This window comes from Pseudomonas sp. IC_126 (assembly GCF_004331835.1).
Classification (GTDB): Bacteria; Pseudomonadota; Gammaproteobacteria; order Pseudomonadales; family Pseudomonadaceae; genus Stutzerimonas.
Map to the genome: position 1 here is coordinate 115344 of NZ_SJSS01000008.1, position 83820 is coordinate 199163.

At 60.8% G+C, this 83820-nt stretch carries 75 protein-coding genes, 1 tRNA gene and 1 pseudogene (1 of these 77 cut by a window edge); 29 read left to right on the top strand and 48 right to left on the bottom strand.

Features of this window, described 5'->3' with window-relative positions:
• The 8 genes from pilP to hemE all read left to right on the top strand — a co-directional run.
• A protein-coding gene (pilP, locus tag E0D86_RS20015) for a type 4a pilus biogenesis lipoprotein PilP (RefSeq protein WP_131651788.1) crosses the window boundary here: on the top strand, positions 1 to 39 show its final stretch. The gene continues 489 nt to the left of window position 1, outside the view; 39 of the gene's 528 nt are visible here — the last part of the coding sequence; the start codon falls outside the window, past its left edge; its stop codon occupies positions 37 to 39.
• Between the two features lie 51 nt (positions 40 to 90).
• Complete coding sequence (gene pilQ, locus E0D86_RS20020; protein WP_131651789.1) at positions 91 to 2235, top strand: type IV pilus secretin PilQ; 2145 nt, start codon at positions 91 to 93, stop codon at positions 2233 to 2235.
• 7 nt (positions 2236 to 2242) lie between these two features.
• A complete protein-coding gene (gene aroK, locus E0D86_RS20025; protein WP_131651790.1) occupies positions 2243 to 2788 on the top strand; it encodes a shikimate kinase AroK in 546 nt (181 codons plus the stop codon).
• A gap of 23 nt (positions 2789 to 2811) precedes the next feature.
• A complete protein-coding gene (gene aroB / locus E0D86_RS20030; protein ID WP_131651791.1) occupies positions 2812 to 3915 on the top strand; it encodes a 3-dehydroquinate synthase in 1104 nt (367 codons plus the stop codon).
• Positions 3916 to 3924: 9 nt separating this feature from the next.
• Entirely contained in the window at positions 3925 to 5439 is a 1515-nt protein-coding gene (locus tag E0D86_RS20035) for an SPOR domain-containing protein (RefSeq protein WP_131651792.1), read from the top strand.
• A 174-nt stretch (positions 5440 to 5613) separates the two neighbouring features.
• Positions 5614 to 10065: a glutamate synthase large subunit gene (gltB, locus tag E0D86_RS20040; RefSeq protein WP_131651793.1), complete on the top strand. Its 4452-nt coding sequence runs from the start codon at positions 5614 to 5616 to the stop codon at positions 10063 to 10065.
• A gap of 111 nt (positions 10066 to 10176) precedes the next feature.
• Complete coding sequence (locus tag E0D86_RS20045; RefSeq protein WP_131651794.1) at positions 10177 to 11595, top strand: FAD-dependent oxidoreductase; 1419 nt, start codon at positions 10177 to 10179, stop codon at positions 11593 to 11595.
• A gap of 180 nt (positions 11596 to 11775) precedes the next feature.
• Positions 11776 to 12840 carry a uroporphyrinogen decarboxylase gene (hemE, locus tag E0D86_RS20050; RefSeq protein WP_131651795.1) on the top strand — a complete coding sequence of 355 codons (1065 nt, stop codon included), beginning with the start codon at positions 11776 to 11778 and terminating at the stop codon, positions 12838 to 12840.
• A gap of 111 nt (positions 12841 to 12951) precedes the next feature.
• Here the strand turns inward: hemE and E0D86_RS20055 are convergent, their stop codons facing one another.
• The 23 genes and pseudogenes from E0D86_RS20055 to E0D86_RS22070 all read right to left on the bottom strand — a co-directional run.
• Positions 12952 to 13245 carry a hypothetical protein gene (locus E0D86_RS20055; protein WP_131651796.1) on the bottom strand — a complete coding sequence of 98 codons (294 nt, stop codon included), beginning with the start codon at positions 13243 to 13245 and terminating at the stop codon, positions 12952 to 12954.
• A gap of 157 nt (positions 13246 to 13402) precedes the next feature.
• Positions 13403 to 13840: an excinuclease gene (locus E0D86_RS20060; RefSeq protein ID WP_131651797.1), complete on the bottom strand. Its 438-nt coding sequence runs from the start codon at positions 13838 to 13840 to the stop codon at positions 13403 to 13405.
• Positions 13841 to 13884: 44 nt separating this feature from the next.
• The gene (locus E0D86_RS20065; RefSeq protein WP_131651798.1) at positions 13885 to 15111 is read right to left on the bottom strand and encodes a beta-ketoacyl-ACP synthase; all 1227 of its coding nucleotides are present in this window, start codon (positions 15109 to 15111) and stop codon (positions 13885 to 13887) included.
• On the bottom strand, positions 15111 to 15839 hold the full coding sequence (gene fabG / locus E0D86_RS20070) for a 3-oxoacyl-ACP reductase FabG (protein ID WP_131651799.1): 729 nt from the start codon (positions 15837 to 15839) through the stop codon (positions 15111 to 15113). Before fabG ends, E0D86_RS20065 begins: the two co-directional genes overlap by 1 nt.
• Positions 15836 to 16288, bottom strand: a complete 453-nt coding sequence (locus tag E0D86_RS20075; RefSeq protein ID WP_131651800.1) for a hotdog family protein — start codon at positions 16286 to 16288, stop codon at positions 15836 to 15838. Before E0D86_RS20075 ends, fabG begins: the two co-directional genes overlap by 4 nt.
• Complete coding sequence (locus tag E0D86_RS20080; protein WP_131651801.1) at positions 16285 to 17472, bottom strand: beta-ketoacyl-[acyl-carrier-protein] synthase family protein; 1188 nt, start codon at positions 17470 to 17472, stop codon at positions 16285 to 16287. The genes E0D86_RS20075 and E0D86_RS20080 overlap by 4 nt, the downstream gene beginning before the upstream one ends.
• The gene (locus E0D86_RS20085; RefSeq protein WP_131651802.1) at positions 17469 to 18002 is read right to left on the bottom strand and encodes a DUF3261 domain-containing protein; all 534 of its coding nucleotides are present in this window, start codon (positions 18000 to 18002) and stop codon (positions 17469 to 17471) included. Before E0D86_RS20085 ends, E0D86_RS20080 begins: the two co-directional genes overlap by 4 nt.
• Positions 18003 to 18012: 10 nt before the next feature.
• Entirely contained in the window at positions 18013 to 19257 is a 1245-nt protein-coding gene (locus E0D86_RS20090; protein WP_131651803.1) for an NAD(P)/FAD-dependent oxidoreductase, read from the bottom strand.
• Between the two features lie 152 nt (positions 19258 to 19409).
• Entirely contained in the window at positions 19410 to 21749 is a 2340-nt protein-coding gene (locus E0D86_RS20095; RefSeq protein ID WP_131651804.1) for an MMPL family transporter, read from the bottom strand.
• Positions 21733 to 22350, bottom strand: a complete 618-nt coding sequence (locus E0D86_RS20100; protein ID WP_131651805.1) for an outer membrane lipoprotein carrier protein LolA — start codon at positions 22348 to 22350, stop codon at positions 21733 to 21735. The genes E0D86_RS20095 and E0D86_RS20100 overlap by 17 nt, the downstream gene beginning before the upstream one ends.
• Complete coding sequence (locus E0D86_RS20105) at positions 22350 to 22775, bottom strand: thioesterase family protein (protein ID WP_131651806.1); 426 nt, start codon at positions 22773 to 22775, stop codon at positions 22350 to 22352. Before E0D86_RS20105 ends, E0D86_RS20100 begins: the two co-directional genes overlap by 1 nt.
• A complete protein-coding gene (gene hutH / locus E0D86_RS20110) occupies positions 22768 to 24312 on the bottom strand; it encodes a histidine ammonia-lyase (protein WP_131651807.1) in 1545 nt (514 codons plus the stop codon). The genes E0D86_RS20105 and hutH overlap by 8 nt, the downstream gene beginning before the upstream one ends.
• Positions 24293 to 25240, bottom strand: a complete 948-nt coding sequence (locus E0D86_RS20115) for a glycosyl transferase (RefSeq protein WP_131651808.1) — start codon at positions 25238 to 25240, stop codon at positions 24293 to 24295. Before E0D86_RS20115 ends, hutH begins: the two co-directional genes overlap by 20 nt.
• Complete coding sequence (locus E0D86_RS20120) at positions 25237 to 25983, bottom strand: glycosyltransferase family 2 protein (RefSeq protein WP_131651858.1); 747 nt, start codon at positions 25981 to 25983, stop codon at positions 25237 to 25239. The genes E0D86_RS20115 and E0D86_RS20120 overlap by 4 nt, the downstream gene beginning before the upstream one ends.
• A gap of 50 nt (positions 25984 to 26033) precedes the next feature.
• Complete coding sequence (locus E0D86_RS20125) at positions 26034 to 27713, bottom strand: AMP-binding protein (protein ID WP_131651809.1); 1680 nt, start codon at positions 27711 to 27713, stop codon at positions 26034 to 26036.
• Positions 27710 to 28288: a hypothetical protein gene (locus E0D86_RS20130; protein WP_131651810.1), complete on the bottom strand. Its 579-nt coding sequence runs from the start codon at positions 28286 to 28288 to the stop codon at positions 27710 to 27712. The genes E0D86_RS20125 and E0D86_RS20130 overlap by 4 nt, the downstream gene beginning before the upstream one ends.
• Positions 28289 to 28365: 77 nt before the next feature.
• Positions 28366 to 28623 (bottom strand): acyl carrier protein, encoded by a 258-nt coding sequence (locus E0D86_RS20135; RefSeq protein ID WP_131651811.1) that lies wholly within the window; start codon positions 28621 to 28623, stop codon positions 28366 to 28368.
• A 12-nt stretch (positions 28624 to 28635) separates the two neighbouring features.
• Positions 28636 to 28899, bottom strand: coding sequence for a phosphopantetheine-binding protein (locus tag E0D86_RS20140; RefSeq protein WP_131651812.1), 264 nt, complete (start codon positions 28897 to 28899; stop codon positions 28636 to 28638).
• On the bottom strand, positions 28880 to 29689 hold the full coding sequence (locus E0D86_RS20145; protein WP_131651813.1) for a 1-acyl-sn-glycerol-3-phosphate acyltransferase: 810 nt from the start codon (positions 29687 to 29689) through the stop codon (positions 28880 to 28882). The genes E0D86_RS20140 and E0D86_RS20145 overlap by 20 nt, the downstream gene beginning before the upstream one ends.
• Positions 29665 to 30378, bottom strand: a complete 714-nt coding sequence (locus tag E0D86_RS20150) for a beta-ketoacyl synthase chain length factor (protein WP_131651814.1) — start codon at positions 30376 to 30378, stop codon at positions 29665 to 29667. The genes E0D86_RS20145 and E0D86_RS20150 overlap by 25 nt, the downstream gene beginning before the upstream one ends.
• 265 nt (positions 30379 to 30643) lie before the next feature.
• Positions 30644 to 31078, bottom strand: a complete 435-nt coding sequence (trxC, locus tag E0D86_RS20155; protein ID WP_131651815.1) for a thioredoxin TrxC — start codon at positions 31076 to 31078, stop codon at positions 30644 to 30646.
• 353 nt (positions 31079 to 31431) lie between these two features.
• Entirely contained in the window at positions 31432 to 32292 is an 861-nt protein-coding gene (locus E0D86_RS22065) for a methyl-accepting chemotaxis protein (RefSeq protein ID WP_371924098.1), read from the bottom strand.
• Positions 32290 to 33543: pseudogene (locus E0D86_RS22070) on the bottom strand (Cache 3/Cache 2 fusion domain-containing protein); the annotation flags it as partial. The gene E0D86_RS22065 and the pseudogene E0D86_RS22070, both read right to left, overlap by 3 nt.
• Before the next feature lie 458 nt (positions 33544 to 34001).
• On the opposite strand from E0D86_RS22070, the gene E0D86_RS20165 reads away from it, so the two are divergent.
• Complete coding sequence (locus tag E0D86_RS20165; protein WP_131651817.1) at positions 34002 to 34985, top strand: ATP-binding protein; 984 nt, start codon at positions 34002 to 34004, stop codon at positions 34983 to 34985.
• 34 nt (positions 34986 to 35019) lie between these two features.
• Positions 35020 to 35214 carry a hypothetical protein gene (locus E0D86_RS22075; protein ID WP_371924096.1) on the top strand — a complete coding sequence of 65 codons (195 nt, stop codon included), beginning with the start codon at positions 35020 to 35022 and terminating at the stop codon, positions 35212 to 35214.
• 328 nt (positions 35215 to 35542) lie between these two features.
• On the opposite strand, the gene E0D86_RS20175 is transcribed toward E0D86_RS22075, so the two are convergent.
• From E0D86_RS20175 to rpsU, 5 genes are all read right to left on the bottom strand, one after another.
• The gene (locus E0D86_RS20175; protein WP_131651818.1) at positions 35543 to 37774 is read right to left on the bottom strand and encodes an ATP-binding protein; all 2232 of its coding nucleotides are present in this window, start codon (positions 37772 to 37774) and stop codon (positions 35543 to 35545) included.
• 715 nt (positions 37775 to 38489) lie between these two features.
• Positions 38490 to 38566: transfer RNA gene (locus E0D86_RS20180), tRNA-Ile, on the bottom strand.
• Between the two features lie 118 nt (positions 38567 to 38684).
• Positions 38685 to 40538, bottom strand: a complete 1854-nt coding sequence (gene rpoD / locus E0D86_RS20185) for an RNA polymerase sigma factor RpoD (RefSeq protein ID WP_131651819.1) — start codon at positions 40536 to 40538, stop codon at positions 38685 to 38687.
• 220 nt (positions 40539 to 40758) lie between these two features.
• Positions 40759 to 42681 carry a DNA primase gene (gene dnaG / locus E0D86_RS20190; protein WP_131651820.1) on the bottom strand — a complete coding sequence of 641 codons (1923 nt, stop codon included), beginning with the start codon at positions 42679 to 42681 and terminating at the stop codon, positions 40759 to 40761.
• Between the two features lie 137 nt (positions 42682 to 42818).
• Positions 42819 to 43034, bottom strand: a complete 216-nt coding sequence (rpsU, locus tag E0D86_RS20195; RefSeq protein WP_003283508.1) for a 30S ribosomal protein S21 — start codon at positions 43032 to 43034, stop codon at positions 42819 to 42821.
• Between the two features lie 196 nt (positions 43035 to 43230).
• Here rpsU and tsaD point away from each other — a divergent pair, with 196 nt between their 5' ends.
• Positions 43231 to 44256, top strand: coding sequence for a tRNA (adenosine(37)-N6)-threonylcarbamoyltransferase complex transferase subunit TsaD (tsaD, locus tag E0D86_RS20200; protein ID WP_131651821.1), 1026 nt, complete (start codon positions 43231 to 43233; stop codon positions 44254 to 44256).
• Between the two features lie 13 nt (positions 44257 to 44269).
• Here the strand turns inward: tsaD and plsY are convergent, their stop codons facing one another.
• Entirely contained in the window at positions 44270 to 44839 is a 570-nt protein-coding gene (gene plsY, locus E0D86_RS20205) for a glycerol-3-phosphate 1-O-acyltransferase PlsY (RefSeq protein ID WP_131651822.1), read from the bottom strand.
• Between the two features lie 75 nt (positions 44840 to 44914).
• Here plsY and folB point away from each other — a divergent pair, with 75 nt between their 5' ends.
• Together folB and folK are read left to right on the top strand one after the other, a co-directional pair.
• Positions 44915 to 45268, top strand: a complete 354-nt coding sequence (gene folB, locus E0D86_RS20210) for a dihydroneopterin aldolase (RefSeq protein ID WP_131651823.1) — start codon at positions 44915 to 44917, stop codon at positions 45266 to 45268.
• On the top strand, positions 45259 to 45795 hold the full coding sequence (gene folK, locus E0D86_RS20215; protein ID WP_131651824.1) for a 2-amino-4-hydroxy-6-hydroxymethyldihydropteridine diphosphokinase: 537 nt from the start codon (positions 45259 to 45261) through the stop codon (positions 45793 to 45795). Before folB ends, folK begins: the two co-directional genes overlap by 10 nt.
• Before the next feature lie 48 nt (positions 45796 to 45843).
• On the opposite strand, the gene E0D86_RS20220 is transcribed toward folK, so the two are convergent.
• From E0D86_RS20220 to E0D86_RS20270, 11 genes are all read right to left on the bottom strand, one after another.
• Positions 45844 to 47061 (bottom strand): multifunctional CCA addition/repair protein, encoded by a 1218-nt coding sequence (locus tag E0D86_RS20220; RefSeq protein WP_131651825.1) that lies wholly within the window; start codon positions 47059 to 47061, stop codon positions 45844 to 45846.
• Positions 47062 to 47161: 100 nt separating this feature from the next.
• Positions 47162 to 48697 (bottom strand): SpoVR family protein, encoded by a 1536-nt coding sequence (locus E0D86_RS20225; protein ID WP_131651826.1) that lies wholly within the window; start codon positions 48695 to 48697, stop codon positions 47162 to 47164.
• A 10-nt stretch (positions 48698 to 48707) separates the two neighbouring features.
• On the bottom strand, positions 48708 to 49979 hold the full coding sequence (locus E0D86_RS20230; RefSeq protein WP_131651827.1) for a YeaH/YhbH family protein: 1272 nt from the start codon (positions 49977 to 49979) through the stop codon (positions 48708 to 48710).
• An 85-nt stretch (positions 49980 to 50064) separates the two neighbouring features.
• Positions 50065 to 51987, bottom strand: a complete 1923-nt coding sequence (locus tag E0D86_RS20235; RefSeq protein ID WP_131651828.1) for a PrkA family serine protein kinase — start codon at positions 51985 to 51987, stop codon at positions 50065 to 50067.
• Between the two features lie 270 nt (positions 51988 to 52257).
• Positions 52258 to 52587, bottom strand: a complete 330-nt coding sequence (gene glpE, locus E0D86_RS20240) for a thiosulfate sulfurtransferase GlpE (protein ID WP_131651829.1) — start codon at positions 52585 to 52587, stop codon at positions 52258 to 52260.
• Positions 52584 to 53405, bottom strand: a complete 822-nt coding sequence (locus E0D86_RS20245) for a symmetrical bis(5'-nucleosyl)-tetraphosphatase (protein ID WP_131651830.1) — start codon at positions 53403 to 53405, stop codon at positions 52584 to 52586. Before E0D86_RS20245 ends, glpE begins: the two co-directional genes overlap by 4 nt.
• Entirely contained in the window at positions 53402 to 53785 is a 384-nt protein-coding gene (gene apaG, locus E0D86_RS20250; protein WP_131651831.1) for a Co2+/Mg2+ efflux protein ApaG, read from the bottom strand. The genes E0D86_RS20245 and apaG overlap by 4 nt, the downstream gene beginning before the upstream one ends.
• Before the next feature lie 27 nt (positions 53786 to 53812).
• Complete coding sequence (gene rsmA, locus E0D86_RS20255) at positions 53813 to 54619, bottom strand: 16S rRNA (adenine(1518)-N(6)/adenine(1519)-N(6))-dimethyltransferase RsmA (protein ID WP_131651832.1); 807 nt, start codon at positions 54617 to 54619, stop codon at positions 53813 to 53815.
• Between the two features lie 347 nt (positions 54620 to 54966).
• The gene (gene pdxA, locus E0D86_RS20260; RefSeq protein ID WP_131651833.1) at positions 54967 to 55950 is read right to left on the bottom strand and encodes a 4-hydroxythreonine-4-phosphate dehydrogenase PdxA; all 984 of its coding nucleotides are present in this window, start codon (positions 55948 to 55950) and stop codon (positions 54967 to 54969) included.
• A 287-nt stretch (positions 55951 to 56237) separates the two neighbouring features.
• A complete protein-coding gene (locus E0D86_RS20265) occupies positions 56238 to 57545 on the bottom strand; it encodes a peptidylprolyl isomerase (protein WP_131651834.1) in 1308 nt (435 codons plus the stop codon).
• Positions 57526 to 60303, bottom strand: a complete 2778-nt coding sequence (locus tag E0D86_RS20270) for an LPS-assembly protein LptD (RefSeq protein ID WP_131651835.1) — start codon at positions 60301 to 60303, stop codon at positions 57526 to 57528. The genes E0D86_RS20265 and E0D86_RS20270 overlap by 20 nt, the downstream gene beginning before the upstream one ends.
• 130 nt (positions 60304 to 60433) lie before the next feature.
• On the opposite strand from E0D86_RS20270, the gene E0D86_RS20275 reads away from it, so the two are divergent.
• Genes E0D86_RS20275 through E0D86_RS20285 form a run of 3 tightly spaced genes read left to right on the top strand, consistent with a single transcriptional unit; the run spans position 60434 to position 62895 of the window.
• On the top strand, positions 60434 to 61456 hold the full coding sequence (locus tag E0D86_RS20275; RefSeq protein ID WP_131651836.1) for an aminoglycoside phosphotransferase family protein: 1023 nt from the start codon (positions 60434 to 60436) through the stop codon (positions 61454 to 61456).
• On the top strand, positions 61453 to 62124 hold the full coding sequence (gene murU, locus E0D86_RS20280) for an N-acetylmuramate alpha-1-phosphate uridylyltransferase MurU (RefSeq protein ID WP_131651837.1): 672 nt from the start codon (positions 61453 to 61455) through the stop codon (positions 62122 to 62124). Before E0D86_RS20275 ends, murU begins: the two co-directional genes overlap by 4 nt.
• A complete protein-coding gene (locus E0D86_RS20285) occupies positions 62125 to 62895 on the top strand; it encodes a DnaJ domain-containing protein (RefSeq protein WP_131651838.1) in 771 nt (256 codons plus the stop codon).
• Between the two features lie 9 nt (positions 62896 to 62904).
• On the opposite strand, the gene E0D86_RS20290 is transcribed toward E0D86_RS20285, so the two are convergent.
• Entirely contained in the window at positions 62905 to 63915 is a 1011-nt protein-coding gene (locus E0D86_RS20290) for an alpha/beta hydrolase family protein (protein ID WP_131651839.1), read from the bottom strand.
• A gap of 238 nt (positions 63916 to 64153) precedes the next feature.
• Between E0D86_RS20290 and gabT the strand changes: the two genes are divergently transcribed.
• The 7 genes from gabT to trpC all read left to right on the top strand — a co-directional run bounded on the left by gabT (position 64154) and on the right by trpC (position 71059).
• Complete coding sequence (gabT, locus tag E0D86_RS20295; RefSeq protein WP_131651840.1) at positions 64154 to 65434, top strand: 4-aminobutyrate--2-oxoglutarate transaminase; 1281 nt, start codon at positions 64154 to 64156, stop codon at positions 65432 to 65434.
• Between the two features lie 104 nt (positions 65435 to 65538).
• Complete coding sequence (gene rpe, locus E0D86_RS20300; RefSeq protein WP_131651841.1) at positions 65539 to 66213, top strand: ribulose-phosphate 3-epimerase; 675 nt, start codon at positions 65539 to 65541, stop codon at positions 66211 to 66213.
• Positions 66210 to 66911, top strand: a complete 702-nt coding sequence (locus E0D86_RS20305) for a phosphoglycolate phosphatase (protein WP_131651842.1) — start codon at positions 66210 to 66212, stop codon at positions 66909 to 66911. The genes rpe and E0D86_RS20305 overlap by 4 nt, the downstream gene beginning before the upstream one ends.
• A 188-nt stretch (positions 66912 to 67099) precedes the next feature.
• Positions 67100 to 68584, top strand: coding sequence for an anthranilate synthase component I (gene trpE / locus E0D86_RS20310; RefSeq protein WP_131651843.1), 1485 nt, complete (start codon positions 67100 to 67102; stop codon positions 68582 to 68584).
• A gap of 2 nt (positions 68585 to 68586) precedes the next feature.
• Positions 68587 to 69180 (top strand): aminodeoxychorismate/anthranilate synthase component II, encoded by a 594-nt coding sequence (locus E0D86_RS20315; protein WP_131651844.1) that lies wholly within the window; start codon positions 68587 to 68589, stop codon positions 69178 to 69180.
• The gene (gene trpD / locus E0D86_RS20320; RefSeq protein ID WP_131651845.1) at positions 69180 to 70226 is read left to right on the top strand and encodes an anthranilate phosphoribosyltransferase; all 1047 of its coding nucleotides are present in this window, start codon (positions 69180 to 69182) and stop codon (positions 70224 to 70226) included. The genes E0D86_RS20315 and trpD overlap by 1 nt, the downstream gene beginning before the upstream one ends.
• On the top strand, positions 70223 to 71059 hold the full coding sequence (gene trpC, locus E0D86_RS20325; RefSeq protein ID WP_131651846.1) for an indole-3-glycerol phosphate synthase TrpC: 837 nt from the start codon (positions 70223 to 70225) through the stop codon (positions 71057 to 71059). Before trpD ends, trpC begins: the two co-directional genes overlap by 4 nt.
• Before the next feature lie 56 nt (positions 71060 to 71115).
• On the opposite strand, the gene crp is transcribed toward trpC, so the two are convergent.
• The gene (gene crp / locus E0D86_RS20330) at positions 71116 to 71760 is read right to left on the bottom strand and encodes a cAMP-activated global transcriptional regulator CRP (RefSeq protein WP_045430655.1); all 645 of its coding nucleotides are present in this window, start codon (positions 71758 to 71760) and stop codon (positions 71116 to 71118) included.
• 216 nt (positions 71761 to 71976) lie between these two features.
• Between crp and E0D86_RS20335 the strand changes: the two genes are divergently transcribed.
• Both E0D86_RS20335 and speD read left to right on the top strand, forming a co-directional pair.
• Positions 71977 to 72399: an OsmC family protein gene (locus E0D86_RS20335; protein WP_019341349.1), complete on the top strand. Its 423-nt coding sequence runs from the start codon at positions 71977 to 71979 to the stop codon at positions 72397 to 72399.
• 230 nt (positions 72400 to 72629) lie between these two features.
• On the top strand, positions 72630 to 73433 hold the full coding sequence (speD, locus tag E0D86_RS20340; protein WP_131651860.1) for an adenosylmethionine decarboxylase: 804 nt from the start codon (positions 72630 to 72632) through the stop codon (positions 73431 to 73433).
• Between the two features lie 113 nt (positions 73434 to 73546).
• On the opposite strand, the gene coq7 is transcribed toward speD, so the two are convergent.
• Together coq7 and E0D86_RS20350 are read right to left on the bottom strand one after the other, a co-directional pair.
• Positions 73547 to 74194, bottom strand: coding sequence for a 2-polyprenyl-3-methyl-6-methoxy-1,4-benzoquinone monooxygenase (gene coq7 / locus E0D86_RS20345; protein ID WP_131651847.1), 648 nt, complete (start codon positions 74192 to 74194; stop codon positions 73547 to 73549).
• A 63-nt stretch (positions 74195 to 74257) separates the two neighbouring features.
• On the bottom strand, positions 74258 to 74599 hold the full coding sequence (locus tag E0D86_RS20350; RefSeq protein ID WP_131651848.1) for a histidine triad nucleotide-binding protein: 342 nt from the start codon (positions 74597 to 74599) through the stop codon (positions 74258 to 74260).
• 80 nt (positions 74600 to 74679) lie between these two features.
• On the opposite strand from E0D86_RS20350, the gene E0D86_RS20355 reads away from it, so the two are divergent.
• Positions 74680 to 76155 (top strand): AAA family ATPase, encoded by a 1476-nt coding sequence (locus tag E0D86_RS20355; protein ID WP_131651849.1) that lies wholly within the window; start codon positions 74680 to 74682, stop codon positions 76153 to 76155.
• A 180-nt stretch (positions 76156 to 76335) separates the two neighbouring features.
• Here the strand turns inward: E0D86_RS20355 and E0D86_RS20360 are convergent, their stop codons facing one another.
• Positions 76336 to 77304 (bottom strand): nitronate monooxygenase family protein, encoded by a 969-nt coding sequence (locus tag E0D86_RS20360; RefSeq protein ID WP_131651850.1) that lies wholly within the window; start codon positions 77302 to 77304, stop codon positions 76336 to 76338.
• Between the two features lie 18 nt (positions 77305 to 77322).
• Positions 77323 to 77751 (bottom strand): protoporphyrinogen oxidase HemJ, encoded by a 429-nt coding sequence (hemJ, locus tag E0D86_RS20365; protein ID WP_131651851.1) that lies wholly within the window; start codon positions 77749 to 77751, stop codon positions 77323 to 77325.
• 133 nt (positions 77752 to 77884) lie between these two features.
• Between hemJ and argC the strand changes: the two genes are divergently transcribed.
• Both argC and erpA read left to right on the top strand, forming a co-directional pair.
• Positions 77885 to 78919, top strand: coding sequence for an N-acetyl-gamma-glutamyl-phosphate reductase (gene argC, locus E0D86_RS20370; RefSeq protein WP_131651852.1), 1035 nt, complete (start codon positions 77885 to 77887; stop codon positions 78917 to 78919).
• A gap of 137 nt (positions 78920 to 79056) precedes the next feature.
• Positions 79057 to 79407 (top strand): iron-sulfur cluster insertion protein ErpA, encoded by a 351-nt coding sequence (gene erpA / locus E0D86_RS20375; RefSeq protein WP_122166900.1) that lies wholly within the window; start codon positions 79057 to 79059, stop codon positions 79405 to 79407.
• Positions 79408 to 79485: 78 nt separating this feature from the next.
• On the opposite strand, the gene E0D86_RS20380 is transcribed toward erpA, so the two are convergent.
• Positions 79486 to 80577: an anhydro-N-acetylmuramic acid kinase gene (locus E0D86_RS20380; protein WP_131651853.1), complete on the bottom strand. Its 1092-nt coding sequence runs from the start codon at positions 80575 to 80577 to the stop codon at positions 79486 to 79488.
• A complete protein-coding gene (locus tag E0D86_RS20385; RefSeq protein ID WP_131651854.1) occupies positions 80577 to 81974 on the bottom strand; it encodes a peptidoglycan DD-metalloendopeptidase family protein in 1398 nt (465 codons plus the stop codon). The genes E0D86_RS20380 and E0D86_RS20385 overlap by 1 nt, the downstream gene beginning before the upstream one ends.
• 181 nt (positions 81975 to 82155) lie before the next feature.
• On the opposite strand from E0D86_RS20385, the gene tyrS reads away from it, so the two are divergent.
• On the top strand, positions 82156 to 83355 hold the full coding sequence (gene tyrS / locus E0D86_RS20390) for a tyrosine--tRNA ligase (protein ID WP_131651855.1): 1200 nt from the start codon (positions 82156 to 82158) through the stop codon (positions 83353 to 83355).
• Positions 83356 to 83820: the final 465 nt, after the last annotated feature.

Here is an 83820-nt window from a genome sequence, read left to right on the forward strand (position 1 = left end):
GAGCGCCCGCGCAGCCTGACTTTGAAAGAGCGTTCTTGAGTCATGGCAAAAATGGAAAACCTTTACCGGTCTGCACAACGGAATCCTTCTATGAATACCACTCTCTCTCGTCTCGGCTTGTCCCTGCTGGCGGCGATGATTTCGCCCGCGCTGCTGGCGGCGAACCTCAATGCACTCGATGTCGCTTCGCTGCCCGGTGACCGCGTTGAACTTAAACTGGCCTTCGATGAGCCTGTGCCCACCCCGCGGGGTTATACGCTCGACCAGCCGGCGCGGATCGCGCTCGACCTGCCAGGTGTTTCCAGCAAGCTGAAATCCAAAAACCACGAGCTTGGTGTCGGTAATGCCCGCAGTGTGACCGTAGTCGAGGCCCAAGGTCGCACGCGGCTCATCGTAAACCTCACTTCCTTGGTGCCTTATTCGACTCGGGTAGACGGAAATAATTTGTTCGTCGTGCTCGGTGAAAGCGGTGCAGCAACCGCGGCTGTAGCGGCCGCTCCGGTGGCCCCGCTAAACAAGGCAAAACCGACCGTCTCCGTGGCTGCGGGCAAGGCGATCAGTAACATCGATTTCCGTCGTGGGGAAGATGGGGCCGGTAACGTCATCATCACACTGTCGGACCCGTCGATCAGTCCGAGCATCGAAGAGCAGGGCGGCAAAATCCGGGTTTCATTCGCCAAGACGCAGCTGCCGGAGTCGCTTCGTGTCAGGCTAGACGTGCAGGATTTCGCTACGCCGGTCAAGTTCGTCGATTCCAGCAGCAAGGCCGAGGGCGCAAACATCGCCATCGAGCCCAGCGGCCTTTACGACTACTTGGCGTACCAGACCGACGACAAGCTGACCATCAGCGTCAAACCGCTTAGCGAATCCGACGCCGAGAAGCGCAAGGCCGAGCACTTCACCTATTCCGGAGAGAAGCTGTCGCTGAATTTCCAGGATATCGACGTTCGCTCGGTTCTCCAGTTGATTGCGGATTTCACCGATCTCAACTTGGTCGCCAGCGATACCGTGCAAGGCAACATCACGCTGCGTCTGCAGAACGTGCCGTGGGATCAGGCGCTGGATCTGGTGCTGAAAACCAAAGGGCTCGACAAGCGTCAGGTTGGCAACGTGCTGCTGGTAGCGCCAGCGGACGAGATCGCTGCACGTGAGCGTCAGGAGTTAGAGTCGCAGCGCCAGATCGCTGAACTGGCGCCTCTACGCCGTGAGGTCGTGCAGGTCAATTATGCCAAAGCTTCTGATATTGCGCGGTTGTTCCAGTCGGTTACCGACACGGACGGAGCCAGTGGGGATCGCGGTTCGATCTCTGTTGACGATCGCACTAACAACATCATCGCCTACCAGACGCAGGAGCGGCTCGACGAGCTGCGGCGCATCGTGGCGCAACTGGATATTCCCGTACGTCAGGTCATGATCGAGGCTCGCATAGTCGAGGCTAACGTTGATTATGACAAGAGCCTGGGTGTGCGTTGGGGGGGGAATCTCTGGGCCGGTGACAAATGGAATGCTTGGGGCAAAAACGGGCAGCTCGGCGTAGCTGATGATCCTAATGCAAGCGGTAAACCGGGTGACGAGGGGTATATTCCTTCCCAGCAGGTCGGACGTTTCCCCGGGATTCGTGAAGTACCTCTAAATACTCCTTTTGTTGACTTGGGCGCAGTCGGTGCAACCTCCGGGATTGGCTTGGGCTTCGTCACCAATAATGCCATCCTTGATCTTCAACTCTCTGCCATGGAAAAAACAGGTAACGGAGAGGTTGTATCGCAACCGAAGGTCGTTACCGCAGACAAGGAGACCGCAAAAATCTTAAAAGGCTCGGAAGTGCCCTATCAGGAGGCGAGTTCCAGTGGTGCGACCAGCACTTCTTTCAAGGAGGCGGCGTTATCTTTGGAGGTCACTCCGCAAATCACTCCTGATAACCGCATCATCATGGAAGTGAAGGTCACCAAGGATGAGCCTGATTTCTCGCAAGCTGCCAGCACCGGTGGTATCCCTGCTATCCGTAAAAACGAGGTCAACGCAAAAGTCTTGGTCACTGATGGTGAGACGATCGTAATTGGCGGTGTGTTCTCTAATACTCAGAGCAAATCCGTTGACAAGGTTCCGTTCTTAGGCGATCTGCCGTTCGTAGGCCGGATATTCCGTCGTGATTTGATTCAAGACCGGAAATCTGAGCTGCTGGTATTCATTACTCCTCGGATCATGAATAATCAGGCGATCCAAGCCAGCCGTTAGACAACCAATGCCCAATATCATCCTCGTCGGCCCGATGGGGGCTGGCAAAAGCACCATCGGGCGCTTGCTCGCCAAGGAGCTTCGCCTCCCTTTTCGGGATTCCGACAAGGAGATCGAACAACGCACCGGTGCAAGCATCCCGCTGATATTCGATGTCGAGGGAGAGCAGGGCTTCCGTGAAAGGGAGCACGTCGCTATCAATGAATTGTGCCAGATAGACGGCGTCGTGCTGGCAACTGGCGGTGGTGCGGTGCTCCGAGCGGACAATCGTCAGGTGTTATGTGCTGGCGGGCGGGTGATTTACCTCTGTACTTCGGTTGAGCAGCAGCTCGACCGCACCTCTCGGGACCGCAATCGTCCGCTGTTGCAAGCGCCCAATCCCCGCGAGATTCTCACCAATCTGATGGCTGTGCGGGATCCGCTGTACCGTGAAATGGCGGACATTGTGGTCCAGACGGATGAGCGTCCCCCACGCCTGGTCGTGGTGGAAATCATCGGGCAGCTTCAAGCTCTAGCACCTCGTGAAAGCCTGGGTCGATCTGCGTTATCCTAGCTCCCTTTAATCGTGGGGCCCCTATGCAGACTCTACATGTCGACCTCGGCGAGCGAAGCTATCCGATATTCATTGGCGAGCAGCTCATCGATCGTGGTGATCTGTTGTCCCGTCACATTCGTGGCAAGCAAGTTGCGATCGTTACCAACGATACCGTTGCGCCGCTTTATCTTGATCGGCTTTCGCGCAGTCTCGCTGATTACCCGGTCACTTCCGTGGTCCTCCCAGACGGAGAAGCGCACAAGAACTGGCAAACTCTGCAGTCGATCTTCGATGCTTTGCTGACGGCCAGGCATGACCGCAACACCACGGTCATCGCTTTGGGTGGCGGGGTCATAGGCGACATGGCCGGTTTTGCAGCCGCCTGCTACCAGCGTGGCGTTGATTTCATTCAAGTCCCGACGACACTGCTGTCCCAGGTCGATTCGTCCGTGGGCGGCAAGACGGGCATTAATCACCCGCTCGGCAAGAACATGGTCGGTGCCTTCTACCAGCCGCAGGCAGTGCTGATCGACACCGCAACCTTGTCGACCTTGCCGCCGCGCGAGTTATCGGCTGGTCTGGCTGAAGTGATCAAGTATGGCCTGATCTGCGACGAGCCGTTCCTGAGCTGGCTCGAAAACAACATCGACTCGCTTCGTAGCCTTGATCAGGCGGCGCTTACCGAAGCCATCCGGCGCTCCTGTGCGGCGAAGGCCAGGGTGGTGGGAGCGGACGAGCGGGAATCGGGCATTCGAGCCACGCTCAATCTCGGTCATACCTTCGGACATGCCATCGAGACTCATCAGGGCTACGGCGTGTGGCTGCATGGTGAAGCCGTTTCGGCGGGTACAGTCATGGCTCTCGAAATGTCGCGGCAGCTCGGGTGGATCTCCGCCAATGAGCGTGACCGAGCCGTGCGGTTGCTGGCGCGCGCCGGCCTGCCTGTGGTGCCACCAACCAATATGAGCGCCGCGGATTTTCTTCAGCACATGGCGGTCGACAAGAAAGTTCTGAACGGGCAGTTGAGGTTGGTGCTGCTCAAACGGTTGGGCGAAGCCGTCGTAACGGGTGACTTTCCTCGTCAGATGCTGGAAGCCACATTGAACGTCAATTACGACGCGCTTGCCCAAGAGTCGAATATTTAAGAGATGTCCATGACCAGTTTGTCTGCTGACGATTCCTACCTGAACCATTACGGCTTCAGTCACGATCCTTTCGCCGCTCGTGTGCCAGGCTTCAAGTTCTTTCCGGCTCAGCGCAAGCCCGTGTTGGGGCAATTGCATCATCTGGCCCGCTACAGTCAGTTGCTGTTGGTGGTGACCGGCCCGGAAGGGAGCGGCAAGACGCTGGTGCGCCAGGCGCTCGTTGCGAGCAGCAACAAGCAGGCGGTTCAGAGTGTGGTCATTTCGCCTCAGGACACCCTCGATGCCAATCTCGTCCTGCAACAGATCGCGCAGGCGCTTGGCAGCCAGCGGGCCGACTTCGACTCGATCATGGCGCAGATCATTCAATTAGCGCTCACCGGGCAGGAGGTCTATCTGCTGGTCGACGACGCTGAGCGGCTGACGGGCGCTGCGGTCGAGACACTGTTGCGATTGGCCCAGGGTAGCCCCGAAGGCAGGCCGCATGTCTTTCTGTTTGGTGAACAAGCCTTGGTGGCGCGCCTGGAGGCTCTGGTCGAGGGTGAGGAACGCTTTCATGTGATCGCGCTTCAGCCGTACGAAGAAGACGAGACCCGTGAATATTTGGCGTTGCGCCTGGAAGGTGCCGGGGGCACGCTGGAGTGCTTCAGCGAAGACCAGATTTTGCGAATCCATGAGCATTCCGGTGGCTGGCCTGGTGCGATAAATCAGGTGGCACGCGACGAGCTCGTCGATGCCATGCAGCAGTCCAAAGCGAATCGGAAGTCGACTGGCTGGAGCCTGCCGCTGCCCATGAAGCACCTGCTGGCTTTGGCGGCGGTCGTTCTTGTCGTCGTCATTGCGTTGTTCATGCGTGACTCCGGTGATCAATCAGTGGCTCCGGCCACGACCAGCTTGCCGCTCGATGCTGGGGGCGCTGCGGAAACACGTTCTCCGGAAACGTCGACCGAGGATCCGGGCGGTGACGAAAGCGCCGCAGCCGAGGTCGTTCAGTCCGAGCCTGATCAGCCGATTGTCCGCGAACCTCTTGCCGCTGCCGGCGGCCTGGAGTCGGATAATTCACCGGCCGTGATTGAAGAAGAACCCGCAAACGTCAGCGAGCCGTTACGCAATACCGCACCAGCTCCTACGGCTGCAGATAGCGCCACGATCCAGCGCCCTGCGGTTGAACCTGCTCCGCCAGTCGAGACGCCTCGCGAGCCGGTGCAGCCGGCGGCCGCGAAGCCTGGTGCGCCTGCCTCTACAGCGAGCTGGTACGCCAGTCAGCCCAAAACCAACTACCTGATACAGGTGCTGGGGACGCGTAACCAAGGTAACGCCGAGGCGTTGGTGAAGCAGCACGGTGAAACCTACCGGTACTTCGTCAAGCAGCATGAGGGCAAGCCGCTATACGTGGTTACTTATGGTTCATTTGCCAGCCGCAATGCAGCGCTTGAAGCTATCAAGACTCTGCCGGCCTCGTTGAGGTCGGGTAAGCCATGGGCGCGGAGTTTCGCTAGCGTGCAGCAAGAGATTCAAGCTCGCTAAAAACACGCCCCAAAAAGGTGCGCAATGCACCTTTTTGGGGCTTGCAAAAAAAAATTGTGTCGTTCTAGCCGGCTTTGTAAACTGCTCCCCCTTTTGCCCACGTGTATGACGGGGTGGTTCCGTGCGCCGTCAATAAGGGGTTGATTTACAACGTATTTAGCTGGTGGAGTGCCTATGAGAGCAGGTCTTTTTCGTCCTGAAGAGTTCAAGGATAACTGCGGCTTCGGTTTGATCGCCCACATGCAGGGCGAGGCAAGCCATCACCTGCTTCAGACAGCCATTCAATCCCTTACTTGCATGACTCACCGCGGTGGCATCAACGCCGACGGTAAAACCGGCGATGGCTGCGGCCTGCTGATGCAGAAGCCCGATGGGTTCCTGCGAGCCATGGCCAAACAGCATTTTGATGTAGACCTGCCGGCACTCTATGCCGTCGGCATGATCTTTCTCAGCCAGGACGCGGCCAAGGCCGATGCGGCCCGCGCCTGCTTCAACGAACAGATCGCAGCGCAAGGGCTGACCCTGATTGGCTGGCGTGAAGTTCCGGTCGATACCAGCGTGCTGGGCCGCCTGGCGCTGGAGCGTCTGCCGCGTATAGAACAGGTGTTCGTCTCGGCTGAAGGCCTGTCCGAGCGCGACTTCGGTATCAAGCTGTTCTTCGCGCGCCGCCGTGCCGAAGTTGCGCTGGCTGCCGACAGGGAATTCTATGTTTGCAGCTTTTCCGACAAGGACATCATCTACAAAGGCCTGATGATGCCGGCCGATTTGGCGCAGTTCTATCCCGATCTCGGCGACGAGCGTCTGGCGACCGCCATTTGCGTGTTCCATCAGCGTTTCTCCACCAACACGATGCCGCAGTGGCCGCTCGCTCAGCCGTTTCGCTTCCTGGCCCACAACGGCGAAATCAACACCATCACCGGTAACCGCAACTGGGCTCAGGCGCGTCGCCTGAAATTCGCCAACGAATTGCTGCCGGACCTGGAAAATCTCGATCCGCTGGTCGTCAACCGCACCGGCTCCGACTCGTCGAGCATGGACAACATGCTGGAGCTGCTGGTCACCGGCGGTATGGATCTGTTCCGCAGCCTACGCATGATCATTCCGCCGGCCTGGCAGAACGTCGAAACCATGGATCCGGACCTGCGCGCATTCTACGAATACAATTCCATGCACATGGAGGCCTGGGATGGTCCGGCCGGCGTGGTACTTACCGATGGCCGCCATGCGATCTGCCTGCTCGACCGCAACGGTCTGCGTCCGGCGCGCTGGGTCACCACCACCAATGGCTACATCACGCTGGCTTCGGAAGTTGGCGTGTGGGACTACAAGCCCGAGGACGTCATCGCCAAGGGCCGCGTGGGACCAGGTCAGATTCTGGCCGTCGACACCCAAACCGGGCAGGTATTGCACACGGACGACATCGACAATCGTCTGAAGTCCCAACATCCCTACAAGAAGTGGTTGCGTCAGAACGCGCTGCGCATCCAGTCGACCCTGGACGATAACGACCACGGTTCGGCGTTCTACGATGCAGATCAGCTCAAGCAGTACATGAAGATGTTCCAGGTCACCTTCGAGGAGCGTGACCAGGTGCTGCGCCCACTGGCCGAGCAGGGCCAGGAAGCGGTCGGCTCCATGGGCGATGATACGCCGATGGCGGTGCTGTCGCGGCGGGTGCGTTCGCCGTTCGATTACTTCCGCCAGCAATTCGCGCAGGTTACCAACCCGCCGATCGATCCACTGCGCGAAGCCATCGTGATGTCGCTGGAGACCTGCCTGGGTGCCGAACGCAACGTCTTCGAAGAAACCGCCGATCACGCCAACCGCGCGATCCTGACCACGCCTGTGATCTCGCCGGCCAAGTGGCGGACCATCATGGAACTCGACCGGCCGGGCTTCGAGCGCCAGCTGATCGATCTCAACTACGACGAATCGTTCGGGCTCGAGGCGGCGGTGCGCAACATTGCCGATCAGGCCGAAGAGGCGGTGCGCGGCGGCAAGGTGCTGCTAGTGTTGAGCGATCGCCATATCGCGCCGGGCAAGTTGCCGGTGCATGCCTCGCTGGCCGTGGGGGCTGTGCACCATCGGCTGATCGAGACCGGACTGCGCTGCGATTGCAACATTCTGGTCGAGACCGCGGGTGCTCGCGATCCGCATCAATTCGCCGTGCTGATCGGCTTCGGTGCGACGGCGGTTTATCCCTTCCTCGCTTACGAGGTGCTGGGCGATCTGATCCGCACCGGCGAAGTGCTGGGCGACCTTTATGAGGTGTTCAAGCACTACCGCAAGGGCATTTCCAAGGGGCTGCTGAAAATCATCTCGAAGATGGGCATCTCGACCATTACCTCGTACCGCGGTGCCCAGCTGTTCGAAGCCGTGGGTCTGGCGGACGAAGTGGTCGATCTCAGCTTCCGTGGCGTTGCCAGCCGTATCAAGGGCGCGCGCTTCGTCGATCTGGAAGCCGAACAGAAAGCGCTTGCGGCGCAAGCCTGGAGCAGTCGCAAGCCGATCCAGCAGGGCGGGCTGTTGAAGTTCGTCTACGGCGGTGAGTATCACGCCTACAACCCTGATGTGGTTGCGGCGCTGCAGGTTGCGGTGCAGCAGGGTGACTACGGCCGTTTCAAGGAATACACCGCGCTGGTCGATCAGCGCCCCGCTGCCATGTTGCGTGACCTGCTCCAGCTCAAGGTATCGGAGCAGCCGCTGGCGCTCGAAGAGGTCGAACCGCTGGAGCAGATCCTCAAGCGCTTCGACTCGGCCGGCATCTCGCTCGGCGCGCTGTCTCCCGAGGCGCATGAGGCGATCGCCGCGGCGATGAACCGCATTGGCGCGCGCTCCAACTCTGGCGAGGGCGGTGAAGATCCGGCGCGCTATGGCACCGAACGCAGCTCGAAGATCAAGCAAGTGGCGACAGGTCGCTTCGGTGTCACCCCGGAGTATCTGGTCAACGCTGAAGTGCTGCAGATCAAGGTCGCTCAAGGCGCCAAACCCGGCGAAGGCGGACAGCTGCCCGGCGGCAAGGTCAACGGTCTGATCGCCAAGCTGCGTTATGCGGTGCCGGGCGTCACGCTGATTTCGCCGCCGCCGCACCACGACATCTACTCGATCGAAGATTTGGCTCAGCTGATCTTCGATCTCAAACAGGTCAATCCGACCGCGCTGGTCTCGGTCAAACTGGTCGCCGAACCGGGTGTCGGCACAATCGCCGCCGGCGTTGCCAAGGCCTACGCTGATTTGATCACCATTTCCGGATATGACGGTGGCACCGGTGCTTCGCCACTGACCTCCATCCGCTATGCCGGCTCGCCATGGGAGCTCGGTCTGGCCGAGACCCATCAGACCCTGCGCGGCAACGACCTGCGCGGCAAGGTCCGGGTACAGACCGATGGTGGTCTGAAGACTGGCCTCGACGTGGTCAAAGCCGCCATTCTCGGCGCCGAAAGCTTCGGCTTCGGAACGGCGCCGATGATCGCGCTGGGCTGCAAGTATCTGCGCATCTGCCACCTGAACAACTGCGCCACCGGCGTCGCCACGCAGAATGACCAGCTGCGCAAGGATCATTTCATCGGCACCGTCGACATGGTGGTCAATTTCTTCACCTTCGTTGCCGAGGAAACCCGCGAGTGGCTGGCGAGGCTCGGTGTGCGCAGCCTGCAGGAGCTGATTGGCCGTACCGATCTGCTCGAAGTGCTGCCAGGCGAGACCACCAAGCAGAACCATCTGGACCTGACGCCGCTACTCGGCAGCGATCACATTCCTGCCGATAAGCCGCAGTTCTGCCAAGTAGAGAAGAATCCACCGTTCGATCAAGGTCTGTTGGCCGAAGAAATGGTCAAACTCGCTCGCTCAGCCATCGATGCCAAGAGCGGCGGCGAATTCGAACTGGAAATCTGCAACTGCGACCGCTCCATCGGTGCGCGTGTGTCCGGTGAAATTGCTCGAGTACATGGCAACCAGGGCATGAAGGACGCGCCGATCACCTTCCGCTTCAAGGGCACGGCGGGCCAGAGCTTTGGTGTCTGGAACGCAGGCGGTTTGAGCCTGTATCTGGAAGGCGACGCCAACGACTATGTCGGCAAGGGCATGACCGGCGGCAAGCTGGTAGTCACCCCGCCGAAGAGCAGTGTGTTCGAGTCGCAGCAGTCGGCCATCGTCGGCAATACCTGCCTGTATGGCGCAACCGGCGGCAAGTTGTTTGCCAGCGGTACGGCCGGTGAGCGTTTCGCCGTGCGTAACTCCGGTGCGCATGCGGTGGTCGAAGGCACAGGCGATCACTGCTGTGAATACATGACCGGTGGTTTCGTCTGCGTGCTCGGCAAGACCGGTTACAACTTCGGTTCCGGTATGACCGGTGGTTTCGCTTACGTGCTCGATATGGACAACAGCTTCGTCGATCGGGTGAACAACGAACTGGTGAACCTGCAGCGCATCACGGGTGAAGCGATGGAGGCCCATCGCAGCCACCTGCAAGAGGTACTGCGAGAGTACGTCGCCGAAACCGGCAGCGCGTGGGGCGAGAAGTTACTAGAGGATCTCGATGACTACCTGCGGCGCTTCTGGCTGGTCAAGCCGAAGGCGGCCAACCTGGCATCGTTGCTCTCGACCACCCGAGCGAATCCACAATAAAAGCAGCTCCAAGCCGCAGGCCTCAAGCCACGAGTGGTGCGAGGCGCGGCTCCGTGATCGTCTTTGCGGCTTGTAGCTTGAGGCTCGCCGCTGCTGTTAAGAGGTTTTGAAATGACTGAACGTCTGAATAACGACTTCCAGTTCATCGAGGTCGGGCGCAAGGATCCGAAGAAAAAGCTGCTGCGTCAGCGCAAGAAGGAGTTCGTCGAGATCTACGAACCCTTCAAGCCGCAGCAAGCATGTGAGCAGGCGCACCGTTGTCTGGGCTGCGGCAACCCTTATTGCGAGTGGAAGTGCCCGGTCCACAACTACATTCCCAACTGGCTCAAGCTGGTCTCCGAGGGCAACATCCTCGCTGCCGCCGAGCTGGCGCATCAGACCAACACGCTGCCGGAAGTCTGCGGTCGCGTTTGTCCTCAGGATCGTCTGTGCGAAGGCGCCTGCACCCTGAACGACGGTTTCGGTGCGGTCACCATCGGCTCGGTGGAGAAGTACATCGCCGACACCGCATTCGCCATGGGCTGGCGTCCCGACATGTCCAAGGTCAAGCCGACCGGCAAGAAGGTCGCGATCATCGGTGCCGGCCCGGCCGGTCTGGGTTGTGCCGATGTGCTGGTGCGCAGCGGTGTGACGCCGGTGGTCTTCGACAAGAACCCCGAGATCGGCGGCCTTCTGACCTTCGGTATCCCCGAATTCAAGCTGGAGAAAAGCGTCCTCAGCCGTCGCCGCGAGATCTTCGGCGGGATGGGTATCGAGTTCCGGCTGAACACTGAAGTGGGCAAGGACATCAGCATCGAACAGCTGCTGGCTGATTACGATGCGGTGTTCATGGGTATGGGCACCTACACCTACATGAAGGGCGGCTTCCCCGGCGAAGACCTGCCGGGCGTGCACGATGCGCTGGATTTCCTGATCGCCAATGTCAACCGCAACCTCGGTTTCGAAAAGTCCCCAGAAGACTTCGTCGACATGAAAGGCAAGAAGGTCGTGGTGCTCGGCGGTGGTGACACCGCGATGGACTGCAACCGCACCTCCATCCGCCAGGGCGCGAAAAGCGTGACCTGTGCCTATCGGCGTGACGCGGCGAACATGCCGGGCTCGCGCAAGGAAGTGAAGAACGCCAAGGAAGAGGGCGTGAAATTCCTCTTCAACCGCCAGCCCATCGCCATTGTCGGCGAAGGCAAGGTCGAAGGCGTCAAGGTGGTCGAAACCCGTCTCGGCGCGCCGGACGCGCGCGGTCGCCGCAGCCCCGAGCCGATCCCCGGTTCCGAGGAAGTGCTGCCGGCCGATGCTGTGGTCATCGCCTTCGGTTTCCGTCCGAGCCCGGCCGACTGGTTCGAAGGTCAGGGCATCCAGACCGACAACCAAGGGCGCGTCGTGGCGCCGGAGATCGGCCAGTTCAAGCACCAGACCAGCAACCCGAAGATCTTTGCGGGTGGCGACATGGTGCGCGGCTCCGATCTGGTGGTAACGGCGATCTTCGAAGGCCGTCAGGCGGCTGAAGGGATTCTCGACTATCTGGAAGTTTGAAACGCAGCTGGAAGCCTGAAGCGGGAAGCAAGACCGCTTCGGGCCTCGGCCCACGCTTCCAGCTAGCGCTCCAAGCACGCCTGACCTGAATCAAGCCCATAGACAAAAGGCACGGCGCTCGCCGTGCCTTTTGTTTTGTGCTTTGCGACAATGCCGCCACTCTTTTGCTGGAACCCAGACATGACTGCCTTGAAGAACGATCGCTTCCTCCGCGCCCTGCTCAAGCAACCTGTCGACGTCACCCCGGTGTGGATGATGCGTCAGGCCGGACGCTACCTTCCGGAATACCGGGCCAGTCGCAGCAAGGCGGGGGACTTCATGAGCCTGTGCATGAATCCCGAGCTGGCCTGCGAAGTCACTCTGCAGCCTCTGGACCGCTATCCGCTGGACGCCGCCATTCTGTTTTCAGACATCCTCACCGTGCCGGACGCCATGGGTCTGGGTCTGTACTTCGAAACCGGAGAGGGTCCACGCTTCAAGAAAGTCGTCAGCAGCCTGGCCGACATCGAGGCGCTGCCGATTCCGGACCCGGAAAAAGATTTGGGCTATGTCATGGACGCGGTGCGCACCATTCGCCGCGAGCTGAACGGCCGCGTTCCGCTGATCGGCTTTTCCGGTAGCCCCTGGACGCTGGCGACCTACATGGTCGAAGGCGGCTCCTCCAAGGACTTCCGCAAGTCCAAGGCCATGCTTTACGAGAATCCGCAGGCCATGCATGCACTACTCGGCAAGCTGGCGCAGTCGGTGACCAGCTACCTCAACGGCCAGATCCTGGCCGGCGCGCAAGCGGTGCAGATCTTCGACTCCTGGGGCGGCAGCCTTTCCGCCGCCGCTTATCAAGAGTTTTCCCTGGCCTATATGCAGAAAATCGTCGATGGCTTGATTCGCGAGCACGACGGTCGCCGCGTCCCGGTGATCCTCTTCACCAAGGGCGGCGGGCTGTGGCTGGAATCCATGGCTGCCTCCGGCGTCGAAGCGCTGGGTCTGGACTGGACCTGCGACATCGGCAACGCGCGTGCTCGCGTGGGTGACAAGGTTGCTCTGCAGGGCAACATGGACCCCAGCGTGCTATACGCCAAACCGGAGGCGATCCGCGCCGAAGTGGGGCGTATCCTGGCCAGCTTCGGCCAGGGCGAAGGCCACGTATTCAACTTGGGCCACGGCATCACGCCGGAAGTCGATCCGGCCCATGCCGGTGCCTTCATCGAGTCGGTGCACGAACTCTCGGCGCAATACCACGGCTAAGAGCAGCTATAAGCTGCAAGCCATGAGCTCAATTTAAAGCAGAAAAAGCTTGGCAGCATTGCGGTGCCAGCCAAGCTGAACCACTTGCAGCTTGCAGCTTTAAAATCCCTTTCAAGGCTGCTGATAATGCCCTGGCGTGGTGCCCGACTCATGCTCATGAACCAGCCGGGTTACGCGGATATCGGTGATCCCCACGACCTCGGCCTGTCGTAGCAGCTCGGTTTCTTCAGCATCCGCATCGGGCATGACCAGGCTATTTTCCGCATCGGCATTATGGTGCTCGATCAGACGCCGGGCGGCCTCGCCCTGGGAGAGACTCTCATCTTCCGATTCGATGATTTGGGCGCGTGGGTCGTTCTGGAAGATGTAATTGACTTCGAATTTATGCGACGAGTTACCGAACATGAAGCGGCTCCTGAAATGATGGACAGGTTCAGCTTCTGTTGACTTACCGGTCAGCTATTCGTTCGCACGGAAGGATGGTTGCGGCGACAGCCGGAAAACTGCCGCGCCGCCTGGCAAAGCTGTAGCGCCCATCACCGTTAGCACGGGCGCAGCCGCATTATTTGACCTCGGCCAGATTACCCTTGAGGGCGACGCCCGCGATAACCGCCCCGGCGTGGCATTCGTATTTTTCGCTGTCCTTGTACTCGACGTGCTTGTAGTTGCTGGTGAGGTCCACCACCGCGTTGGCGCCGGCGGCCTTTGCGGCGTTCTGCAGGTTGATCAGCGCGGACTGCAGCACCCAACGGCAGGCTTCTTCGTCGCTCTTGTTGAAGGCGTTGGTCTTCTTGCTGGTGGTGACGCCGCTGCGGACGATTTTCGTCCCGGCTGGGCGCTTGGCGAGGTAGAACTTCACGCTGCCGTCCAGCCGGCCCGCGGCGGTGGCTTCAGCGACCACTTCATCGAAGGGCAGATAGTGGACGGTGTCGCGGCCCTGGCTGATGCCGGGCAGAGCGCAGAGTACGAGCGCTGCGCCGATCCAGGTGTTTTTTTTCATGTGCATTCTCCTTGCATTGTTTTTTGGTGTGAGGGGAACGGCGATCAGGCCCAGCGGCGGAAGATCAATGAGGTATTGATGCCGCCGAAGGCGAAATTGTTGTTCATGACGTACTCGTGCTGCATGGTCCGCGGCGAGCCGACGATATAGTCCAGCTCGCCACAGCGCGGATCGATCTCGTCGAGATTGAGCGTGTGTATATAGCGGTCGCGGTTCATCATTTCGATGCTGAACCAGGATTCCAGAGCCCCGCAAGCGCCCAGCGTGTGCCCGAAAAAACTCTTCTGCGAACTGATGGGCATACGCGAACCGAACAGCGCCTGAGTCGCGTGGGTTTCGGCAATGTCGCCCTGCTCGGTAGCGGTGCCGTGGCCGTTGACGTAGCCGATCGCCTCGGCTTGCAAACCCGCATCTTCTAGCGCCAGCTCCATGGCCCGGCGCATGGTCACCTGCTCGGGTTTCGTCGCGTGCTGGCCATCGGCATTGCTGCCGAAACCGACCAGCTCGGCATAAATGGTAGCGCCGCGGGCGAGGGCATGTTCCAGTTCCTCGAGCACCAGCATGCCGGCGCCTTCGCCGATCACCAGACCGTCGCGGCCGCTGTCGTAGGGGCGGGGCGTGGTCTGCGGCGCATCGTTCTTCAGGCTGGTCGCGTAAAGCGCGTCGAACACCATGGCCTCGGTGGCGCAGAGCTCCTCGGCACCGCCGGCCAGCATCAGCGGCAGGCGCCCGTACTTGATCGCTTCATAGGCGTAACCGATGCCTTGGCTGCCGCTGGTGCAGGCGCTGGACGTGGGGATCACCCTGCCGGTCAGGCCGAAAAAGATGCTGATGTTGGCCGCTGTGGTGTGCGGCATCATGCGGATGTAGGAGTTGGCGTTGAGGCCATCGGCGACCGAATTGAGCAGCATGTTGCCGAAGGCCTTGATTTCTTCGGTGCTGCCGGTGGACGAGCCACAGGCGACGCCCATGCGCCCGTCACGAATGCTCTGATCGTCGAGCAGCCCCGCTTGCTGCAGGGCCTGCTCGGCGGCTTTTACCGACAACCTTGAGACGCGGCCCATGCTGCGCAGCTGCTTGCGCGTCCAGTGCGAGGGCACCACGAAATCATCCACCGGGCCGGCCAAGCGGGTATTCAACTCGCTGAAGCGATCCCACTCGTCCATACGCCGGATGCCGCTGCGGTTAGCATGGAAGTTGGCTTCGATGGAAGACCAGTCGTTGCCCAGCGAAGTGATGCCGGCCATGCCGGTGACGACGACGCGTTTCATCAGCACAGCCCGCCGTTCACGGCCAATACCTGGCGAGTGATGTAGCCGGCCTCATCCGACATCAGGAAGTTCACCGCTCCGGCGACCTCCTCGGGCGTTCCCATGCGCTGGGCGGGGATCATCTTGAGCATCTCCTCGATGGGCAGGTGTTCGTCGAGCATGTCGGTGTCGATCAGTCCTGGCGCGACGCAGTTGACGGTGATCCGGCGTTTGCCCAGTTCCACCGCCAGCGCCTTGGCCGCGCCGATCACCCCAGCCTTGGAGGCACTGTAATTGACCTGGCCTCGATTGCCGATCAGGCCAGAGACGGACGTGATGCACACGATCCGGCCGGGCTGGCGGCGGCGAATCATTGGCATCGTCAGCGGCTGCAGCACGTTGAAAAAGCCGTCCAGATTGGTACGTAACACCTGATCCCAATCGTCTTCGCTCAGCGCCGGGAAGGCGCCGTCGCGGGTCAGACCGGCGTTGCAGACCACCCCGTAGTAGGCGTCATGCGCTTCGATATCGGCCTCCAGCTGCGCACGGCATTGCGCGCGGTCGGCAACGTCGAATTGCAGAATCCGCGCCTGGCGGCCCATGGCCTGAATACGCGCTTGCACGGCTTCGGCCTCGTCACGCCTGGCGCGGCAGTGCAGGACGATGTCGTGGCCGCTTTCGGCCAGGCGCAGGGCGATGGCCCGGCCGATGCCACGGCTGGAGCCAGTGACGAGAATGGTTTTGCTCATGGAGTGGGCTCTTGAAGATAGCTCGCCACCTCGGGCGGGCGGAACACGTTGAGACGCGCCTCGGCATGGATGTCGGGCCCGTCGAGATGGCATTCGAACACGCCCATACCGTTGTCATCCTGCAGCGAGCGCAGCGCGCGGATACGCAGTGTTGCGCCAGCCGGGAAGTGCTCGACATTGCATTGATAGTTGCGGGTGCCGAGCAGGAAACCCAGCTCGACCGGCAGCCCGGCCAGGCGTGACTGACAGCCGGCGAACGCGGCGACGGCCTGCGCCATAATTTCCACGCCGACCCAGGCCGGCAGATTGCCGTCGGGCAGGTTGAGCAGCCCGGTGGGTTTCACCTGCAGCCTGGCTTCCAGGCTTTCGGCGTCGAAGGCCTCGACCGCGTCGAGCAGGATCATGTTGCCGGCGTGGGGTAGCAATTCGGCGATTGGCCAGTCGATCATGACGCGTCTCCCAGGATCAGGCTGATGTTGTTGCCGCCGAAGGCGAAGGAGTTGCTCATCATCGCTCGTCGGCCCGCTGCAGCCATGGTCGTACCGTCGGTGACCAGATTCAGACGCGGCAAGTCGGCATCCTCCTCGTTATCCCAGCGATGCGGTGGCAGCAGGCGTGCGCGATTGCAGTCGGACAGCGCCAGCCAGCAGAGCGCGGCTTCCAACGCCCCGGCGGCACCCAGGGTGTGGCCGGTGAGCGGCTTGCTCGAGGAGCACGCCACGCCGCCCGGAAATACCGTGGCGACGGCCAGGCTTTCCATGGCGTCGTTGTGACGGGTGGCGGTGCCGTGCAGGTTGAGATAGCTGATCTGTTCTGCCGCGACCGATGCGCTGGCAAGTGCCTGACGCATGGCCTCGATGGCGCCTAGCCCTTGCGGATCGGGCGCGGAGATGTGATGCGCGTCGGAGCTGGCGCCGCCGCCGAGCAGGGCGATAGGAGCTGGCTCGCGCGTCATCAGAAATACCGCCGCCGCCTCGCCGATATTGATCCCGTCGCGGTTGGCGGAAAACGGATTGCAGACACGCTTGCTGACCGCCTCCAGTGCGCTGAAGCCCTGCAGTGTGAGGTCGCAAAGGGTATCCACGCCACCGCAGATCACCGCATCGCAGATTCCTGCGTCCAGCAGGCGCTTGGCGCTGAGCAGCGCGCGTGCGCTGGAGGTGCAGGCGGTGGAGATGGCGTAACTCGGGCCGCTGAGCTGCAGCCGCTCGCTGAGAAAGCTCGCCGGGGCGCAAAGCTCCTGATGGGCGTAGTGGTAGCTGGCCGGAAGGTGGCCGTCGCGGGCCAGCCCGGCGATGCCCAGGCTGGCTTCCTGGATACCGGTGGTGCTGGTGCCCATGACCACGCCGATACGCGCAGGACCGAAGCGGGCTATGGCTTCATGCAGCTCGGCTTCGATCTGCTCGACAGCGGCCAGCAGCATCTGGTTGTTACGCGTTGCGTGGCGCTGCGGGAAATCAGCGAGCGAAGGCAGCGTGCAGGTGACGGCACCGACCGGAACCTGCCGACCGGCGACCGGCTGCGGATACGGCTGCATGGCCGAGCCGTCACCCGCCAGCAACCGTCGGGTCACTTCGGCTTTGCCGTGGCCCAGCGCGCAGATCACGCCGAGGGCGTTCAGGTAGGCGGTCATTTCTGGCGAGCTCCGGTGGCTGTCGCGATGGGGGCGACACCATAGGTCAGCGCCGACCCTACGTCGAGATCGAAGCGATCGTTCTCCCGATACCGGACGTGCCACGCCGACGGCGTATCGCTTGCCAGTGATCGCCCGTCCTGCTGCTGGCTCCAAGACGTATCGGAGTACAGGTCGTCCAGTTGATCGGCAGGCGTCAAGGCGAACAGCAGGGCGGCGAACAGCTCGCGCGCCTCGGCATTGGGCGGGAGCAGGCCATCCGCCCGCCATTGGCCATTGATCAACAGCTGGCGCGCCAGCGGAACGCCCAGTGGATCGAGCAGCGACCAGCGCAAGGCAGCGCCTTCCTGCTGGATCACCAGCAGCCAGGTACGCACGTCGTCCTGGCTCCGGCGCTCGATTTGCAGCTGCAGCGGCAAATCGAGCCGTGGTATCTGAGTCGGCAGCGGTGCGCGTTGGGCGCAGGCGCCGAGCAGCAGTGCCAACGACAGCCAGAACAGGCAGCGTGCGTGACGGTTCAGTGCAGTCATGCAAGAAGACTCAAGCACTCGTCACAGGTGCGGCGCACAGCTCGGCCAGCACTCGCAGACGGCGTTTGGGCTCGGCGACGTAGGGGTTCTTTTCGTCCCAGGCATAGCCGGCGAGGATCGAGCTGATCATCCGGCGAATCTCCGGCTGGGCGTGCTCGTAATAGATCACGTCCTGGAAGCTGCCGTCGTACCAACCCTCGACATAGGTGCGGAAGGTGTTCACGCCGCGCTTGAGCGGCACCGCGAACTGCGCTTCCCAGTCCACCGTTTCGCCTGACAACTGACGATGCAGCACCGCTGCCGCCATGCTCGCCGAGCGCATGGCGATGGTGACGCCGGAGGAGAACACCGGATCGAGGAATTCCGCCGCATTGCCCAGCAGGGCGAAACCCGGACCGTGCAGCGTCTTGACGTTGGCCGAGTAGCCGCCGATCAGGCGCGCCGGGGTATCCCATTCGGCATGCTTGAGGATGCGCTTGAGGTTGGGCGCCTCCAGCACGAATTCCTTGAGGCAGGCGTCCAGATCCAGCGGGCGGCCTTCGTAGCGCTCGGCACTGGCAACCACGCCTAGCGAGCAGCGCCCGTTGCTGAAAGGAATGGTCCAGTACCAGACGTCGCGCAGCTCGGGATGGGTGGTGATGAGGATTTTGTCGCGGTCGAATTGCGGGTCGTCGATGTTGTCCTGGATATGCGTGAACACGGCACGACGCAGCGGAAAGTTCGACGGCGCCTCCAGATCGAGCAGACGCGGCAGGACGCGACCGTAGCCGCTTGCGTCGAGCACGAACGCCGCTTCGACGGCGTATTCGCTGCCATCCAGGCGGCGCACCTGCAGACGCGGGTGCGGGTTGGCGAAGTCCGCCGCGATGATTTCCTCTTCATAGCGGATCTCGACGCCCTGCAACTCGGCCTGGTCGGCCAGCAGCTTGTCGAAGTCGGCGCGCAGAACCTGATATGTGCTGCCGTGACCCTCGGTGAATTTGTCGCGGAAATCGAACTCGCTGTAGCGCTCGCCCCAACCGAACGCCGCACCATGTTTGGTTTGGAAGCCGGCGGCCTGGACCGCTTCGAGCATCCCTGCTTCCTCGACGAAATCCAGGCAGTGCGACAGCAGGCTCTCGCCGATGGAGAAACGCGGAAAGCGCTGCCGCTCGATGATCAGCACATCATGGCCCTTGCGTTTGAGCAGCGCGGCAGCGATGGCACCGGACGGTCCCGCACCAATGACGACGACGCTACGTTGTTCTGCATTCATGAAGATCCGGTCCTTGATCGACTCGGTTAGAAGGATGGCCGCCGTAAGGCAACCGCGGAAAATGCTCAGCGCTGGATCGAGGCGATGCGCAGCTCACGATGGATGTCGCCGCAGTTCGAGGAGGCAACGCCAATGCGCGCAATGACGACCGCTCAGCATGCAACTTCTCTGTCAGATTCGGCGGCCCAGGGCGCCAACGCGAAGGCGAATACCAGCCCGAGCCCCACCGCCAGCCCGAAATTGCTGACCGCCGGCGTGCTCGATAAGGCTAGCAGCCCGAACGATAGCCAGGTGGTGACGGCCGTCAGCAGGGTGCCAACCAGGCTCACCGCGGCTCCACCGATGCGTTCGCGCATCAGGATGGCGTAGTCGACGCCGATCGCTGTGACCAACAACAGCCCGAACAGGCCGAACAGGGTCAGCGGTTGGCCGAGCCAGCCCAGGCAAGCCAGGCTGCCCATCGCTGCCAGCAGCGGTACGGCCAGGCAGCGCGATGCGCCGCGCCAACCGAACGGCAGGCACAGCAGGGCGAAAATCAGCCCCGCCGCCAGCAGCTTGAGCAGCGCCGCCTGAGCTTGGGTCTCGGCAAACAGGCGGTTCAGTTCGGCGGGCCGGTCGATGAGTTTCACCCCGCCGATGCCGTCGCCCAAGCCGTGAAGCGCCGCGCTGTCACGAAGCCCTTGCAGGCTGACCAAGCCCGCCACCGAACCGTCACCTCGGGCGCCCAGCCATAACGGTCGCCAGGGTTCGGCGAGCGGCCCCGCCAGCACCTGATCGAGACTGGCAACCGGCAGCGCCAGCAGGGCGGCGAGTTCCTGTTCGAGCATGTCCTGGGTCACGCCGAGTTCCAGCAGGGGCTGGCTGACTTCCAGCAGGCGTGGCAGCGCTGAATGCAGGCTTTCCTGTGCGGTGGTGGGCGCGACCAGCTGGCTCAGCGCCAGATAGCCATGCAGCTTGTCTTCGGCGACCAGAGCATCGAGACGGGTGGCGAGTTCATCCTGACGCGCCAGTAGCTCGTCGGGGTTGGCCGCGTGGACCAGGAAGTATTGGCTGGTCGGCTCGAATCCGGTGATCTCGCCGATGCGTTCGGTCTGCTGCTGCAGCGCGGGTGCACGGCTGATCCACTGGCGCAGGTCATCCTTGAAGGACACCTGGCTGATCCCGATGATGCAGAACAGGATGAACACGGCCAGCAACCAGGGCGTTGGAACGCGGCGGAGCAGGGCGCCGCGCAACTTCATCCAGCGCTCGGCCCAGCCCAGCGGGGCGGCCCAGGGCTGTAGCGGCGCATTCAGCAACGAGGGTAACAGGCAGGTGGCACAGAAGAAGGCGCCGAGCAGTCCCGCTGCGGAAAACACCGCCACCTGGCTCAACGCTGGAAACGGCGTAAACGACATTGCCAGATAGCCGATAACGTTGGTTGCCAGGGCCAGCGCCAAGCCTGGAAGCGTCAGGCGCAGCGCTCGATGGGCGTGCCAGGGCTGCAGGGTCCAGCTCTTGGACAGGTAATGCAGCGGAAAGTCGATACTGACCCCAACCAGGCTGGCGCCGAGCACCAGTGTCAACACATGGATCTGGCCGAATAGCGCCACGCAGGCGGCGGCACCGCTGAGGGCTCCGACCGCCACCGGCAGCGCAACCAGCAAGACACGAGGCGTGCGGAAAAGCAGATGCAGCAAGGCAAGTGTGGCGACCAACGAGATGCTGCCGATCAGCGTCGCTTCTTCACGGGCCTGTCGCTGTCCGTGGGCGGCGTACAGCAGCCCACCGGCGGCCAGCAGCTCGCCGTGGCTGGCTTCCACCCGGCTACGGGCCGCGCGAACCTGATCGTCCACCAGAACCGGCAGTTGATCGTCGAAGGCATCGCCCTGGGCTTGCGCATGGATCACCGCCCAGTGCTGCCCGCCCTGCTCCGCGACCAGCAAACCGTCCAGGCGGGGATGGACATTGCCCGGATGCGGCAGCTGTCGCTGAGCCAGATCGGCGAAACCGAACCAGTCCTGTTCGACGGGCACCAGGCTGGTGCTTTCGAACGGACTGTAGAGACGCTGCAGGCGTTGCTGAATGAAGTCTTCCGGCGAGGCGATCAGCGCCTCGCGACTCGCTGGGCCGAGTAGCGCCAGACGATGATCGAGCAGTTGTTGACGCACCGCGGGCAGGTCGGCTTGCACCGAGCGACGAATCTGGGTGAACAGGCCGCTGGCGCGAAGGGTGTCGGTGATTTCGTTGCCCAGCGCGTGGGTTGTGTCTTCGTCTGCATGATGAACCAGCAACATCAGATCGCGGTTCAACGGCTCCTGCATCCGTCGCTCGGCGAGTTGCTCAAGCTCGCCGGGCGCACCGCTGGGCAACAACTGCAGCAGATCGGCACTGATCGGAGAGCCGTTGCGCCATTGCCATGTCGTCAGCCCTACCAGCCCGAGCAGCGCAACGAAAAACAGCGAGGAGAGCCAGGTCGGAAGCCTAAGCGCTTTGTCAGTTGGCGAAGTCATGGAGTTCGATGGGGCTCAACTGATCGTCGATCTGGTTGTCGGTCAATAACAACACGGTGCTGTCGCCCTGGGTTTCGAGGAGTTCGATGCGCTCAGCCGTGGCGCCGCCGCTGATGAGGATGGCGGTGAATATCTGCCCGAGCAGCTTCGATCGCGGTGTCAGCGTCAGCGTCCAGGCCTGCGCGGTGCCGCTAAGCTGCAGCTCGAAATCGCCCTGCAGGGCGTCGGTGTCGCCTTGCAGCACAGCCAGGAACAGGTCGTTCTGCTGTGCGGCTGGGCCTTGCTGGTCAGTCGATTGCCAGCCGCTTGGATCGCGCCGGGCGATGCCTTTTTCACTGATGCGGTAGTCCTGCTGCACCGGCTGCTGCAGGAACCAGAGCAGACCGTGATCGCGAGCCAGTACGAAGCTACCCAGGCTGACGATCGGCTGAGGCAGCGCGCGCAGGTACTTTTCCTGAGTGAAGGTGCCGCGAATGACCTCAGGCCCGCTCAATTGCTGGCCCAGTTGCGTGAGATCGAAGGCTTGGGCATGCGCTGCGTTCGCGAACAGCAGGCTCAGCGTTAGCAGGGCCCGCCGTGCGATCAGATTGATCGTTCGCATCACGATAGGGCCCGCTCTACGGCTTCGACGAAGACTTTCGGCGAGGCCAGCAGCATTTCGCGGCTGGCCATTTCCACCGCCACCTGCACGCTGCTGCCGCGGGTCATGCGCTCGCCAGTCTCGGCGTCGGTGATCAGGTAGTTGATCTTCAGACGGTTCTCCCATTCGATCAGGTCGGCACGCACGAGGATGCGCTGGTTGAACCGCGCACCGCGCATGTAGCGCAGCTGCACGTCGATCACAGGCCAGGCGTAGCCGGCATCGCGCATCTGGGTGTAGTTGTGGCCGATGCGTTCGAGCAGCGCGCAGCGGGCCACCTCGAAGTATTTGATGTAGTGACCGTGCCAGACCACGTCCATCGAGTCGACGTCGAAGAAGGGCACCAGGATTTCGGCTTCGGCCTGCAGCACGCCGGTCTTACGCATACAGCCTCCAATGTCGTTGACGGATACGTTGCAGACACAGGCGCAGCTCGCCTTCCAGCGCGCGGTCTTCGATCAGCGGCGGGAAATCCTCGCCCAACTCGGCATGCATGTCGCGCAGCGGTGCGGGCAACGGCCGCGCCTGTTCATCGCGCTGACGCAACCAGACGCCCTGGTTGGCCGCGATCAGTGTGGCCGCTGCCACTTGCTCGGCCAGCTCCAGGCTGCGCAGCGCGTCGCGGGCGGCGATGGTGCCCATGCTGACCTTGTCTTGGTTGTGGCATTCGGTGGAACGCGAGAACACGCTGGCCGGCATGGTGTTTTTCAAGGCCTCGGCGGTCCAGGCGCTGGCGCCGATCTGCACCGCCTTGAAACCGTGGTTGATCATCGCGGTGGCCATCGGCGCGCCGGATAGATTGCTCGGCAGGCCGTGGTTGTAGCGGGTATCGACCAGCAGCGCGAGCTGGCGGTCGAGCAGGTCGGCGACGTTGCCTACCAGGTTCTTCAGGCTGTCCATGGCGAAGGCGATATGGCCGCCATAGAAGTGCCCGCCGTGCAGCACGCGTTCGTTTTCCGCATCGATGATGGGGTTGTCGTTGGCGCTGTTCAGTTCGGTCTCGATGAACTGGCGCAGCAGACCCAGGCTGTCGGCCAGCACGCCGAGGACATGGGGTGCGCAGCGGATGGAGTAGCGGTCCTGCAAACGATGGAGCGGCGCGGTTGGCGCGTCGATCGCCAGGTCCTGGCGAATCCAGGCGGCGACTTGGGTCTGGCCGGGATGCGGCTTGGCGGCGAACAGGCGCTCGTCGAAATGCTCCGGGTTGCCTTCCAGCGCCACCACGTTGAGCGCGGTGATGCGCGTGGCCAGCTTGAGCAGATAATCGGCGCGGGCATAGGCCAGGCAGGCCAGGCCGGTCATCACGGCGGTGCCGTTCATCAACGCCAGGGCTTCCTTGGGGCGAAGGGTCAGCGGCGTCCAGCCCAGCTGGCGATGCACTTCGGCGGCGCTACGGCGCTGGCCCTGGTACATCACCTCGCGTTCGCCGGCCAGGGTGGCGGCCACGTAGGACAGCGGCGTCAGATCGCCGCTGGCGCCGACCGAACCTTCCTCGGGAATCAGCGGCAGGATGTCGTGTTCGAGAAAGGCCTGCATGCGCTCGAGCAGTTCGATGCGCACGCCGGACATGCCGTGGGTCAGCGAACGCAGGCGCGCGACTAGAACGGCGCGGGTCGCTTCGGCGTCGAGCAGCTTGCCCAGGCCGCAGCCGTGGAAGGTGAACAGGTGCTGCGGCAGCGCCTCGACCTGATGCAGCGGCACCGCTACCACGCAGGAATCGCCATAGCCTGTGGTCACGCCGTAGATCACGCCTTCGCGGTCGAGCAAGGTGTCGAGAAATTGCGCGCCACGCGCAATGTGCTGGCGGAAGTTAGCGTCGCCCTGCAACTGCGAGGGCGCGCGGCGCTCGGCCACGGCCAGCACATCCTCGATGCTCAGGTGGTTTTCGCCGAAGATCACCGGCTCAGCTGCAGCGTTGTTCATGGTTGTTCCAGAAAGGATAGAAATTGAACCATTGCAGGGGGGCATCCAGGCAGTGCGCCGCCAGTCGGTCGGCGTAGCGTTGCACCCATTGCTGCACCACCGCATCGCGCTCGCCGCGGCGCCATTGGATGCGTTCGGCGAAGGGCTCCAGATGGACATGGAATTGCTCGCCGTGTTTCAGGCAGAACAGCAGATTCACCGGGCACTGCAGCAACCCGGCCAGTAGCCACGGACCCTGCGGAAAATTCGCCGGCTGGCCGAGAAAGTCTGCGCTTGCGATGCGTGCGCCATGCAGCGGCACGCGGTCGCCGGCAATCGCCAGCCATTCACCGTCGTCCAGCCGTCGCGACAGCTCCATCATGATGGCCGGGTCCAGCTCGCTGACCTGGATCAGGCGCAGGTTGACCGCGCCGGATTGGTCCAGCAATCGGTTGAAGCGCTCAGCGTGGCGAGTGTGCACCAGCACGTTCATCTTCACCTTGCGGCCCATTTCAGCCAGCGCGCGGCAGATTTCCAGATTGCCCAGGTGCGAGCCGACCAGCAGTTGGCCGCGTGGCGCCTCGAGCTTGGCTTCCAGATCCGTCCGGTCGTGCAGCACGAGACTGCCGAGATCGAGGCGCCCCCCCCAGGCGTCGAGCTTGTCCAACAGGGCATCGGCGAACGCTATGAACTGGCGATAGACGGAGCGCCGGCTGGGGGCCAGATCGTGGCGGCCGCTCCAGTTGGCGAGGTTGCGCTGATAGGTCCAGGCGCTTTGCCGCGCGCGGCCACCGAATAGGTAGAAGTACAGCACGATCAGGTACAACAGCGGCGCCATGGCGCGTCGGCCGAGCAGGCGCACGGCTTGAGCGGTGAGCTTCATCAAGACGAAGCTGCCGCGCTCGCGATGCGCGGCCCAGTGCGAGTCGGCGACGGCCTTGTCGGTCATCCGCGCCACCGACGCCATAGCAATGCGGGCGCACGCAACAGCATGCCGCCGAACAGTCGGGCGTGCATCGAGGAAATCAGCAGGTTGTCGCGCCACAGGCGGAAGTGCGACACCCCATCGGCCGGGTAGTGGACATGGGTTGGTAGCCAGACCATCGGCTGCTCACGCCAATGCAGGCGCACCAGGATCTCGGTATCGAAATCCATGCGCTTGCCCAGTGGTGTGGCGTCGAGCAGCGCCAGGGTCGGCTCCAGCGGGTAGACGCGAAAGCCGCACATGGAGTCGCGGATCGACAGCGACAGCGTGTTGATCCACACCCAGACATGGGTCAGATAACGCGCATAGAACCGGCCTTTCGGCACGCTGGAGTCGTACTCCGGATAGCCGCAGATCAGCGCATCCGGCGCCTGGCTGGCGCGGTCGAGAAACAGCGCCACACGGCCGAGGTCATGCTGGCCGTCGGCGTCGACCTGCAGCGCATGGCTGAAGCCCAGGCGGGAGGCCTCGCGAAGCCCGGAGGACACCGCTGCGCCCTTGCCCTGGTTGTGGCTGTGCCGCAGCAGGTGCACCGACGGATGTTGCGCCAGCTCATCGATGATCTTTGCAGCAGCAGGGCTGGAGGCGTCGTCGACGATCACGCACGGCAGCTCTTCGGCGAGCAGCGCCCGGACCACCGCGGGCAGGCCGCGCTCGTGGTTGTACACCGGCACCACCGCGCAGGGTTTGAACCAGTCTTCATCGATCGCCAGCTGCAGTTGCCGATCGGCGCCGGATGCGATTGGGGTGAGCGTGGTCACGAGTATTCTCCCAGCAGAATGCGACCGGACGAGCAGGGCGCGTCGCCGTTGCGGTAAGCGAAATGCAGCTTGCTGCGCTCGCGGTCGAAGCGAAGGGTCAGATGCAGCTGATCGCCAGGCCGGGCGAGCTGCTGGAACTTGAGCACTTCCATGCCTTGAAAACGTGGTGGCAGGTCTTCGATCAATTCGCGGGCGAGGCTGATGGCCCAGTCGATCTGGACCACGCCGGGCAGCACGGGCGTCTGTGGAAAATGGCCGGTGAAATGCGCGAGATCCAGCGGCACGCCGAGCTTCAGCTGCCATTGGTCATCGTCCTGGTTCGCGCTGATTCGCTCGGGCAGCATCGGGCGCGGTGCCTGCAACACGGCATCGAGTTGCGCCTGCGGCAGTTTGCCTTGGGCGTTACAGGGCAGTTGCCGAACCAGCCGCCAGCGGCGTGGCAGGGCCAGCGTCTCGCAGTGGCTCGCCAGGTGTTTGCGCAAGGTCTCGGTCAGGGCGCGCCGACCGCCGTTGCGCAGCGCATGCAGGCCGGCATCGCTGAGGGCAACCAGCGCTCCGAGGTAGGCCCGGTTGTCGGTGATGACGCCGAGGCGTGCTTCGCTGACGAAAGGGTGTGTGGCCAGTGCCGCTTCCAGCATGGGCAGGGAGATGCGTTTTTCTTCGAGCTTGACGATGCGATCCAGCCGGCCGAGCAGTTCGAAGCGGCCATCGGCCTCGATACGCGCCGCATCGGCGGTTTGTTCGACATGGCCGGGCGGCAGGAAAGGTGAGGCGATCTGCAGCGCGCCGTCGTCGTTTTGAGTCAGCCGCACGGCGGCGAACGGCTGCCACAGCGTGCCGCCCTGGCGCCAGGCGATGCCACCGGTTTCCGAGCTGCCGTAGATTTCCGTTGGCGTCTGGCCCAGGCGCTGTTGCAGCCGCTGCCCGGCATCGGCATCGAGCGGGCCACCCGAGGAAAATATCCGCCGCACGCCGCGCAGGGCTGCCCAATCGAGGTTGTCGCCCATTCGCTTGAGCAGCGCCGGGCTGGCGACCCAGCAGAAGCTGGCGTGCTGACGGCTGGCCAGTTGGATGTCTTCGGCAAATGGCAGGGCACGGCGCAGAAAGAGGCGACCGGCACACAGTGGCCAGAGCACGCGGAACAGCAATCCATAGATGTGGTGCGCGGCGACGCTGGCGATCACGCAGGCATCGCCCAGCTCGCTACCCCAATGTGCTTCGAGCGCTTGCACTTCGTTCGCCAGCTGGCGCAGGCGCTTGTCGATCAGTTTCGGCTCGCCACTGGAGCCGGACGTGCAGAGCAACAGGCGGCACTGGTCCAAGTCCAGCTTCGCCCCTTCGAGCGGCTCGGCCAGAAGGTCGGAAATCCGGGCGTCGCCGTCCTGATCCGTCAGCCAGAGATCGGCCTGATGCGCCAGGCGCGAGCGGCTCGCGGGCTGCAGATCCGCCGGCAGCAATACCGTCACGCCGGCTCGCCAGGCGCCGAGCAAGGCGATAGCTAGCTCGCCGGCATCTTCCAGATGAACCGCGAGCCGAGCGACGCCGCGGTTGCGCAGGCCGGCAGCCAGGCGTAGTGCCTGCTGGCGCAGTTCGGCGTGGTCGAGGGTCGGCTCCAGGGTAACCTGACGCGACTTGGGCGCCTGCTCGAGCAGATGCTCCAATGAAATCCAGTTCATATACGTTTCCTGACTCGCTGGCGTACCAGCCACTCACCGGCAAACAGCAAGCCCATCAGCAGATAGGCGATCAGCCCGGTGTACAACGTCCACCAGCTCAACGGCGCCCAGAGCGCGAGGCCGCTGGCGATGCCGGCGTTGACGATAAAAAAGCCCACCCAGACCCAGGTCACCTTCCGCGTATAGCGCACCGCAGCCGGAGGCAGTTCGGGCTCGCTCAGTCGCGCCAGGCGCTCGATGATCGGCATGCCGGAACACAGACTGCCGGCAAACAGGCCGAGCAGCGCGAGGCTGATTAGCACCGGATACCAAGGCAGCAGCGCAGAGGCGTCCGCGGCGCCGAGCAGCAGGCAGAACAGCAAGGCCACGGCCGCCACGGTGCGGCTCAGTGAAGTCTGTTTGCCGCCGAGCAGCCGTGCTAGCCACAACGCGCCAAGCAGCAAGGCGAACAGCCGTGGCGACAGGTGCTCCAGGCCCAGATACACCGCAAACGGATAGGCGAGGCCGGCCAGCAGTAGGCCGAGACCAATCAGCCGGCTGGCGTTCGCCTTGCCTGTTCGAGCGGGTACTTGCATCGCATGCTGTCCGTTTGCGCGTGAGGACGCATTGTCCGGCCGTATGCCGGCCGGCGCCTGGCTTCCCTGGGTGTGGCTCAAGCCGTTTGCGTGTTCACCAGGCGATACACCGCCTCGACGACGTCGCCCACGGTACGCACCGATTTGAACTCATCGGCGGCGATCTTCTTGCCGGTCTGGCGCTTGATGTGATCGATCAGGTCGACGGCGTCGATGCTGTCGATCTCCAGGTCCTGATAGAGGTTGGCTTCGAGAGTGATGCGCTCGGGCTCCAGCTCGAACAGTTCGACCAGCGCATCGCGCAGGGTCTGGAAGATTTCGTCACGAGTATTCACGTTGGGCTCTCCTCAGGCGACGGCGCGGTTGGCGCTGACGTAGGCGGCCAGGCTGTCGACGCTGGCGAAATGCTTGCGGGTGTCTTTTGCATCGGCGTCGATCTTGATGCCGAAGCGCTTCTGAATAGCCAGACCCAGCTCCAGCGCGTCGACCGAGTCCAGTCCGAGCCCTTCGCCGAAGAGCGGCTGATCGGTCGGAATGTCATCCGGTCCGAGGTCTTCCAGACCCAGGGCGTCGATGATCAGTTGCTTGATTTCAAGCTGTAATTGGCTCATCGAGTGCGAGCTCCTTTATGAAGTGTCGATGCAGATGGTCGTTGAGTCGCCGCGAGGCGATGGGCGCCGCCCCCTGTGCGGCGAACGCCCGCGGGTCGATGTCTTCGCCGACGCGCAGGTGAAAATGAAAACGTCTTGCCGGAATGCGATACCAGGGCTCGGCCTTGGTCAGAGTGGTAGGCGTCACGCTGATCACCACAGGCGTCACCAGGCGTGCGCCGCGCACGGCAATCGCCGCCGCGCCGCGATGGAATTGCGGTGCCTGGCCGGGCGTGGTGCGCGTCCCTTCGGGGAATATGATCAGCGTCTGGCCTTGTCGCAGCGCGTCGGCGGCTTCGTCGAGCATGTCCGCGCTGCCGTTGTTACTGATGTACTGCGCCCCACGGATCGGACCACGGGTGAAGGGGTTGTCCCACAGGCTTTGCTTGACCACGCAATTGGCATCGCGGATCAGCGCGATCAGCACCACCACGTCGATCAGCGAAGGGTGATTGGCGATCACCAGCTGCCCGGGCCGGCCGAGGCGCTCGGCCCCCTCGACTTCATAGGTCAGCACGCCGCTGCGATACATAAACTGGACGAACAGCCAGAACAGCCGGCTCACGGTCTGGCGCGCACGGCGGCGGTGTATGGCCGCATCGCCGGGCAGCAGGTTGAGCAGAGGGAAAACGAGCAGCCGCAAACAAAGACCGCCAACGCCGAACAGCGCAAAGGACAGTCCTGTCGCGATCAAACGCCACAGCCATGGCGCGTCGCGATGCTTGTTCAGCGAGTTCGCTGCCAGATCCATTGACGTCTGTTCCATTGGTGCGTGCAGGTGTGGCGACCGTCGAGCAACGCGCAAATCAGCTCGATGGCGTGTGGTCGAGGTGTCCGGGCGCTGTTTTCATCGGCGTTTTCGAGGCTCAGCCGCCAACCGTGGCCGGGCTTGAGCAATAGCGCCACGGCATAGGGAAAGCTGACATCGCTGATCCAGGGAGCATAGACAGGTGGTGTCTGATCTTCGCCAACGACCACCAGAACGGCTGGCGCACCCTCTTCGAGCAGCATCGCCGCTTCGAGCACGGCATGCTCCAGACCATCGCCTTCAGCTGCGAGCGCTGTCATTTCGCTGGTGTCGCGCTGCTGAATCGACCAGAGACCGATTATCGCGTTATGCACCGACAGGCTGAATTGGGTCGGCGAGAGAGCTTCGTTGCGCGCAAGATCATTGAGGATGGAAAAGGTGCGCGCGGTTTCTCCGTGGCGGGAGGCGTAGACCAGAGGCATCTGCTCGGTAGCCAACGGCGAGGCCACGGCAAATACCATACGCGCCAAACGGCTCAGGCGCCGACGCTGCATGGCTGGCAGGAAGCTGACATCCGGCTGTGCCTCGCTGCTTTCGAGGTCGCGCGGATTCCGGGCCCAAATCGCCCAGTCATCAGCGCTTGCCAAGCCTGGAGCCCAGGCTTGCCATTGATCGATATCGAATTGAATCACGCGAGAACTCACCGGCTCGTCCGCGAGCCTTGTTGTTGGCGTGTCGACGTCCCTGTACAGCGACTATCGGTAAATGTCCGCCGTGAAAGTGGCGGCATTATCCAATCGAGGTCGGACAGAGGCAAACATTGCGTGCGATATCCAGATAAGAGGTACGCCTTCCGCTGGGAACCAAGCTAAGGAGTTTGTTGTCTGTTGCAGGTTTTCAAGTGCGCAGCTGGTTCATGGCAACGGGCCGTGCTGGCTGCGCGGAGCCTTTCTCACCTCACTGCACACCCTGCTGCTTGAGCCACGCCAGCAACTGGGGCAGCGGCAAAGCGCCGCTCTGGCGGGCAATTTCGCGCCCGTCCTTGAACAGGATCAGGCTTGGAATCGAGCGAATACCGAGCTGGGTCGACAATTGCGGATTGGCCTCACTGTCCAGCTTGGCCAGCCGGCAGCGCCCCTGCAACTGCGCAGCCGCCTGCTCGAACACCGGCGCAAAACTGCGGCACGGCCCGCACCAGCTGGCCCACACATCCACCAGTAGCGGCAGATCACCCTTCGTCTGATTGGCGAAGCTCGCCTGGCTCAACTCAAAAGGTGTGGAAACCAGAACCGCAGACTTGCACCGGCCGCAGCGCGGCCCTTCACTCAGTCGCTCGGCGGGAACGCGATTAAGTCCAGCGCAATGCGCGCAGGGTACGACGAGGGTGGTCATAAGGATTCTCCACGATGAGGGCTGCTGTTTAGAGTGGAGGCGGGCAGTTGGATATCAAGGCCATGACATCGCAGGTGGCAGGCTGTGGACTGGAGTGTAGCCGGGTTGCGGTTGCAGATGTCTCATCGCGCCGGCTGGCAGCAGCCAGCATGACGCAGTCCTAGTGGACGAAAAAGCCGCGCAATGCGCGGCTTTGAAGGTGGTGGGCCCACACGGACTCGAACCGTGGACTAAAGGAACAACGGCGCCGCAGCACGGTGCCGTTCTTTTTGCATTATTCGCTCTAAACGAACCAATGCCTTTAGCAGAGTAGGGCAGGCGAGCCTCGTAACAGCGCTCCGCATGTTGCTGTATTAGCTGAAGCGTTTGACCCCGCTGTCCAGCGCTTCGGCAAGCCTCTTCAGCTCACGAGCGGTACCGGCAAGCTCGGTACCAGCCTTGCGGCTAGCCGTGTTGTCTTGCGCAATCGATTGGAGGTTCTGGCTTAGCAGCGAAGCAGTGGAGCTCTGCTCATGGGTGGCTCTAGCGATATCGGCGATTTGATCCAAGGTACTGACCGCCTGGTTCTCGATCTGGGACAGGGCATCATCAACCGTCTGGTTGAGCGTCAGTCCTTCTTGCATAAGACGATTGCCCCCCGCAATAGACGTCATGGCACGCGACGTTTCCGCCTGTACTGCGCCGATCATTTCCGAGATCTCACGCGTGGCCTGGCTGGTTCGCGCAGCGAGGCTGCGCACCTCGTCCGCAACGACGGCGAAGCCGCGGCCCTGCTCGCCGGCGCGGGCGGCTTCGATGGCCGCATTGAGTGCCAGCAAGTTGGTCTGCTCCGCGATGCCGCTGATGACTCCGATGATTCCGCCAATCTGTTGGGACCGCTCTCCAAGGCCATTGACCACATCGCCGGTAGTGCCGAGCGAGCGTGCAATCTGTGACAGCGCCTCTGAAGCCGCTCGCATCGACTCGGTTCCCCGGCGCGTTTGAGCAACGTTTTCGGTGGTCAGCTGCTCGGTTCTTTGCATGCTATCGGCGATGCTTTGCGCCGTGGCGCTGAATTCTTCAATTGCACTGACCATTGTGTCGATCTGCGACGATTGCTCGGCGGTCCGCTGCTCAGTGTTGGCGGCAAGCGTGTTCAACTGGTCGGCGCGGCGGGTCACGTTCGAGGATGAGTCGCGAACCTGCGAAACGGTCCCTCCCAATGACTCGGCCATGCGGTTGAAGCTGGACGATAGTAGGCCTATCTCGTCGTCCCGATCGACCGCCATGCGAACGCTGAGACGCCCTTCGCCGAACGCCTGGGCTTGATCGACCAAGCGAGCCAGCGGGCGAAGCTTGTGCCGCAGCAGGGCGATAGACGCCGCGACCGCCAGCAATAGCGCGAGCAGGCTGCCAAGCGCAAGGCGGCCGCCCACGCTCCAGGCCAGTTCATCGATCTGGCGTTGAGGAAGCGTGGCTACGACCTGCCAGTCATCGCCTGGAACGGGCGCGACCATGCTTACAAATGTCTCGTTGCCTTGTGCCCACTCGAAGCCTTCCCCTGCGTTGGTGTGTTCCGCTGCTCGGGTCACAGCGTCCAGATCGGTAGCGCCAGCGGGTTTGACCAGCCATTGGCCGGCGTCGTCGAGGACGGCGAGCGAGCCGCCATTGCCGATGCGGAACGCCGAGAGGCCGTCGAACTGCTCCCGCTGGGTGTCGGTGTAGTCGAAACCGACATACAGCACGGCAATGACCTTCCCTGCAGTATCGCGAACCGGAGTGTACTGGTTCATGTATTCGCGACCGAAAAGGGTTGCGCGACCTACATAGGATTGCCCTTCGATGAGCCTGCTATAGCCGGGGTGCTTGCGTTCGAGCAGCGTACCAATGGCGCGCGCTCCGTCTTGTTTCTTGACCGACGTGGTAACTCTGACAAAGTCATCACCGGCGCGCGCGAAGATGGTGGCCGCGCCGCCGGTGAGGTTCGTGAATTCGTCGACCAAGACAAAGTTGCCGTTCAGCCGCTCCCCGTCCAGGTAAAGCGAAGGCTCGTTCCCGCCGGTCGCTGGGTCTAGCGTCAGACCCGATTCAAAACGGCGTTCGAACAGCGTGGCTAGGCGCTGCGTACTGGTCTTCAATGTTCCGTGAAAAGTGGCGAGTTGGTCAGCTAGCAGTTGTGCTTCGCTGGCGAGATGTTGGCGGTGCGCCTGTTCGGTTGATTGGACCAGCGAGCGAAGGGCAAACAAGCTGCTGCCGGTTATCACGACGGCGAGGATGGCTGAAAGCGCCACTCCAAGCTGCCCAGCTATACCAAGACGGATTCCAAACATCATTGACTCCAAAACAAAACAAATATCTTCACCCGCTATCCGGGCGTAGACGGAGGGTCTCGGAAAAGCACCGAAGCAGTTATCGCCCGGAGTCGGTTGTACTTGAACGCCACTGACGAACGAGGTGGGTGGCAAGGCCAATGTTCCATCAGCCATTACACCCCTCTATCAGCTGTCGGGATGTCGTGCATCAACCGCAGCCTGATCATGCCTCGTTATTCCAACGCCCCGGCTCGAGCTGTTCCTTTGAAGGCTAACGGCCGTTCTGCGGGCGACGATAGACCGGTAGCTGCTTCTCGCGGCTGCTCGGGAACGCATCTTCAGTTCTTGTGCTCGAAAAACGAGAGCCTTCGCCATCGAGACCATCATGAGAACTGCCGGTAGTGCACAGGTACTGCTTCGCCAGCGCAAGGTTCTGGCCCAATTCGGTGAATTGGCACTGTTTTCCCAGAGCATGGATGAAGTTTTAAACGAAGCCTGCCGCCTGGTCAGCGAGGCTCTGGAAACCCCACTCGCCAAGTTTGTGGAGTTCACCAAGGATCGCCAGGCCGTGCTACTGCGAAGCGGCGTTGGCTGGAAACCGGGGTTGGTGGGTCAGCTCCAGCTCGGTGTGGATGAAGGAACGCACGCGCCAGTACAGGCAATCGCAGGACGAACGAGACGCGGCGGAGGCGAAGCTCAGACAGAGCCAGAGGATGGAGGCGGTCGGCCAACTGACTGGCGGCATCGCTCACGATTTCAACAATATGCTGGCCAGCATCGCCACCAGTCTCGAACTGATGCAGCGACGTCTCGATGCGGGCAACCTCGAAAAGCTGAGCCATTACAATGCGCTGGCGATGACCTCCGTACGCCGGGCCGCCGCACTAACGCATCGACTGTTGGCGTTTTCCCGCCAGCAGCCGCTAGCGCCGAAGTATGTCCAGCCCAGCCAGATCATCGCCGGCCTCGAAGAGCTTATTCGTCGTACTGTCGGCCCGGATATCGTGGTGACCACGAGCCTTTCCGCCAATGACACCATCCGGTGCGATCCCCATCAGCTCGAAAACGCGTTGCTCAACCTTGCCATCAATGCGCGCGATGCCATGCCGGAGGGGGGAAATCTCAACCTCGAGACACGTCGCCATGACATTCGGGGTGATTTCGCGGCTGCACGCGACCTGCAAGCGGGCCAGTACATCGGAATTTCGGTCACCGATACCGGGACAGGCATGACCCCGGAGGTGCTTGCGCGGGCATTCGATCCGTTCTTCAGGACCAAGAAAACCGGGCAAGGCACCGGTTTGGGTCTATCCATGATCTATGGTTTTGCCCAGCAGTCAGGCGGTCAGGTTCGCATACACAGCAAGCCCGGAATCGGCACGACCGTCACGATGTTCTTCCCCTGGCAGGAGGCGGGAGAGGTCGAGGCCGTTCCGCCGCCCGAGCCGGCGTCCCTGCCCGCGGCGAGTCATGAAGAAACGATACTGTTTGTCGACGATGAGACAACGGTACGCCAAGTTGCGAGCGAAGTCCTCCGTGAGCTGGGTTACCGTGTAATGGAGGCTGTCGACAGCAAATCGGCGTTCAGGCAGGTGGAGAAAAGCCGGCAAGATTGACCTGCTGATTGCCGATATTGGGCTTCCGGGCGCCATGAACGGGGTATCGCTGGCGGATGCCATTCGGCTTGACCACCCGAGGCTAAAGGTCCTGTTCATCACAGGTTTTGCCTCCAACCCGGTACTGGAGAAAGCGACGGAGCGCCGCAGTAATAGGGTGTTGCCCAAACCTTTCACACTTGAGCAACTAAGCGTCCTGGTGCGCGTTCTGCTGGACAGCCAGGCGTAGAGCGCATGCCATGGGCCAACTGGGCTAGCGACACTTCAGCAGTGACGTGAAGGGGCATCTGATGATCCATACAAAGCGTAAAGCCTTAACAGCCTTCGGATAGTGGCTCGGTCCGGTCCGCCGGTGCAGGCCTGATCGAAGAGAGCACCCATGCGAGATCCAGAGCTGGCTATTATCCGAGATGCAGCTCGCATCGTTCTTCTGGCGGTCACTTGCACGCTGGAACGAACTACTGCAGAAACTGAGAGCGACGAGGGGCGCGCTTGTCTCTCTCCTCGCATAGCCGTTATTGAAACGCCAGCGGAAGGTCGTCGGTTAGGTAACGGTGTTACGGAGTCAATCCAGCTGAACGCAGCCCCAAGGCGTCATGTACGGCCGCGGATAACGTCTCGATCGAGAACGGTTTGGTGAGTATGCGCATGCCATGCTCTGTTGGGATTCGTTCGGTATAGCCGGTCGCCAATACGATCCGCAGGTCCGGATAACGAGACCGAGCCAGCTCGGCCAATCCCACCCCGTCCAGGTCGCCTGGCATCACAACGTCGGAAAAGAGGAGGTCGACAGTTGGCTGATCGGAAGCGGCGAGCCTGGCGAGGGCCATCTCGGCGTTGCCAGCCACATCGACCGCATAACCCAGCTCCTCGAGCATGGGAGCGACGACGTCGCGCACCTCCTCATCATCATCGACCAGCAGCACCCTGGCAGTCCCCGTTAACGGCATGGCCGCCTGCGATTTCACTGTCACAGGTTCGGCCGTCTTATTTGCGCACGGCAACACGAGGGCGATGCGTGTGCCATTGTCGACTTCGCTGTCGATCGATACGGCTCCGCTTGAGTGGTGGGCGAATCCATACACCTGTGCCAGTCCCAACCCGGTCCCTTCACCCACGGCCTTGGTCGTGAAGAAGGGCTCGAACGCTCGCGCCTGGATTTCCTTGCTCATCCCGTAACCGGTGTCGGCCACTATTAGATGAAGATAGGCGCCACTGGCAAGTCCCCGTTCATCTTGCGGGCCAAGATCCACCCGGCTGAGGCGGATGTCCAACGTACCCCCATCGGGCATGGCGTCACGTGCATTGATGGCCATGTTCAAGATGGCTAGTTCGCATTGCAACGGATCGACCACGATGGGCCAGTTGCCTTCGGGCAGGTCCAGGTTCAACTCCACGCGGCTGGGCAGGGCGCCATGGAGCAACTCGCGCATGCCCAGGATCAGACTGCGAAGATCGACGCGCTTGGCTTCACTGGTCCGCCCGCGACTGAAGGTCATTAGCTTGCGAGTCAGCTGCGTCCCCCGCTGAGCCGAGCGCTGGCAAGCCTCGATGGCCCGCTTCGCCCGTGGATGGGTGCTGAGCATATCGGCCAACTGCAGCCCTACCGTCATGCTTTGCAGCAGGTTGTTGAAGTCGTGGGCAATTCCACCGGTCAGCCTCCCAAGCGCCTCGAGCTTTTGCCCCTGTAAAAGCGCCTGATGAGAGCGCTCGGCCTGGGCAACCGCTTCAGCGACTCGCTCGGTCATGTCCTGGTTGGCTCGGTTGATAGTCAAGCTGGCCTGGGCGAATACCCGAGCTGATCGGTCGGTTTCGGGCATGCCCGTTGCGGCCGCCCCGATCACCTCTCCACGTGCCAGTGCCTCGGCCGCTCGGTCGAGCAGCGCCAGCGGCCGCGTGATGGTTCGGCCGACGGCGATGGCAAGCGCCACCGCCAGCGCCAGCACGAGCGCGATGCCGAGCACTGCCGTGCCGATGGGCGCGAAGACGCTCGCCAGCAGTTCCTGTTTCGGTATTGCGATGAGCACCGTCCAGTGTGACGACTCAGCGCGGCTGTAAAAGGTAACCACGTCTTCTCCATCACGAGTTACCGACTCGAGCGAACCGCTGCGCGATGCCTGGGCTTGAAGCTGCCGCTGAAACTCCGGGCTGGCACGCTCTCCAACATGTGCCTGGTCATCGCGCGTACGCGCCACGATGTTTAAGTCGCGGTCCAGCAACACGCCGAGCCATTTCTCGGGAAGCTCTTGGGCCGAGAGCATGGCCCTGAGCCCCGCTGTCGGGAACTCCATCGACAGGTAGTACGCAATCTTGCCATCGCGTAGGACGGGCTGATGGAGCGCGATGGAATGGGTGCGATCAAGAGGGTCGCGATACAGCGGGCTTACTTCCAGCGTGCGTGCTCCCTGGCTGGCTACGCTCGGAATGCTTGGCGGCATCGGTAGAGGACGGTCGTAGGGATATTCCGTGTTGATTAAGGGAATGCCGTCCGGGTCGAAAACCGTCACGCCTGTACCCAGTGGGAGCGCGGTCCGCTGGAGTCGCGCATGAAATGTACGGAGGTCGCCCTGTGCCAAGCTCGGGTTGGCCGCAACGGTCGATACGATCGCACCGTACCGGGCCAGCTCGCGGTCGACCGCCTGCGCGACCGCGCGAGTCGTTCCCTCCATGCTCTGTGCGACCCGGAACGACTGGGATTGGTATACCGAATAGGTCGCATACAGCGCGAAGGCGAGCGAAGGCGCAATGACCGCAACAACTAGCCAGACGAGGCGGGCGCGTATCGACACGGGACGGGAGTTCCTCGGGCCAAGGCGCAGAATGCGCTGTGGTTCGTAATGCCGGGATCGTGATCCCGTCCACGTTGCAACGTGGTAAGTCTAAAGTGTGACAAGAAGACAAGCTGTTTGTCACCGCCCCCAACCGCAGGTGAGGGGCGGCTGAGCCGCTCCGATAGCGGATTGTAGAGCGGGCGCCCGATGTGGACGCCATTACCGAGTGCCCACTGAGACCGCAGCTATCGGTCGGTCGTGGCTGCTCAATGTTGCTAATGCCAGCCTTGGTTTCGAACGCGGGGCCACGCAGCAGACACAAGCCTGCTCGACCCTGTGTGAGAAACTACGTCGTCGGATGTCATAACTCAACATCACGCAGAAACTTCTCGAGCACCTTGCGGGTTTGCATCATCTTGTTGGCCTTCTGGTCGATGAGATCCAATTGGTCACGTAGCGTTGTGCGCAGCTCATCGCACGGTTCGAAGACGAGACCCTCTCCCGTTCTGGAACACATACGGAGCATGGTGCAGGCCACTCATCTGCCAATCAGTGCGGGCTTCGAAAGCGGGTTCGGCGACTGAGGTCTCGATTGCCAAGCTTTGAGCTTGCTTCCTTGGTCTTTAAAGCCTGCATGGTTAGGCACTGTAGTGCCATTTTTGAGCATTAAAGGTAAAAACAAAAAAGCCTTGAGCGTATTGCGCGCACAAGGCTTTGATTTTTTAGCTTTATTTGGTGGGCCCACACGGACTCGAACCGTGGACCAAAGGATTATGAGTCCTCTGCTCTAACCAACTGAGCTATAGGCCCTCAGAGGCCGGCGGATTATACCGGTGGTGTTGCGGGTGCGCCAAGCGAAGCTGGTTGTGCGTCGTTGTTTTGTCAGGTCTTGAATGCAAAACCCCCGGCGCGGGGCCGGGGGTTCTGGTTACTCGTCGAGGAAGGAGCGCAGATGCTCGCTTCTCGTCGGGTGGCGCAGCTTTCGCAGTGCCTTGGCTTCGATCTGACGGATCCGCTCGCGGGTGACGTCGAACTGTTTGCCGACTTCCTCAAGGGTGTGGTCGGTGTTCATGTCGATGCCGAAGCGCATGCGCAGGACCTTGGCTTCCCTTGCGGTGAGGCCGGAGAGGACTTCGCGGGTGGCTTCCTTGAGGCTTTCCACGGTCGCCACGTCGATCGGCGATTGCATGGCGGAGTCCTCGATGAAGTCGCCCAGGTGCGAGTCTTCGTCGTCGCCGATCGGTGTTTCCATGGAGATCGGCTCTTTGGCGATCTTCAAGACCTTGCGGATCTTGTCCTCGGGCATTTCCATGCGCTCGCCAAGCTCTTCAGGGGTGGGCTCGCGGCCCATTTCCTGCAGCATCTGACGGGAGATGCGGTTGAGCTTGTTGATCGTCTCGATCATGTGCACCGGGATGCGGATGGTCCGCGCCTGGTCAGCAATGGAGCGAGTGATCGCCTGGCGAATCCACCAAGTGGCGTACGTCGAGAACTTGTAGCCGCGACGGTATTCGAACTTGTCCACCGCCTTCATCAGGCCGATGTTGCCTTCCTGGATCAGGTCGAGGAATTGCAGGCCGCGGTTGGTGTACTTTTTGGCGATGGAGATGACCAGGCGCAGGTTGGCCTCGACCATTTCTTTCTTCGCCCGGCGGGCCTTGGCCTCGCCGATGGACATGCGCCGGTTGATGTCCTTGATGTCAGCGATCACCAGTGCGCATTCTTCTTCCAGGGTGAGCAGCTTTTCCTGGCAGCGCTGGATGTCTTCCTTGCGTGCGGCAATAGCTTCAGCGTACTTGCTCTTGCTGCTGGCCAGCTGATCGGCCCAGCCCAGGTCGGTCTCGTTGCTTGGAAACTGACGAAGGAAGTCGGCGCGAGGCATGCGCGCGTCGCGCACGCAGATCTGCATGATGGCGCGTTCCTGTGCGCGGACCTGGCCTAAGGCGCCGCGTACGCGCTCGACCAGCGCATCGTACTGCTTGGGGATGAGCTTGATCGGCATGAACAGTGTGGCCAGCTCCTGCAGCGCGTCGGTCGCTTGCTGGCTGCCCCGGCCGTGCTTCTTCAGGGCCTTCTTGGCGACTTCCAACTGCTCGGCGACAGCGCCGAATCGAACGCGAGCAACTTCCGGATCCGGACCGCCATCGCCTTCTTCTTCCTCGCTGTCGGAGTCGTCTTCTTCGTCGTCGTCCTTGTCATCCGCAGCCGGCTTTGCCGTCGCCTGAGGTGCAACAGGCTCGACTTCCTGCGGTGCGGCAGCGCCGTCGTCGTCAGGATCGATATAGCCGCTGAGAATGTCGGACAGGCGGCCGCCTTCGTTGGTGACGCGTTCGTAGTCGGCGAGAATGCTGTCCACGGTGCCCGGGAAATGGGCAACGGCGCTCATCACTTCGCGAATGCCTTCCTCGATGCGTTTGGCGATTTCGATTTCGCCTTCGCGGGTCAGCAGTTCGACGGTGCCCATTTCGCGCATGTACATGCGCACAGGGTCGGTGGTACGGCCGATATCCGTTTCCACAGCCGCGAGAGCCGCGGCGGCCTCTTCGGCGGCGGCTTCATCGGTATCGGCTTCGGCCAGCAACAGGGCATCGGCATCCGGGGCAACCTCGAATACATTGATACCCATGTCGTTGATCATGCGAATGATGTCTTCCACCTGTTCCGGATCGGAAATATCCTCCGGTAGGTGGTCATTGACCTCGGCGTAAGTCAGGTAACCCTGCTCACGACCACGCTGGATCAATTCTTTGAGACGAGACTGCTGTTGCGCTTTTCCGGACATATAACCCTATCCACTGACGGTTCTGGCGGGTTGAAAACAAGCTGAGCATTATAGCCGAGCAGGGACCTCACGCGCCAGTTGAGGTCGATTTAGTGCGCCTCTAAAAACTATCTGCGTTGGCAATACTGCGTTAAAAACAGGCTCGGACTGCTCATTTAGACCAACTAAATTCCGCGTCCTCGCCTGTTTTTTCCTTGTCTTGCCTGCCTCGCCTACGTTTTTAGATGTGCCCTATAGCGGGTGTTGAGTTGCGATTTAACAGGTTGCGCAGTTGATCTTTCTCCTCTGCGCTGAGTTCACCCTGGCGAGCTTTGCGGAGCAGCGATTCGAGGCTGCGTTCACGTTGTCTGGTGGCCAGAGTCTTAATGGTGTCGAAAAACTGTTGTTCAAGGTTATCGGCCGAGATCAGCCATTCTTTCTCCGCAAGTGCGCGTAAAAGACGCCCTTGGTCGGTTCCATGCCAGCGAGCGATCAGCTGCAGGCTGCGTAGCTTGGGATTCTTCTGCAGCGTGCCGAGAAGCGCGACGAGCAACTGAGCGTAGGTGTCATCTTCTGCGGCGAAATGACTCACATCTTCAACTTTCTGGGCAAGCTCCGGATGATGCAGGAGCGTGCGCAGTGTAGTCAGAGCCGGCGGCTCTACGGTGGCTGGTTTTCTTGGCGCTCGGGCTTTGAAGTCTGGCTGCTGGCCGGTTTTTTTCCAGTCCTTCTTCCACTCTTTCTTGCCATTGCGTTTCGGCTGAGCCGGTTCGGACGGTACGTAATAGTCACCTTCGTCTTGCCCGGAGCCGGTGTCGTAATAGACGCTGTCGTCGTATTCCGAAGCGGCACTCGGTGATGCGGCACTCATCTGCTGAAGTGCTTCGCTATGCAGTCCGGTGATCTCGCCGAGGCGCTGGCGCATCAGGGCGCGTAGGTTGGCGCCCGGTATTTTTTCGATGAGTGGCGCGGCCAGTGTGGCCAAGTGCGCCTTGCCTTCCAGTGAGCGTGGGTCTGCTTCTTCGCTGAGTTGCTGGAAAAAGTAGTCGGCCAGTGGTTGGGCTTGTTGCTGTATTCGAGCCATGAAGGCATCGGTGCCCTCGCGGCGCACCAGGGTGTCAGGATCTTCGCCTTCCGGCAGGAACAGAAAGCGTGCGCGCCGACCGTCCTGCAAATTCGGCAGGGCAGACTCCAGCGCTCGCCAAGCCGCCTTGCGGCCCGCCGCATCGCCGTCGAAGCAGAACAGTACGCTGGGGACGATGCGGAACAGCCGCTTGAGATGTTCGTCGCTGGTGGCCGTGCCGAGTGTGGCGACGGCGTTGCGCAGGCCTTGCTGGGCCAGTGCGATCACGTCCATATAGCCTTCGACGACCATGATTTCATCCAGATCGCGGTTGGCTTTGCGGGCCTCGAAGAGGCCGTAGAGTTCCTGGCCCTTGTGGAAGACCGGTGTTTCCGGTGAGTTCAGGTATTTTGGTTTGTCGTCGCCTAGCACCCGGCCGCCGAAAGCAATAATGCGTCCTCGACTGTCGCGGATGGGAAACATCACGCGGTCGCGGAAGCGGTCGTAGCTTCTTCCGGTTTCGGCATTCTCGATCAGCAGGCCGGCATCGATCATCGCCTTCTGTTGCAGGGCGTCGCCGCCCAGATGTTTCATCAGATTGTCCCAGCCGGGTGGTGCGAAACCGAGGCCGAAATCCCGGGCGATGACGCCGGACAGGCCGCGGCCCTTGAGGTATTCCACTGCGGCCTTGCGGGCCGGGTGTCCCTTGAGTGCCTGACGGTAATACTCGGCGGCGGCATCCAGTAGTGGGTAGAGCGGCGAATCTACCGGCTGACGCGGTTTGCGTCCGGGGCCGCTTTCTTCGCGGGGCACTTCCATGCCGGCGCGCTTGGCCAGCTCCTCGACGGCCTGAGGGAATTCCAGGCTGTCGTGATCCATGACGAAGCCCAGTGCGTTGCCGCCGGCGCCGCAGCCGAAGCAGTAATAGAACTGCTTGTCGGGGCTGACGCTGAACGACGGGGTCTTTTCCTTGTGAAACGGGCAGCAGGCGGTGTAGTTCTTGCCGGCTTTTTTCAGCTGAATACGCGAACTCACCACTTCGACAATGTCGGAGCGGTTCAGGAGATCATCGATGAACGATTGCGGTATCAGGCCGGCCATAGGGGTATGAGAATACGCTCGCAGTGTTCGGGCCGGAATGAAAAAAACTCCGACCATTCGCCAGCCGGCGAAGCGGAGTCTCCTTCAATGCAAAGCCCGGCATAGGCCGGGCTTGATGCAGCTTCAGCTGTACTGGATCAGTACAGGCGAACGCTGCGGCGCTGTTCGCGCTGCACTTTCTTGGCGTGACGCTTGACTGCGGCAGCAGCTTTACGCTTGCGCTCGGCAGTGGGCTTCTCGTAAAACTCACGGCTGCGGACTTCGGCCAGCACGCCGGCTTTTTCGCAAGAACGCTTGAAGCGACGCAGAGCTACGTCGAATGGTTCGTTCTCTTTAACTTTAACGTTGGGCATCCAGGACGTACCTTCACTTGTTTACCGGTTACAACGCGCTTCGGCAAATGTTCGCGAGCACGCTGGTTTTAAGGGTTGCGGATGTTAACGCCTTGTCACGGGGAATGCAAAGCCCGCTGAGCGAAAAGCGCTGGTCGGTCGAAGGTCGCGGCGATTAATATGCGCGGCTTCATTCGCTTCTCTGAAGGTTGTGCCCATGCTGGTGCTGGGGCTGGAAACATCATGCGACGAGACCGGCGTCGCGCTGTACGACAGCGAGCTCGGCCTGCTGGCCGACGCCCTGTTCAGCCAGATCGACCTGCATCGCGTCTATGGCGGCGTGGTGCCGGAGCTGGCCTCGCGCGATCATGTAAAGCGCATGCTACCGCTGATTCGTCAGGTGCTCGAAGAAGCTGGGCGCGATTCAAGCCAGATCGATGCGGTTGCCTACACCGCGGGCCCCGGTCTTGTCGGGGCGTTGCTGGTCGGCGCGTCCTGTGCCCAGGCGATGGCCTTTGCCTGGGGCATTCCGGTAGTCGGCGTGCATCATATGGAAGGGCATCTGTTGGCGCCAATGCTCGAAGAGCATCCGCCGGCGTTCCCCTTCGTCGCGTTGCTGGTATCCGGTGGCCATACGCAGCTGGTTCGTGTCGACGGTATCGGCCGTTATGAACTGCTTGGCGAGTCGGTGGACGATGCCGCCGGCGAGGCGTTCGACAAGACGGCCAAGCTGATGGGTTTGCGCTATCCGGGTGGTCCGGAAATCGCTGCGCTTGCCGAACGCGGGACGCCGGGCCGATTCACCTTCCCGCGGCCGATGACTGATCGGCCTGGGCTGGATTTCAGCTTCAGCGGCCTCAAAACCTCCACACTCACGACCTGGCAGCACTGCCGTAACGCTGGCGACGACGGCGAGCAGACTCGTTGCGATATTGCGCTGGCCTTTCAGCAGGCCGTCGTCGAGACGCTGACCATTAAATGCCAACGTGCCTTGAAGCAGACGGGCCTTAATAGTCTGGTGATAGCTGGCGGCGTGAGTGCCAATCTGGCGCTGCGTAAGAGTCTTGAAGCCATGCTCGGTGAGTTGAACGGGCAGGTGTTCTACGCGCGGCCACGTTTCTGTACCGATAACGGCGCTATGATCGCGTACGCCGGTTGTCAGCGATTACTGGCTGGTCAGCAGGATGGCCCGGACATCTCAGTTCAGGCGCGATGGCCAATGGAAACGCTGTCAGCGGTATGACGCAGCAAACCGTCTAGAAATGCCGCTCCGTGCCTGCGAACAGGTCGCGCAAATTGATCCGGTGACGCCAGACGATAAGCGCGGCCAGTATGGTCATGGGCCAGAGCGCGCCAGGCTGTTGCCAGGCCAGAAAGGGCAGGCAGAGCGGTAATGCCGCAAGTGCGGCCAGTGAGCTGGTGCGAGTCGCTTTGAGCACCACCAGCCAGATGATCAGCGCGAGCAGTGCGGTCGGTGGGTGAAGTCCGAGCAGGGCGCCAGCGGCGGTAGCCACGCCCTTGCCGCCATGAAAGCGGAAGTACAGTGGATACAGATGACCCAGCACCGCTGCGAGCGCAATCCAGGCTTGTTGCTGGATGGATAGGCCCAACGCTGCAGCGAGCAACACCGGCAGCAGGCCCTTGAGCAGATCGCCGATCAAGGTTGAGATCGCCAGGCGCCTCCCGGCAAGCCGCAGCATATTGGTGGCGCCGGGGTTGCCGGAACCGCCAGCACGCGGGTCGGGGGCACCCGCCAGGCGACTAAGTAGAATGGCGAATGATAGCGAGCCGGTCAGATAGGCGAGCAGTGTCAGTTGCCAGAACATGACATCCATCCGGGGCAGGGAGCTCCTGAGTCTAACGGCGCGTACAGGAATTGTCGTGCGGTGGGAGAGAGTTGCGTGGATACAGTTTTCATCGAGGGGCTGGAAGTGGACACGCTGATCGGCGCCTACGATTGGGAGCGCGGCATTCGGCAGTGCTTGCGTCTGGATCTGACGCTCGGCTGGGACATTCGCCCTGCCGCAGAGAATGACGAGCTGGACAAGGCGCTGGATTACGCCGAAGTGACCGCGGCCATCGATCGCTTCGCACAGGCTTCTCGCTTCGAGCTGGTCGAAACCTTCGCCGAGCGGCTGGCTGCCAGCCTGATGAGCCAGTTCGGTATTCCCTGGCTGAGGCTGCGGGTCACCAAACTGGGCGTCAATACGCGCGCTTCGGCGTTGGGTGTGGAGATCGAACGCGGATGCCGCTGACTCGCGTACTGCTCGGGCTGGGCAGCAACAACAGGCGTGAACATAACCTGACCGCCGGTCTCGATGCGTTGGAGCAGTTGCTTGGCGACATGCGCTGTTCGCCTGTCTTCGAAAGCTTGGCGGTGGGTTACAAGGGCGACAATTTCTACAACCTGGTCGTTTCCGGGATCACCGAATTGCCGCTGATGGAGCTGGATCGTCGGCTCAAGTTCATCGAGGCGGACAATGGTCGCTACGCGCCGGATCGCAAAGGCCTGCCGCTGGATATCGATGTGCTGATGTTTGGCGATCTGGTGGGCAATTTCCATGGGCTGGAGTTGCCGCGTCCGGAGACGTTGAAAAATGCCTTCGTGCTCTGGCCGTTGTCACTGCTGGCGCCGGATGTTCGGCATCCAGTCGCAGAGCGCAGTTTCTCCGAGCTTTGGCGCGATTCGACGATCGATCAGCAACTCTGGCCTGTGGCTTTTCAATGGAAAGGCATGGAGCTGACGCCGCTCCCCCTGCTGCAGGCCTGCGCTGCTCCCTGATCGTGCTTGCGCCTTCTGGCAATCACGCCATCTGCGCTTGTGGATAAGTCAGTGGGCGTGACCGTGGCGGCGGCAATACTGCCGGACCGCTTCCAGCCGTTCGAGCTTGAGTGCCTCGCCCAGCTCTGCGCCTTTGTAGCCCCGCTCGATCAATGGCTTCACCTGCACCGCCCGGGCGGACTCGGCGGCGCCACGCAAGTAATCGGCCTGGGGATAGCTGCGAGTCTCGAAATCAGTGCGGGCCCGGGCGTCCATTTCGCAGGCGGCGAGGAACAGCTCGAAACGCTCTGGCCGTCGGTAGATGTCGAAGTGCTGCAGCAGTTCGAACAGCGTGGGCGCCGGCAGCGACATCGCAGCGTGACTGAAGCCGAGAAACTCACCCGCCAGCATGGCCAGTTCCTGGCAATCTCGCGGCACCTTGAAACGGCCATTGACGGCTTCGATTCGCTGCAACTCCTGTTTGCAGGGTGCCGATACCGCATCACTCGGCTCAGCCGGCAGCCCCAGCTGCTGTAGCAAACAAGCCCAGCGCACCGGTAGCGGTTGCTGCTCGATTGCACATTGGCGCATCACCCTGAGCAGATGTTCGCTGGCGGTAGCCTGAGTGTCCGGTTGCGGCTCGTTGAACAGCTGCTCGATCTCCGGAAAAAGCTCCTTCAGCGCGCCGCATTCATGCAGCACTTGCACGAACACGTCAGGGCGAGGCTCCATCAAGGCGCGCGAAATCTCTTTCCAGCTACGCTCCGGCGTCAACGCTTGGAGTTCACCCGATTCGGCAAGCTGGCGCATCAATGCTTGCGTTTCGGTGGCAACGCTGAAGCCGAGATCGGCATAGCGCGCTGCAAAGCGGGCCACACGTAGCACCCTCAACGGGTCTTCGGCAAAAGCAGAAGATACATGCCGGAGTTGACGCGCCGCCAGATCCGACTGGCCGCCGTAGGGGTCGATCAGCTGGCCCTGCTCATCCTCGGCCATGGCGTTGATGGTCAGGTCCCGGCGGGTCAGGTCTTCTTCCAGCGTGACGTCGGGGCTCGCATAAAAGGTGAAACCGCCGTAGCCCCGGCCGCTCTTGCGCTCGGTGCGGGCCAGCGCATATTCCTCGCCGGTAGCCGGATGAAGGAAAACCGGGAAGTCCGCGCCCACCGGGCGAAAGCCCTTGGCCTGCATTTCCTCGGCGCTGGAGCCGACCACCACCCAATCCACCTCGGTTACCGGACGCCCCAGTAAACGATCACGCACCGCACCACCGACTTTGTAGATCTGCATGTAGTCCTCCTTTGAGCGGAGGATAAAGGATAACGGCGGTGAGGCCGGAAAAAGCGCTGGAGGCCGGATTCAAGCTTGTCCAGCCTCCACGGCCTTGCGGTCAGTTCATGCCAGGAAACCTGCTGTCGGCCTCCGGTTCGACCCGGGGCGGCATGTGGTGCGTGGTGACGAGCTTGTCGTCCTGCATTGAGTGTAAGTGAACATCGAAGCCCCAGAGCCGATGCAGGTGTTTGAGTATCTCGTCGGTTGAGCCACCCAGCGGTTTGCGGTCGTGTTGCTGATGGCGCAGGGTCAGTGAGCGATCGCCGCGACGATCGACGCTCCACACCTGCACGTTAGGCTCGCGATTGCCGAGGTTGTATTGTGCGGCCAGCAATTCGCGAATGGTGTGATAGCCGCTTTCGTCATGGATGGCCGGGACCAGTAGCTCGTCTTTCTGATCGTCGTCGAGGATGCTGAACAACTTGAGATCGCGGATCACCTTCGGCGAGAGAAATTGTAGGATGAAGCTCTCGTCCTTGAAGTTGTTCATGGCGAACTTCACCGTGGTCAGCCAGTCGCTGCCGGCAATATCCGGGAACCAGCGCTTGTCTTCCTCGGTAGGGTTCTCACAGATCCGGCGGATGTCCTGATACATGGCGAACCCAAGCGTGTAGGGGTTGATGCCGCTGTAATACGGACTGTCGAAGCCGGGTTGATAGATCACGCTGGTGTGCGACTGCAGAAACTCCATCATGAAACCGTCGGTCACCAGACCCTCGTCGTAGAGGTCGTTAAGCAAGGTGTAGTGCCAGAAGGTCGCCCAGCCTTCGTTCATCACCTGAGTCTGGCGCTGCGGATAGAAGTACTGCGCGATCTTGCGCACGATACGAACCACCTCGCGCTGCCAGGGCTCCAGCAGAGGCGCGTGCTTCTCGATGAAATAAAGAATGTTCTCCTGCGGTTCGGCCGGGAAACGCTGGTCACGTTGGCGCTCGTCGTCCTTCTCGCCGAATTTGGGAATGGTCCGCCAGAGGTCGTTGATCTGCTTTTGCAGATGCTCTTCGCGGTCCTTCTGGCGACGCCGTTCCTCTTCGGCGGAGATGGGGTAGGGGCGCTTGTAACGGTCGACGCCGTAATTCATCAGGGCATGGCAGGAATCGAGCAAATCTTCCACCGCGTCGATGCCGTGGCGTTCCTCGCATTGGGTGATGTACTGCTTGGCGAACACGAGGTAGTCGATGATCGAGCTGGCATCGGTCCAGGTGCGGAACAGGTAATTGCCCTTGAAAAAGCTGTTGTGACCGTAGCTGGCGTGGGCGATCACCAAGGCCTGCATGGTGATGGTGTTTTCTTCCATCAGATAGGCGATGCAGGGGTCCGAGTTGATCACGATCTCGTAGGCCAGCCCCATCTGGCCGCGCGTATAGGATTTTTCCGTGCTGAGGAAATGCTTGCCGTAGGACCAGTGGTGATAGCCCAGCGGCATGCCCACCGAGGCGTAGGCGTCCATCATCTGCTCGGCGGTGATGACTTCGATCTGGTTCGGGTAGGTATCCAGCGCATAGCGCTCGGCGATACGTCCAATCTCGCGGTCGTAGGTACGGATCAGGTCGAAGGTCCATTCCGAGCCGGTGGATATGGGCTGTCGTTTCATGCTGCGTACCTCAGCTAGCCATGCGCCGCTGGAAGAGTTCGCGGAACACCGGATAGATGTCGCCTGCGGTCACCAGTTGCTGTTGGGCGAACGAGTCGCCGAAGGCTTCGGCCACCTGGTTGTACTCGTACCACAGCGCCTGATGTTCGCGTGGCGTGATCTCGACGTAGGTGAAGTATTGGACGAACGGCATGATCTGGTTGATCAGGATGTCCCGGCAAATCGGTGAATCATCATTCCAGTTGTCGCCGTCCGAAGCCTGCGCCGCATAGATGTTCCATTCGTTGGCCGGGTAACGCTCGGCCATGATCTCCTGCATCATTTTCAACGCACTGGAGACGATGGTGCCGCCGGTTTCCCGCGAATAGAAGAACTCCTCTTCATCAACCTCCTTGGCGCTGGTGTGATGGCGGATGAACACCACATCGATCTTGTCGTAGTTTCGCTTTAGGAACAGGTACAAGAGGATGAAGAAGCGTTTGGCGATGTCCTTGGTCGCCTGGGTCATGGAGCCGGAGACGTCCATCAGGCAGAACATGACTGCTTTGGAGCTAGGGTTGGGATGCTTGACCAGCAGGTTGTACTTGAGGTCGAAGGTGTCGAGGAAGGGCACGCGATGGATGCGCGCGCTGAGTCGCTCGATCTCCTCTTCGGCGGCCTGGATATCGGTGAAGTTGGCAGGCTCCTCTAGCTTCAATCGAGCCAGCTCGGCTTTTACCTCACGCAATTTTGCGCGGCTGCTGCCGGACAGGGCGATGCGACGCGCATGCGCTGAGCGCAGCGTGCGGACGATGTTGATGCGTGACGGGTTGCCCTCGTTGCTGATGCCGGCGCGCACCGTCTTGAAGGTGTCGGTGCCGGTCAGGTGACGCTTGACCAGATTGGGTAGTTCGAGGTCCTCGAACATGAAGTCGAGAAACTCTTCCTGAGTGATCTGAAAAACGAAGTCGTCCATGCCTTCGCCGTTATTGCTGGCCTTGCCTGCGCCCTGGCCCCCGCCACCGCCCTGCGGTCGAGGAATACGCTCACCAGCAATGAACTCCTTGTTGCCCGGATGCACGATGGTCTGCCGACCACCGCGTCCGTGATGCAGGATCGGCTCGTCGATATCGCGACCGGGAATGCTGATTTGTTCGCCGTGCTCCATATCGGTGATGGAACGGCGTCCCACAGCCTCTTCGACAGCTTTCTTGATATGCCCACGGTATCGCTGCAGGAATCGCTGGCGGTTTACCGTGCTCTTGTTCTTGCCGTTCAGGCGACGGTCGATCACATAGCTCATACGAGCCCTCCGGGTCGAGCTGGAAGTCGTAAGCCCGAAGCTGGAAGTGCTGCTTCGACTTCCAGCTTCAAGCTCTCAGCTGCTTTTACTGTGATTTCCGTACCCGCAGATACCATTCCGAAAGCAGGCGAACCTGTTTCTCCGTATAGCCTCGCTCGACCATGCGCACGACGAAGTCGTTGTGCTTCTTCTGATCTTCCTTGCTGGCTTTGGCATTGAAGCTGATGACCGGTAGCAAATCTTCGGTGTTGGAGAACATTTTCTTCTCGATCACCACGCGCAGCTTCTCGTAGCTGAGCCAGCTCGGATTCTTACCGTTGTTGTTGGCCCGAGCGCGCAAGACGAAGTTGACGATCTCGTTGCGGAAATCCTTCGGGTTGCTGATGCCGGCGGGTTTCTCGATCTTCTCCAGCTCCTCGTTCAGCGCCATGCGATTGAGGATTTCGCCGGTTTCCGGATCGCGATATTCCTGATCCTGAATCCAGAAGTCTGCGTAGAGCACGTAGCGGTCGAAGATGTTCTGACCGTACTCGCTGTAAGACTCGAGATAGGCGGTCTGGATTTCCTTGCCGATGAAGTCGACGTAGCGCGGCGCCAGATACTCCTTGATGAAGCGCAAGTAACGCTCGCGCACCTCGGCCGGGAACTGCTCCTGTTCGATCTGTTGCTCCAGCACATAGAGCAGATGTACCGGGTTTGCGGCGATTTCGTGCGGATCGAAGTTGAACACCTTGGACAAGATCTTGAAGGCGAAGCGAGTCGAGAGGCCATTCATGCCTTCGTCGACCCCAGCGGTGTCACGGTATTCCTGGATCGATTTGGCCTTCGGATCGGTGTCCTTCAGGTTCTCGCCGTCATAGACGCGCATCTTCGAGTAGATATTGGAGTTTTCCGGCTCCTTCAGGCGGCTCAACACGGAGAACTGCGCCAGCATCTTCAGCGTATCAGGGGCGCAGTGGGCCTTGGACAGCGAGCTGTTGAACAGGAGTTTGTCGTAAATCTTGATCTCATCAGTAACCCGCAGGCAGTACGGCACCTTGACGATGTAGATGCGGTCGATGAAGGCTTCGTTGTTCTTGTTGTTGCGGAAGGTGTGCCACTCCGACTCGTTGGAGTGGGCCAGCAGGATGCCGTTGTAGGGAATCGCGCCGAGGCCTTCGGTGCTGTTGTAGTTGCCTTCCTGGGTAGCGGTCAGCAGCGGGTGCAGCACCTTGATCGGTGCCTTGAACATCTCGACGAATTCCATCATGCCCTGGTTGGCGCGGCAGAGTGCGCCGGAGTAGCTGTAGGCGTCGGCGTCGTTCTGTGGAAATTCTTCGAGCTTGCGGATATCCACTTTACCGACCAGAGCTGAGATGTCCTGGTTGTTCTCATCGCCTGGTTCGGTCTTGGCAATGGCGATCTGATTGAGGATAGAGGGGTACAGCTTGACCACCCGAAACTGGCTAATGTCGCCGCCGAATTCCTGCAGGCGCTTGGTGGCCCAGGGCGACATGATTGAGTTCAGATAGCGGCGTGGGATGCCATAGTCTTCTTCGAGGATCTGCGCGTCCTCGGCCGGGTTGAACAAGCCCAACGGCGACTCGAAAACCGGCGAGCCCTTGATAGCGTAGAAGGGCACCTTTTCCATCAGCTGCTTGAGCTTTTCGGCGAGCGACGATTTGCCGCCGCCCACCGGGCCGAGCAGGTAAAGGATCTGCTTCTTTTCCTCAAGCCCCTGCGCGGCATGGCGGAAGTAGGAGACGATCTGATCGATGCAGTCTTCCATGCCATGAAAATCTTCGAAGGCGGGGTAGCGGCGGATCACCTTGTTGGAAAAAATCCGTGAAAGGCGTGAGTCGGTCGAGGTGTCGATCAGCTCGGGTTCACCGATTGCCATCAATAGGCGTTCGGCTGCAGTGGCGTAGGTGCCCCGGTCTTCCTTGCACAGATCGAGGTACTCCTGAAGCGAATACTCTTCCTGGCGGGTTGCTTCGAATCGTTGCTGGAAATGGCTGAAAATGCTCATGACTTCACCTCGGACGATGCTCGGAGCCGGTGTTGTCATCAGGCATTCAGGTGCGGCCGACTGATCGGCCTGTGGAGTTCCCCCGAACACCTAATGGTTAAAACCTGAGGCCCGGTAGCCGGTAAATGGCTTCCACCTGTTTGGATGGCCTTAACTGAAGGATAGTTCGGATTCAGCAAATTCAAGGGAGGAGAAGGGCAATAACCGCTGCGTTTCGTCGGACGATCAGCGCAAGGCCGCGTGATACGCGGCGTAACAGCGAGATATTTTTTACAGCGGATCGCCTTGTTCGACCTCCTGAGGGAATGTCTGCCGCCACAGCTCGAAGCCGCCATCGAGGCTATAGACGTCGGAAAAGCCCTGGTTGACGAGGTAGGCCGCAGCACTCTGACTGGAGTGGCCGTGGTAGCAAGTGACGATGAGCGGGTGATCCAAGTCCGCCGCCGCAATGAAGTCGGGCAGGGATTGATTGTCGAGATGTGTCGAGCCGGTGATATGACCGTTGGCGTAGCTGTGTGGATCGCGAATATCGACGATCACACCGCCCTCGCTGCGCAGCGTCTGGGCTTGCTCGGGAGAGATGCGTTTGAAGTCGGTCATGGTTTTGCCTCGCAGTCGCAGTGGTGCAGTTCGTTGCTGTCGACGTTCATCAGGGTCATGGTGTTGCCCCATACGCAGCCGGTATCCAACGCATAGACGTTGGGCTCGTCGCAGTGGCCCTCCAGCGCCGCCCAATGGCCGAAGATAATCTTGCAGCCGCGGGTCTTGCGGTTGGAGTGGCTGAACCAGGGTTCGAAGCCCGGCGGCGCCGAATCCAACCCGTCCTTGGCCTGCAGCTCCAGCGTGCCGTCGGCCTTGCAGAACCGCATGCGGGTGAAGTAGTTGGTGATCAGGCGCAGCCGCGGCACGCCTTGCAACTCTTTGTTCCACTTGGCCGGCTGGTTGCCATACATGCCGTCGAGAAAGGGCGGCAGCAGGGCGTCGTCACGCAGTGCCTGCTCCACTTCCGCTGCGCGCCGAAGCGCCTTGGCCAGCGTCCATTGGGGTGGTATGCCGGCGTGGACCATGGTCGTCTCTCGTTCGGCGTCGTGATGGATCAATTTCTGCTGGCGCAGCCAGTGGATCAGGTCCGCTCGATCAGGTGCGTCGAGGATGGGTTTGAGCGTATCGGATCTTTTCAGCCGCTCGATATTGTGCGCAACGGCTACCAGATGCAGATCGTGGTTGCCCAGCACCGTAACGCCCGAGGTGCCCAAGTCGCGCACGAAACGCAGCGCCTCGAGCGACTGTGGACCACGGTTGACCAAATCTCCGGCGAGCCACAGGCAATCGCGTGAGGGGCTAAAATCGACCCGCTGCAGCAGGCATTGAAGAGGTTTGAGGCAACCTTGCAGGTCGCCGACAGCATAGGTAGTCAATGCAGAGCTCCGGGTACGGCCAGCCGGAAAGGCGCGATCGCGGCTTCGAAGCGGTGTCCATCTTCGGCCAGCATCTGATAGCTGCCCTGCATCGTGCCGACACGGGACGTCATCAGCGTGCCGCTGGTATAGACGTGACGTTGGCCCGGCGCGATCACCGGCTGCTCGCCGACCACTCCGGCGCCGCGTACCTCCTGCACTTGTCCATCTCCATCGGTGATGATCCAGTGGCGAGACAGTAGTTGCGCAGTCAGCTGGCCCTTGTTTTCGATCGTTACCCTGTAGGCAAAGGCATAACGGTTTTGTTCCGGCTGCGATTGGTCGGCCAGGTAGGTCGGGCTGACACTGACGTCGAACCAGTAGCGGAGGTCTTCGGACATGGGGACTCCTGCGGGTGGGCTTCGCCTTCAGGCGCGGGTGCTGCTACGGGCGGAAAGTTGATCTGACAATCTGACGAACGCGGCCAGATCCAACTGTTCCGGGCGCAAGCTGCCGTCGACATCGGCTGCGGCGATTTCGTCCGCGTCGAGCAGACCTTTGAGCGTGTTGCGCAGCGTCTTGCGGCGCTGATTGAAAGCCTGACGGACGACGATTTCCAACTGGCGATGGTCGCGCGCCGGATGCGGCAGCACCTCGTGCGGGACCAGGCGCACGATGGCCGACTCGACCTTGGGTGCCGGATTGAAGGCGCCTGGCCCCACATTGAACAGATGCTCCACGCGGCAGTGATACTGCACCATGATCGACAGGCGCCCCCAGTCTCCGCCGCCTGGCTGCGCGGCGAGCCGCTCGACCACTTCCTTCTGCAGCATGAAATGCATGTCACGGATCAGCCCGGCGTGGTCGAGCAGATGGAAGATCAGTGGCGTGGAAATGTTGTACGGCAGGTTGCCGACGATGCGCAGGCTGCTGGGCTCTTGGCTCAATTGAGCGAAGTCGAACTTCAGCGCATCGCCTTGGTTGAGCGCGAAGTTGTCTCGGTCGGCGAATTTTTGTTGAAGGATGGGAATCAGGTCCAGATCGAGCTCAACCACGTCCAGCTGCGCACCGCTGTCCAGCAGGCCCTCGGTCAGGGCGCCTTGGCCCGGTCCGATCTCGACGATTCGCTCGCCCGGCTTGGCATGGATGGAGCGTAGGATGCGATGAATCACGCCAGCGTCATGGAGGAAATTCTGGCCGAAACGCTTGCGCGCGCGGTGTTGGTAGTCGGACATCGAAAGCTCCAGGGAGCAGCTAGAAGCTAGAAGCTTGAAGCTGGAAGCGGATAAGGCGCGCATTTTAGCAGGCTGTAAGAACGGAGAGACGATAACGGCGCTGGAGGTTGGAAAGGGACGCGGGGTGATTCAGGGGCGTCTGCGCGAACATTCCGAACAGTCTCTAGCCCTTAACGAGCAGAGTGGGCTTTTACATTCGCCAAATACTGCTCGGTAGAGTGGAAACGCGTGTTCCGTGCTGTGAAGCCAGGACACAGGCCGCGAGGCAAGTTAAAGACAAATGCCACACTAAAGTAGCTTCCAGCTTCCAGCTTCCAGCTTCCAGCTTCCAGCTTCCAGCTTCCACCTCAGCTCGGGCCGGCCATCTGATAGGCCGTTTCCAGCGCTACCTGCAGGCTACCGGTATCGATTCGCCCTGTGCCCGCGAGGTCCAATGCGGTGCCATGGTCGACCGACGTGCGCACGATCGGTAGGCCCAGGGTCACGTTGACGGCTGCGCCGAAGCCTTTGTACTTGAGTACCGGCAAACCTTGGTCGTGGTACATCGCCAGCACCGCATCGCAGGTGTCGAGGTGCTTGGGTGTGAACAGGGTGTCGGCCGGCAGCGGGCCGATTAGATTCAGGCCTTCGCCGCGCAAGCGCCGCAGGGTCGGTTCGATGATTTCGATTTCCTCGCGGCCCAGATGCCCGCTCTCGCCAGCATGAGGGTTGAGCCCGCAGACCAGAATACGCGGCTGCGCAATGCCGAACTTGCCGACCAGATCGGCATGCAGGATGCGGGCGACACGTTCCAGCCGCTCGGAGGTAATCGCCGCCGCGACATCCTTGAGCGGCAGATGCGTGGTGACCAGCGCTACACGCAGGCCTCGAGTCGCGAGCATCATCACCACTTGCTCGGTGCTGGTCAGCTCGGCGAGGAATTCGGTGTGACCAGAGAAAGGAATCCCCGCTTCGTTGATCACACCCTTGTGCACCGGCGCGGTGATCATGCCTGCGAAGACGCCATCGCTGCAGCCCTGACCAGCCCGCGTCAGTGTGTCCAGCACGTAGTGGCCGTTGTGTGGGTTCAGCTGACCCGCAGCTACTGGTGCCTGAAGCGGCGTATCCCAGACATATAGACTGTTGGGTGGTGCTGGTGCGGCTGGCCAGGCGCCTGGGCCGACATCGAGAAGGGCCATGGCCAGTCCCAACTGTTCGGCGCGTTCGGCCAGCAGCGCACGGCTGGCGATGGCTACCAGCGCCCGGGGTTGGGCTTCGCGAGCCAGCAGCAGGCAAAGATCTGGACCGATGCCGGCCGGCTCTCCAGGTGTCAGGGCGAAGGGAAGGGACATAAGGCCTCCAGCGGGTAGAGCGGCAAGCGAAGGGCAGCTGCAAGCCGCAAGCGACAAGTACAGCGGGAGCCAAAGGCTAAAAGATGGCAAACGCGCAGAGGCCGAACGAAAACGCCGCGCTGACGTGGGGTGGATGCAGCCTTGTCGAGCGGATCTGGAATCGTAGAGCGGGTTATTCCCGCTCTACAATTCTTGGTAGATCGCATGACCCACTGCACATCGAGAGCAGCGGTGAGCTTCAGGCTAGAAGCAGCAAGCTGAAGCCAGTCACCACGCTAATTTCCCGCTTAGAGCTTGATTTCCACATAGGCTTCGTCGCGTATCTGACGCAGCCAAGCTTGCAGCTCTTCTTCATATTTACGGTTGCGCAGCAAGTTGAGCGCCTGTTGCTCGCGAAACTCTTCGCTGGCGTCCGTCGCACGGCGTCCAAGGACTTCGAGGATGTGCCAGCCGTAGGGGGTTTTAAAGGCTTCGGACAGCTGGCCGCTCGGGGTGTTGGCCATCACTTCGCGGAATTCCGGTACCAGCGAACTCGGGTCGATCCAGTTCAGGTCGCCTCCGTTGAGCGCGGAGCCCGGGTCTTCGGAAAAATTTTTCGCCAGGTCAGAGAAACTCTCGCCCGCGAGAATACGCTCGCGCAGGCGCTCGACGAGGCGTCGGCTTTCTTCTTCGCTACGTATCTGGCTGGGCTTGATCAGGATATGGCGGACATGAATCTCGTCGCGAACCTGGGTATCTCCGCCGCGCTTGTCGAGCACCTTGAGCATGATGAAGCCCGGCGGGGTACGCACCGGCTGGGTGAAGTCACCGACCTCCATGGTGCTGACTTCGGTGTCGAACGGTGGCGGCAGCTGAGCGGCTTTACGCCACCCCATGTCGCCGCCTTCCAGCGCGTTTTCACTGGCTGAGCGAGACACCGCCAGCCTGGCGAAATCTGCACCCTGCTGGAGTTGTTGATAAGTGTCCATCGCCATTTCTTCGGCCGCCTGGATCGTGGCCGAATTAGCCGATTCGGGAACCGGAATCAGGATGTTGGCCAGCCGGTACTCTTCGGAAAGCTGCAGTTTGCCGAGGTCGGAGGCCAGAAAGTTTTCGACTTCCTGATTGGATATCTGGATGCGTTCGGCGATACGGCGCTGGCGTACGCGACTGATGACCATCTCGCGGCGAATCTGCTCGCGAGCGGTCTCCAGGCTCAGACCATCTCGCTCCAGGGCCGCGCGGAACTGGTCCAGGGTCATGTTGTTGCGCTGGGCAATGGTCCCCATGGCCTGGTTGAGTTCTTCATCGGAGATGCGGATGCCCGAACGATCGCCAATCTGCAACTGGAGGTTTTCGGTGATCAAGCGTTCCAGCACCTGTTGCTGCATGACGTCCTGCGGTGGCATTTCGGCGCCGCGCTTCTCGATAGTCTGCTCGACTTCGCGAAGACGCTGGTCCAACTGGCTCTGCATGATCACGTCGTTGTCGACGATGGCGACGATACGGTCGAGCGGGCGCACCTGGGCTGAGGCAGTCGTGGCGATAGCCGTGCAGCCCAGTAGGAGGGTGCCCGCCACCAGCGGGCGCAGGTAATCAGAAAGCTTGGTCTTCACGTTCACGGTAGCCTTGTATGCCTTCGTCGAGGAATGCCTCGGTGGCGCTGCCGAACACACCGCCGAGTCCCTTGAGGACGATTTGCAGGAAGATGCCATTGTCTGGCTCGTCGTTCTGCGATGGGTTGAGACTGGTTTCGTCGTAGTCGATCCAGTAACGGTTGATCAGGCGCAGCTTCCAGCAGCAGCTGTCGTACTCGAAGCCGCCGAAGGCCTCCAGCGTACGATTGCGGCTGTAGTCGTGCTGCCAGCGCGCAATCACGCTCCACTGCGGCGCGACTGGCCAGATGGTGGAGAAGTCGTGCTGGTTGATCTTGTAGTAGTCCTTGATGAAGTCCGGGTTTGGGTTTCCGTTAGGAAGCAATTCGTTGCCATAGTCGCCCCCGTATTTCCAAGTGCCGGTCGCCTGATCGAAACGGACCGTATCGTTGCGATATCGGTACCCGATATTGACGATTTTTCGCGGATTGTCCGCTGGTTGGTAGTGAAACATGGCGCTACCGGAGCGCGTCCGGCTTGCGTCCGGGTCCCAGTTGAAGGTGGAGGTGAAGCGCCAATCGCGGTTGTAGCGGTACATGTACTCCAACGCGTAGGGAGATACATCTGACTGGGTATCAGGGCGATCCGCGGCTGTCATTCCAGGTAGCTGCACTTCGCGATCACGGAAGTAGAAAGCCTGGCCGATACTAAAGCGCTGCCGCTCCAGCCCGTTCGGTTCGATCCAGCGATTGGTCACGCCGAGGGATATCTGATTAGCGTCGCCGATACGATCCTTGCCGGAGAAGCGGTTTTCGCGCCACAGCGACGAATAACTGAAGGTGCTCTCGCCGGTATCGAATATTGGAATGGCGTCCTGATCTTCTTCTGGTACGTAGAGATAGAACAGTCGGGGTTCAAGGCTCTGACGGTAATCCTTGCCGAACCATTGAGTGTCGCGATCGAAATAAAGGCCGCTGTCGACACTGAAGATCGGCACGCTGCGATCCGGTGAGTCGTTGAAGTCGCTCACCTGGCCGCGCCCGGTATTGTCTAGCGTCAGGTCGTATTTTGTGTATGCGTACTTTAATGAGGGTTTGATGAAGCCCCAGCTCCAATTGAGCGGCAAGCTGACACCTGGCTCTAGGTGCAGACGCTCGCCTTCGGCGCGGGTAAGGCCGCTCAGGCGATCGTCATACCAACGCTCGGGGTTGCCATCATCGTTAATGAAATTGCCGCTGCGCAAACTACGCTGGAAGCTGACGAACTCAGTGTCATAGGCAAAACGCAGACCGCCCGGCTGGAACGGCAGGGCACCATTGAGCGTCAGCTGCGGTAGCCGCTCGTACGGCGTGATATCAACGACGGTAGCGCGTTCGTAAGCATGCACGTTCAGCCGCGCCGTATAATTGTCGCCGCGCCAGGTCAGGGTGCCGCGCTGATCAAGATGATCCGGCTGGCTGATGCCCAATTGGGTATCCAGATCCTGGAAGTAATAAGGATCGCTGATGTCCGTGTAGTCGATTTCAGCCAGCAGGCGTGAGTCCAACCCGGTCCGGTGCTGCCAGCTGTACATCCAGCGCTGGTCTTCGTATTCGGATTGCAGCTCACGATCATCGTTGCTGTCGTCCAGATAGGCTGCGCCGAGCTGGCCTTCGCTGCTGCGAGTCAGGTAGCGGAACTCGCCTTCCATCAGCAGGCCGCGATCGGACATGTAGTTGGGGTAGAGCGTGGCGTCGAAGTTTGGCGCCAGGTTGAAATAGTACGGCGTGACCAACGAAAGCCCGCTATCGCTCGAGGAGCTGATGCTGGGCGCAAGAAAGCCGGACTGGCGACGGTCATCGATCGGGAAATGGATATAGGGCGTGTAGAACACCGGAATGTCCTTGACCCGCAGCGTCACGTTGGTCGCCGAGCCGAAGCCGGTGGCGGGATTCAACGTGACGTTATTGCCCCTCAGGTGCCAGCTGTTTTCGCCTGGTTCGCAACTGGTGTACGTCCCGTCCTTGAGGCGGATGATGGCATCGTCTGTGCGTTTGGCGTACAGCGCGCTGCCGCGGACCCTGCCTTCATGGACCACGTATTCGGCGTTTTCGACCTGGGCTTCGCCGGTGTCGAGGAATATCTCAGCGCGATCTCCAACCATCAGGGCACCCTGATCACGCAGGCGAACATTGCCTTTCAGCTCGCCGCGGTTTTCCAGCTGATAGAGGCTGGCTTCATCGGCTTCGGCCTGGATGCTGCCCTGGCGCAATACCACATCACCGGCCAGTGTCGCGATTTCTTGTTGCTGTTCGTAGCGCGTGGCTTTCGCCGACACATACGTCGGCGCCTCGCTCATCGGCGTGTCGTCGAACCGGCCGGGGCGGCTCGGCTCAACGTAGGTGCCGGCGCAATAGGGGCCCGTTTCTGCGAGCTGGGCATCGGTCAGCTGATCACGCGGTACCCAGTCCAGGTGGCTGTAATCGGCACTGCGCGAGGCGAGTGCACGACCTTTGCTCTCGGTGACCAGCTTGGTGGTGGCTGCCTGGCGCTCGGCCTTGCTGGTGCGAGGCTGTGCGGCGCTCGTGTCGCTGGCCGCGCTGCCACGATGTACGGGGCGCGGTGGCAGATCGGGGCTGACGGCATCAGATGCGCAACTCCAGCTGCCATTGGGGCCGGGCTGACAGGCAAACTGTTCGGCTGCGATAACAAGTGGAGTCGCTACAGGTTGCAATGCGAGCAAGCCGCCAGTAACCAGTAGGGGGAATTTTTTACGAAAAGCGGGATATTTGACTGCCATCTTGTTTTTTGGTCCGTGCTTACGGCGAGCCATCGGCCGGGCTGGGCCGCACGCCTCTCGATGGGCTGAAAAAGATGCTGGATAATAAAGCATGACCCGCCTATCGGCTAGCGCCGTGGAGAGCACTGATATGCCGCAACAAGATCAACGCCTGCAGGAACTGAAGGCATGGCTACAGCCTCGATTGACCGAGCTTTTCGCCTGTCGTGGCTGGGGTGACGTACCCGAGGCGTCACTGGTTCCTGCCAGCAGCGATGCCAGTTTCCGTCGCTACTTTCGCTGGGAGGCGCCGGGGCGCAGCTTTATCGTGATGGATGCCCCGCCGCCGCAGGAGAACTGTCGGCCGTTTGTTGAGGTCGCCGCACTGTTGGCCAGTGCAGGCGTCAACGTGCCCGAGATTCTGGCGCAGGATCTGGACCGGGGCTTCCTACTGTTGAGCGATCTGGGCCGCCAGACGTACCTCGACGTCATCGACGAAGCCAATGCCGATGAACTGTTCGCCGACGCGATGCGAGCGCTGCTCGCCTTCCAGACATCACCGATAACGACGCCCCTGCCAAACTATGACGAGGCGTTGCTGCGCCGCGAACTTCAGCTGTTTCCCGAATGGTACGTGCAGCGCCACCTGGGCCATCGTTTCAGCACGAATGAGTTGGATGTGTGGGAGCGCATCTGTCGGTTGCTGATCGACTCGGCACTGGAGCAGCCGCGCGTGCTGGTGCACCGCGATTACATGCCGCGTAACCTGATGCTCAGCGAGCCGAACCCGGGCGTGCTGGATTTCCAGGACGCGGTCGTCGGTCCGGTGACCTATGACATCACCTCGCTGTTCAAGGATGCCTTCCTCAGTTGGCCCGAGGCGCGCGTGCAAGGTTGGCTGCGCAATTATTGGGAGGCCGCACGTAGCGCTGGCGTCCCGGTTCAGGCAGATTTCGAGGCGTTTCAGCGCGCCAGCGACCTGATGGGGCTGCAGCGGCACTTAAAGGTCATTGGCATCTTTGCGCGGATCTGCCACCGCGACGGCAAGCCGCGCTATCTGGCCGACGTGCCGCGGTTCTTCACGTATATCGAAACGGTAGCGGCGCGCCGACCTGAGCTGGCAGAACTGAGTGAGTTACTGCAAGGCCTGCCGCGTACGCAGGTACAGCTATGAAAGCGATGATTCTTGCCGCCGGCAAAGGCGAGCGCTTACGGCCACTGACGTTGCATACGCCCAAGCCATTGGTGCGGGCAGGTGGCACGCCGCTGATCGAATATCACGTTCGGGCTCTGGCCGAGGCCGGCTTCACCGAGCTGGTAATCAATCACGCCTGGCTCGGCGAGCAGATCGAGGCCTACCTGGGCACTGGCAATCGGTTCGGTGTATCCATCCGCTATTCGGCCGAGGGCGAGCCGCTCGAGACGGGCGGTGGCATTCATCGTGCGCTGCCGCTGCTCGGCGATCAGCCATTTGCGGTGGTCAACGGCGATATCTGGACCGACTACGACTTCGCTGCGCTGGCATTGCCGCCGGAGCGGCTCGCGCACCTGGTGCTGGTGGATAACCCGGCGCATCATCCGGCTGGTGACTTCGCGCTGGTTGGGGGAAACATCGTGGAAGGTGAGGCATCGCCAGCCAAGCTGACCTATAGCGGCATCGCCGTGCTGCACCCGCGCTTGTTCGCCGATTGCACCGCCGGCGCGTTCAAGCTGGCGCCGCTGCTACGTCGGGCGATGGTCGCTGGTCAGGTCAGCGGTGAGCATTACACCGGCCGCTGGGTCGACGTCGGTACCCATGAACGCCTGGCCGAGGTCGAGCGAATCCTGGAGGCGCGACGCTGAATGTTCTGGCCCATTACGCTGTTGGGTGCGCTGGCCGGTTGGCTGATCGCGAGCATTCCGGGGGCTCTGCTTGGAGCGCTGCTCGGGCAGGTGCTCGATCGCCGGTTCGGGTTGAATTCCTGGGCCAGGTTGCGCGATCGCATGACTGGTAACAAGGCGCTGATGCACGGCGAGGAATTGCTGTTTTTCCTCCTCGGGCGCCTGGCCAAGAGCGGCGGTCGGATCAGTGAGGCCCACATTCAGGCCGCGCGCCGGGAGATGCAGCGGCTGCAGCTGAGCCCAGCGGCCCAGCGTTCAGCCATCGATGCGTTCTACCGGGGCAAGTCCAGCGGCGACGGCCTGCGCGAACCACTGCAGCGCCTGCAGGGGCAGCATGACGCGGCCAAGGCGGTGCTCCAGGCTTGCTGGCGGATGGCGCGCGCACAGGGGCCGATCGATGCGCGCGAGCATGAATTGATCATGCTCTGGGGCAAATGGATGGGTTGGGATTCGGCGGCCATCGCGGCGTTGGATCCCAGTGGGGGCCGACGCCAGGGCGCGCCAACCAACCTGGGCGGTGCCTATGAGCAGGCCATGCGGTTGCTGGGCGTGCGCGCCGACAGCGAACCGCAGGCGATCAAGCGCGCCTATCGCCGGTTGCTCAGCAAGCACCACCCGGACAAGCAGGCCGGAGCCGGTGCCACCGCGCAGCAGGTTCGCGAGGCGACTGAGCGAACCCGTGAACTGCACAACGCCTACACGCTGATCCGCGAGCGTCGCGGCTTTCGCTAGTGCGTCAATTCACGGCTGCTTGTCTAGCAAGCCACGAACCCGCCGCAGCAGCTGCTCCTGTCCGGTTTCGAGGTCGCCGTTCAACGGCTGCAACCCCACCTGCCTATAAGCCGGATGGCTGTTTCGACGGCTGGCGTTGAGCCGCTCGCGGGCCGCGGAGCGCTGGCTGACGCTGTTCCTGTAATAAATGTCGCCGGTCGCGAGCTTGAGCGCCGCGACCAATCGCGCGAGCGGCTCGTCCTGTTCGTCGGGTTGGCGTGGCTGGATCATCAGCAGATGCCTGACATCGGCTGGCGCCAGTTGCTGCAGATAACGCGCGGCCCAGTAGCTGCCGGTGCCCTGACCGAGCAGCACGATGGCCGCTGGTTGCTTGCTGCGGGCGAAGGCGAGTGCCGCCTCGATGCGCTCGTCGATCTGCTCGGCCTGATTCGGCTGCGCAACCGCGGGCTCGGCGGGTTCATCGGTCTCGGCGTCGATCGGCGCCTCATCCGGCGTGGCTGCGGTTTCCTCGGGCAGATAACCTGCTTCGCTGGGTGGCTCGTCTTCTTCGGGCGGTTCTGCGTCGGCTTCGGTCTGTTCGACCGGCGGCTCCGCCGGTTCGTCCGGGACGGCGGCCGGGATAGGGCTGGGCGAATCCGGCAGGCTGAGACTCAGGGTATGCCAGCCGTAATCAGGCAGGCCGCGGCGCAGCGGGCCGATGCCGCGCGGCCAATCGGCACTTTCGCCCTCGCCCGGCAGCAGAATGATCACCCCTTTGGCTTCGCCGATATTGGCAGGTCGCCACAGCGCGACGAAATCATCGAAGCCTGCCGTCAGGTTGACGAACTCGGCGCTAGGCAACTGGCGCAGCAGGTCGGCGGCCATGGTGTCGCTGCGCGAAGGCAGGGGCGGGCGCTCGATCGTTGCTGGTGCAGGTGCCGTTTCTTGCGTGGCTGGCTCATCCGTGGCGCTGACCGACAGTGCAGTCGTGGCCGCTGACAGGAGAGCAAGCAAACGCAGTGAATCGCGAAAACGAGGCATTGAAACTCCTGATGTCGACTTGCCGGGGCTGTGATGGAGCTGCGGTGTAGTCCGCTGTTGCGCACAGCTGTCAGTCTAACGGAAGGCAGACTGAAAATTGGTCGTGCAAAATAATGCACGGCGTTCTACTGTAATCCGAACGCCTGAAGGCTCGACAGTCGATCATCGTATGCTGCCGCGCTCATTTCCCCGCGTTCATTCCGACCCGAGCCGACGATGAGCGGCTACTGAGGAGTTTATGAGCAAGACCAACGAATCCCTGATGCAACGCCGCGTCGCCGCCGTTCCCCGTGGCGTCGGCCAGATCCATCCGATCTTTGCCGATCATGCGAAAAACAGCAGCGTGGTCGACGTCGAAGGTCGCGAATTCATCGACTTCGCCGGCGGCATCGCTGTGCTGAATACTGGCCACCTGCACCCGAAGATCATCAAGGCGGTGGAGGAACAACTCCACAAACTGACCCATACCTGCTTCCAGGTGCTGGCGTATGAGCCCTATGTCGAGCTGTGCGAGAAGATCAACGCACGGGTGCCGGGCGATTTCGCCAAGAAGACCCTGCTGGTCACCACCGGCTCCGAGGCGGTAGAGAACGCGGTGAAGATCGCCCGCGCCGCCACTGGACGCGCCGGGGTGATCGCCTTTACCGGCGCCTATCACGGCCGCACCATGATGACCCTCAGCCTGACCGGCAAGGTCGCGCCTTACTCGGCGGGTATGGGCCTGATGCCGGGCGGGATCTTCCGCGCGCTGTATCCCTGCTCGATCCATGGTGTCGGCGTCGACGAATCGATCGCCAGCATCGAGCGCATCTTCAAGAACGACGCCGAGCCGCGCGACATCGCCGCCATCATTATCGAACCGGTGCAGGGCGAGGGCGGTTTCAATGTCGCGCCGAAGGATTTCATGATCCGCCTGCGCGCGCTGTGCGATCAGCACGGCATCCTGCTGATCGCCGATGAGGTGCAGACTGGTGCCGGCCGCACCGGCACCTTCTTCGCCATGGAGCAGATGGGTGTGGCTGCGGACCTCACCACGTTCGCCAAGTCCGTCGGCGGCGGTTTCCCGATTGCCGGCGTATGCGGCAAAGCTGAAATCATGGACGCCATCGCGCCGGGCGGCCTGGGCGGCACCTACGCGGGCAATCCGCTGTCCTGCGCGGCGGCGTTGGCGGTGATGGAAATCTTCGACGAAGAGAAGCTACTCGACCGCAGCAAAATGGTGGCAGAGAAACTCACGGGCGGCCTGGAGGCGATCCAGGCGCGGCACAAGGAAATCGGCGAAGTGCGCGGGCTGGGCGCGATGGTAGCCGTCGAACTGTTCGAGGACGGCGATCATTCGCGCCCTGCGGCGGCGCTGACTTCTCAGGTCGTCGCACGAGCGCGGGAGAAGGGGCTGATCCTGCTGTCCTGCGGTATTTATTACAACGTGCTGCGCGTGCTGGTGCCGCTGACGGTCGAGGACGAGGTGCTCGAACGCGGCTTGGCGATCATCGGGGAATGCTTCGACGAGCTGACCTGAGCCACTCTGCGGCGCGCCGGCACCCGCAATGGCTGTCAGGCGCGCCGCAATCCCGACCCCTCGGGTACAATGCGCGGCATTCCGCCCGCGCAACCGAGGTCGTCATGCAGCCGTTCGCCATCGCCCCCTCCATTCTTTCCGCCAATTTCGCCCGTCTGGGCGAGGAAGTGGACAACGTGCTCGCCGCCGGCGCGGACATCGTCCATTTCGATGTGATGGACAACCACTACGTGCCCAACCTGACCATTGGCCCGATGGTCTGTTCGGCGCTGCGCAAGCACGGCGTTACCGCACCCATCGATGTGCATCTGATGGTCAAGCCGGTGGATCGCATGATTGGCGACTTCCTCGAAGCCGGCGCCAGCTACATCACTTTTCATCCGGAAGCCTCCGAGCACATCGACCGCTCGCTGCAATTGATCAAGGATGGCGGCGCCAAGGCCGGCCTGGTGTTCAACCCGGCGACGCCGCTGGACGTGCTCAAGTACATCATGGACAAGGTCGACATGATCCTCCTGATGAGCGTGAACCCCGGTTTCGGTGGGCAGAAGTTCATCCCCGGCACCTTGGACAAGCTGCGTGAAGCGCGTGCGTTGATCGAGGCCAGCGGCCGGGAGATCCGCCTGGAGATCGACGGTGGCGTCAATCCCAAGAACATCCGCGAGATCGCCGCGGCAGGCGCCGATACTTTCGTCGCCGGGTCGGCGATTTTCAATCAGCCGGACTACAAGGCAGTGATCGACCAGATGCGTGCCGAACTGGCGCTGGCGCGCCCATGACCCGTATCGAGCAACTCTTCGATGGACAGCTGCCGCGCCTGGTGATGTTCGATCTGGACGGCACGTTGATGGATTCTGTGCCGGATCTGGCTGCTGCGGTGGACAAGATGCTGATGCTGTTGGGGCGCGAACCTGCCGGTGTGGCACGGGTGCGCGACTGGGTCGGCAATGGCTCGAAGGTTCTGGTACGTCGCGCGTTGGCCGGTCAGTTGCAGCATGACGGCGTCGCCGATGAGCTGGCCGACGAGGCGCTGGCGCTGTTCATGCAGGCTTACGCCGGTGGGCATGAGCTGACCACCGTCTATCCTGGCGTCGTTGAATGCTTGGACTGGCTGCGTGAGCGCGATGTGAAGCTGGCGATCATCACCAATAAGCCGGCGCAGTTCATCGAACCACTGTTAGAAGAGAAGGGCCTTGCGGGTTATTTCCAATGGCTGGTTGGCGGCGACACGCTGCCTCAGCAGAAACCCGACCCGGCGGCGCTGTTGTGGGTCATGGACAAGGCGGGCGTGACGGCCGAGCAATCGCTGTTCGTTGGCGATTCGCGCAACGATGTCCGGGCTGCCAGGGCTGCGGAGGTCCGTTGCGTCGCGCTCAGCTACGGTTACAACCATGGCGAACCCATCGCCAATGAGCAGCCCGCGCTGGTGCTCGACGGCCTGCGCGAGCTGGTTGCTTCGGCTTCGGGGCTGCGCTAGTGTGGCCTCTGTTCCGCAGATCCCGAAAATCCCGCAGACGAGATCAGATCGTGGTGGTCACCCGCAAGCAATGGATGAATGTCATCAAGGCCCTGGCCCGTTGGCGCTGGCGCGCCTGACATTTCCTGCCGGCACGCCCGGTACGTTTGCACGATTCGACCAGTAGCTCCTCCGACCACGAGGCTGACATGACCCGCGAAGAATTCCTGCGTTTGGCCGCCGAAGGCCACAACCGCATCCCGCTGTCGTTCGAAACCATCGCCGATTTCGACACGCCGCTGACGCTCTATCTCAAGCTCGCTGATGCGCCCAACTCCTACTTGCTCGAATCCGTGCAGGGCGGGGAGAAGTGGGGGCGATATTCGATCATTGGCCTGCCGTGCCGCACGGTGTTACGGGTGCAGGATCACCGCATCAGCGTTACCACCGATGGCATCGAGACCGAGAGCTGCGAGGTCGATGACCCGTTGGCCTTCGTCGAAGCCTTTCAGCAGCGCTATCGCGTGGCGCCGGTCGAGGGGCTGCCACGCTTCAATGGCGGGTTGGTCGGCTATTTCGGCTACGACAGCGTTCGCTATGTAGAGCGCAAGCTGGCGCAGTGCCCTAACTCCGATCCGCTGGGAACGCCCGATATTCTTTTAATGGTGTCCGACGCAGTGGTCGTGTTCGACAATCTGGCCGGCAAACTGCATTGCATCGTGTTGGTCGATCCTGCGCAGCCGGAGGCCTATGAGGCTGGGCAGGCGAAACTACAAGCGCTACGCGAAAAACTGCGTCAGCCGATTACGCCGCGTTTGGGCCTGGACTTTGAAAAGAGTGGCGGCACCGAGCCGACGTTCCGCTCCAGCTTCAGTCGCGAGGACTACGAGCAGGCCGTCCACCGCATCAAGGACTACATCCTCGCGGGCGACTGTATGCAGGTGGTTATCTCCCAGCGCATGTCGATTCCGTTCAAGGCCGCGCCGATCGATCTCTACCGCGCGCTGCGTTGCTTCAACCCGACGCCCTATATGTACTTCTTCAATTTTGGCGATTTCCACGTGGTGGGCTCGTCGCCGGAAGTGCTGGTGCGTGTCGAAGAAGGGCTAGTCACGGTCCGACCGATCGCCGGTACTCGCCCGCGTGGCGCTAATGAGGAAGCTGACTTGGCGCTGGAGCAGGATCTGCTCAGCGACGCCAAGGAACTGGCCGAGCACCTGATGCTTATCGACCTGGGCCGCAACGACGTGGGTCGCGTCGCCGAGAACGGCTCGGTGCGGCTGACCGAGAAGATGGTTATCGAGCGCTACTCCAATGTCATGCACATCGTTTCCAACGTCACCGGCCAGCTCAAGGCGCCGCTGACGGCAATGGATGCACTGCGCGCGATTCTGCCAGCGGGCACTTTGTCCGGTGCGCCGAAGATCCGCGCCATGGAAATCATCGACGAGTTGGAGCCGGTAAAGCGCGGCGTTTATGGCGGCGCGGTCGGCTATCTTGCCTGGAACGGCAACATGGACACCGCGATTGCGATTCGCACCGCCGTGATCAAAGACGGTGAGCTGCACGTGCAGGCAGGCGCCGGCATCGTCGCCGATTCGCAGCCAGCGCTGGAGTGGGAAGAAACGCTCAACAAGCGCCGCGCCATGTTCCGCGCGGTGGCCCTGGCTGAACGCGACCAGCAGGAGAACTGATCATGCTGTTGATGCTCGATAACTACGATTCCTTTACTTACAACGTCGTGCAGTACCTCGGCGAGCTTGGCGCGGACGTCAAAGTGGTGCGCAACGACGAGCTGAGCGTGGCCGAAATCGAAGCCCTGAACCCCGAACGCATCGTTGTCTCGCCCGGCCCTTGCACGCCAAACGAGGCGGGCGTTTCGCTGGAGCTGATTCGCCATTTTGCGGGCAAGCTGCCGATTCTGGGCGTCTGCCTCGGCCATCAGAGCATCGGTCAGGCCTTCGGCGGTGACGTGGTGCGTGCGCGACAGGTGATGCACGGCAAGACCAGCCCAGTCTTCCATCACAACGCCGGAGTATTCGCCGAGCTGAACAATCCGCTGACGGTCACCCGTTACCACTCGCTGGTGGTCAAGCGCGAGACGCTTCCCGATTGTCTGGAGATCACCGCCTGGACCCAGAACGAGGACAGCGGTATCGATGAGATCATGGGCCTGCGGCATAAGACGCTGAACGTCGAGGGCGTGCAGTTCCATCCTGAGTCCATCCTGACCGAGCAGGGCCACGAACTGTTCGCCAATTTTTTGAAGCAGACCGGAGGCGTGCGCTGATGGATATCAAGGAAGCCCTGAGTCGCATCGTCGGCCAGCTGGATCTATCCACTGAGGAAATGAAAGCCGTCATGCGCCAGATCATGACCGGCCAGTGCACCGATGCGCAGATCGGCGCGTTCCTCATGGGGATGCGCATGAAGAGCGAAACCATCGACGAGATCGTCGGTGCCGTGCAGGTGATGCGCGAGCTTGCCGAACCGGTGCATTTCGATACCCATCGTCTGGTGGATACCTGTGGCACCGGGGGCGACGGGATGAATATCTTCAACGTCTCGACCGCCGCTGCGTTCGTTGTTGCAGCCGCTGGTGGCAAAGTGGCCAAGCATGGAAACCGCGCGGTGTCGGGCAAGAGCGGCAGCGCCGATCTGCTCGAAGCGGCGGGTGTGTATCTGGATCTGACGCCTGAGCAGGTCTCGCGCAGCGTGGATACGGTCGGTGTTGGCTTCATGTTCGCGCCGGCGCATCACGGTGCGATGAAGTTCGCCGCCGCGCCCCGCCGCGAACTGGGGCTGCGCACGCTGTTCAATATTCTCGGGCCGATGTCCAATCCGGCCGGGGTGAAGCATCAGGTGCTCGGGGTGTTTAGCAAGGAACTCTGCCGACCGATGGCCGAGGTGCTGGCGCGTCTGGGCAGCAAGCATGTGCTGGTCGTACATGCACAAGACGGCCTGGATGAAATAAGCCTGGCGGCACCGACTCATGTCGCCGAGCTGAAGAATGGTGAGATCACCGAATACCGCATCCAGCCGGAAGATTTTGGCATCAAGAGCCAGAGCCTGATCGGCCTGAACGTCGATGATGCTCAGGGTTCGCTGGCGCTGATTCGGGAAGCGCTGGGCCGGCGAAAAACCGAAAACGGCCAGAAGGCCGCCGACATGATCGTGCTGAATGCCGGCGCCGCGCTTTACGCGGCCGATGTCGCAGGCACGCTGAAAGAGGGCGTCGAGCTGGCGCATGACGCACTGCACACCGGTCTGGCACGGGACCGGTTGGAAGAACTGGTGTCCTTTAGCGCGATATTCAGGCAGGAGAAATCGCAATGAGCGGTGTGCCGACAGTTCTAGAAAAGATCATCACCCGCAAGCATGAGGAAGTGGCCGAACGCCGTGCTCGTGTTGGTCTGGATGAGCTCGAGCGTCTGGCGGCTGCCGCGGACCCGGTTCGCGGGTTCGCCCGGCGTCTGCAAGAGCAGGCTCGCAGCAAGCAACCGGCCGTTATCGCCGAAGTGAAGAAGGCCTCGCCAAGTAAAGGCGTGCTACGCGAGGACTTCGTACCCGCCGACATCGCCAAAAGCTACGAGGCTGGCGGTGCGACCTGCCTGTCGGTGCTGACCGACATCGATTTCTTTCAGGGGGCCGATGAGTATCTCAAGCAGGCCCGCGCTGCGTGCACGCTACCGGTGATCCGCAAGGACTTCATGGTCGATCCTTATCAAGTGGTCGAGGCGCGGGCGCTGGGGGCCGATTGTATTTTGCTGATCGTCGCGGCGCTGGAAGACGCGCAGATAGGCGAACTGGCTGATGCGGCAAAGGCTCAAGGGCTTGATGTGTTGGTTGAGGTGCATGACGGAGCGGAGCTGGATCGGGCTTTGCGCCTCGAGACCCCTTTGCTCGGGATCAACAACCGTAACCTGCACACCTTCGAACTCAGCTTGGAAACCACACTCGATCTGCTGCCTCGTGTGCCTCGCGACCGTCTGGTGGTAACCGAGAGCGGGATTCTTCATCGTGCCGATGTAGAGCTGATGGAGATTAATGAGGTGTACGCATTTCTGGTGGGCGAAGCTTTCATGCGCGCCGAAGAACCCGGCGTCGAGCTGCAGCGTTTGTTCTTTCCAGGGCGCTCCCGCCCGCGTCCGGTCAGTGATCCGGAGTAACGGCGGGGAATTTGAAAAGCCGGCCTTGAGCCGGCTTTTTCAATGCTGAGCAACGCTCAGCGAGTACCAAAGACCACCATGGTCTTGCCCTTGACGTGCACAAGGCCTTGGGATTCCAGGCTCTTGAGTACGCGTCCGACCATCTCTCTGGAACAGCCGACGATGCGGCCTATTTCCTGACGAGTGATCTTGATCTGCATGCCATCGGGATGCGTCATCGCATCGGGCTGCTTGCATAGGTCGAGCAAGGTGCGGGCGACGCGGCCGGTCACGTCGAGGAACGCCAGATCACCTACTTTGCGGGTGGTGTTGCGCAAACGTTCGGCCATCTGACTGCCGAGCGCGTAGAGGATGTCAGGATCCTGCTGTGTCAGTTCACGGAACTTGGCGTAGCTCAGTTCGGCGACCTCGCATTCGGTCTTTGCGCGTACCCACGCGCTACGTTCCTTCTCCGAGCCCTCCTTTTCGAATAGCCCCATCTCGCCGAAGAAATCTCCGGAGTTGAGGTAGGCGATGATCATTTCACGACCATCGTCATCTTCGATCAGGATGGTGACCGAGCCTTTCACAATGAAAAAGAGCGTCTCGCTTCGATCACCCGCGTAGATGATGGTGCTCTTGGCGGTATAGCGACGGCGGTGACAGTGTGCGAGTAGTTTGTCGATGTTCTTGATCTTGGGCGTGAGTGTAATAGCGACCATGCTGTAGTCCCGGAAGATATCCAATAGAAGGCAGATTCTTATTATGTGTGACTGAGTTCTGTTGTCAGCGCCGAGGGAGCTTAACAGACCGGTTCGTGTCGACAACAAAACTGCGACACGAATATCAACTTCAACGCATTCATTTCGTCGGATTGGTGTGCCCGGTCGCAAACATCGGTCATGTTAAGCTTCGCTCTTTTTAATCGGAGTCTATCGATGAAAGCGCGCATACAGTGGGCCGGCGAAGCGATGTTTCTTGGCGAGTCCGGCAGTGGTCATGTCGTGGTGATGGACGGACCTCCGGAAAACGGCGGGCGCAATCTCGGCGTTCGTCCTATGGAAATGCTTCTGCTGGGGCTCGGTGGTTGCAGTAACTTCGATGTGGTAAGCATTCTGAAGAAGTCCCGTCAGGCAGTGGAAAGCTGCGAAGCCTTCCTCGAGGCGGAGCGTGCCGATGAGGATCCGAAGGTTTTTACCAAGATCCACCTGCGTTTTGTCGTAAAGGGCCGTGGTCTGAAAGAGGCGCAGGTCAAGCGTGCCGTGGAACTATCGGCAGAAAAATACTGCTCTGCCTCGATCATGCTCGGGCGTGCGGGTGTGGAAATCAGTCACGAGTACGAGATCGTCGAACTCGGCTGATGGTCGGGCAGCGATGCGCCCGCCGCTGGCGTGTTGTCCCGAGATGCTCGTCGGCACTGGCACCGCAAGCGATCACTCTGCATAATGCGCGCCCCGTTTTTACGGGGCCGTTTCTTAGAACACAGCACAGTCGCAAATGCGAAGAGGTGTATACCGTCCTACGCAGATACAGGGTATCTGACGGGCATGCTCAATCACGCGGTAAGCCGCATCAATGAGAGTTTCCAATGGTGAAAAGCAAACTCAAGCTCCACGGGTTCAATAACCTGACGAAGTCCTTGAGCTTCAATATTTACGACATCTGCTATGCCGAAACGCAGGAAGACCAGCAGGCGTATGTACAGTACATCGACGAACAGTATGACGCGGAGCGGCTGACGCAGATTCTGACCGATGTCGTGGACATCATTGGTGCCAACATTCTTAACATTGCGCGGCAGGATTACGAGCCGCAGGGCGCGAGCGTGACCATCCTTATCTCGGAGCAGCCCGTTACTCCGACAGATAGCCAGATCGAGGAATCCCCCGGTCCGTTGCCCGATACTATCCTGGCGCACTTGGACAAGAGCCACATTACGGTTCACACCTACCCCGAAATCCATCCTGTCGACGGTATCGCGACCTTCCGTGTGGATATCGACGTTTCCACCTGTGGCGTCATCTCACCGCTCAAGGCGCTCAATTATCTGATTCACCAGTTCGATTCGGATATCGTCACTGTCGATTATCGGGTGCGCGGTTTCACTCGCGATGTAGAAGGCAAGAAGCACTTCATCGATCACGAGATCAACTCGATTCAGAACTATCTCTCCGAAGACACTCGCTCGGCCTATCAGATGACCGACGTCAACGTTTATCAGGAGAATCTGTTTCACACCAAGATGCTGCTGAAAGACTTCGAGCTGGAGAACTATCTGTTCGGTGACGCCACTAGCAATCTTCTGCCGGAGCAGCGTAAGCAGGTGGAAGACCGTTTGCGTCACGAGATGCTGGAAATCTTCTACGCTCGCAATATGCCGGGCTCACAGCGATAAGCTGATAAACCCGCTGCGCGCTGCAAGGTCGGAAAAGGCTGTCGCGAGGCGGCCAGCCTCAAGAAGGAGCTCAAGCTGGAGTGCAAGCGTTCCTCAGCTTGAGCCAGCTCAGCTCAGATCCGGTAGGTGGTTTTGGTCATGACCTTGGCCATCAGACTCATGCCGAATTTGATGGGTGCCGGGAAGCGCAAGCCACCGGCATCGAGAGCGGCGGTCGAATGCTGCGCTTCGTCCGTACGCATCTGCTCCAGAATGGCTCGGGATTTCTCGTCACTCGCCGGGATCTGCTCCAGGTGCTCGTCGAGATGCTTGCAGACTTGATCCTCGGTCGCGGCAACGAAGCCCAGGCTGATCCGGTCGCTGATCAGGCCAGCAGACGCGCCGATGCCGAACGACAGACTATAAAACAGCGGGTTGAGCACACTGGTATGGCTGCCCAGTTGGTGGATGCGCTGTTCGCACCAGGCTAGATGGTCGATTTCTTCATCGGCAGCTCGCTCCATCGCTTCGCGCACTCTCGGTAATCGCGCCGTTAATGCCTGCCCCTGATACAGCGCCTGTGCGCAGACTTCGCCGGTGTGATTGATCCGCATCAGACCGGCAACGTGACGCGCTTCGCTGTCGCTCAGCTCGGTCTCGTTCTTCAATACCGCAGGTGTAGGGCGGTGGGGCTGGCCGCTGAAGGGGAGTAGCGTTCGCAATGCCGCATCGGCTTGCATCAGCAGGCGGTCGGCAGGGGAGTATTGGCGTTGGTTGGGCATTTCGCCTCCAAGTGTTTCGGAGCAGCCTTGATGTGATCGGAAATGGTGCGGACGAGTTCGCGATCAGCCCGGCGGCCAATGCATTTGACGCTGGCCGAGCACGTGCATATGTATGTGGTAGACCGTCTGGCCCCCGAGGTCGTTGCAGTTCATCACGACACGAAAACCATCCTGACAGCCCTGTTCTTCGGCGAGACGCTGAGCCGTGAAAAGGATATGACCAGCGAGCGCTTTGTCATCATCTTCGCTCAGGTCATGGAGGGTCGCGATGTGCTTCTTCGGAATGACGAGGAAGTGCACGGGCGCCTGCGGCGCGATGTCATTGAAGGCGACGACCTGATCATCTTCATAAAGCTTGTGCGCGGGGATATCCCCAGCCACGATCTTGCAGAACAGACAATCCATGGCGTTTCTCCAGCATGGGAACGATTGGGCAGTGTAACAGGCGCTTTTGCGGCAGGTCAGCCGCTACAGGGAGGTAACGCATGAAGAACGACATCCGTGATCTGGTGCTGGTGCTTGAATCAAGGGTCCGATTGGTTGTGATCGAATCCTGGGATGAGCGGCGAGTGCTTGAAACCCTGACTGGGCTGGCTGTCAACCGCGCTCTCGCGCTTCACCTCTGGTCCGTCACCGAGGGACTCAGGCATCTGGCGTTCGGTGGTGAGGCGCTGGATGCAGGCGAAAGCTGCTCGGTGGAGGTCGCGTTGAAGCGCGTCAAGCATGATCCGCTAGGCAACCTCTATGTGTTCTGCGATATGCATCCGTTTCTCGATGAGCCACGCGTGGTGCGGCTATTGAAAGAAATCGCCATGGCGCAGGGGCCGTCGGCACCGACGCTGGTGCTGGTGTCGCATGCATTCAAACTGCCGGCGGAGGTTCAGCGATACGCAGCTCGGTTCAGTCTGAGTCTGCCCTCCGAAGAGGAGTTGTTGAGCATCGTGCGCGACGAGGCGACGCGTTGGAGCGAGCGCAATCGCGGGATGCGGGTGCGCACCGATAACCGCACGCTGCATCAGGTCGTGAAGAATCTGCGGGGCCTTAGCCATGCTGAGGCTCGCAGTCTGGCGCATAGCTTGGTCTGTGATGACGGAGCTATTACTCAAGACGATCTGCCGGAGCTCAATCGCAAGAAGTTCGAGCTGCTCGACATGGATGGCGTACTCGGTTTCGAGTACGAGACAGCACGCTTTGCTGATGTTGGCGGGTTGGGTAATTTCAAGCGTTGGCTGGGCGAGCGCAGGGCGGCCTTTTTTGCTGGTAACAGGTCCGATATGCCTCGCGGAGTGATGCTCGTCGGGGTGCAGGGCGGCGGCAAGAGTATGGCCGCCAAAGCGGTGGCGGGGCTTTGGGGCTTGCCTTTGCTGCGCCTGGACTTCGGTTGTCTGTACAACAAGTTCTTCGGAGAGACCGAGCGTAATCTGCGGGAGGCGCTGAAGCTGGCCGAGCAGATGGCGCCTTGCGTGTTGTGGATGGATGAGCTGGAAAAGGGTCTCGCCACTGGAGATATGGATAGCGGCGTCAGTCAGCGGGTGTTGGGTACTTTGCTTACCTGGATGGCCGAGCGTGACGCACCGGTGTTCATGGTGGCGACCGCCAACGCGGTGGATCGCCTTGCGCCTGAGCTGTTGCGCAAGGGGCGCTTCGATGAGCTGTTCTTTGTCGATCTGCCCGATGAGGCGACTCGTGCCGAAATCTTCCACATTCATCTGGCGCGGCGCGAGCTGGATGCTGGCTGTTTCGATCTGCCGAAGCTGGCCAGTGCTTGCGATGGTTTCTCCGGTGCCGAGATCGAGCAGGTAGTGGTCTCGGCCGTTTACGCCGGGCAGGCGCAATCCCGCGAACCGGATCAAGCCATGATGCTTGAATGCATCCGGGCGACGTCGCCGCTTTCAGTCGTGATGGCTGAAGCGCTGGATGATCTGCGTAGTTGGGCTTCGGGGCGCACGGTAGTGGCCTGATTGGTTCGGACTCGCAGGCGCTTTGTCGCGAGGCAACGCAGCGAGAGCTCGGCGACTGCCCGGTATGGCGGTGAGCCGAGTGATTCATTTATCGGCCCCCGCGTTGCGGTATCGCTAATCCGGAATTGAGCAGCCTTGCTACTGCTCGAGCCCAGCCTTGCGAAACGACTGGCGTGGCTATTACCGCTGCCAATGCTGGGCAAGCCGTGTCGCCTGGCGATGGGCTTCACGGTATTCGCGATCCAGGCGGGCGATCAGTTCTTCGGCGCTCGGCACGTCATTTATCTCGCCGACTCCCTGGCCTGCGGACCAGACGGTTTTCCATGCTTTGGCTTCATCGCTTACCGGTTTGAGCTTTTCGCCGTAGTCCATTTTGCCTGTCGATCGCAGGCGTTCCTCATCGTAGCCGGCTTGCTGCAGGCTTTGGCGCAAAAAGCTCGCCGGTACACCTGACACTGCGGCGGTGTGCACGATATCCGCCGCGTGGGCCTGCAACAGCATCTGCTTGTATTTGTCAGAGGCCTGGCTTTCGCGGCTGGCGATAAAGCGCGTTCCCATATACGCAAGATCAGCGCCCAGCATCTGCGCCGCGAATATTTCGTGGCCATGACTGAGGCAGCCAGACAGCAACAGGGTTTTATCGAAGAACTGGCGGATCTCGGCGATCAGCGCGAAAGGACTCCACGTGCCGGCATGACCACCGGCCCCGGCCGCAACCGCAATCAGGCCATCGACACCGGCTTCGGCGGCTTTTTCCGCATGCCGGCGCGTGGTGACGTCATGAAAGACCAGACCGCCATAGCTGTGTACGGCGTCCACTAGTTCTTTCACGGCGCCGAGACTGGTGATGACGATCGGCACCCGCTGGTCCACGCAGATCGCAAGGTCTGCCTGCAACCGCGGGTTGCTGTGATGCACGATCAGGTTGACGGCATATGGCGCAGGCTTCTGCATGGGCGAGAGATGCTCGTCGATTTCCTGTAACCAATCACGAAATCCGCTGCTCTCCCGCTGATTAAGTGCTGGAAAGCTGCCCACTACGCCGTTGCGGCAGCAGGCCGCCACGAGCGATGGGTTGGATACCAGAAACATGGGCGCGGCCACTAGAGGCAGACGCAGACTTTCCTCAAGAAGTGCTGGTAGCGACATGACGGGTTCCTATCTATTTCAGAATGGTTTGACGACCACTAGAATCACAATGGCCAGCAACAGCAACACCGGAAACTCATTGAACCAACGATAGAACACGTGACTGCGCGTATTCTCGTTGCGTGCGAAGCGCTTCAGCTGGGCGCCGCAGACGTGGTGATAGCCAATCAGCAAGACAACCAGTGCGAGCTTGGCATGCAGCCAGCCGCCGGTACTGAACAGCGTGGGGTTCAGCGCGATCATTCCTATTCCGAACAGGAGCGTGGCGATCATCGAGGGCATCATGATGCCCCGATAGAGCTTTCTCTCCATTACCTGGAATCGTTCACGGCTGGTCGCGTCCTCACTCATGGCGTGATAGACGAACAGCCTTGGCAAATAGAACAGCCCGGCGAACCAGCAGACGATCGCAACGATGTGCAGGGCTTTCAGCCATAGATAGAGCATTCAGGGAGTCCTTGGTATGAAAATCGGTCTGATAGTAGTGGCATGACTGTCGTCGCGTCACCTGAGTGGTTGGCCCTGAACGCGGGCACCTTTATCATCGTCGTTCTTTTTCATCCAGTGCGCGAGGCAGCTCATGGTCAAAGTCGGAATCGTTGGCGGTACAGGCTACACCGGAGTTGAACTGCTGCGTCTGTTGGCGCAACACCCCCAAGCCGAAGTAGCTGTAATCACCTCTCGCTCCGAGAACGGGGTTAAGGTCACGGATATGTATCCGAACCTGCGAGGCCACTATGACGAGCTGGCCTTCAGCGTGCCTGATACCGCAACGCTCGGCTCTTGCGATGTGGTTTTTTTCGCAACTCCCCATGGCGTCGCTCATGCGTTGGCGGCTGAACTGCTGGATGCGGGGACCAGAGTCATCGATCTGTCAGCGGACTTCCGCCTTCAGGATGCCGATGAATGGGCCAAGTGGTATGGCCAGCCGCATGGCGCGCCGGCTCTGTTACCCGAAGCCGTTTATGGTCTGCCGGAGGTCAATCGAGAGCAGATCAAGGGTGCTCGGTTGATCGCCGTCCCCGGTTGTTATCCGACCGCTACCCAGCTCGGCTATCTGCCTCTCCTCGAAAACGGCCTGGCGGACGCATCGCGCCTGATCGCCGACTGCAAATCGGGCGTCAGTGGTGCCGGGCGCGCCGCGAAAATCGGTTCTCTGTTCACCGAGGCGGGCGAAAGCATGATGGCTTATGCAGTTAAAGGTCATCGCCACCTGCCTGAAATCACCCAGGGCTTGCGCCGCGCAGCCAAAGGGAATGTGGGGCTGACTTTCGTTCCTCATCTCACGCCGATGATCCGCGGTATCCATGCCACGCTCTACGCAACGGTGGCAGACACCACGGTAGATTTGCAGGCGCTTTATGAGCAGCGCTACACCAATGAGCCGTTTGTCGACGTGATGCCTGCCGGTAGCCATCCTGAAACCCGTAGCGTGCGTGGCGCCAACGTGTGCCGCATCGCCGTCCATCGTCCACAAGGCGGCGACTTGGTTGTCGTGCTATCGGTCATCGACAATCTGGTCAAAGGTGCTTCTGGTCAGGCGCTGCAGAACATGAACATTGTCTTCGGGCTGGATGAGCGGCTCGGCTTGAGCAACGCGGCGCTGCTGCCTTGATCAATGCCGTCAGTCGCGCTGTTCAAGCGCGGGCATCTCACGGGTTGCTCAAGGATGAATAGTTGACCATTTTTGTAGGGAAAGCCGATAATGCCGCGTCAACGCAGTAATGAGCGCTCCCGCGCTAGGAGAACCGAATGAGTGTCGAATCCTTCACGCCCACCGCGATTCAGTTCAGTCAGGGTGCCGCGAGTAAGGTGAAGAGTCTGGTCGATGAAGAGGGTAATCCGCGACTGAAGTTGCGTGTCTTCGTTACAGGTGGCGGCTGCTCTGGTTTTCAATACGGCTTCACCTTCGATGAAGACCTTGCCGAAGATGACACCATCATCGAGCGCGAGGGTGTGAGTCTTGTGGTGGATCCGATGAGCTACCAGTATCTCGCCGGGGCCGAAGTCGACTATCAGGAAGGCTTGGAAGGCTCTCGCTTCATTATCAAGAACCCGAACGCCACGACGACCTGTGGTTGCGGACAGTCCTTCTCGATCTAATGCGTGTTCGCAAAAAACAAAGACACCGTGCCTGGCACGGTGTTTTTGTTTGTCCGTCGCGATGATGAACGGCGGGCGTCAGGCGGGGTAGATTGCGCCCAATATTCGCGCTCCTCGAGCGCCCGTCACGTTTGGCCGGTTGGCGGGGATGCCTTCCAGGCAGCAGTGCGCTAGCCAGGCGAATGCCATGGCTTCGATCCAGTCTGGCTCTACACCGTAATCAGTAGTGCTTGTTACCAGGCATGCCGGCAACAGGTCTCGCAGCCTTTGCATCAGCGCTGCGTTGTGCACGCCCCCGCCGCAAACCAAGACGTCTTGCGTTTCCGGTTGGCTGGCAAGCAGCGAATCGCGGATGCTTCGTGCCGTCAGCTCCAACAAGGTAGCTTGGACGTCGGCAGCAGCCATATCCGAATATGAAGCGAGATGGGTATCCAGCCAGGGCAAATTGAACAATTCGCGTCCGGTGCTTTTCGGACCCTGCGCAGCGAAGAATTTGTCATCTAGCAGTTTCGCAAGCAGCTGCGCGTGTACTTTGCCGGTGGAAGCCCAATCGCCATTTCGATCATATGCCAGGCCTTGGTGGCGTTGGATCCAGGCATCCAGTAGCACGTTGCCAGGGCCGCAATCGAATCCATGAGTTGTTGTGCTGGGGTTGAGCAAGCTGAGATTGCTGAACCCGCCGATATTCAGTACTGCGCGGATTCGCGTCGTGTCGCTGAACATGGCTTCATGGAATGCAGGTACTAAAGGGGCGCCTTGGCCGCCGGCTGCCATGTCGCGTCGACGAAAATCGGCTACAACACTTATGCTGGTCAGCTCCGCCAGCAAAGGAGGATGGCCAATCTGGATGGTGAAGCCGCGTTGCGGTTCGTGTCGGATCGTTTGCCCGTGACTTCCAATGGCTCGAATGGCTTTAGCATCCATCTGAGCCTTGCCGAGCAGCTTGTTTACTCCACTGCTTGCGAGCTCAGCCCACGCTTGTTCAGCCATTGCAGCCCGAGCCAACTCATTGGGTCCGGGCGAGCAAAGATCAAGCAGGTCCTGCTTAAGCTGCTGCGGCATTGCCTCATAGTGCGTACCGATCAAGGTTGTCCGGTCGTTCTGCTCTATCAGCGCGAAGTCCAGACCATCCAGACTGGTGCCTGACATGAGGCCTATGTAAAACGGCATTATTGCGTGTTCTGCATCGCCAGCATGGTTGCACGCTCTTCGTCCATGCGTGCCATCAGCGGCTTGCTCAACTGCACGAAGCGCTGTTTTTCGTTCTTTGCAATTGGATCTGCCATGGGCAACTTCAGGCCCAATGGATCGACATGCACGCCATCGACTTGAAATTCGTAATGCAAGTGCGGGCCGGTTGATAGGCCCGTCGTTCCGATGTATCCGATGATCTGACCCTGCTTGACCGACGATCCGCTGCGTACGCCTTTGGCGAAGCCCTGCATGTGGGCATATAGAGTTCGGTAGCGGTTGCCGTGCTGAATAACTACGGTATTACCATAACCACCCTTACGGCCTGCAAGCAGTACCTTGCCGTCACCTGCGCTCTTGATCGGAGTGCCTCGCGGAGCAGCGTAGTCCACGCCTTTATGGGCGCGAATCTTATTCAGGATCGGGTGTTTGCGCCCATTGGAAAAGCGCGAGCTGATGCGGGCGAAATCTACCGGTGTACGGATGAAAGCCTTGCGCATGCTTTGGCCGTCGGCGGTGTAATAACTGCTAGTGCCCTGCTTGTTGGTGTAGCGGACTGCGGTATAGCTCTTGCCTCGGTTCGTGAAGCGCGCCGCGAGAATATTCCCAGTTCCTACTTTCTCGCCGGCCACTGTCTTTTCTTCGTATACGACTTCGAAGGAATCGCCCTTGCGTATGTCCATCGCGAAATCAATGTCGTAACCGAACACGTTGGCTAAATCCATCGTCAGGTTATGACTGAGGCCTGCATGCTTCGCGGCGAGAAACAGGCTGCTTTCGATACGACCATAGGCGTAAGCGGTACTGACGTCTGGCTTCAACTGTTCCTTTTTAAATACATAGCCTGCGTCGGAGCGTTCCAGCTGCACGCTTTCCAGCTTATTCAGTGGGCTGCGCAGCTGAGCCAAGTTGCCTTGCTCATCGAATTCGAACTCGAGGCGCTGGCCGACCTTAAGACGGGCAAGTTGCTTCGCCTCCTTGCTGCTCGCCAGTACATCGTGAACGGTGGACTGAGGGAGGCCTACCTTCGCAAATACGGTCGATAGAGTATCTCCATTAGCAACCACCACCTCTTTCACGCGAGGCTTGGCTTCAGCTTCGTCTTCAGTAGTGCCCTGCACTGGCAAAGATGCTTGGAGTTCGGTTTTTTCGATTACGGCAAAGGGCGTATCGAGCGACTCGTTCAGAAAAAGCTCTTCCTCCGAAGATGCCAGCGCTGAGGTGGTTTCGAGGCGAAGGTCAAGAAAGGTCTTTTTCGCTTCGACTTCACGTGATGGAAATACAAGGAGTGCCAGGCTCAGAAGCGCAGCTACACCGCTCGCAGCCAAGAGATGGCTCTTCGGGTAGAGAGGAGCTTTCGATTTTGAATAGGTCATTAGATGTCTGGGTGTCTGGCGATATTTTGTACAGGGAAAATATCTGTCTAAAATATAATCAAAACGCTGTCGAGGCAACCCTTGGTTAGGCTCGCTGGTCGTTGGCCAAGATTCGAGAGCGTTGAATTTTCCCGGCATTCTTGTAAGGTTTACCGCCTTTGTTTTCTGGATGAGACCTCCGATGCAGTCGGTTCAAGAGCAGTTGTCGATAATCAGGCGGGGCGCTGATGAAGTGCTCGTCGAGGCAGAGTTAGCCAGCAAGCTTGAGCGTGGCGTCCCGCTGCGAATCAAGGCTGGTTTCGACCCTACTGCACCGGATTTGCATCTCGGTCATACGGTGCTTATTAATAAGTTGCGTCAATTCCAAGAGCTGGGGCATCAGGTGATCTTCCTTATAGGAGACTTCACTGGAATGATTGGTGACCCTAGTGGCAAAAGCGCAACCCGTCCTCCTTTGACGCGTGACCAGGTTTTGGAGAACGCGGAGACCTATAAGAGTCAAGTCTTCAAGATTCTTGATCCGGCCAAGACCGAGGTCGCCTTCAACTCAAGCTGGATGGATGAGCTGACGCCATCGGATTTTATCCGTCTGGCATCACAATATACGGTCGCCCGAATGCTGGAGCGTGATGACTTCAGTAAGCGGTACTCGACCAATCAGTCAATAGCCATTCATGAGTTTCTCTACCCTTTGGTTCAGGGCTATGACTCCGTTGCGCTTCGGGCGGATGTCGAGCTTGGTGGTACGGACCAGAAATTTAATCTCTTGATGGGTCGTGAGCTGCAGCGCTCGTATGGGCAAGAGTCACAATGCATCGTCACGATGCCGCTCCTCGAGGGGCTGGATGGCGTAAAGAAAATGTCCAAGTCGCTCGGCAACTACGTTGGGATCCAGGAGGCGCCGGGTGTCATGTACAGCAAGCTGGTGTCGATCCCTGATGGGCTTATGTGGCGTTACTTCGAGCTGTTGAGTTTCCGCGATATGAGGGAGATCGAAGAGTTCCAGGCGGACGTAGAGCGGGGCGCCAACCCGCGCGATATAAAGATCAAGCTCGCAGAAGAGATTGTTGCTCGATTTCACGGTGAAGAGGCTGCTGCTACAGCGCATCGCTCCGCAGGCAACAGAATGAAAGACGGCGAACTGCCTGAGGATATCCCAGAGATCGAGCTGCGCTCCGCGGAAGATATGCCTATCGCTTCGGTGCTGAACCGTGCGGGGTTGGTTAAGAATGCGGCGGTGGCGCGTGATCTGCTTGCGTCAGGCGGTGTGCGGGTGGATGGTGAGGTCGTTGGTCGGGAGTTTGTCTTCAGGCTCGGTCGCAGCCATGTCTGTCAGGCTGGCAAGAAAGCGTTCGGGCGGATTTCGCTTCTGGCTGATTAAAAGGCGAAAACGCAGTTGACATGCACTTCTGGGTGCCTATAATGCGCACCTTCTCCGGCGCAGGGCCTAGGCGAAACCTCTTGCAAATCAAGAAGTTAGCGAAATTCAGGGCTTGCACGGATGGCGAATTCGAGTAGAATGCGCCGGGCTGGCAGGGCGGTGGTTGAGTCCTGTTGGTGGCTTCGGTCAGGTCGATCGAAAGCGGTTTCACGAGGCGGTTGACAGCGGGTTTGAACGCTGTAGAATTCGCCTCCCGCTGACGAGAGGCTCTAGCTGAACGAAAGCGCAAGCGGTTGAGAAGAAAGAAAAACTTCTTCAAAAACAGCTTGACGAGACATAAGGCTGCTGTAGAATGCGCGGCCTCGGTTGAGACGAAAGACTTGATCGAAACGCTCTTTAACAACTGAATCAAGCAATTCGTGTGGGTGCTTGTGAGGTAAGACTGGTAGTCAGCAAGATTATCAG

Coding starts and splice junctions, on each gene's coding strand:
- E0D86_RS20115 (WP_131651808.1), bottom strand. CDS start 25,240: ATGACCGACAAGGCCGTCGCCGACTCGCACTGGGCCGCGCATCGCGAG.
- trpC (WP_131651846.1), top strand. CDS start 70,223: ATGAGCGGTGTGCCGACAGTTCTAGAAAAGATCATCACCCGCAAGCAT.
- E0D86_RS20100 (WP_131651805.1), bottom strand. CDS start 22,350: ATGCGAACGATCAATCTGATCGCACGGCGGGCCCTGCTAACGCTGAGC.
- erpA (WP_122166900.1), top strand. CDS start 79,057: ATGAGTGTCGAATCCTTCACGCCCACCGCGATTCAGTTCAGTCAGGGT.
- rpsU (WP_003283508.1), bottom strand. CDS start 43,034: ATGCCCAACGTTAAAGTTAAAGAGAACGAACCATTCGACGTAGCTCTG.
- rpoD (WP_131651819.1), bottom strand. CDS start 40,538: ATGTCCGGAAAAGCGCAACAGCAGTCTCGTCTCAAAGAATTGATCCAG.
- E0D86_RS22075 (WP_371924096.1), top strand. CDS start 35,020: ATGAACGGGGTATCGCTGGCGGATGCCATTCGGCTTGACCACCCGAGG.
- tyrS (WP_131651855.1), top strand. CDS start 82,156: ATGCAGTCGGTTCAAGAGCAGTTGTCGATAATCAGGCGGGGCGCTGAT.
- E0D86_RS20140 (WP_131651812.1), bottom strand. CDS start 28,899: ATGAGCCAATTACAGCTTGAAATCAAGCAACTGATCATCGACGCCCTG.
- E0D86_RS20090 (WP_131651803.1), bottom strand. CDS start 19,257: ATGAATGCAGAACAACGTAGCGTCGTCGTCATTGGTGCGGGACCGTCC.
- rpe (WP_131651841.1), top strand. CDS start 65,539: ATGCAGCCGTTCGCCATCGCCCCCTCCATTCTTTCCGCCAATTTCGCC.
- E0D86_RS20335 (WP_019341349.1), top strand. CDS start 71,977: ATGAAAGCGCGCATACAGTGGGCCGGCGAAGCGATGTTTCTTGGCGAG.
- trpD (WP_131651845.1), top strand. CDS start 69,180: ATGGATATCAAGGAAGCCCTGAGTCGCATCGTCGGCCAGCTGGATCTA.
- murU (WP_131651837.1), top strand. CDS start 61,453: ATGAAAGCGATGATTCTTGCCGCCGGCAAAGGCGAGCGCTTACGGCCA.
- gltB (WP_131651793.1), top strand. CDS start 5,614: ATGAGAGCAGGTCTTTTTCGTCCTGAAGAGTTCAAGGATAACTGCGGC.
- rsmA (WP_131651832.1), bottom strand. CDS start 54,619: ATGTCCGACTACCAACACCGCGCGCGCAAGCGTTTCGGCCAGAATTTC.
- E0D86_RS20035 (WP_131651792.1), top strand. CDS start 3,925: ATGACCAGTTTGTCTGCTGACGATTCCTACCTGAACCATTACGGCTTC.
- E0D86_RS20080 (WP_131651801.1), bottom strand. CDS start 17,472: ATGACCGCCTACCTGAACGCCCTCGGCGTGATCTGCGCGCTGGGCCAC.
- E0D86_RS20075 (WP_131651800.1), bottom strand. CDS start 16,288: ATGATCGACTGGCCAATCGCCGAATTGCTACCCCACGCCGGCAACATG.
- dnaG (WP_131651820.1), bottom strand. CDS start 42,681: ATGGCCGGCCTGATACCGCAATCGTTCATCGATGATCTCCTGAACCGC.
- E0D86_RS20130 (WP_131651810.1), bottom strand. CDS start 28,288: ATGCAAGTACCCGCTCGAACAGGCAAGGCGAACGCCAGCCGGCTGATT.
- plsY (WP_131651822.1), bottom strand. CDS start 44,839: ATGTTCTGGCAACTGACACTGCTCGCCTATCTGACCGGCTCGCTATCA.
- aroK (WP_131651790.1), top strand. CDS start 2,243: ATGCCCAATATCATCCTCGTCGGCCCGATGGGGGCTGGCAAAAGCACC.
- E0D86_RS20230 (WP_131651827.1), bottom strand. CDS start 49,979: ATGAGCTATGTGATCGACCGTCGCCTGAACGGCAAGAACAAGAGCACG.
- E0D86_RS20380 (WP_131651853.1), bottom strand. CDS start 80,577: ATGCCGTTTTACATAGGCCTCATGTCAGGCACCAGTCTGGATGGTCTG.
- E0D86_RS20350 (WP_131651848.1), bottom strand. CDS start 74,599: ATGGATTGTCTGTTCTGCAAGATCGTGGCTGGGGATATCCCCGCGCAC.
- E0D86_RS22065 (WP_371924098.1), bottom strand. CDS start 32,292: ATGGCCGAGTCATTGGGAGGGACCGTTTCGCAGGTTCGCGACTCATCC.
- E0D86_RS20095 (WP_131651804.1), bottom strand. CDS start 21,749: ATGACTTCGCCAACTGACAAAGCGCTTAGGCTTCCGACCTGGCTCTCC.
- trxC (WP_131651815.1), bottom strand. CDS start 31,078: ATGACCACCCTCGTCGTACCCTGCGCGCATTGCGCTGGACTTAATCGC.
- E0D86_RS20355 (WP_131651849.1), top strand. CDS start 74,680: ATGAAGAACGACATCCGTGATCTGGTGCTGGTGCTTGAATCAAGGGTC.
- E0D86_RS20220 (WP_131651825.1), bottom strand. CDS start 47,061: ATGCAGATCTACAAAGTCGGTGGTGCGGTGCGTGATCGTTTACTGGGG.
- aroB (WP_131651791.1), top strand. CDS start 2,812: ATGCAGACTCTACATGTCGACCTCGGCGAGCGAAGCTATCCGATATTC.
- E0D86_RS20385 (WP_131651854.1), bottom strand. CDS start 81,974: ATGACCTATTCAAAATCGAAAGCTCCTCTCTACCCGAAGAGCCATCTC.
- E0D86_RS20105 (WP_131651806.1), bottom strand. CDS start 22,775: ATGCGTAAGACCGGCGTGCTGCAGGCCGAAGCCGAAATCCTGGTGCCC.
- folK (WP_131651824.1), top strand. CDS start 45,259: ATGCCGCTGACTCGCGTACTGCTCGGGCTGGGCAGCAACAACAGGCGT.
- coq7 (WP_131651847.1), bottom strand. CDS start 74,194: ATGCCCAACCAACGCCAATACTCCCCTGCCGACCGCCTGCTGATGCAA.
- hutH (WP_131651807.1), bottom strand. CDS start 24,312: ATGAACAACGCTGCAGCTGAGCCGGTGATCTTCGGCGAAAACCACCTG.
- E0D86_RS20060 (WP_131651797.1), bottom strand. CDS start 13,840: ATGAAAAAAAACACCTGGATCGGCGCAGCGCTCGTACTCTGCGCTCTG.
- E0D86_RS20065 (WP_131651798.1), bottom strand. CDS start 15,111: ATGAAACGCGTCGTCGTCACCGGCATGGCCGGCATCACTTCGCTGGGC.
- argC (WP_131651852.1), top strand. CDS start 77,885: ATGGTCAAAGTCGGAATCGTTGGCGGTACAGGCTACACCGGAGTTGAA.
- glpE (WP_131651829.1), bottom strand. CDS start 52,587: ATGACCGACTTCAAACGCATCTCTCCCGAGCAAGCCCAGACGCTGCGC.
- crp (WP_045430655.1), bottom strand. CDS start 71,760: ATGGTCGCTATTACACTCACGCCCAAGATCAAGAACATCGACAAACTA.
- apaG (WP_131651831.1), bottom strand. CDS start 53,785: ATGTCCGAAGACCTCCGCTACTGGTTCGACGTCAGTGTCAGCCCGACC.
- pdxA (WP_131651833.1), bottom strand. CDS start 55,950: ATGTCCCTTCCCTTCGCCCTGACACCTGGAGAGCCGGCCGGCATCGGT.
- E0D86_RS20045 (WP_131651794.1), top strand. CDS start 10,177: ATGACTGAACGTCTGAATAACGACTTCCAGTTCATCGAGGTCGGGCGC.
- E0D86_RS20145 (WP_131651813.1), bottom strand. CDS start 29,689: ATGGATCTGGCAGCGAACTCGCTGAACAAGCATCGCGACGCGCCATGG.
- E0D86_RS20085 (WP_131651802.1), bottom strand. CDS start 18,002: ATGACTGCACTGAACCGTCACGCACGCTGCCTGTTCTGGCTGTCGTTG.
- fabG (WP_131651799.1), bottom strand. CDS start 15,839: ATGAGCAAAACCATTCTCGTCACTGGCTCCAGCCGTGGCATCGGCCGG.
- E0D86_RS20225 (WP_131651826.1), bottom strand. CDS start 48,697: ATGAAACGACAGCCCATATCCACCGGCTCGGAATGGACCTTCGACCTG.
- pilQ (WP_131651789.1), top strand. CDS start 91: ATGAATACCACTCTCTCTCGTCTCGGCTTGTCCCTGCTGGCGGCGATG.
- E0D86_RS20270 (WP_131651835.1), bottom strand. CDS start 60,303: ATGGCAGTCAAATATCCCGCTTTTCGTAAAAAATTCCCCCTACTGGTT.
- E0D86_RS20315 (WP_131651844.1), top strand. CDS start 68,587: ATGCTGTTGATGCTCGATAACTACGATTCCTTTACTTACAACGTCGTG.
- hemJ (WP_131651851.1), bottom strand. CDS start 77,751: ATGCTCTATCTATGGCTGAAAGCCCTGCACATCGTTGCGATCGTCTGC.
- gabT (WP_131651840.1), top strand. CDS start 64,154: ATGAGCAAGACCAACGAATCCCTGATGCAACGCCGCGTCGCCGCCGTT.
- tsaD (WP_131651821.1), top strand. CDS start 43,231: ATGCTGGTGCTGGGGCTGGAAACATCATGCGACGAGACCGGCGTCGCG.
- hemE (WP_131651795.1), top strand. CDS start 11,776: ATGACTGCCTTGAAGAACGATCGCTTCCTCCGCGCCCTGCTCAAGCAA.
- E0D86_RS20360 (WP_131651850.1), bottom strand. CDS start 77,304: ATGTCGCTACCAGCACTTCTTGAGGAAAGTCTGCGTCTGCCTCTAGTG.
- E0D86_RS20305 (WP_131651842.1), top strand. CDS start 66,210: ATGACCCGTATCGAGCAACTCTTCGATGGACAGCTGCCGCGCCTGGTG.
- E0D86_RS20165 (WP_131651817.1), top strand. CDS start 34,002: ATGAAGGAACGCACGCGCCAGTACAGGCAATCGCAGGACGAACGAGAC.
- E0D86_RS20285 (WP_131651838.1), top strand. CDS start 62,125: ATGTTCTGGCCCATTACGCTGTTGGGTGCGCTGGCCGGTTGGCTGATC.
- E0D86_RS20235 (WP_131651828.1), bottom strand. CDS start 51,987: ATGAGCATTTTCAGCCATTTCCAGCAACGATTCGAAGCAACCCGCCAG.
- trpE (WP_131651843.1), top strand. CDS start 67,100: ATGACCCGCGAAGAATTCCTGCGTTTGGCCGCCGAAGGCCACAACCGC.
- E0D86_RS20275 (WP_131651836.1), top strand. CDS start 60,434: ATGCCGCAACAAGATCAACGCCTGCAGGAACTGAAGGCATGGCTACAG.
- E0D86_RS20055 (WP_131651796.1), bottom strand. CDS start 13,245: ATGTTCGGTAACTCGTCGCATAAATTCGAAGTCAATTACATCTTCCAG.
- E0D86_RS20125 (WP_131651809.1), bottom strand. CDS start 27,713: ATGAACTGGATTTCATTGGAGCATCTGCTCGAGCAGGCGCCCAAGTCG.
- E0D86_RS20290 (WP_131651839.1), bottom strand. CDS start 63,915: ATGCCTCGTTTTCGCGATTCACTGCGTTTGCTTGCTCTCCTGTCAGCG.